Source organism: Candidatus Symbiobacter mobilis CR (assembly GCF_000477435.1).
GTDB lineage: Bacteria > Pseudomonadota > Gammaproteobacteria > Burkholderiales > Burkholderiaceae_C > Rhodoferax > Rhodoferax mobilis.
In genome coordinates this window covers 1-114,666 of the sequence record NC_022576.1, presented here as the reverse complement: position 1 = coordinate 114,666, position 114,666 = coordinate 1, and the positions used below count along the sequence as shown (strand labels likewise).

At 56.0% G+C, this 114,666-nt stretch carries 109 protein-coding genes, 1 tRNA gene and 4 pseudogenes (1 of these 114 only partly in view); 54 read left to right on the top strand and 60 right to left on the bottom strand.

Annotation, left to right across the window (positions count from 1 at the left end; translation table 11 throughout):
* The 3 genes from lysA to CENROD_RS00510 all read right to left on the bottom strand — a co-directional run.
* A protein-coding gene (lysA, locus tag CENROD_RS00520; RefSeq protein WP_041193682.1) for a diaminopimelate decarboxylase crosses the window boundary here: on the bottom strand, positions 1–463 show its start. Its footprint begins 794 nt before the window's first position; 463 of the gene's 1,257 nt are visible here — the first part of the coding sequence; the start codon lies at positions 461–463; its stop codon lies off the left edge, out of view.
* A 105-nt stretch (positions 464–568) separates the two neighbouring features.
* Complete coding sequence (gene cysK / locus CENROD_RS00515; RefSeq protein ID WP_022771088.1) at positions 569–1,504, bottom strand: cysteine synthase A; 936 nt, start codon at positions 1,502–1,504, stop codon at positions 569–571.
* 115 nt (positions 1,505–1,619) lie between these two features.
* Positions 1,620–4,121, bottom strand: a complete 2,502-nt coding sequence (locus tag CENROD_RS00510; RefSeq protein ID WP_238551790.1) for a GspE/PulE family protein — start codon at positions 4,119–4,121, stop codon at positions 1,620–1,622.
* A 197-nt stretch (positions 4,122–4,318) separates the two neighbouring features.
* Between CENROD_RS00510 and argH the strand changes: the two genes are divergently transcribed.
* Positions 4,319–5,782 (top strand): argininosuccinate lyase, encoded by a 1,464-nt coding sequence (gene argH, locus CENROD_RS00505; protein WP_022771086.1) that lies wholly within the window; start codon positions 4,319–4,321, stop codon positions 5,780–5,782.
* Between the two features lie 4 nt (positions 5,783–5,786).
* On the opposite strand, the gene CENROD_RS12230 is transcribed toward argH, so the two are convergent.
* Genes CENROD_RS12230 through CENROD_RS00485 form a run of 4 tightly spaced genes read right to left on the bottom strand, consistent with a single transcriptional unit; the run spans position 5,787 to position 9,764 of the window.
* Entirely contained in the window at positions 5,787–6,698 is a 912-nt protein-coding gene (locus tag CENROD_RS12230) for a DUF3106 domain-containing protein (protein ID WP_187292313.1), read from the bottom strand.
* Positions 6,699–6,708: 10 nt separating this feature from the next.
* On the bottom strand, positions 6,709–7,188 hold the full coding sequence (locus CENROD_RS00495) for a DUF3619 family protein (RefSeq protein ID WP_022771084.1): 480 nt from the start codon (positions 7,186–7,188) through the stop codon (positions 6,709–6,711).
* Positions 7,185–7,751 carry an RNA polymerase sigma factor gene (locus CENROD_RS00490; RefSeq protein WP_041193675.1) on the bottom strand — a complete coding sequence of 189 codons (567 nt, stop codon included), beginning with the start codon at positions 7,749–7,751 and terminating at the stop codon, positions 7,185–7,187. The genes CENROD_RS00495 and CENROD_RS00490 overlap by 4 nt, the downstream gene beginning before the upstream one ends.
* A gap of 33 nt (positions 7,752–7,784) precedes the next feature.
* Positions 7,785–9,764, bottom strand: coding sequence for a diguanylate cyclase (locus CENROD_RS00485; protein WP_081699769.1), 1,980 nt, complete (start codon positions 9,762–9,764; stop codon positions 7,785–7,787).
* 304 nt (positions 9,765–10,068) lie between these two features.
* Between CENROD_RS00485 and CENROD_RS00480 the strand changes: the two genes are divergently transcribed.
* The 12 genes from CENROD_RS00480 to CENROD_RS00425 all read left to right on the top strand — a co-directional run bounded on the left by CENROD_RS00480 (position 10,069) and on the right by CENROD_RS00425 (position 23,180).
* Complete coding sequence (locus CENROD_RS00480; protein ID WP_022771081.1) at positions 10,069–11,910, top strand: acetolactate synthase 3 catalytic subunit; 1,842 nt, start codon at positions 10,069–10,071, stop codon at positions 11,908–11,910.
* Between the two features lie 18 nt (positions 11,911–11,928).
* Positions 11,929–12,420: an acetolactate synthase small subunit gene (gene ilvN / locus CENROD_RS00475; protein WP_022771080.1), complete on the top strand. Its 492-nt coding sequence runs from the start codon at positions 11,929–11,931 to the stop codon at positions 12,418–12,420.
* A gap of 80 nt (positions 12,421–12,500) precedes the next feature.
* The gene (gene ilvC, locus CENROD_RS00470) at positions 12,501–13,517 is read left to right on the top strand and encodes a ketol-acid reductoisomerase (RefSeq protein ID WP_022771079.1); all 1,017 of its coding nucleotides are present in this window, start codon (positions 12,501–12,503) and stop codon (positions 13,515–13,517) included.
* A 208-nt stretch (positions 13,518–13,725) separates the two neighbouring features.
* Positions 13,726–15,639, top strand: a complete 1,914-nt coding sequence (gene thrS, locus CENROD_RS00465) for a threonine--tRNA ligase (RefSeq protein ID WP_022771077.1) — start codon at positions 13,726–13,728, stop codon at positions 15,637–15,639.
* Positions 15,640–15,699: 60 nt separating this feature from the next.
* Positions 15,700–16,263: a translation initiation factor IF-3 gene (infC, locus tag CENROD_RS00460; protein ID WP_420795910.1), complete on the top strand. Its 564-nt coding sequence runs from the start codon at positions 15,700–15,702 to the stop codon at positions 16,261–16,263.
* Between the two features lie 114 nt (positions 16,264–16,377).
* Positions 16,378–16,581 (top strand): 50S ribosomal protein L35, encoded by a 204-nt coding sequence (gene rpmI / locus CENROD_RS00455; RefSeq protein ID WP_022771075.1) that lies wholly within the window; start codon positions 16,378–16,380, stop codon positions 16,579–16,581.
* A gap of 25 nt (positions 16,582–16,606) precedes the next feature.
* A complete protein-coding gene (gene rplT, locus CENROD_RS00450) occupies positions 16,607–16,969 on the top strand; it encodes a 50S ribosomal protein L20 (protein ID WP_022771074.1) in 363 nt (120 codons plus the stop codon).
* Between the two features lie 98 nt (positions 16,970–17,067).
* The gene (locus CENROD_RS00445) at positions 17,068–18,189 is read left to right on the top strand and encodes a phenylalanine--tRNA ligase subunit alpha (protein WP_022771073.1); all 1,122 of its coding nucleotides are present in this window, start codon (positions 17,068–17,070) and stop codon (positions 18,187–18,189) included.
* A gap of 130 nt (positions 18,190–18,319) precedes the next feature.
* Positions 18,320–20,776: a phenylalanine--tRNA ligase subunit beta gene (gene pheT / locus CENROD_RS00440; RefSeq protein WP_022771072.1), complete on the top strand. Its 2,457-nt coding sequence runs from the start codon at positions 18,320–18,322 to the stop codon at positions 20,774–20,776.
* 190 nt (positions 20,777–20,966) lie between these two features.
* On the top strand, positions 20,967–21,284 hold the full coding sequence (locus tag CENROD_RS00435; protein WP_022771071.1) for an integration host factor subunit alpha: 318 nt from the start codon (positions 20,967–20,969) through the stop codon (positions 21,282–21,284).
* Positions 21,285–21,420: 136 nt separating this feature from the next.
* Positions 21,421–21,819, top strand: coding sequence for a MerR family transcriptional regulator (locus CENROD_RS00430; protein WP_022771070.1), 399 nt, complete (start codon positions 21,421–21,423; stop codon positions 21,817–21,819).
* Positions 21,820–21,851: 32 nt separating this feature from the next.
* Positions 21,852–23,180, top strand: coding sequence for a replication-associated recombination protein A (locus CENROD_RS00425; RefSeq protein ID WP_022771069.1), 1,329 nt, complete (start codon positions 21,852–21,854; stop codon positions 23,178–23,180).
* Between the two features lie 23 nt (positions 23,181–23,203).
* On the opposite strand, the gene CENROD_RS00420 is transcribed toward CENROD_RS00425, so the two are convergent.
* Both CENROD_RS00420 and CENROD_RS00415 read right to left on the bottom strand, forming a co-directional pair.
* Positions 23,204–25,090, bottom strand: coding sequence for a flagellar assembly protein A (locus tag CENROD_RS00420; protein WP_041193144.1), 1,887 nt, complete (start codon positions 25,088–25,090; stop codon positions 23,204–23,206).
* A gap of 178 nt (positions 25,091–25,268) precedes the next feature.
* Positions 25,269–25,811: a NifB/NifX family molybdenum-iron cluster-binding protein gene (locus CENROD_RS00415; protein WP_051360256.1), complete on the bottom strand. Its 543-nt coding sequence runs from the start codon at positions 25,809–25,811 to the stop codon at positions 25,269–25,271.
* 463 nt (positions 25,812–26,274) lie between these two features.
* Between CENROD_RS00415 and CENROD_RS00410 the strand changes: the two genes are divergently transcribed.
* Genes CENROD_RS00410 through CENROD_RS00395 form a run of 4 tightly spaced genes read left to right on the top strand, consistent with a single transcriptional unit; the run spans position 26,275 to position 29,888 of the window.
* Positions 26,275–27,216: a branched-chain amino acid ABC transporter permease gene (locus CENROD_RS00410; protein ID WP_022771066.1), complete on the top strand. Its 942-nt coding sequence runs from the start codon at positions 26,275–26,277 to the stop codon at positions 27,214–27,216.
* A 21-nt stretch (positions 27,217–27,237) separates the two neighbouring features.
* Entirely contained in the window at positions 27,238–28,323 is a 1,086-nt protein-coding gene (locus CENROD_RS00405) for a branched-chain amino acid ABC transporter permease (protein ID WP_022771065.1), read from the top strand.
* Complete coding sequence (locus tag CENROD_RS00400; protein WP_022771064.1) at positions 28,320–29,171, top strand: ABC transporter ATP-binding protein; 852 nt, start codon at positions 28,320–28,322, stop codon at positions 29,169–29,171. The genes CENROD_RS00405 and CENROD_RS00400 overlap by 4 nt, the downstream gene beginning before the upstream one ends.
* A gap of 3 nt (positions 29,172–29,174) precedes the next feature.
* Complete coding sequence (locus tag CENROD_RS00395; protein WP_041193143.1) at positions 29,175–29,888, top strand: ABC transporter ATP-binding protein; 714 nt, start codon at positions 29,175–29,177, stop codon at positions 29,886–29,888.
* On the opposite strand, the gene CENROD_RS12865 is transcribed toward CENROD_RS00395, so the two are convergent.
* Positions 29,795–30,130, bottom strand: coding sequence for a phage integrase N-terminal SAM-like domain-containing protein (locus CENROD_RS12865; RefSeq protein ID WP_081699767.1), 336 nt, complete (start codon positions 30,128–30,130; stop codon positions 29,795–29,797). The genes CENROD_RS00395 and CENROD_RS12865 overlap by 94 nt on opposite strands.
* 83 nt (positions 30,131–30,213) lie before the next feature.
* Here CENROD_RS12865 and CENROD_RS00390 point away from each other — a divergent pair, with 83 nt between their 5' ends.
* The 7 genes from CENROD_RS00390 to CENROD_RS14175 all read left to right on the top strand — a co-directional run bounded on the left by CENROD_RS00390 (position 30,214) and on the right by CENROD_RS14175 (position 41,321).
* Positions 30,214–30,696: a type II toxin-antitoxin system VapC family toxin gene (locus CENROD_RS00390; RefSeq protein ID WP_202961163.1), complete on the top strand. Its 483-nt coding sequence runs from the start codon at positions 30,214–30,216 to the stop codon at positions 30,694–30,696.
* Positions 30,689–30,895: a hypothetical protein gene (locus tag CENROD_RS13400; protein WP_022771060.1), complete on the top strand. Its 207-nt coding sequence runs from the start codon at positions 30,689–30,691 to the stop codon at positions 30,893–30,895. Before CENROD_RS00390 ends, CENROD_RS13400 begins: the two co-directional genes overlap by 8 nt.
* A 762-nt stretch (positions 30,896–31,657) precedes the next feature.
* Positions 31,658–32,569 carry a transporter substrate-binding domain-containing protein gene (locus CENROD_RS00385; protein WP_022771056.1) on the top strand — a complete coding sequence of 304 codons (912 nt, stop codon included), beginning with the start codon at positions 31,658–31,660 and terminating at the stop codon, positions 32,567–32,569.
* A gap of 27 nt (positions 32,570–32,596) precedes the next feature.
* Positions 32,597–34,645, top strand: a complete 2,049-nt coding sequence (locus CENROD_RS12225) for a diguanylate cyclase domain-containing protein (protein WP_022771055.1) — start codon at positions 32,597–32,599, stop codon at positions 34,643–34,645.
* A complete protein-coding gene (locus tag CENROD_RS14440) occupies positions 34,624–36,087 on the top strand; it encodes a methyl-accepting chemotaxis protein (protein WP_274518145.1) in 1,464 nt (487 codons plus the stop codon). The genes CENROD_RS12225 and CENROD_RS14440 overlap by 22 nt, the downstream gene beginning before the upstream one ends.
* A gap of 327 nt (positions 36,088–36,414) precedes the next feature.
* Entirely contained in the window at positions 36,415–38,391 is a 1,977-nt protein-coding gene (locus CENROD_RS12220; RefSeq protein ID WP_187292312.1) for a methyl-accepting chemotaxis protein, read from the top strand.
* A 230-nt stretch (positions 38,392–38,621) separates the two neighbouring features.
* Positions 38,622–41,321 (top strand): methyl-accepting chemotaxis protein, encoded by a 2,700-nt coding sequence (locus tag CENROD_RS14175; RefSeq protein ID WP_022771052.1) that lies wholly within the window; start codon positions 38,622–38,624, stop codon positions 41,319–41,321.
* A gap of 208 nt (positions 41,322–41,529) precedes the next feature.
* Here CENROD_RS14175 and rpmG read toward each other — a convergent pair whose 3' ends face one another.
* The 3 genes from rpmG to trxB form a co-directional block, all read right to left on the bottom strand.
* Positions 41,530–41,700, bottom strand: a complete 171-nt coding sequence (gene rpmG, locus CENROD_RS00355; protein WP_022771051.1) for a 50S ribosomal protein L33 — start codon at positions 41,698–41,700, stop codon at positions 41,530–41,532.
* A 15-nt stretch (positions 41,701–41,715) separates the two neighbouring features.
* Positions 41,716–41,952: a 50S ribosomal protein L28 gene (gene rpmB / locus CENROD_RS00350; RefSeq protein ID WP_022771050.1), complete on the bottom strand. Its 237-nt coding sequence runs from the start codon at positions 41,950–41,952 to the stop codon at positions 41,716–41,718.
* Between the two features lie 150 nt (positions 41,953–42,102).
* Positions 42,103–43,053: a thioredoxin-disulfide reductase gene (trxB, locus tag CENROD_RS00345; protein ID WP_022771049.1), complete on the bottom strand. Its 951-nt coding sequence runs from the start codon at positions 43,051–43,053 to the stop codon at positions 42,103–42,105.
* Positions 43,054–43,229: 176 nt separating this feature from the next.
* Between trxB and CENROD_RS00340 the strand changes: the two genes are divergently transcribed.
* The 3 genes from CENROD_RS00340 (at position 43,230) to lolA (ending at position 47,095) form a co-directional block, all read left to right on the top strand.
* Entirely contained in the window at positions 43,230–43,922 is a 693-nt protein-coding gene (locus CENROD_RS00340; protein WP_041193659.1) for a Crp/Fnr family transcriptional regulator, read from the top strand.
* A gap of 132 nt (positions 43,923–44,054) precedes the next feature.
* Positions 44,055–46,460 carry a DNA translocase FtsK gene (locus CENROD_RS00335; protein WP_041193142.1) on the top strand — a complete coding sequence of 802 codons (2,406 nt, stop codon included), beginning with the start codon at positions 44,055–44,057 and terminating at the stop codon, positions 46,458–46,460.
* Complete coding sequence (gene lolA / locus CENROD_RS00330) at positions 46,457–47,095, top strand: outer membrane lipoprotein periplasmic chaperone LolA (protein ID WP_238551789.1); 639 nt, start codon at positions 46,457–46,459, stop codon at positions 47,093–47,095. Before CENROD_RS00335 ends, lolA begins: the two co-directional genes overlap by 4 nt.
* A 77-nt stretch (positions 47,096–47,172) precedes the next feature.
* Here the strand turns inward: lolA and CENROD_RS00325 are convergent, their stop codons facing one another.
* The 3 genes from CENROD_RS00325 to CENROD_RS00315 all read right to left on the bottom strand — a co-directional run bounded on the left by CENROD_RS00325 (position 47,173) and on the right by CENROD_RS00315 (position 50,020).
* Positions 47,173–47,646: a tRNA (cytidine(34)-2'-O)-methyltransferase gene (locus tag CENROD_RS00325; protein WP_022771045.1), complete on the bottom strand. Its 474-nt coding sequence runs from the start codon at positions 47,644–47,646 to the stop codon at positions 47,173–47,175.
* A 999-nt stretch (positions 47,647–48,645) separates the two neighbouring features.
* The gene (locus tag CENROD_RS12210) at positions 48,646–49,494 is read right to left on the bottom strand and encodes a tetratricopeptide repeat protein (protein WP_022771042.1); all 849 of its coding nucleotides are present in this window, start codon (positions 49,492–49,494) and stop codon (positions 48,646–48,648) included.
* Positions 49,495–49,555: 61 nt separating this feature from the next.
* Positions 49,556–50,020, bottom strand: a complete 465-nt coding sequence (locus tag CENROD_RS00315; RefSeq protein ID WP_022771041.1) for a hypothetical protein — start codon at positions 50,018–50,020, stop codon at positions 49,556–49,558.
* A 543-nt stretch (positions 50,021–50,563) separates the two neighbouring features.
* Between CENROD_RS00315 and CENROD_RS00310 the strand changes: the two genes are divergently transcribed.
* Positions 50,564–51,007 (top strand): group II intron maturase-specific domain-containing protein, encoded by a 444-nt coding sequence (locus tag CENROD_RS00310; protein WP_022771040.1) that lies wholly within the window; start codon positions 50,564–50,566, stop codon positions 51,005–51,007.
* 210 nt (positions 51,008–51,217) lie between these two features.
* Here CENROD_RS00310 and CENROD_RS00305 read toward each other — a convergent pair whose 3' ends face one another.
* Both CENROD_RS00305 and CENROD_RS14540 read right to left on the bottom strand, forming a co-directional pair.
* On the bottom strand, positions 51,218–51,487 hold the full coding sequence (locus tag CENROD_RS00305) for a DUF2442 domain-containing protein (protein ID WP_022771038.1): 270 nt from the start codon (positions 51,485–51,487) through the stop codon (positions 51,218–51,220).
* 36 nt (positions 51,488–51,523) lie between these two features.
* Positions 51,524–51,631 (bottom strand): annotated as a pseudogene (locus CENROD_RS14540) (DUF4160 domain-containing protein); the annotation flags it as partial.
* Positions 51,632–51,837: 206 nt separating this feature from the next.
* Between CENROD_RS14540 and CENROD_RS00295 the strand changes: the two are divergent.
* Positions 51,838–52,110 (top strand): annotated as a pseudogene (locus CENROD_RS00295) (IS110 family transposase); the annotation flags it as partial.
* Positions 52,111–52,446: 336 nt separating this feature from the next.
* On the opposite strand, the gene CENROD_RS00290 reads toward CENROD_RS00295, so the two are convergent.
* The 4 genes from CENROD_RS00290 to CENROD_RS00280 are packed head-to-tail and all read right to left on the bottom strand — an operon-like array spanning position 52,447 to position 53,799.
* Positions 52,447–52,761 carry a helix-turn-helix domain-containing protein gene (locus CENROD_RS00290; protein ID WP_022771035.1) on the bottom strand — a complete coding sequence of 105 codons (315 nt, stop codon included), beginning with the start codon at positions 52,759–52,761 and terminating at the stop codon, positions 52,447–52,449.
* Complete coding sequence (locus tag CENROD_RS00285; RefSeq protein WP_022771034.1) at positions 52,745–53,056, bottom strand: type II toxin-antitoxin system RelE/ParE family toxin; 312 nt, start codon at positions 53,054–53,056, stop codon at positions 52,745–52,747. Before CENROD_RS00285 ends, CENROD_RS00290 begins: the two co-directional genes overlap by 17 nt.
* A gap of 31 nt (positions 53,057–53,087) precedes the next feature.
* Positions 53,088–53,327: a hypothetical protein gene (locus tag CENROD_RS12855; protein WP_022771033.1), complete on the bottom strand. Its 240-nt coding sequence runs from the start codon at positions 53,325–53,327 to the stop codon at positions 53,088–53,090.
* Complete coding sequence (locus tag CENROD_RS00280; protein ID WP_022771032.1) at positions 53,302–53,799, bottom strand: type II toxin-antitoxin system VapC family toxin; 498 nt, start codon at positions 53,797–53,799, stop codon at positions 53,302–53,304. Before CENROD_RS00280 ends, CENROD_RS12855 begins: the two co-directional genes overlap by 26 nt.
* 136 nt (positions 53,800–53,935) lie before the next feature.
* On the opposite strand from CENROD_RS00280, the pseudogene CENROD_RS00275 reads away from it, so the two are divergent.
* A pseudogene (locus tag CENROD_RS00275) lies at positions 53,936–54,208 on the top strand (IS110 family transposase); the annotation flags it as partial.
* 375 nt (positions 54,209–54,583) lie between these two features.
* On the opposite strand, the gene CENROD_RS12850 reads toward CENROD_RS00275, so the two are convergent.
* The 3 genes from CENROD_RS12850 to CENROD_RS00270 form a co-directional block, all read right to left on the bottom strand.
* A complete protein-coding gene (locus CENROD_RS12850; protein WP_022771030.1) occupies positions 54,584–54,946 on the bottom strand; it encodes a type II toxin-antitoxin system VapC family toxin in 363 nt (120 codons plus the stop codon).
* On the bottom strand, positions 54,946–55,191 hold the full coding sequence (locus CENROD_RS13390; protein ID WP_022771029.1) for a hypothetical protein: 246 nt from the start codon (positions 55,189–55,191) through the stop codon (positions 54,946–54,948). Before CENROD_RS13390 ends, CENROD_RS12850 begins: the two co-directional genes overlap by 1 nt.
* Before the next feature lie 293 nt (positions 55,192–55,484).
* On the bottom strand, positions 55,485–55,958 hold the full coding sequence (locus tag CENROD_RS00270; protein ID WP_022771027.1) for a type II toxin-antitoxin system VapC family toxin: 474 nt from the start codon (positions 55,956–55,958) through the stop codon (positions 55,485–55,487).
* Positions 55,959–56,694: 736 nt separating this feature from the next.
* On the opposite strand from CENROD_RS00270, the gene CENROD_RS00260 reads away from it, so the two are divergent.
* Positions 56,695–57,735 (top strand): group II intron maturase-specific domain-containing protein, encoded by a 1,041-nt coding sequence (locus CENROD_RS00260; RefSeq protein ID WP_022771024.1) that lies wholly within the window; start codon positions 56,695–56,697, stop codon positions 57,733–57,735.
* Between the two features lie 320 nt (positions 57,736–58,055).
* Here CENROD_RS00260 and istB read toward each other — a convergent pair whose 3' ends face one another.
* Positions 58,056–58,793: an IS21-like element helper ATPase IstB gene (gene istB / locus CENROD_RS00255; protein WP_041193651.1), complete on the bottom strand. Its 738-nt coding sequence runs from the start codon at positions 58,791–58,793 to the stop codon at positions 58,056–58,058.
* A gap of 13 nt (positions 58,794–58,806) precedes the next feature.
* Positions 58,807–60,348: an IS21 family transposase gene (gene istA, locus CENROD_RS00250; protein ID WP_022771022.1), complete on the bottom strand. Its 1,542-nt coding sequence runs from the start codon at positions 60,346–60,348 to the stop codon at positions 58,807–58,809.
* A 181-nt stretch (positions 60,349–60,529) separates the two neighbouring features.
* On the opposite strand from istA, the gene tnpC reads away from it, so the two are divergent.
* Complete coding sequence (gene tnpC, locus CENROD_RS00245) at positions 60,530–61,900, top strand: IS66 family transposase (RefSeq protein WP_022771021.1); 1,371 nt, start codon at positions 60,530–60,532, stop codon at positions 61,898–61,900.
* A 63-nt stretch (positions 61,901–61,963) separates the two neighbouring features.
* On the opposite strand, the gene CENROD_RS00240 is transcribed toward tnpC, so the two are convergent.
* Positions 61,964–62,452 carry a transposase gene (locus CENROD_RS00240; protein ID WP_022771020.1) on the bottom strand — a complete coding sequence of 163 codons (489 nt, stop codon included), beginning with the start codon at positions 62,450–62,452 and terminating at the stop codon, positions 61,964–61,966.
* A gap of 326 nt (positions 62,453–62,778) precedes the next feature.
* On the opposite strand from CENROD_RS00240, the gene CENROD_RS12840 reads away from it, so the two are divergent.
* The gene (locus CENROD_RS12840; protein WP_022771018.1) at positions 62,779–63,612 is read left to right on the top strand and encodes an IS5 family transposase; all 834 of its coding nucleotides are present in this window, start codon (positions 62,779–62,781) and stop codon (positions 63,610–63,612) included.
* 130 nt (positions 63,613–63,742) lie between these two features.
* Here the strand turns inward: CENROD_RS12840 and CENROD_RS12835 are convergent, their stop codons facing one another.
* From CENROD_RS12835 to CENROD_RS12830, 3 genes are all read right to left on the bottom strand, one after another.
* Positions 63,743–64,372 (bottom strand): PEP-CTERM sorting domain-containing protein, encoded by a 630-nt coding sequence (locus CENROD_RS12835; RefSeq protein ID WP_022771017.1) that lies wholly within the window; start codon positions 64,370–64,372, stop codon positions 63,743–63,745.
* A 590-nt stretch (positions 64,373–64,962) separates the two neighbouring features.
* Positions 64,963–66,042: a YcjF family protein gene (locus tag CENROD_RS00230; RefSeq protein ID WP_022771015.1), complete on the bottom strand. Its 1,080-nt coding sequence runs from the start codon at positions 66,040–66,042 to the stop codon at positions 64,963–64,965.
* A 109-nt stretch (positions 66,043–66,151) separates the two neighbouring features.
* On the bottom strand, positions 66,152–66,838 hold the full coding sequence (locus CENROD_RS12830; RefSeq protein WP_022771014.1) for an MORN repeat-containing protein: 687 nt from the start codon (positions 66,836–66,838) through the stop codon (positions 66,152–66,154).
* A 69-nt stretch (positions 66,839–66,907) separates the two neighbouring features.
* On the opposite strand from CENROD_RS12830, the gene CENROD_RS00220 reads away from it, so the two are divergent.
* Positions 66,908–67,912 (top strand): integron integrase, encoded by a 1,005-nt coding sequence (locus CENROD_RS00220; protein WP_022771013.1) that lies wholly within the window; start codon positions 66,908–66,910, stop codon positions 67,910–67,912.
* Between the two features lie 2 nt (positions 67,913–67,914).
* On the opposite strand, the gene CENROD_RS00215 is transcribed toward CENROD_RS00220, so the two are convergent.
* Entirely contained in the window at positions 67,915–68,703 is a 789-nt protein-coding gene (locus tag CENROD_RS00215) for a ComF family protein (RefSeq protein ID WP_022771012.1), read from the bottom strand.
* A gap of 24 nt (positions 68,704–68,727) precedes the next feature.
* Between CENROD_RS00215 and CENROD_RS00210 the strand changes: the two genes are divergently transcribed.
* Positions 68,728–69,633, top strand: coding sequence for a class I SAM-dependent methyltransferase (locus tag CENROD_RS00210; protein ID WP_022771011.1), 906 nt, complete (start codon positions 68,728–68,730; stop codon positions 69,631–69,633).
* A gap of 103 nt (positions 69,634–69,736) precedes the next feature.
* Complete coding sequence (gene purN, locus CENROD_RS00205; RefSeq protein WP_022771010.1) at positions 69,737–70,339, top strand: phosphoribosylglycinamide formyltransferase; 603 nt, start codon at positions 69,737–69,739, stop codon at positions 70,337–70,339.
* Between the two features lie 199 nt (positions 70,340–70,538).
* On the opposite strand, the gene CENROD_RS00200 is transcribed toward purN, so the two are convergent.
* From CENROD_RS00200 to CENROD_RS13790, 13 genes are all read right to left on the bottom strand, one after another.
* Complete coding sequence (locus tag CENROD_RS00200; protein ID WP_041193139.1) at positions 70,539–71,105, bottom strand: plasmid pRiA4b ORF-3 family protein; 567 nt, start codon at positions 71,103–71,105, stop codon at positions 70,539–70,541.
* A gap of 137 nt (positions 71,106–71,242) precedes the next feature.
* Entirely contained in the window at positions 71,243–71,491 is a 249-nt protein-coding gene (locus tag CENROD_RS00195; protein ID WP_041193646.1) for a BrnA antitoxin family protein, read from the bottom strand.
* Positions 71,469–71,759 carry a BrnT family toxin gene (locus tag CENROD_RS12825; RefSeq protein ID WP_081699763.1) on the bottom strand — a complete coding sequence of 97 codons (291 nt, stop codon included), beginning with the start codon at positions 71,757–71,759 and terminating at the stop codon, positions 71,469–71,471. The genes CENROD_RS00195 and CENROD_RS12825 overlap by 23 nt, the downstream gene beginning before the upstream one ends.
* Positions 71,760–71,892: 133 nt before the next feature.
* A complete protein-coding gene (locus tag CENROD_RS12820) occupies positions 71,893–72,732 on the bottom strand; it encodes an IS5 family transposase (RefSeq protein WP_081699903.1) in 840 nt (279 codons plus the stop codon).
* A 184-nt stretch (positions 72,733–72,916) separates the two neighbouring features.
* The gene (locus CENROD_RS00185; RefSeq protein ID WP_022771006.1) at positions 72,917–73,540 is read right to left on the bottom strand and encodes a class I SAM-dependent methyltransferase; all 624 of its coding nucleotides are present in this window, start codon (positions 73,538–73,540) and stop codon (positions 72,917–72,919) included.
* 115 nt (positions 73,541–73,655) lie between these two features.
* Positions 73,656–73,949 (bottom strand): STAS domain-containing protein, encoded by a 294-nt coding sequence (locus CENROD_RS00180; RefSeq protein ID WP_022771005.1) that lies wholly within the window; start codon positions 73,947–73,949, stop codon positions 73,656–73,658.
* A gap of 3 nt (positions 73,950–73,952) precedes the next feature.
* Positions 73,953–74,630, bottom strand: a complete 678-nt coding sequence (locus CENROD_RS00175; protein WP_022771004.1) for an MlaC/ttg2D family ABC transporter substrate-binding protein — start codon at positions 74,628–74,630, stop codon at positions 73,953–73,955.
* Positions 74,631–74,644: 14 nt separating this feature from the next.
* Complete coding sequence (locus CENROD_RS00170) at positions 74,645–75,406, bottom strand: MlaA family lipoprotein (RefSeq protein WP_022771003.1); 762 nt, start codon at positions 75,404–75,406, stop codon at positions 74,645–74,647.
* Between the two features lie 28 nt (positions 75,407–75,434).
* Positions 75,435–75,890: an outer membrane lipid asymmetry maintenance protein MlaD gene (gene mlaD, locus CENROD_RS00165; RefSeq protein ID WP_022771002.1), complete on the bottom strand. Its 456-nt coding sequence runs from the start codon at positions 75,888–75,890 to the stop codon at positions 75,435–75,437.
* A 65-nt stretch (positions 75,891–75,955) separates the two neighbouring features.
* The gene (gene mlaE, locus CENROD_RS00160) at positions 75,956–76,735 is read right to left on the bottom strand and encodes a lipid asymmetry maintenance ABC transporter permease subunit MlaE (protein ID WP_022771001.1); all 780 of its coding nucleotides are present in this window, start codon (positions 76,733–76,735) and stop codon (positions 75,956–75,958) included.
* Positions 76,735–77,553 (bottom strand): ABC transporter ATP-binding protein, encoded by an 819-nt coding sequence (locus tag CENROD_RS00155; RefSeq protein WP_022771000.1) that lies wholly within the window; start codon positions 77,551–77,553, stop codon positions 76,735–76,737. Before CENROD_RS00155 ends, mlaE begins: the two co-directional genes overlap by 1 nt.
* 321 nt (positions 77,554–77,874) lie before the next feature.
* Positions 77,875–78,324, bottom strand: a complete 450-nt coding sequence (locus CENROD_RS00150; protein WP_022770999.1) for a cell division protein ZapA — start codon at positions 78,322–78,324, stop codon at positions 77,875–77,877.
* Positions 78,321–78,692: a hypothetical protein gene (locus CENROD_RS13790; protein WP_187292311.1), complete on the bottom strand. Its 372-nt coding sequence runs from the start codon at positions 78,690–78,692 to the stop codon at positions 78,321–78,323. The genes CENROD_RS00150 and CENROD_RS13790 overlap by 4 nt, the downstream gene beginning before the upstream one ends.
* 367 nt (positions 78,693–79,059) lie before the next feature.
* Here CENROD_RS13790 and rpsB point away from each other — a divergent pair, with 367 nt between their 5' ends.
* From rpsB to CENROD_RS00060, 17 genes are all read left to right on the top strand, one after another.
* Complete coding sequence (gene rpsB / locus CENROD_RS00140; protein ID WP_022770996.1) at positions 79,060–79,821, top strand: 30S ribosomal protein S2; 762 nt, start codon at positions 79,060–79,062, stop codon at positions 79,819–79,821.
* Positions 79,822–80,129: 308 nt separating this feature from the next.
* A complete protein-coding gene (gene tsf, locus CENROD_RS00135; protein WP_022770994.1) occupies positions 80,130–81,080 on the top strand; it encodes a translation elongation factor Ts in 951 nt (316 codons plus the stop codon).
* A 5-nt stretch (positions 81,081–81,085) separates the two neighbouring features.
* Positions 81,086–81,850 carry a UMP kinase gene (pyrH, locus tag CENROD_RS00130; RefSeq protein ID WP_051360395.1) on the top strand — a complete coding sequence of 255 codons (765 nt, stop codon included), beginning with the start codon at positions 81,086–81,088 and terminating at the stop codon, positions 81,848–81,850.
* Between the two features lie 37 nt (positions 81,851–81,887).
* Complete coding sequence (gene frr / locus CENROD_RS00125) at positions 81,888–82,448, top strand: ribosome recycling factor (RefSeq protein WP_041193137.1); 561 nt, start codon at positions 81,888–81,890, stop codon at positions 82,446–82,448.
* A 6-nt stretch (positions 82,449–82,454) separates the two neighbouring features.
* Entirely contained in the window at positions 82,455–83,204 is a 750-nt protein-coding gene (gene uppS / locus CENROD_RS00120) for a polyprenyl diphosphate synthase (protein WP_022770991.1), read from the top strand.
* On the top strand, positions 83,201–84,061 hold the full coding sequence (locus tag CENROD_RS00115; protein WP_022770990.1) for a phosphatidate cytidylyltransferase: 861 nt from the start codon (positions 83,201–83,203) through the stop codon (positions 84,059–84,061). The genes uppS and CENROD_RS00115 overlap by 4 nt, the downstream gene beginning before the upstream one ends.
* Positions 84,045–85,274 carry a 1-deoxy-D-xylulose-5-phosphate reductoisomerase gene (locus tag CENROD_RS00110; RefSeq protein WP_022770989.1) on the top strand — a complete coding sequence of 410 codons (1,230 nt, stop codon included), beginning with the start codon at positions 84,045–84,047 and terminating at the stop codon, positions 85,272–85,274. The genes CENROD_RS00115 and CENROD_RS00110 overlap by 17 nt, the downstream gene beginning before the upstream one ends.
* Before the next feature lie 89 nt (positions 85,275–85,363).
* Entirely contained in the window at positions 85,364–86,719 is a 1,356-nt protein-coding gene (rseP, locus tag CENROD_RS00105) for an RIP metalloprotease RseP (protein WP_022770988.1), read from the top strand.
* A 177-nt stretch (positions 86,720–86,896) separates the two neighbouring features.
* The gene (gene bamA, locus CENROD_RS00100; RefSeq protein ID WP_041193636.1) at positions 86,897–89,197 is read left to right on the top strand and encodes an outer membrane protein assembly factor BamA; all 2,301 of its coding nucleotides are present in this window, start codon (positions 86,897–86,899) and stop codon (positions 89,195–89,197) included.
* Between the two features lie 27 nt (positions 89,198–89,224).
* Positions 89,225–89,827: an OmpH/Skp family outer membrane protein gene (locus tag CENROD_RS00095; protein ID WP_081699902.1), complete on the top strand. Its 603-nt coding sequence runs from the start codon at positions 89,225–89,227 to the stop codon at positions 89,825–89,827.
* Positions 89,828–89,891: 64 nt separating this feature from the next.
* Positions 89,892–90,884: a UDP-3-O-(3-hydroxymyristoyl)glucosamine N-acyltransferase gene (gene lpxD / locus CENROD_RS00090; protein ID WP_022770985.1), complete on the top strand. Its 993-nt coding sequence runs from the start codon at positions 89,892–89,894 to the stop codon at positions 90,882–90,884.
* Between the two features lie 16 nt (positions 90,885–90,900).
* Entirely contained in the window at positions 90,901–91,338 is a 438-nt protein-coding gene (gene fabZ, locus CENROD_RS00085; protein WP_022770984.1) for a 3-hydroxyacyl-ACP dehydratase FabZ, read from the top strand.
* A gap of 61 nt (positions 91,339–91,399) precedes the next feature.
* A complete protein-coding gene (lpxA, locus tag CENROD_RS00080; RefSeq protein WP_022770983.1) occupies positions 91,400–92,194 on the top strand; it encodes an acyl-ACP--UDP-N-acetylglucosamine O-acyltransferase in 795 nt (264 codons plus the stop codon).
* Complete coding sequence (lpxB, locus tag CENROD_RS00075) at positions 92,191–93,357, top strand: lipid-A-disaccharide synthase (protein ID WP_238551788.1); 1,167 nt, start codon at positions 92,191–92,193, stop codon at positions 93,355–93,357. Before lpxA ends, lpxB begins: the two co-directional genes overlap by 4 nt.
* Positions 93,357–93,941, top strand: coding sequence for a ribonuclease HII (rnhB, locus tag CENROD_RS00070; RefSeq protein WP_022770981.1), 585 nt, complete (start codon positions 93,357–93,359; stop codon positions 93,939–93,941). The genes lpxB and rnhB overlap by 1 nt, the downstream gene beginning before the upstream one ends.
* A 177-nt stretch (positions 93,942–94,118) precedes the next feature.
* On the top strand, positions 94,119–94,583 hold the full coding sequence (locus tag CENROD_RS00065; protein WP_022770980.1) for a Dps family protein: 465 nt from the start codon (positions 94,119–94,121) through the stop codon (positions 94,581–94,583).
* 43 nt (positions 94,584–94,626) lie between these two features.
* Positions 94,627–94,701: transfer RNA gene (locus tag CENROD_RS00060), tRNA-Val, on the top strand.
* Between the two features lie 104 nt (positions 94,702–94,805).
* Here CENROD_RS00060 and CENROD_RS00055 read toward each other — a convergent pair.
* Positions 94,806–95,849: a GGDEF domain-containing protein gene (locus CENROD_RS00055; RefSeq protein ID WP_022770979.1), complete on the bottom strand. Its 1,044-nt coding sequence runs from the start codon at positions 95,847–95,849 to the stop codon at positions 94,806–94,808.
* A 146-nt stretch (positions 95,850–95,995) separates the two neighbouring features.
* Between CENROD_RS00055 and CENROD_RS00050 the strand changes: the two genes are divergently transcribed.
* The gene (locus CENROD_RS00050; protein WP_022770978.1) at positions 95,996–97,099 is read left to right on the top strand and encodes an MraY family glycosyltransferase; all 1,104 of its coding nucleotides are present in this window, start codon (positions 95,996–95,998) and stop codon (positions 97,097–97,099) included.
* 139 nt (positions 97,100–97,238) lie between these two features.
* Here the strand turns inward: CENROD_RS00050 and CENROD_RS13385 are convergent, their stop codons facing one another.
* From CENROD_RS13385 to dnaA, 14 genes and pseudogenes are all read right to left on the bottom strand, one after another.
* A complete protein-coding gene (locus tag CENROD_RS13385; RefSeq protein ID WP_022770977.1) occupies positions 97,239–98,189 on the bottom strand; it encodes a hypothetical protein in 951 nt (316 codons plus the stop codon).
* Entirely contained in the window at positions 98,189–99,292 is a 1,104-nt protein-coding gene (locus CENROD_RS12815; protein ID WP_022770976.1) for a DegT/DnrJ/EryC1/StrS family aminotransferase, read from the bottom strand. The genes CENROD_RS13385 and CENROD_RS12815 overlap by 1 nt, the downstream gene beginning before the upstream one ends.
* A 69-nt stretch (positions 99,293–99,361) precedes the next feature.
* The gene (locus CENROD_RS12810; protein ID WP_022770975.1) at positions 99,362–100,351 is read right to left on the bottom strand and encodes an NAD-dependent epimerase/dehydratase family protein; all 990 of its coding nucleotides are present in this window, start codon (positions 100,349–100,351) and stop codon (positions 99,362–99,364) included.
* Positions 100,338–101,306, bottom strand: coding sequence for a class I SAM-dependent methyltransferase (locus tag CENROD_RS12805; protein WP_022770974.1), 969 nt, complete (start codon positions 101,304–101,306; stop codon positions 100,338–100,340). Before CENROD_RS12805 ends, CENROD_RS12810 begins: the two co-directional genes overlap by 14 nt.
* Positions 101,307–101,427: 121 nt before the next feature.
* Positions 101,428–102,144, bottom strand: a complete 717-nt coding sequence (locus tag CENROD_RS13380; protein WP_151194550.1) for a hypothetical protein — start codon at positions 102,142–102,144, stop codon at positions 101,428–101,430.
* Between the two features lie 101 nt (positions 102,145–102,245).
* Positions 102,246–102,947 carry an acylneuraminate cytidylyltransferase family protein gene (locus CENROD_RS12800; protein ID WP_022770972.1) on the bottom strand — a complete coding sequence of 234 codons (702 nt, stop codon included), beginning with the start codon at positions 102,945–102,947 and terminating at the stop codon, positions 102,246–102,248.
* Positions 102,948–102,954: 7 nt separating this feature from the next.
* Positions 102,955–105,258: an N-acetylneuraminate synthase family protein gene (locus tag CENROD_RS00040; protein WP_022770971.1), complete on the bottom strand. Its 2,304-nt coding sequence runs from the start codon at positions 105,256–105,258 to the stop codon at positions 102,955–102,957.
* 46 nt (positions 105,259–105,304) lie between these two features.
* Positions 105,305–106,195, bottom strand: a complete 891-nt coding sequence (locus tag CENROD_RS00035) for a class I SAM-dependent methyltransferase (protein WP_022770970.1) — start codon at positions 106,193–106,195, stop codon at positions 105,305–105,307.
* A gap of 30 nt (positions 106,196–106,225) precedes the next feature.
* Positions 106,226–107,578: a flippase gene (locus tag CENROD_RS00030; protein WP_187292310.1), complete on the bottom strand. Its 1,353-nt coding sequence runs from the start codon at positions 107,576–107,578 to the stop codon at positions 106,226–106,228.
* A 66-nt stretch (positions 107,579–107,644) separates the two neighbouring features.
* Positions 107,645–108,057, bottom strand: a pseudogene (locus CENROD_RS14170) (transposase); the annotation flags it as partial.
* A 140-nt stretch (positions 108,058–108,197) separates the two neighbouring features.
* A complete protein-coding gene (locus CENROD_RS00025; RefSeq protein ID WP_022770967.1) occupies positions 108,198–108,680 on the bottom strand; it encodes a hypothetical protein in 483 nt (160 codons plus the stop codon).
* Positions 108,681–109,331: 651 nt separating this feature from the next.
* Positions 109,332–111,857, bottom strand: a complete 2,526-nt coding sequence (gyrB, locus tag CENROD_RS00015) for a DNA topoisomerase (ATP-hydrolyzing) subunit B (RefSeq protein ID WP_238551864.1) — start codon at positions 111,855–111,857, stop codon at positions 109,332–109,334.
* Positions 111,858–111,913: 56 nt separating this feature from the next.
* On the bottom strand, positions 111,914–113,020 hold the full coding sequence (gene dnaN / locus CENROD_RS00010; protein WP_022770964.1) for a DNA polymerase III subunit beta: 1,107 nt from the start codon (positions 113,018–113,020) through the stop codon (positions 111,914–111,916).
* Positions 113,021–113,118: 98 nt separating this feature from the next.
* The gene (gene dnaA / locus CENROD_RS00005) at positions 113,119–114,642 is read right to left on the bottom strand and encodes a chromosomal replication initiator protein DnaA (RefSeq protein WP_051360394.1); all 1,524 of its coding nucleotides are present in this window, start codon (positions 114,640–114,642) and stop codon (positions 113,119–113,121) included.
* Positions 114,643–114,666 lie beyond the last annotated feature (24 nt).

Sequence of the window (114,666 nt, the reverse complement as noted above, 5' to 3'; positions counted from 1 at the left end):
CGCCCGTATTGGTTTTGTGGCTGTGCCCATGGCCAAACCCGGGGTTGATGCGCAACCAGACCGGATGCTCGAAGCGCACCCGCGCCAGCGCTTCAATCATGTCGATCGACCCGCAATTGACGGCAATTCCCTCTCGCTCGCAACGCGATAGCGTGGCAGCATCGATTACATCGGAAGTCAGGACGATTTCCCGGTGGCCCTCGGGAGATCGCGGTACGAACCCGGCAGCCAGCGCACGCTCGATCTCCCCCAGCGAGACGGCATCGACCCATGCACCGCAACGGCGTACCAGCCGTAACACATGCAAGTTGGAATTGGCTTTCTGCGCATAACGAACGACGTCGAACGCACGCAGCGCGGCGATTTGTCGTTCGATGGTTGCGGCGTCATACACCCATAACGGGGTTTTGTAGGTGCGCGCCAAGGCGGCCAGCGCCGCTGGAGAAAAAAGATGCGCGCCCAAAGTGGCCTCTTGCGTCACAGAATGAAATACCGGAATGAAATACCCCGCCACGGTGTGGCGTGGGGTTGCGGTACAGGGTGGTAGACGAGGGTCAGTGAACGAGAGTCACTGGGTTTGCACCGCACCGCCAGGCCAAAAACCCTCGACGGACAGATAGCGTTCCCCCGAGTCATAGTTGAACCCCAGAATGGTGGATCCATGGGGCAACTCCGGGATCTTTTGGGCAATGGCTGCAAGCGTCGCACCGCTGGAAATGCCCACCAGCACTCCTTCAGCACGGGCACAGTAGCGGGCATATTCGCGGGCGGACTCGGCCTCGACGAGCACCACCCCGTCAATCAACTCGGTCTTGAGGTTGCGGGGAACGAAGCCAGCGCCGATCCCCTGGATGGGATGCGGTGCAGGCGCACAGCCAGACAGCACGGCAGATGCCGCAGGCTCGACGGCGTAGACGCGGATCGATGGCCACTGCTGCTTGAGCACCATGGCCACCCCGCTCAAATGCCCCCCGGTTCCCACGCCGCACACCAATACATCGACCCCTTCGGGAAAGTCTGCGACGATTTCTTGCGCCGTAGTGCGTACATGCACTGCAATATTGGCAGGGTTGTCGAACTGCTGAGGAATCCAGGAATTGGGAATGTCCGCAGCCAATTCCTGCGCACGATCAATGGCCCCGCGCATTCCCAACTCACGCGGGGTGAGATCGAACCTGGCACCGTAGGCCAGCATCAACCGCCGACGCTCGACGCTCATGCTGTCCGGCATAACGAGGATCAGGGGATAGCCCTTGACTGCGGCGACCATCGCCAAGCCCACCCCCGTATTCCCCGACGTAGGTTCGATGATCGTCGCACCCGGAATGAGTGCGCCCGAACGTTCCGCATCCTCGATCATCGCCAACGCGATCCGATCCTTGATCGACCCACCTGGGTTGGTTCGCTCGGATTTGATGTAGACCCTGTGGGTATCCCCGAATATCCGCTGCATACGGATGTGGGGTGTATTGCCAATGGTCTGCAGGACGTTGTCGACTTTCATAAGATAGCTCCGCAAAGGAGAAGCGGCACGGCAACCGGCGCAGCAGCCGGATGCACAGCCCGAAGCGAGCGGGATTGTGACCGATCCGCCCTGGACGGATAGGCCGCCAGGCCGCTCAGGCGTTGCTGCTGGCGCGTACTTCCGCGATGTTCGTCAGCCCTGCAAGAACTTTGAGGATGCCATCCTGCCGCAGCGTACGGAATTTGCCCGTGGCAAAAGCAGCCTCCTGAATTTGCTCGGATCGTGCGCCGGTCTGGATCAATCTGCGCACTCCCGGAGACATCCGCAACAATTCATGCAGCCCTACCCGACCAGACATACCCGAACCCTGGCACTTTTCGCAACCGGGAGCGCTGTATTTGTTCAACCACCCTTGGGGGCCAAACTGCTCCATCCACTGCGCCAGCACGTCCTCCCGCGTCGGGCGGAATTCCTCCGGAAAAACGTGCAAGTAGTCGCCGAGCAGCTCGTCGATGTACGACTCACCCGCTGGTTCCACGGTGCGGCAATGCATACAAAACCTCCGCGCCAGACGCTGTGCGAGCACAGCCAGCAACGAATCGGCAAAGTTGAAGGGGTCCATGCCCATATCGGTCAACCGTGTCACCGTCTCGGCAGCACTGTTCGTGTGCAGCGTCGAAAGGACGAGGTGCCCAGTCAGCGATGCTTCCACGGCAATTTGCGCCGTTTCCGCATCGCGAATTTCCCCGACCATGATCACATCGGGGTCCGCACGCAGAAAAGCACGCAAAGCCTTGGCAAACGTCCAGTCGATCTTGGGGTTGACTTGCACCTGCCGCAATTCCGGCTGGCTGATTTCGATAGGGTCCTCTGCCGTCCAAATTTTGCGATCCGGGGTATTGAGGTGCCCCAGCACCGAATGCAGGGTCGTCGTTTTGCCCGAACCCGTAGGGCCGACGCACAACACCATGCCATAGGGGCGCTCCACCGCATTGAGCAACTGCGCATAGTTGGTGTCGGTCAGCCCCAGCTTGTTCATCGGGATCGGCTTGCTCGACGCCAACAAACGCATAACCACGTCTTCCAGACCATTCGATGTGGGAATCGTCGCAATCCGCAGTTCCAACCGGTTGCGCGGAACGAAACGGCCAAAATCGATCTTGCCGTCCTGCGGTTTGCGCCGCTCCGAAATATCGAGGTCGGCCATGATCTTGAGCCGTGCCACAAGGGCGGACCGGTAGGTATGTGGCAACTCCAGATAGGGACACATCACGCCATCCTTGCGAAAGCGGATTCGCACCTTCGCTTTGCGCGGCTGGCATTCCACGTGAATATCGGAAACATTGCGGCTGCTCGCCTCCATGATCATCGTGTTGATCAAGCGAACGAGGGTGTTGTCCGATTGCTCGATCTGTTTTTCCCCCTCATCGTGGGAAACATCCTCGTTGAGTTCCATCGATTCGAGCAAATCACTCGACGTCTCCGAAGCATTCGTATCCCCCGACAACCCAGGCAATTCCTCGGTGAGATTGGCCTGATGCAGGCCGTATCGCTCATAGACTTCCGGAATGGTCTGCTGGATTTGCAGCTCGTCGCCCAAGGTCGTAACGATCCGACCCTGGACGAGAAATTCCAGTTCTTCGATCGTCGCTCTGGCTGTGGGGTCTACCGCAGCGATGACAGTCAGGTTGCTGCGCGTCATCAGCGGCATGACGCTGAGGCGCTGCGCCGTCGACATCGAAATTTTGCGCAACGCATCGGCCTCGATGGGAAACTTGACCACGTCGACCACGGGGTAACCCATCTTGCGCGCCAAGGCGGTGTTGAGGTCCTTGCGCGTCAAAAACCCCATGTTGACCAGCAACTGCCCCAAGGGAACGGATCGTTCCTGTTGTTGCCGTTCCAACGCCAGCTTGAGCTGCTGGTCGTCGATGTACCCCAACCGCGTCAGCGCCTCGCCGACGCGAATCATCGGCATCTTGGACTGCTGATCCAACGCCACCATCAACTGTTCCGGGTGGATGACTGCGGTATCGACAAGGTAGTCCCCGAGCTTGCGCTTGCGGCGCAGTTCCTGCTCGCTTGCTGCCTGTTCAACCTGATGCTGGGTAACAGCATGCTGGTCTATGAGCACCTGGCCGATGTGCGTACCCAGGCTAAAGTGGTTGTATGCCACCCGGGGGATAAACACTGGCTGCACGCTCCCCTGTTCGTTGATCGGATGGAACAGAAACACGCCGTAGTCGGTTTCGACATGCCCCACCGTCTTCCCGCAGGTAACTTGCCCATCCTTGCTTTCGATGCGGTAGTCGACGCAACTGCGGTACGACAACACCTCGGCAAAATCTTCCTGGCTGACGATCTCCTGCGGGTGGATCGGTTTGGTCAGCACCAGCTTGCGAAATTGCGAAAAGCCAAGAGGTAGTGGTGTTTTGCTGCTCTCGATCTTGACGAGTACCGCTTGATCCGTCGGGGACACGTTCACCAGCATGCACCGACGCACCGCCCCATTGATCCCCTCCAACTCGCACTCCCGCGCTTCCTGCCAAGGCGCAGCCTGGGCATAGGTGGCGTAGGGCGGGGCAGGCCAACAAAACTCCTGCACTTTGGCGGGCTGGGGCATTGCCACCAGCTCCAACGGGGGAAGCGTGGGCACCTTGGACTCCGACATCGACGAACCAATCAAAAAAAACCGCAGTCAGACTGCGGTTGCACTCCTAAATAAGGCAAAACCATTCTACGGGTGCATCCAGTCTCTCCACACTCTGCGGACAACATCAGGCCCTGTAGCCAACCTGCGTTGTACATTCCCTCGCCCCGTCGCACCCTGCGGCCTTCCCACTTGCATCCACCATGCCATCCAACCAGTTCGACCACAAGCAACAAGCCTGGTCTGCCCTGTTCTCCGAACCCATGCACGAATGCGTACAACGCTACACGGCCAGCGTCTCTTTCGACCAACGGCTGTGGAAGGTGGACATCGCCGCCAGCCTTGCGCACGCGGAAATGCTTTGCCACCAGGGAATCCTCTGCCCCCAGGATTACGCAGACATCTGCCGTGGCATGGAGACGATCACCCAGGAAATCGAGTCCGGCAGCTTCGTCTGGAAGTGGGAGCTCGAAGACGTACACCTCAACCTCGAAGCGCGGCTGACGGCGCTCGTGGGGGACGCAGGCAAACGCCTGCATACCGGGCGATCGCGCAACGACCAGGTCGCGACCGACGTGCGGCTCTGGCTACGCGCCGAAATCGACAAGCTGATCTTGGCGCTGGCAGCGTTGCAACGCGCGCTGGTCGAGGTCGCCGCAGAGCATGTCGATGTGATCCTGCCCGGCTTTACCCACCTGCAAGTAGCGCAGCCGGTGAGCTTTGCACACCACTTGCTGGCCTACGTCGAGATGTTCGACCGCGACACCCAGCGCTTGCGCGAAGTCCGCCGCCGCACAAACCACTTGCCCCTGGGCGCTGCTGCCCTGGCTGGGACCAGCTACCCCCTGGACCGCGAACGTGTGGCTTGCACCCTGGGAATGGTCGACGAACAAGGGTGCCCCCAGCTCTGCCAGAACTCCATCGACGCCGTCAGCGACAGGGACTTTGCCATCGAATTCACTGCCAGCGCCAGCCTGTGCATGGTGCATCTGAGCCGGTTCAGCGAAGAATTGGTGCTGTGGACGAGCCAGCAATTTGGCTTCGTGCGGATTGCCGACCGCTTCACCACCGGCAGCTCGATCATGCCGCAGAAAAAGAACCCTGATGTTGCCGAGCTTGCACGCGGCAAGACGGGCCGCGTGGTTGGCCATCTCATGGGCCTGCTGATGCTGATGAAAGGCCAACCCTTGGCCTACAACAAAGACAACCAGGAAGACAAGGAACCCCTGTTCGACACGGTCGATACGCTCTGGAACACCTTGCGCATCTTTGCCGAGATGATCGGCGGCCAAATCGACCCACAGACTGGTCACAAGGAAGGGGGATTGCAACTGTGCAGTGCAGCCATGGCATCGGCTGCGCGCGTGGGTTTTTCCACCGCTACCGATCTGGCCGACTACCTCGTCCGCAAGGGGCTACCTTTCCGCGATGCGCACGAAATCGTTGCTCGGGCCGTGCGGGAAGCCATCGCCACCAACACCGACCTGTGCGAATGGCCCCTGGAACGCTTGCAAAGCCTGCACCCGCACATTCAGGAAGATGTCTATACGGCGATTTCCCTGCGCGGCGCGCTCGAATCTCGGCACACCGTCGGCGGCACTGCCCCCAATCGGGTACGCGAACAACTCGCCCGGCACGCCCAGCGCCTCGCCTGCCTACTGAAATAGGCTCCTAGCGAACCATCCCCGGGATGGCAAACGGGGTTACGGACGAGGATGCAGCCGAAGATGCAGCAGGAAGAGGCAACGCAGCAAAAGCCTTGGAACCATCGACCCCGGACGGTACCCCCACTGTGGAAGCGGCGCCGACAGGAGGCTGGATTGCCGATGCAGCAGTGACCGGCGCAGAGGACGATGCAGAGGCAGGGATGGAGGCGGATGCTGTCGGCGCACTCGCCCGCGACGACTGTCCACTGCCCACACTGAGAACGACGCCGGATGCACCGGGCATACGGGGCAGGGAAACGGAGGAGACGGCGCCAGGCTGCATGGCCCTTGGAGCGCGGGCGGATCGGGCCTGCGATTTCTGCGCAAATTGCTTGGCAAACCGTTGCTTTTCCTCCGGGCTGAGGGCTTGGTACGTCGCCCACAGCTCGCTACGCTGCGCGGCTGGCATGGTGCGCCGAACCTGCGCATAGCGGCGCCTCGCATCTTCGCGTTGTTGGGGGGTCAGCGCCACCCACTGGGTCATGCGGGCATGCAACTTGGCCTGTTCCTCGGGTGTCATCTGCGCGAAATGGGATCCCAAGGTGATCCATTTGCGACGCTGCACGGAACCCAAATCTTTCCATACCGCTGCCAGCGGACGCAAAGCGACGCGCTGCTCTGGGGTGAGCGATGCCCAGTCGGTCGCAGAGAACACCCGCGGTAATGCCGTACCCAACAGATCTACGGGGTCAGCGGTTCGGGAACGCGCAACCACTGGCAAGCCCCCCGTGCGAGGATGTACTGTGACTGTGGGGGCAGATGCCGCATCCAGTGCCCAAACGCTCCCCCCACACAGCAACAAGGCAGCAATCCACGCAGCAGCGCCCCCCACGCCAACATTCGCCACCCCCATATCCCCGAACTTTGTCGTGGTCAAGACTATCAATTCAAGGTTCCCGAACATGTTGGAGCTGCAAAAACTGGGCGAAGCCAACGTCGACATAGGCCGCAGGGGGAAGATCGTCGGTCAGGATGGCGGTATCCAGCTCCGCCAACTCCAGCACCCCCACTTCGTATTGCACTGCACTGATCGCAAACAGCCCCACCAGCACAGCGAGCAACCAGCCCGCGAAGGCAGCCCGCGCCCACCAAGGGGAATGCCGGCCCCCTTCATCCCCCTCGTGCATGGATAGCGTGGCAGAGCCGTTGTGGCCCCATGAGCGAGGCAACACAGCGCGCACCCGATGCTTGCGGACCTCCACGGCGCGCACCCGAGCGGCACGCAAACGTTCTGCCACGTCGTACGGCACGTCCTCCGTAGTCTCATCGAGCGCAACACAAAGCCGACGGGCAAACTGATCTAACGCTGCGTCGCGCTTGGCAGAAGTTGCTGCAGAAATTTTGGTAGGACTTTTGGTCAGACTCATGATTGCATTCCTTTGCCAAGGAGAGATCGCAGCAAAGCCTGTACGGCACGGGAGCAATGCACTTTGACACTACCCTCGGAACATCCCATGGCAGCAGCGGTTTCCCGAACATCAAGCTCTTCCCAGTAACGCAACAAAAAGGCCTCGCGTTGACGGGGGGGCAAAAGGGATATTTCCCGCTCGATGCATTGCAGCGTCTGCATCCGCTCCGCATTGTCCTGGGGGTTCTCGAAAACCCAGGAAGACTGGGCGACGTGCAAAGAGTCCAGCACGTCGCAATCTGCGTCCCCACTATCGTCGAGCAGATCGTCCAGCGAAGCGAACACGGACTTTTGTACGCTCTGGCGACGAAACCAGTCCATGATCGCATTGCCAAGGATGCGCTGAAATAGCAGGAGCAGCTCGCCAACGGGCTTGTCGCCGTAGTGCTCTGCAAGCCTCATCATGCTGTCCTGGACGATGTCCAGCGCTACCTCATCGTTGCCGACGTGGTACACGGCGCGCTTGAAGGCCCGTTTCTCGATGCTCTGCAAAAAATCCGAGAGTTCCGCAGCGGTGGCCAAAGACATCCTTTATGGAAAAAAAACCGGCAGATATTACTCGAAGGCTAGGCAAACCATATTGCGCCCGCTGGACTTGGCCCTATACAGTGCCTGGTCAACCCGCTTGAACCAGGCATCCCAATGCTCTTCGGGATTGCACTCGGCCACCCCCAGACTGACCGTCACAGTACGCACTTCTGGAAACGGATGTGTTGCGATCAGGATGCGGAGTTTCTCCGCCAATTGGATGGCCTCTGGCGCACCACATTGCGGCATGATGACGACAAATTCTTCCCCACCCCAACGCGCTAGCACATCCACCTGTCTGAGTGCTGCGGAAACCAATTTGGCGAGTTCAACCAGAATACGGTCTCCGGTCAGGTGGCCATAGGTGTCATTGATTGACTTGAAGTGATCAATGTCAAAGAGCAGCATGGACACAGTCGTTTGGTAGCGATGCACCTGTGCTATTTCCATCTGGGCTATCTTGATGAATTGCCGCCGGTTGTACACACCGGTCAAGGGGTCGGTAATAGCAATCCTCGACAATTCTTCGTAAGCCCCTTGCAAGGCTCGGTTTGCGGATTCCGCCGCATCACGCGCATGTTGTAACTCGCACACCATCCGTTTATGCTCAGTAATGTCGCGGGATACGCCGATGACTTCCACCAGACCGGTTTTGTGGAACGTCGGATGCGCCGTAACATCTGTCCAGATAGTCGATCCATCCTTGCAAAAACATTCCATTTCCCGTCGAAGACTCTTGGGAGATTTCCCTGTTTTGTGATCAAGCTGTACCTGTTGCACATAGTCTCTCCAGAAATCCAACGATGCGGGCGCAAACATCGCATCCATCGTCTGGTGCTGCAATGCTGCGGGCGCATAGCCCAATACGGTTTCTGACGCCGGACTGACGAAGGTCAACAAACCATCGCCGTTCACGCTCCAGATAACGTCGCGGGCAACGTCTGCCAAAAGCCGGTACCGCGCTTCGCTGACCAACAGGGCATCTTCGGCCTGCTGTCTCCGGGTAGTGTCACGTACCAAGCAGATAAAGCGTTGATCTTGCTTGTCGCAACCCGGTTTGGCTGCGACAGACAGTTCAAACCACCGTGTGCCTTGTGGCAGTTGCAGCGTGTACGTGATGCCGCAAGACTGACCTTTGTGCGCAGCCTCCTGCAAAGCGGTAGTCACTTGTTCGACTGCATCGGTTGGCAAGAAGTCGCAGAGTCGCTTTCCCAATATATTCTCTGGTAGTGCCGCCCCATGGTCGCTGCACGGAGACCGGTAATCATGCACCACCCCATCCAGGCTGATTTCCCATAATGGTTCAGGCAATGCATTGAGCATCCCGTGCAGCTTGTCTTTCGTCGCTTGAAGCTGGACTTCTGCTATTTTGCGTTGTGTAATCTCCGTCTTGGCACGGACCAAAGCTCTTTTGGTTCCCAGATTGATGTAATACGTTAATCCGCCCGTGAAAGCAAACAAAATCGTGTACGCAATCCAATCCGACACGCTGACTGTCGTGGAAGGCATAGGCATCCAATGTGCCTGTTCGGCCAACATCAACCCCAACACAGCAAGCGATGCCCCAACCGACCCCAACACAATGCCACGAAGATCGAACAAAACCCCAGTCATCAGCACCCAGAAGGTGAAGACGGGTGTTGCAGAAGAATAAATGGTTCCCAAGCTGGCAGTCACCATAACAATGTAGAAAAATCCAAAAAGAATCATTCCCAAACGCGCCAGTGTCACCTTGCCACGATGGAGACAGATCAAGAATTGCAAGATCACGAAACATGCAATCAAATTGATGATCTGGGTAAGGTGGGGCACGGTATCGTCGGTCGCATTGCCTACTATGACAATACAGATAAAAGCCAGGCTACCCAAACCAATGATATTTGCAAGCCTTGCTTGGCGCGTTTTCTCTTCATCACCGGCAAATACTGGTGGTGCGAGCCATACCAGCAATTTTTTCATGCATGTAACAATGGTTTTCATTCTTGAATTCAAAAAACAGTTCTTCATTCTTTTCGATATTTCCGTCGCTACGCGATGGTTTGTTTACTCCTGAATAATAGCCTTTTCAATAATATATATTCTGAATATATTGATCCATGAAATCGGCTATTTGCACGAATCACAACAAAACCCAGGCGCTACTGGCGACCACAGTGCCATAATCGTTGCGCTATCCGTCCAAACGGGTCTGGGCTTTGCGCATCAACCAGAGCGCACATGGCTCCGGCCCCAAGTTTCGACGCGGCGCCACAAGCGCTGGCGAAGAAGCACCCAAGGCATTTCCTGCAAGAAATTCTTTCCGGTTCAAATCATGGATTCTTCCTCTACTTCTCCCTGCGCCTCTTCTGGCGCCCTCCCCCCCCACGACCCCACCGCAACCACTGCAACGTCCACCACGGCTGTTGCGGAAACGGCTGTGACAGACACGGCTGGCATAGAACTGCGCGGTGCGGAAATCCTCATCGACGCTTTGCAGCGTGAGGGCGTGAAATACGTCTGGGGCTACCCCGGCGGCGCCGTCCTCCACATTTACGACGCGTTTTTCAAACAACACTCGATCCGCCATTTTTTGGTGCGGCATGAACAAGCTGCCGTCCATGCCGCCGATGCCTATGCACGGGCCACTGGAGAGGTCGGCGTGGCATTCGTCACTTCCGGCCCTGGATCGACCAATGCCGTCACAGGCATCGCCACGGCGTACATGGACAGTACGCCCCTCGTCGTCGTCAGCGGGCAAGTTCCGACCCCCGCGATTGGCCTCGACGCATTCCAGGAATGCGACACCGTCGGCATCACCCGCCCCGTTGTCAAGCACAACTTCTTGGTCAAGGATACGCGCGAACTCGGCATGGTCATGAAAAAGGCCTTCCATATCGCACGCAGTGGCCGACCTGGGCCTGTCGTCGTCGATATTCCGAAAGACGTTTCCTTCCGCAAAGTGCCCTACAAAGGGTACCCGGATGCCGTGGAGATGCGCTCGTACAACCCCGTCCACAAAGGGCACGCGGGGCAGATTCGCAAAGCCGTCCAACTGCTGCTGTCGGCCAAACGGCCTTACGTGTACACCGGCGGTGGAGTGATCCACAGCAACGCTACGGCAGAGCTGCGCCAACTCTTGGATTTGCTCGGTTGCCCTGGCACCAGCACGCTCATGGGGCTGGGCGCCATTCCTGGCAATGACCACCGCTTCCTCGGTATGCCCGGTATGCATGGAACGGTCGAAGCCAACAATGCCATGCAGCATTGCGACGTGCTGCTGGCGATTGGCGCACGTTTCGACGATCGGGTGATCGGCAACCCCAAGCATTTCGCGCAAAACGAACGCAAGATCATCCACATCGACATCGACCCTTCGAGCATTTCCAAGCGCGTGCGGGTCGACATCCCGATCGTCGGCGACATCCGAGAAGTGCTCATCGACATGCTGGCGCTCTTGCGGGAATCCCCCCAGCGCATCGACTCCGCTGCACTGCAAGCGTGGTGGAGCACCATCGCGGAATGGCGCGCCTGCAATTGCCTGCGCTATGACCATGGCGATGGGGACATCATCAAGCCCCAGTACGTCCTTGAGACACTGCAAAAGTTGACGAAAGACGACGACGTCTACATCACCACCGACGTCGGCCAGCACCAGATGTGGGCAGCCCAGTACCTCCGCTTCCGCGATCCCCGGCACTGGATCAGCTCCGGCGGTTTGGGAACGATGGGTGTGGGAATTCCTTTCGCCATGGGTGTGAAGCTGGCCCGGCCCGACAACGACGTGTTCTGCATCACTGGAGAAGGTTCCGTGCAGATGTGCATCCAGGAGCTTTCGACTTGCCTGCAACATGGCTTGCCGATCAAGATCGTCTTGCTCAACAACCGCTACCTCGGTATGGTGCGCCAGTGGCAGGAGATTGAACACGGCGGGCGCTACAGCCACAGCTACATGGACGCGCTCCCGGACTTCGTCAAATTGGCGCAGGCTTATGGGCACGTCGGAATGCGCATTGACCACGCCAAAGATGTGGAGCCAGCCTTGCGCGAGGCACGCAGCCTCAAGAATCGGACGGTGTTCCTCGACTTCCGCACCGACCCCACGGAAAACGTGTTCCCGATGGTGCAAGCCGGCAAGGGAATCACGGAAATGCTGCGGAGTTCCGAAGACTACTGACCTCCCACGGAAACCATCATGAAACACATCATCGCCGTGCTCCTGGAAAACGAAGCCGGGGCGCTTTCTCGTGTCGTCGGGCTGTTTTCTGCCCGTGCCTTCAACATTGAGTCGCTGACTGTGGCGCCGACAGAGGATCCCAGCCTCTCGCGGATGACCATCCAAACGACAGGTTCTGACGAAGTCATCGAACAAATCACCAAGCATCTCAACCGCCTCATCGAAGTCATCAAGGTCGTCGACCTCACCGAAGGGGGCTACATCGAGCGTGAGTTGATGATGGTCAAGGTGCGCGCCATCGGCAAGGAGCGCGAGGAAATGAAGCGCATGGCCGACATCTTCCGGGGACGTATCATCGACGTGACCGACAAGAGCTACACCATCGAGCTGACCGGGGACAAAAGCAAGAACGACGCCTTCCTCGACGCCCTCGAATCCGGGGTCGTTCTCGAAACAGTGCGTACGGGCGCTTGTGGCATTGGCCGTGGGGAACGCATCCTGCGGGTGTGAACACGGCAAACGATCCACCCCACAACACCCCCAAAAAACAACCCCATAAATCCCCTCAGGAATTCATTCAGGAGTTCACAGTGAAAGTGTTTTACGACAAAGATTGCAATCTCGACCTGATTCGTTCGAAGAAGGTCGCCATCATCGGCTACGGCAGCCAAGGCCATGCGCACGCGCAAAACCTGCATGACAGCGGCGTGCCCGTGGTCGTCGGCCTGCGCAAGGGCGGTGCATCGTGGGCCAAAGTCGAAAAGGCCGGGCTGCAAGTCGTCGACGTGGCCGAAGCCGCCCGCACTGCGGATGTAGTCATGATGTTGCTGCCCGACGAACAAATCGCCAGCGTCTACGCCAAAGACGTGGAACCGCACATCCGCCAGGGTGCATCGTTGGTGTTCGCGCACGGCTTCAATGTCCATTACGGCTTCGTCGTGCCCCGTGCCGACCTCGACGTCTGGATGGTCGCCCCCAAGGCGCCAGGCCATACCGTGCGCGGCACCTATGCCCAGGGTGGCGGGGTTCCCCATCTCATCGCCGTCCATCAGGATCGCAGCGGCAATGCCCTGCAGTTGGCGCTAAGTTACGCCATGGCCAACGGCGGCGGGCGCGCCGGGATCATCGAAACGACGTTCCGCGAAGAGACCGAAACTGATCTCTTTGGCGAACAGGCCGTGCTCTGCGGAGGAACCGTCGAGCTCATCAAGACCGGGTTCGAGACCCTCATCGAAGCCGGATACGCACCAGAAATGGCCTACTTTGAATGCCTGCACGAGCTTAAGCTGATCGTCGACATGATCTACGAAGGCGGCATCGGCAACATGAATTACTCCATCTCGAACAACGCCGAATACGGCGAGTACGTCACCGGCCCCAAGGTCGTCACCCAGGCGTCTCGCGAGGCCATGCGCCAATGTCTGCGCGACATCCAGTCCGGGGAATACGCCAAGAGCTTCATGCTGGAAAACCAGGCCGGCGCCCCCGTATTGCGCAGCCGCAGGCGGCTGATGGCCGAGCATCCGATTGAAAAAGTCGGCGAATCCCTGCGTGCGATGATGCCGTGGATCGCCAAAAACAAGCTCGTCGATCAATCCCGCAACTAAGCGCCCTACGAGCACTACGCGCCTAAACGCGCCTAATGCTGTAGATTCCTTCCCCAGCATTCATCGCCTCGGCCCGTCTGCCCCACGCAACGGTTCTGCTCCCGTTATAGGAGCGACGGCAGTCGCGATAGCGGGGCTGTCTTGGAGGGGCCACTGCGGTGGCTTCTCTCTTTTGCGTGGTCTGCGCAATTCCCCTTTCCCATTCGTCATGGTTTGTCTCCGTTTCCCCGATGGTTCCGTGCGTTCGTACCCAGGCCCCGTAACGGCGGCCACCGTTGCTGCCGACACAGCGCAGCCCGCCGACGTCATCGCGGCCCAGGTCGGGGATCGGCTCGTCGACCTCTGCCACCTGCTGGATGCCGACGCCACCCTTGCCTTCGTTCGCGAAACGGATCCCCAAGGGCTGGACATCCTGCGCCACTCGACGGCGCATCTGCTGGCTTACGCAGTCAAGGATCTGTTTCCGCACGCCCAGGTCACCATCGGCCCGATGATTGAGAACGGTTTCTATTACGACTTTGCCTTCGAACGGCCTTTCACGCCCGAAGATCTGACCGCCATCGAACGCCGCATGGCCGAACTTGCAGCCAAAAACGAGGCTGTAGTACGCCGCGTGCTGCCACGTGACGAGGCTATCGCGGTATTCCAAAGCCAAGGCGAGCACTACAAAGTCGAACTCATCCGCGCCATTCCCGAAGGGGAGATCGTGAGCCTGTACCGCGAAGGCGCCTTCGAGGACCTGTGCCGTGGCCCGCACGCGCCCAACACGGGCCGACTGCGCCACTTCAAGCTGATGAAGGTGGCCGGGGCCTACTGGCGTGGCGACCACCGCAACGCGATGCTCCAGCGCATCTACGGCACCGCGTGGCCGAGCAAGGAAGCGCTCCACCAATACCTGCACATGCTCGAAGAGGCCGAGAAGCGCGACCACCGCAAGCTGGGGCGCGAGCTAGACCTCTTCCACCAGGAAGAATCTGCCCCCGGCCTGGTGTTCTGGCACGCCAAGGGATGGGTGCTGTGGCAATGCGTGGAACAGTACATGCGGCAGGTGTACCGCCACAACGGCTACCGCGAAGTCAAAGGGCCCCAAATCCTTGACAAATCGCTGTGGGAGAAAACGGGACACTGGGACAAATACCGGGAAAACATGTTCATCACGGAATCGGAAAAGCGCGAATACGCGCTCAAACCGATGAACTGCCCCGGCCACATCCTGATCTATAAGCAAGGTGTCAAAAGCTACCGGGACTTGCCCCTGCGTTATGGGGAATTCGGCCAATGCCACCGCAACGAGCCGTCTGGCGGGCTGCACGGCATCATGCGCGTGCGCGGCTTTACGCAAGACGACGGCCACATCTTCTGCACGGAAGACCAAATCCAGCAGGAATGCGCAGCCTTCACGGCATTGCTGCAAGAGGTCTATGCAGACTTCGGATTCACCGACATCCTCTACAAAGTCGCAACCCGCCCCGACAAGCGGATCGGCAGCGATGCAAGCTGGGACAAGGCGGAACAAGCCCTGCTCGACAGCCTTCGTTCTTGTGGACGGGCTTTCGACATCTCCCCCGGCGAAGGCGCCTTTTATGGCCCCAAGATCGAATACACGCTGCGCGACGCGCTGGGCCGCCCCTGGCAGTGCGGAACGATCCAGGTGGACTTTTTTATGCCCGAACGCCTCGGCGCCGAATATGTCGGCGAAGACGGCGCACGCCACTTCCCCGTCATGCTGCACCGTGCAATCGTCGGCAGTCTGGAGCGCTTCATCGGCATCCTGATCGAAGAAACCGCCGGTGCCCTGCCCGTATGGCTGGCCCCTGTGCAGGCTGTCATCCTGTCCGTTACCGATGCCCACGTCGCCTACGCGCAGCAAGTTTGCCAAGCGTTGTGCAGTCAAGGCTTTCGCGCTGAAACGGACCCGGGCAAAGACAAGATCACCTATAAAATTCGCGCCCATTCCGTGCAGAAGGTGCCTTATCTCCTCGTCGTGGGGGATCGGGAAGTCTCCGATGCAACGGTCTCAGTGCGTGCTCGTGGCGGGCAAAACCTCGGCGTTATGTCTGTAGACGAGCTGGCTCGTCGTCTCGCTCTCGACGTCGCGCGCAAGTCGCGCCCCATCCCCTAGTGGGTGGCAGAGCGGCTCTCCATTGGACTTTGAAGGAAGGATCTCGTCATCGCTACCGAAATTCGTGACCGCCGTCAGCGCGAAGAGCGCAAACACCGCCTCAACCGGGAAATCACTGCCTCGGAAGTGCGGCTCATTGGCCTCGACAACGAGCCTTTGGGAGTTTTCAGCATCGTTGACGCCATGAAAAAGGCCGGGGACCTCGACGTCGATCTCGTCGAAATTTCTCCCGTGGCCGTTCCCCCTGTCTGTCGTCTGGTGGACTATGGCAAGTTCAAGTACCAGGAACAGAAAAAAGCTGCGGAAGCCAAAGCCAAGCAGACTGTCATCGAGATCAAGGAGATCAAATTCCGACCGGGTACCGATGATGGGGATTACCAGATCAAGATGCGCAACATTCGCCGCTTCCTTTCAGAAGGCGACAAATGCAAGATCACCCTGCGTTTTCGGGGTCGAGAAATCACCCACCAGGAATTGGGGATGGCGTTATTGCAACGAATCCGGGAAGAGCTGGGCGATTTGATCCTCGTCGAACAGTTTCCCCGGCTTGAAGGCAGGCAAATGGTGATGATGATCGCCCCAAGCAGAAAGAAAGTCGTGACCAAACCGGTTACAGCTTCTTGACATTTCCCTTCTTTTTTACGGCAGCAGGTCGCCCGCCGTTATTGAAGCCCGAGGCCATCAAGGCTGCGAGTTTGTTGCAGACGCCTCGAAGGCTTGTGTTCCAGGAGCATATTCATGCCCAAAATGAAAACCAAAAGTGCGGCAAAAAAACGATTCCGCGTTCGTCCAGGTGGCACCGTCAAACGTGCGCAGGCTTTCAAACGCCATATCCTGACCAAGAAAACGACCAAGACCAAGCGCCAGCTTCGCGGCGCTACCCTGGTTCACGAGACCGATTTGCAGCGGGTGGCAGACATGCTCCCCGGCTATGGTCTCTAAAGCAACGACGTACTAGGAGGTATATATGTCTCGTGTCAAACGTGGGGTAACGGCGCGTGCGCGCCACAAGAAGGTTCTTGCCCAGGCCAAGGGGTACCGGGGTCGTCGTGGCAACGTGTTCCGCGTAGCCAAGGAAGCGGTGATGAAAGCGGGGCAATACGCCTACCGCGACCGCCGCGCCAAGAAACGTGTCTTCCGCCAACTCTGGATCGCCCGGATCAACGCTGCTGCCCGCCAATGCGGGATGACCTACAGCCAACTGGCTGATGGCCTCAAAAAAGCGGCCATTGAGATCGACCGCAAAGTGCTCAGCGAATTGGCCATCAGCGATATGGCTGCCTTCTCCGGCATCGTCGAACAGGTACGCGCAAAACTGGCGCAAGCCTGACATCGCTTGCGACATCGACGGACATAGTGGACCAAGCCAGGAGAGGGGTGCCCTCTTCTGGTTCCACCTCCGCCCCCAGGGTTCTTCCCCTTCCCACCATGGATGCACTGCAAGCCATCGTCGAGGAAGCACGCCAAGCTTTTGCCCAGGCACGCACTGCTGCCGAGGTCGAAAACGTCAAGGCTGCGTACCTCGGCAAATCCGGCCAGATCACCCTTTGCATGCAAGGGCTGGGCGCTCTTCCGCTCGAAGAGCGCAAACGCCGTGGCGCCACGATCAACGAGGCCAAACGCGCCATCGAACAATGTTTGCAGGATCGTCGGCAAGCGCTTGCACAGCAAGCCCTGTACGAGCGCCTGCGTGTCGAAGCCCTCGACGTCACCCTGCCTGGCCGTACACGCACGCCTGGGGGATTGCACCCGGTTTCGCTCACCATCGAGCGGATCGAGGCCTACTTCTCGACCCTCGGCTTTGAAGTCGCCCAAGGGCCTGAAATCGAGACAGACTGGTTCAACTTCACTGCGCTCAACACCCCGCCGGATCACCCTGCCCGCTCGATGCACGACACCTTCTATGTCGAAGGGGGCGCGGATACCCTGCCTTGTCTGCTGCGTACCCACACCAGCCCGATCCAGATTCGTCATGCGATGCAGCACGTCCGGCGCTATGCCCGGCCCCATGGCAACACGCCTTCCGATTCGTCTGCTGATTCGCCTCCTGATTCGCCTTCTCCTACGCCCCCCGACGCGCTGTACAGCGGGCCGATGCCCGACATTCGGGTCATTGCTCCGGGCCGTACCTATCGGGTGGACAGCGACGCCACCCACTCGCCGATGTTCCACCAGTGCGAGGGGCTATGGATCGGAGACAGCGTCAGCTTCAAAGACCTGCGGTACACCTTCACGCACTTCTGCCGAACATTTTTTGAATCGGAAGACGTCGCGCTGCGCTTTCGCCCCAGCTTCTTCCCCTTCACGGAACCCAGCGCGGAAGTCGATATCCGCTTTGCCGATGGCCCCCTCGCTGGCCGGTGGCTGGAAGTGGCGGGTGCCGGGCAGGTACATCCCAACGTCGTTCGCAACATGGGGCTTGACCCCGAACGCTACATCGGCTTTGCCTTTGGCATGGGCCCGGATCGGCTAACGATGTTGCGCTACGGCATCAACGATTTGCGCATGTTTTTCGATGCCGACCTGCGGTTCCTCTCGCAGTTCCGCTGACGTTCGCCACCCCGCTGACGCTCGCCATTCCGCCCTCGCAGGCCATTGCTCGAAACCTGTAGCGCTGCATACGCCCTGCGTCCTTCCCGCCCGGCATCCTTTCCACTATCGCCCCCTACCCAACCCGACGATGCAATTCCCCGAATCCTGGTTGCGCCAGTGGTGCAACCCATCCATGGATACCGCACAGCTTGCCGATGCACTGACCATGGCGGGCATTGAGGTCGAAGACATCGCCCCCGCAGCCATGCCCTGCGGAGTGGTCGTCGCACGCATCGATAGCGCAAGCGTGCTGCCTGGGCAAGATCGCCTGCGGGTATGCCAGGTCGATGCCGGAACCGGGCGCCCATGCACCGTGGTGTGCGGCGCTCCCAATGCGCGGCCTGGAATCAAGGTTCCGCTGGCCACGCTCGGCGCCACGCTGACTACAGCCGCAGCGACAGACCCCTTGGTGGTGCGAACGCAACGGTTTGGTGACGTGGCCAGCGAAGGCATGCTTTGCTCCGCGCATGAATTGGGCTTGGGCAGCGACAACGCAGGCCTGTTGGAACTGCCCGACGATGCACAGCTTGGCGTGGATGTGCGCACGATCCTGCACATGGACGACGCCCTGCTCACGATCAAGCTCACCCCGAACCTGGCCCACTGCCTCAGCGTCCACGGCGTTGCGCGCGAACTGTCCGCGCTGACCCAGGCACCCCTGACTCCACGGGTATTCCCCGAAGTCGCCCCGACGATTCCAGACATCCTGCCGCTGACAGTGACCGCCGCCGACTTGTGTGGACGCTTTTGCGGAAGGATCGTCCGCAACGTCGATGCCCGCGCGCCAACGCCATGGTGGATGCGCGAACGGCTGCGCCGTTGCGGCCAACGCAGTATTTCCGCCTTGGTCGACATCTCCAACTACGTGATGCTCGAATCCGGCCAGCCTTCGCACGTCTTCGACCTCGACACGCTCCGCGACGGCCTCGAAGTACGCTGGGGCCGTTCGGGGGAAGTCGCCTCGCTATTGCATGGCGCCACAGCGGCAATCGATCCCCACATCGGCGTCATCGCAGACAGTGCAGGAATTCAGGCGCTCGCCGGCATCATGGGCGGCAGCCACAGTGCCGTGGGCGACGACACGCGCAATATCTACATCGAAGCCGCGTTCTGGCACCCCGCCGCCATTGCCGGGCGCGCCCGCGCACTGCGCCTCACTTCCGAAGCCGCGCACCGCTTCGAGCGCGGGGTCGACCCCAGCCTCACCCGTGCGCACCTGGAACGCATCACCCAGCTCATCCTGGATATCTGTGGCACTCCGCAAACCACCGTCGGCCCCATCGACGACCACCGCGTTGCGATGCCGGTCGAGACCACAGTCTCGATGCGGGTGGCGCGCGCCAGCAAAATCCTTGGCGTAGCGTTATCGCCACAGCAATGCCTGACAGCCCTGCGCAGCCTGGGGTTGGAGCCGACCCCTTACGAAGACCGCATCGACGTCCAGGTTCCCCCCCATCGCTTCGACTTGCGCATCGAAGAAGACCTCGTCGAAGAAATCGCCCGCGTCATTGGCTACGACACCCTGCCGATGACGCCTCCCCTCGCTCCCGCAGTCGGTACATTGCGGCCGGAAAACACCCGCAGCGCCAACACCGTGCGCCATGCCATGGCTGCGCTGGGGTATCAGGAAGTCCTGCAATTCAGCTTTTGCCCAGAACAATGGGAACGCGACTTTGCCGGCAACACCAACCCTGTGCGGCTGCACAACCCCATCGCCAGCGACCTATCCGTGCTGCGTTCCACGCTGCTTGGCTCGCTCGTCGATGTGCAGCAACGCAACCAGGCACGCAAAATTCAGCGGGTACGGGTTTTTGAGATTGGGCGCGTATTTGCCTATGACCCCACTGTCGGCGACACCCTCCAAACCGTTGCCGGATTTGCACAGCCCATGCGCTTGGCAGCGCTGGCTTGTGGCCCCGTCGATCCCTTGCAGTGGGCCAGTCCGCAACGTGCCGTCGATTTTTATGATGTCAAAGGCGATCTTGAATCCCTGCTTGCCACAACCCTGTCGAGCAAGCTGGAATGCATCGCTGCGGAACACCCCGCGATGCACCCTGGGCGCTGTGCCCGACTGCGCTGCGATGGAGTCGATGTCGGCGTTGTGGGGGTGCTGCATCCCCAGTGGTGCCAGGCGTATGGGCTGACGCAAACGCCCGTGCTCTTCGAAATCGACCTCGACCTCGTCCTGCGCCGCGCAGTGCCACGGTTCGTACCGGTTCCCCGACTGCACCCCGTCGAGCGGGATGTGGCCGTGTGGGTCGACGAATCCATCACCGCCCAAGCCCTGTTTGCGACGGTACACGCTGCACCATGCACCATCCCCTTGCGCGATGCCGTGCTGTTCGACGTATACCGTGCGCTTTCGTCCCCGTCCACAACCCCCGCGCACGCTGCACCTGCTGCAACATGCCGCCAGAAGAGCATGGGGATTCGCCTCACGTTTACGCCGGACCGGGTTGCCATCTCCGACGCCGACATCGAAGCTGCCGTTGCTACCATCTTGTCGCACTTGGAGCGCGAACTCGGCGCCCATCTGCGTACCTAACTTTCATGCCAGTTTTGCCACCCCAAATGATGAAATACGCCCTGGGAGCGCGGGTGTCCCACCCGCCAAATGCGGGCAAGATGCCCGCGCTCCCAAGAGTGGCGCTATGATTTTTGAGGTATTTCACGTTAAGAACCCTATAGCCACCCAGCCACCCACTCCACTGCGAGTACCTCCCGCCCCCACCCCCATGTCTTCCACCCCAGTTGCCCCTTCCGATACGGCGCTTACCAAAGCTGAAATGGCTGACCGGCTCTACGAACGCGTTGGGTTGAGTCGCTCCGAATCCAAAGCCATGGTTGACACCTTCTTCCATGTCATCCTCCAAAGCCTTGCACAAGGGCAAGAGGTCAAGATCAGTGGGTTCGGCAATTTCAAGCTCCGCACCAAAACCCCCCGCCCGGGGAGGAACCCCCGCACCGGGGAATCGGTAGACATCCTTGCGCGGCGGGTCGTCACCTTCCACGCCAGCCCCAAGCTCAAAGAGCTGATTCAGCAGCAACCATAGCTGCCTGCCCGGGCCATCACGCCTGCTGCCGTCGCTCCCACAAACCTGACCAACAGCACCGCGCATCCCCACACGTTGTCAGAGCGACGGGTTGATGATCGCGCCTGCGTGGCAACCATTCTGCATAATCGTCGGGATGGACGACACCCTGCCCCCGATACCGGCGAAACGCTACTTCACCATCGGCGAAGCCAGCGAACTCTGCGGGGTCAAGCCCCACGTGCTCCGATATTGGGAGCAGGAATTCACCCAGCTCCGGCCCATGAAAAGACGGGGCAACCGCCGGTACTACCAGCACCATGAAGTGCTGATGATTCGCCGAATCCGCGAACTGCTGTACCAGCAAGGGTTCACGATTTGCGGTGCGCGCAACCAAATCCAAGCGATGATGACTGCGCAAGCCGAAGAGGGAGCCGCAGCGCCTGGATACGAAGCGCCCGGCCCCTCCTCCACGGCAGTGATCCCCATTGCCCCTTCCTGGGATGCAATCCGTCGCAATCTCGAATCGGCGATCGATTTGCTCACCATCCCCTGAGCCGATGCAAGGCGGGATGCGTTTTGACAACCATGTCCCCTTCGCACCCTGCCCACCCCCACGCCCCGCTGGCAGAAATCCTGCGCCCCCAAACGCTGGATGAGGTGATCGGGCAATCGCATCTGCTGGCAGAGGGAAAGCCTTTGCGGTTGGCGTTTCAATCGGGAAAACCGCACTCGATGATCTTCTGGGGGCCGCCTGGCGTGGGCAAGACGACGCTGGCGCGGCTGATGGCCACGGCGTTCGACTGCGCATTCATCGCACTCTCTGCGGTGTTTTCCGGTGTCAAAGATCTTCGCGCTGCGATGGAACAGGCCCAGCAAAACCTGGCCCAAAGCAAACGGACGGTTCTGTTCGTCGATGAAATCCACCGGTTCAACAAATCGCAACAGGATGCGTTGCTTCCCTACACCGAGAACGGGCTGGTCACGCTGGTAGGCGCAACAACCGAAAACCCTTCGTTCGAAGTGAATGCAGCGTTGCTGTCGCGCACGCAGGTCTACGTGCTGCACCCGTTGACCGATGCCGAATTGCGGCAACTGCTGCAACGTGCCATCGACAAAGCGCCCGCTTCCTTCGACGATGCGCCCAACGATTCGCTCGAATTCGAAGACCCTGCGCGCAACACGCTGATCGGTTACGCAGACGGCGATGCCCGCAGACTGCTCAACCTGTTCGAACAATGCCAAACGGCTGCGCACGCCCAGGGAATCCGAAAAATCAGTGCGGACTTCGTTCACAACGCGCTCACGCTGAACAGCCGACGCTTCGACAAAGGCGGGGACCACTTCTACGACCAGATTTCAGCGCTACACAAGTCCGTGCGCGGGTCAAACCCCGATGCCGCGCTGTACTGGCTGTGCAGAATGCTCGACGGCGGCGCGGATCCACGGTATCTGGCCCGACGCATCGTCCGCATGGCGTGGGAGGACATCGGCCTGGCCGACCCGCGTGCGATGCAGATCGCCAACGATGCGGCATCGACCTACGAAAGACTGGGAAGCCCCGAAGGCGAATTGGCCCTGGCGCAGGCGGTGATTTATTTGTCCGTCGCAGCCAAAAGCAATGCCGGGTATATGGCCTACAAACAGGCGCGCTCTTTCGTGCAGGAAGATACCAGCCGTGAGGTGCCGGTCCACCTGCGCAATGCCCCCACCAAATTGATGAAAGAACTGGGGTACGGACATGCATACCGCTATGCCCACGATGAACCCAACGCCTATGCAGCCGGAGAAAGCTACCTACCCGAAGGCATGGCCGAGCCAAGCTGGTATCGGCCAGTACCCAGGGGGTTGGAAATCAAGATCGGGGAAAAGCTGGCTTTGCTCAAAAAGTGGGATCGGGAAGCGGGGAAGGGCTAAACGCTGCTTGTAGGAGCGGCGGCCTATGGGGAAGCATACGACCACGCCACGCTACCGCGATCATCGGCAAATACGAGCAGGCGCGAGGCAGTGCGGGTACGCAAAATATTGCGAATTTCCCTGGTAGACGGTGCATCGATTTTGGCAATGCCATACGGGGTTTGCATTTGTTGTACTAGCGTGCTGCCGGTCACTTTGGCAATTTTGCATACCCGCCCGGAAGAAAGCTCCTCCTGCATCTTTTTGAACTCATCGTATTCCTTCCGCTTTTCTGCCAGCCTGGTAACGATTGCGTTTTTCTCGGTAACGAGCCTTTCCAACCCCTTGATATTTCCCCTTTGCATTCTTTGCATCTGGTTGAAATTCTGCTCCTGCGCTGGGGATAGCTTGATCTTGCCAGACTGGATCATCTCCATCAGCGAAAGGAACTTGGCAAATTCCGGTTCCGATTTGAATGCCTTGATTTCTTCCAACTTGTCATCAATATCGAGTTGAATTTCCTTCATCGCTGCATCGTATTTTGCATTCCGCTGATGAAAATCCGCCATATCTGGAATGAAAATCGTGACCTGCGTGATATTGTCCCGGCGGATGTCTGCAACGCCGATATCGACATTGCATCCCGCCATGGCACATCCCTGCGAAATATCTATCCGCAAATCCCTGGCAACGATGTCGCAATTGATGGCATGTCCGATGTACACAGTCTGTGCAGTGATGAAGCAATTTTCCGCATAATTGATTTCCACGCTCCCACCCAGCGCTTCGATGTTCGAATTGGACGCGCGTTTTTTGATTTGAATGGTTCCGCCGTCACTTTTTGCGCTGCCCCCGGCAAGACTATCGTCAATCACAATCTTCCCGCCATCGGAGATCAGCGACCCAAAAACCCCCGAGCTGAACCGCATGTTTTTGCCTTCCACCACGCGGCCTTCCTGCACTTCCCCATGCTCGATGAACTCTTCGACAGTCAAATACAAATCTCCCGTCGTCCTGGTACTGATTCCTTCCGTATTTTCTATTTTGACCGTGACAGATATTTGGTTTGTCTTGACGTCGAGCGTGAGAAAACCATCTATGGTAGAGAGGAGATATTGCTCTCCATTGATCACTTCCACTTGGGTTCCCGGGCCGGAAACATGGTTCATGTTGAGGTCTTTGGGAACGATTGGTTCCAAAACGTCCCCGGTAATGCTATAGCCAGGCTTGCCCAATATGCGGGGAATTTTCCTGACGATCTTCTGCCCCTCACTGATTTGGGGGAAACGATTTTTGAACCGCCGAAGATCCGCAATACCCGCCCTGATGAGAGGGGAATCGTCACGATGCAGTTCGCTGTACTCTTCCTTCAGCTCTGCATCGCGCCCAGGCGTGGGTGGCAATTCCCGGGCAATCACGGCGCGATGCGCATTTTTTGCCTCGGTGCGTGGCTCAAAGGCATGGATATCGATGCCGTATCGCACGCCTTTCATCCACATTGCCGCAATGAATTCATCGAGGTCGAGATGGGTTGGCTCGGCATGCACTTGTTCTTCATAGCCCGTGATCGGCTTTTCCCCGTTTTCATCGGGTTCTCCGTACACCGGTTCTTTTTCTGTATGTTCGAGGAAAACAGGCTCGAACATGTATTCCGCATGCGCACCATGGTTCATCACCCGCACTTCCTTGTAGAGCACCTTGCGTTCTGATGGAAAAGGAACGATCTTTTTTGCCAGCAACAGAAAACTATCTTCCTTGGACAATGGCTCGACCGGGTATGCCAATTTCAAAAATAACGAATACTCCAGCTCCTCAAAACGGAAACCCTGCGCAAAAAGATCATTGACAAAGGTGCGGAAATTCCACTCCGAGGGCAATTTCTCCAGATTTACAAATACGCCCTCGGGACGATCATCAATAAATGCAGGCATGATCGGCAATGTGGGGCTGGATGATTGATCGGAAATAATTGTCACCATAATATTTGTATAAAAAAATCTATTGATCAATACAAGACATTGGCACAATCTGCATGTCGCTACCGGAGTTCATCAGCCCAACACATCTTTCGCCTTTTTGGGCACTTCTGGATCGTTGCTGCCCTGCACCTTAGCAATTCTTTCCTTTCCCCTCGCCTCTTCCCCCACACCCCCCACCATGCTGCCCGCCACAAGAACAGGCGCCGCCTCCGTGGTCATGATGGTCGTGGTGTTCATGGTCATGGGTATGACACCCTTGGTTGCCACATCCGCAACCGTGGCCGTGGCCGTGATCGTGATCAGGACCGTGGTCAGGGTCATGCTCCTCCCGCGCATCCAGCACCGGCAAGCTGCCATCCAGCCACGCTGCCACGGCGCGGTCGGGGTCGGTTTCGGAGGTCACGATGGCGTCGATGCCTTGGCAGCGCAGGCGCTGTTGCAGCCCGGGGCCCATGCTGCCTGCAATCAGGACTTGCACGCCGTCCCACATGCTCGGCACCGCAGCGGCAGTTTGGTGCGCCATGGCGTGCAGGCTTTCGGACATCGATAGTTCGATCAATTCCTTGCCCGCCACCGTTTTGGTCTCCGAAATGTCGTAGACCCAGTATTTGCGGCATTTGCCGGCGTGGGGGGTGATCGTTTTGCGGTTTTGGCTGGTAATGGCAATTTTCATGGTGCGATGGTGGTGGTGTACAAAAAGAAATAGCGCAATATCCGGGGTGATATACGAGGTGATATACGAGGCGATAGCGGTGCGATTGCCCCTGCCTGGATTTGCCGCGCTCAGACGCTCAGAGAGTCGGAAATTCTGCCACTTACAATTTTTGGCTTTTCTCTGCATTGTGTGTAGCCATTGCGTAGCAGATTTCCTCTTGGTTGCTACATGTTTCGCCCTCCCCCCGTCACTGTCTCCCTGAGCAATGGTATGCACACCGCTGTAGCGCCGTCGAAAATCCTTCGCAACTTCCGTCACGCTGACCTCAGCCTAACACTCCCGCTCTCGTTGTAAGAGCGACAGAAGTCGCGATGGTACGGTTCCTATGTGGGTACGGGGTGGGTGAATTCGGGCCTGGTTCCCGGTCTTTCTCCCCCTTGCTCCCTTTCCCCCTTTTTCCTGATCATTCTCCCCCTTTCGTTTGGACACTTTCGTTCAGCAAATCGTCAACGGCTTCGTGCTGGGTAGCATGTATGCGCTTGTCGCGCTGGGGTACACGATGGTCTACGGCATCATCGGGCTGATCAATTTCGCCCATGGTGATTTGATGATGGTCGCCGCCCTGGTGGGTTGGACTTGCATTGCCTGGTTCACCGCAACATGGCCCGACGCCCCCGGTTGGCTGGTGCTGTGCTGCGCCACATCCGTTGCGTGCCTGGGCTGCGCTGCGCTGAATATCGGCATCGAACGCCTGGCTTACCGCCCCCTGCGCAACAGTCCCCGCCTCGCTCCGCTCGTCACCGCCGTGGGGGTATCGATGCTGTTGCAGACCCTTGCCATGATCATCTGGCGGCCCGAATACAAATCTTTCCCCTCGCTGCTTCCCACCGAACCGCTGGGCCTCTCCCTGGGCGCGGGCCATGCCGTCGTCTCCCCCACGCAGTTGTTGACGATTGCCGTCACCGCCCTATCGCTGGCCGCGCTGGCTTGGCTGGTGCATGGAACCCGCCTGGGCCGGGCCATGCGCGCCACAGCGGAAAACCCCCGCGTTGCCATGCTGATGGGCATCCCCACCGACCGCGTCATCGCGCTGACCTTTGCGCTGGGCGCGGTGCTTGCTGCCATCGCCGGGGTACTTTGGGCTTCCAACTACGGCGTTGCGCACCATTCAATGGGATTGTTGCCGGGGCTGAAAGCCTTTACTGCTGCGGTGCTGGGGGGCATCGGCAACCTCCCCGGGGCGGTAGTGGGGGGCTTGGTGCTTGGCCTACTCGAATCGATGGGTGCGGGGTACCTGGGAACGTGGACGGGCGGATGGATGGGCAGCCACTATGCCGACGTGCTTGCGTTTTTGGTGCTCATCACGGTGCTGACGCTGCGCCCGCAAGGGCTGCTCGGCGAACGTGTCGCCGAACGGGCGTGACCTGCCCGCACACTGCCGGCCATGCCTGCCTGCTTCCCTCGATGGAATTCCCGCTGGATCTGGCTGCTGGGCCTGCTGGCGTTGCCTTGGGTATTGCACGAGCTGGGCAATGCGTGGATTCGCGTCGCCAATATGGCGCTGCTGTACACGATGCTGGCCGTGGGGCTGAACATCGTCGCGGGCTTTGCCGGGCTGCTTGATCTGGGGTACATCGCATTTTTTGCCATCGGCGCATACACCCAGGCGCTGCTTGCCAGCCCGCATCTCCCCCAAAGCCTCGTCGGCCTGGCCACGCTGTTTCCCGATGGGCTCCACACCCCGTGGTGGGTCGTCCTGCCGTTGAGCTTTGTCTTGGCGGGGGGGATGGGCGTTTTGCTCGGCGCGCCCACGCTGCGCTTGCGTGGCGATTACCTCGCCATCGTGACCCTCGGTTTCGGGGAAATCGTTCGCATCTTCCTCAACAACCTTGATCACCCCGTCAACCTCACCAACGGGCCACGCGGCATCGCCAACATCGACAACCTCTCGATCCTGGGGCATGACTTGGGCCAGCCTTTGCACATCCTGGGGCTGACGGTTCCGCCGCTCACGCAATACTTTTATTTGCTTGGGATCGTCGTGCTGTTGTGCCTAGTGCTGTCACGCAGGCTGCTGGCTTCTCGTATTGGCCGCGCCTGGGTCGCGATTCGGGAAGACGAGCTTGCCGCGCAATCCGTCGGCATCGACACCCGTGCGCTCAAACTGCTAGCCTTTGCCGTGGGCGCCAGCCTGGGTGGCGTTTCCGGCGCGCTGTTTGCGGCATTGCAAGGCTTCGTCTCGCCCGAATCGTTCACGTTGATGGAATCCGTCATGATCGTGGCGATGGTCGTTTTCGGCGGCATCGGGCATTTGCCGGGGGTCGTGCTCGGCGCGGTGGTGCTATCGGCATTGCCGGAAGCACTGCGCCACCTTGCAGGCCCTTTGCAACAAATGACGAACGGGCACCTCGATGCCTCGATCCTGCGGCAACTCCTCGTTTCGCTGGCCATGGTGCTCGTCATGCTGCTACGTCCACACGGCCTATGGCCCACGCCATCCTCGCGCGCCATCGCGCTGGAGGAACGATGAATTGCTCGGCGCCGCCCACCGCGCCAGAAGCCGTGCCAGCCATCACGCCAGTATTGGATGCCCAGGGCGTCTGCAAGCATTTTGGCGGTCTGCATGCGCTGCGGGGGGTAGATCTGCGGGTGCTGCCGGGGCAGGTGCATGGGCTGATCGGCCCCAATGGCGCGGGCAAAACGACGTTCTTCAATGTGCTCACGGGGGTCGATCCTCCTGACGCCGGGGCTTTCCGCATCCTGGGCCAGCCCTACCACCCCACGGCGGCCCATGCCGTTGCCCGCGTGGGCATTGCCCGGACGTTCCAGAACATCCGCCTGTTCGCAGAAATGACTGTGCTGGAAAACGTGATGGTCGGCTGCCACGCACACACCCACTGTGGCGCCATCGCGGCCCTGTTACGCACCCGAGCGTTCCAGCGCGAAGAAGCCAATATTGCCCGCTCCGCGCTCGCATGGCTGGAGTACGTGGGCCTGGCAGCCCAAGCGCACCGCATGGCACGCACCCTGAGCTATGGCGACCAACGCAGGCTCGAAATCGCCCGCGCGCTGGCCACCCGCCCCACACTGATCGCGCTCGACGAACCCGCTGCGGGAATGAACGAATCCGAAAAACGCGCCCTGCGCGAACTGATCGCCCGGATTCGGCAAGACGGCCACAGCGTGCTGCTGATCGAACACGACATCGCCCTGGTGATGGGGCTATGCGATGCCATCACCGTGCTGGACTGTGGCGAATGCATCGCACGCGGCACCCCGACCGACGTGCGCAACGACGAGCGCGTCATTGCTGCATTTCTGGGCACTGCCGGGCAGGCGGACTGCGATAGCGATACCACGGCGATGGAGGATGCCTGAGCGATGGACATCCCCATGCTCGAAGCCCGCAGCCTGCATATTGGCTATGGCGCCACGCCCGTCGTCCATGGCATCGATTTCACCGTGCAGGCCGGGGAACTGGTCTGCCTGATCGGCGCGAACGGCGCGGGCAAAAGCACGGTCATGCGCGCACTCACAGGGCAATTGCCCATCAGCGCGGGGGAATTGCTATACCGGGGGCGCAGCCTGCGCGACTTTGCCCCCTGGGAGCTGATTCGCGAAGGGCTGGCGCTGGTGCCTGAAGGGCGCGGCGTTTTCACCCGCATGACCGTGCTCGAAAACCTCTACCTCGGCGCCTATACCCGCAATGACGACGGCGTCGAAGGCGACATCGACCAAGTCTTCCACACCTTCCCTCTTCTGCGGGAACGCGCACGCCAACTGGCCGGTACGCTCAGTGGCGGCGAGCGCCAGATGCTCGCCGTAGGCCGCGCCCTGATGGCGCGCCCGCAAGTGCTGCTGCTGGATGAGCCTTCGATGGGGCTGTCTCCCCGCATGGCCGACACGATGTTCGAGGTGTTGCGCGAGCTGCACGCCAAGCCCGCAACGATCCTGCTCGTCGAACAAAACGCCCGCCGCGCCCTGTCGATCGCCGACCGGGGCTATGTCATGGAATGCGGCAAATTGCCCCTGACAGGCACAGCCCAGGAATTGCTGCACGATCCCGCAGTGCAGCGGGCGTATTTGGGGGGGTGAGTGGCGTAGGCAGCGTAGGCCGTGGATCGCTTATGGCTGTTCTGGTGTCCCCACAAGAAGGTCAATAATGTCTCCACATCTTTGGGTCCCAGTTCACGAGGATGGCGCTTTCCATGCAAAAGAATGAAGCGTTTTGTCCAATGGATGTATGCTTGCCCGGTACGTAAACTGTAATGCCGCAAACGAACCGCCTCCCGACTTTGGTCAAGGAGGCGAGGCGGTTGGGAAGTGAGCGCATTCATGACTTCAGAAAAATGCATATTACACGGCATTTTTTAAGCTAGACTGCACCGCTGTGCAGTTGAATTGATGTTAGGCATGAGAAATGATGAAACGTAAGGTGTACATCGAAACGTCCGTCATCAGTTACCTGACGGCTCGGCCCAGCAAGAATGTTATCGAAGCGGGGCATCAGCAAAGTACCTATTTATTTTGGGATCGGCGTAGTGAATTCGATCTGGTCGCATCGGAACTTGTTGTCACTGAATGCAGTGCGGGAGATTCCTTTGCAGCAACCAAACGCATTGAAGCGCTCTTGACGATACCGCTGCTCGATATAACAACTCGCAGTGTTGAACTGGCGAAGGAACTGGTTATTGCTGGAATCGTCCCAACAAAGGCGAGTGAGGATGCCATGCATATTTCAATTGCCACTGTTCATTTCGTGGATTATCTACTGACCTGGAATTGTCGGCATATTGCCAACCCCGAAATTCAGGCACGAATCGCTGAACATTTTCAGCGGAAGGGATTGTTTCTGCCTTTTATTTGTACACCTGACGAACTCTTAGGAGAAGAAAATGAGTAATAGTATTATTCGCGAAGTACGATTGATTCGTGAGCAACACGCTGCCAGTTTTGATTTTGATTTAGATCGAATTTTCTCCGATCTTCAGTCCCGTCAGAAACAGCACGAGGCCGAGGGATGGAAAATAATTTCTGCCCCTGCCAGTTCACCACCAGTGTCTAATATAGCATTGCAGCGGATTCGCTTTGCTCACCGCTAAATTTCGACGTTAGGGCCACTGGTTTATGTCGAGCAGGTTGTGAAAGAAAACCTATGAACAACAAGTGCCTGTTGAATTTTTAAGAAATATTATTATATAATAGAATTAAAAAATGACGGAGTCAAACATAATATCAAATTATAACTCATTCCTCATTTTTTACATAAATCATTATATCAACACATTTCGATACTATAACAGTGATGATTTCCAAATTACCGTTACAGGATTTAATAAAATGCGTTTCAATGACTGGCCCTAAATATTTTGAAATAAATGCTTTTCATATCGATAACGCCTATATCGTGACCTCAATTCCAAACAGCGTATCTTCTTGCCCTTGATCGTGAAGCCCAAAAAGGCGCATTCACTCATCGGTGCCATCTTGCTTTGGGCAAGATTGACCTGGAGTTGGAGAATGGTTTCCAGATACCGCGTGATCGATTGCATCACCCGCGCTGTCTACCCTGCGCACGGCCTGCGGCTGGTATCGCCCTTCTCTGATTTGCTGTCGCACGGCTGGCCAGTGTGATCGACACATGCAGGCTACGAGGAGCTGATGTGATAACGTTGCTGGCCGATGCGATACATGCTGCAAGGCAAGGTCCGCCTGCACCGGCTGTACCGGCTATCCCAGAGCACTTGCTTGGGCAAGATGGTGCCCTCTTGGGGAGTTGAGGGTGGTGTGGCTAAACGGTTACTTCCGAAAGCGGCACTGTCGGCGTGATCGACAAAGGCAATAACCATCAAAAAAGGAACATCATGGACGTAACCCCTTACCCTGTCTGCCGTCTTCTGTGGGCACCCTTGTTGCTTGCCGGGGCCGTCTGTGCTCATGCGCAAGAGTTCACAGGGACTTTAGGCAAAATCGCTCAAACCCGAACTATCGTTGTGGGTTACCACGAATCAACGTCACCCTTTACCTACAGTGTGGATGAGGGCAAACCTTTGGGCTATTCGTATGATTTTGCCTTGAAAATTGCCGATGCCATCAAGCGTGAACTCAAACTTCCCGCACTGAACGTCAAGCCCATGGCTTTCACCACGCAAAACCGTTTCCCGATGGTACAAAACAAAATCATCGACATCATCTGCGGGGCTACAACCCACACCAGAGAGCGTGAAAATCTGGTAACCTTTTCCAACACCATTTTTGTGGCGGGCGCCAAATTGATGACGCGCAAAGATTCCGGCATCAAGGATTATTCTGATCTGACCGGAAGAACCGTGGTGACTTTTGCTGCTTCAACCTCCGAAAAGATGTTGCGCAAGATGAACGATGAGCGCAACATGCGAATCAACATCGTTTCCACATTTGACCGCAACAGCTCCCCCTTTCTTGTTTTACAGGCTGGCCATGCCGACGCCTACATGATGGACGATGTATTGCTCTTCAACGCTGTACATCAAACGTGGAAACCGGATGACTGGGTGGTAACCGGTACACCGCCATCGTTTGAAGCCTATGCCTGTTTCATGCAGCGTGGTGACAATGCCTTCAAAAAAGTGGTCGATCAGGAAATTACGCGGATCATGAAATCCGGTGAAGCCAAAGCCATCTACCAAAAATGGCTGATGTCACCCATACCCCCAAAAAGCGTGAACTATGCCTTTCCGATGAGCGCAGCCATGGTGGACCTTTTTGATCGACCCAACGACCAACCGTTTTACTGATTCATAACTGGCTGCAACGCCTCTGTGATGGTTAGTCGGCTGTTCACGAAATATGCACTGACGCTCAGTGTGCTGGTGGGTGTTTCATTGCTGGCCAGTGGTCTGGTTCAGATTTGGTTTTCGTATCAGGAAAGCAAACAGGCATTGATCCTGTTGCAAAAGGAAAAGGCGCAAGCGGCTGCCCAGCGTGTAGGCCAGTACCTCATTCACCTTGAAGAGGACATGGCCAACTTCACTGACCCCCCCAAAGGACTCACACCTCTGGAGCAACGCAAAGTGGAGGTTGTGCTACTCCGTCGGCGTGCGGCATTCAAGACCATCAGCCTGGTTGACTTCAATGGCCATGAGGTATTGAGCGTATCGCGCCGTGGGCAGCCCGTGCTGGGCAGTGGGCGGGATTATTCCCGTGCGTCATGGTGGGGGCAGGTTCAAACCGGACGGCCCTACCGCAGTCCGGTCTATCTGCGCGAAGGTGCGCTGTACATGACGGTCGCCATGTCCGTTGGGCCTCCATCGGCGGGCATCACCATCGTCGAAATTGATTTGGAATTTTTGCTCGATGGCATTACGCAAATCAAGGTGGGCAAGTCTGGACACGCCTACGCCGTGGATGCGCAAGGTTATCTGATTGCACACCCCAATATCGGGCTGGTATTGCAGCATGTCAATCTTTCACAGCATCCACAAATCCAGGCAGCCCTTCAAGGAAAAGAGCTTTCCTCCCTTGAAACCACAGACCTTGATTCCGTCAATGGCTTGCCAGTTTTGACATCCTATGGCACCATACCTTACCTCAAATGGCTTGTTTTTGTTGAACAGGCGCGTTCGGAAGCCTATGAACCCCTTTATGCACAAGCCAAACGCGGTGCCCTCATGGTTTTGATCGGAATTGTCATCTCGGTTCTTGTAGGACTGGGATTGGTACGCAAAATGATGGTTCCGATTCACAGTCTCAGCGAGGGTGCCAAATTGATCGGACAAGGGGTGTTTGACCAGCCCATCGTGGTGAGTACCGGTGACGAACTAGAAAACCTGGCCCATGAATTCAACCGGATGGCCACCAAACTGCATGAATCTTACGAGTTGCTGGAGCACAAGGTGGATGTGCGAACCCGTGAACTGATGGAAAGCGAACGCTCACTCAGGCAGGCACAGCAGATCGCCAGGATCGGCAGCTATGTTTTCGATGTCATGGAGGGCGTATGGAACCATTCCGAAGTACTGAATGAACTGTTGGGACTTGACAATGGCCACGTGCAAGACAGCACCACGTGGATCAGCTTGATCCATCCCAAAGACAGAAAACCTTTGCGCAAACAGTTGGCCAACGCCACTTTGCAAAATGGCGAGGCCTTTGACAGGGTCTTTCGCATCATTCGCCACAACGACCGAGTTGAACGCTGGGTGCATGGTCTGGGGCAAGTGGTTCGTGATGACGAGGGACGGATTGTCAAAGTTCAAGGCACCGTTCAGGACATCACTGAACGCAAACACCTGGAAGATCAGATCTGTCAATTGGCGTTTTACGATTCATTGACCGGGCTGCCTAACCGGCGCTTGCTGGCTGATCGCTTGAGTCAATGTCTTGCGGCCAGCGAACGAACAGGTTACTGTGGCGCATTGATGTTTATCGACCTGGACAATTTCAAACCGCTCAACGACCAGCATGGTCATGCTGTTGGTGATTTGCTGTTGGTCGAAGTGGCGCGACGCTTGACCGATTGTGTTCGCAAAATGGATACAGTTTCCCGTCTGGGTGGCGACGAGTTTGTTGTGATGCTGAATGAACTGGATAGGGCCAAGGACAGTTCCTCGTCGCAAGCCCTGGGTATTGCCAAAAAAATCAGATCAACCCTGTCGCTGCCCTACCGCCTGATGGTTGCCGCCCATGAAACGGTGGAACATCATTGCACGGCCAGTATAGGATTGACCGTATTTTTGCACCATGAGTCAAGCATTGAAGATATTCTCAAACATGCAGATTTAGCCATGTACGAAGCAAAGGAAGCAGGGCGCAATACCGTGCGCCTGTACAGGGGGGAGCAGACCCTAGTGTGTTTGGAATCTACAGGCTAAACCTCGCCCTGAACATATTTCAATACGACGTTCTGCACCATGTTGCAATGTATAAGTTAGGTTCACAAATCGCAACCAATTTTTCCACGGCGATCCAAGAATGGAAAAACGTCTTGCTTCGTGGGAAAAATCCCAAGGAGATGGAAAAGTATTGGGGCGCGCATATCCATGAAATGAAAGAAGTAACCAAACTGATCCAGGAAATGGAACAACATGTCAAGGACGATACAGTCGTTCACGATCTCGTGAACGAACTTTCCCGGGAAATGGCTTCTGCCCAAGAAGGCTATAGAACAGCATTCGAGACTTTCCAGTCCGCTGGATTCGACGCTGCCACAGGAGATACCGCAGCCAAGGGCAAAGATCGGGCTGCGGCGCAAACGCTCTCCAAACTCCGTGAAACATTGTCCATCACCGAACAGCAAGTGACGAATGCAGCAATTACCGATGCGCAGGTAGCAACCAAACTTTCGATATTGGTCATGCTCTTGGTATCAGGCATCTCTTTTGTAGCTGCCATTGCGTTGAGCCGCCGGATCACCCAGCCAATCACTGAAGCTGTAGACGTGGCGGATCGAGTGGCCAACGGCGATTTGACGACCGCTATTGCTGTCAGAAATGCCGATGAAACGGGGCTGTTGCTTGCTTCACTCCAGACTATGCAGCGCAACTTGATCAAACTCGTTACGTTAGTCCGCCAAAAAGCCGAAGGCGTGGCCACGGCATGCACCGAAATTGCCCAAGGTACACAGGATCTGTCTTCTCGCACGGAGCACCATGCCAGTGCATTGGAAGAAACGGCAGCATCTTCGGACGAGCTTGCTTCGACCGTGAAACACAACGCGGATTCGGCCCATACCGCCGATCAGTTGGCCAAGAATGCATCGAACGTGGCAACGCAGGGAGGAGAGGTCGTCAACCTAGTCGTTCAAACCATGCATAGCATTCATGAATCTAGTCGAAAAATATCCGAGATCATCGGCGTCATTGACGGTATAGCATTTCAGACCAACATCCTGGCTTTGAATGCCGCAGTCGAGGCCGCGCGTGCCGGTGAACAAGGCCGTGGCTTTGCGGTGGTGGCAGCCGAGGTTCGCAGCCTGGCTGGACGCAGCGCACAGGCTGCCGGAGAGATCAAGCAATTGATCAATGCCAGTGTCGAGCATGTAGAAAAAGGAACGACGCTCGCAAACCGTGCTGGTGAAACCATGAACGAAGTCGTCGCATCCATTCGACGGGTTACGGACATTGTGGAAGAAATCAGCACGGCTAGCCATGAGCAGGCTACGGGCGTCGCGCAAGTCGGTGAAGCCGTCGCTTCCATGGATCAGCTTACTCAGCATAATGCAGCGCTCGTTGAGGAAATGACGGCGGCTACCAGCAATCTTCGGGAACAAGCGAACGAGCTAGTGCAATTGGTGGAGTCGTTCCAATGTGCTTGACCACGATACAGGACGAAGCCGGATTTGACAACACCAGATTGGATAGCCTTTTCCTCCGAAGTCAACGCAAACCAAGCATACGCTGACGATCCTGATCGATAACGCTTTTATCATCGTTCCCATGGCATATCAACGGATAATCCCGGTCCATTTTCTCAACGTGAAAGTCGCGAAGCGGCTTATCGAGGCTCCCCTCGCCAAACGGGAAAGGGGATGGGGGGTGAGGGAAACTGCCACGACTTTCCTGATTCAGGGCGTCTGTGCAAAGTCATGGCAGTTATTGGAACAATATCTCTATCGCAATTTTCACGAGTCAAGGAGCCATTCATGCGCGGTCTACCCATGGACAACACTATGGTCATCAATCATCGACCTCAAGGATGGATGGCGCCTGCCATGCTGCTACTGGGCCGAATGCTGTTCCCCGCCAAGGCTACCCTCATCTGCTTGGTATTTTTGGTGCCGATGGCCTTTATGCTGTTGAATTTGTACTGGGCACAGCAGAGTCAAATCGACTTCGTCGTCAAGGAACGGCATGGCGTGCGAGTCCTGTCCATGTTCTACCCGGTAATACATGGTGTGCTGGATATGCGCAATGCTGCCCGCGCTGGGATGGGTGGTCATTTGGATACATCCAGTGATCTCCAAACTGCTCGTCGGCGCGTCGATTCCGCGCTGCTGCTTTTGGAGCAGGAAGCCCATTTCGATGGTGATCCCTTGGGCATCGCCGCAGACGTCCTCCTACTACAACAAGCGTTTGCTGCGACTGCCGACAGCGGTAACAGTACAGATGCGACAGGGAGCACAGCATTCGACGCCGTGACCAACGCTGCGGATGCCTTAATCCACAAGATTGGAGATAACTCCAATCTTGTGCTGGATCCAGACATGGATTCATTCTATTTGATGAACGGGCTGGTCATTACCCTGCCAAGGGCGTTGGCAAACCTTGGACAGTTATGGGAATGGGGAACGTACGCCTTACAAAAAGGTGCTTTGAACACCGTCGAAGCAAAGCGTTATGCAATCTTGGACGCAGGCGCTGCCATGGAGCTTCAAGACACCAAGGACCATTTTGCAAAGGCTATTCGATATACCGCATCCTTGGCATCCAAAGTTCCTGTGGAAGGTATCGATCAAGCATTGCGCTTTCGTGAGCTGGCCGGGGATATTAGTCAGAGGATTGCATCGGGCCAGACTGCTGGGACTTTTTACGCTTCAGGCAAGGATGCCATTGCAGCAGCCCAATCTGTGTACCCAGCGACGCTCACGGCCTTGGATGAATTACTGGCCATGCGTGAAGAACGGATGGCCAAGGTTTTGTGGGTGAGCTTGGCCTTGATCGTCATCGCAATCGTATTGGCCTTGTATTTGTTGTTGGCGTTTTATAGGGTCATGCACCAAGGTTTATCCCAAGTCGGTAGCCATTTGCATCGAATCGCCCATGGCGATCTTCGTGCAAAGCCGCAGATGCCTTGGGCCAAAGACGAATTGGCTGAATTGATTGTACAACTGGCAATAACCCATGATTCACTTCATGATTTGATTATCAGTATTCGTGGTGATGCTCGTGACCTGCAAACGGCCAGTGATGAAATTGCTGCTGCCAGCCAGGATCTTTCGGGTCGAACCGAATCGTCGGCTGCGGCACTGGAAGAACAATCCAGCGCCATGGAGCAGATTTTGTCGACTGTCGGACATGCGGCGGATTTGACGCAAAAAGCCTCCGAGTGCTCGGCCCAAAACGCAAATATCGCTGACCGCGCAGGGATGACTATCGCTAACGTGGTCACTACCATGCAAGACATTCACACTTCATCGTCCAAAATCAATGACATCATCGGTGTCATTGACAGCATTGCGTTTCAAACGAACATTTTGGCACTCAATGCGGCAGTCGAAGCTGCAAGAGCAGGTGAACAAGGGCGGGGGTTTGCCGTAGTGGCAAGCGAAGTGCGAAGCCTGGCCCAGCGAAGTGCCAATGCAGCCAAAGAAATCAAGGTATTGATTTCAGAAAGCGTGGAAAAAATTGGATCGGGTACGGATGTCGTCCAAGTTGCCGGAAATATCATGCGTGATGTCGTCAGTAGTGCCAAACAAGTCCATACGCTTCTAGCCAAAATTTCTGCTGCATCGCAGGAACAGACCCAAGGTATCGATCAAGTTGGGCAGTCGATCCAGGAATTGGATCGGGCAACGCAACAAAATGCAGCACTGGCCGAAGAGACTACAGCATCCGCATCCACGTTGAAAGTGCAAGCGGACAAGTTGCATGAGGAAATTCTGCGATTCCAAGTAGCATGACCGTGACCATCACTGTCGCAGACGGTGCCTTCGGACTTGCGCTGATGCCACAAACGTATTTATTGGGATGAGCAATGACTACCACTATGAAATATATATCTTTATGTATATCTTGACTATATGCTGTGACCAGGCTTTTTAACTACTTCGTAACAATAACCTATCGAGAATGCCCCTTCTTGAATAGTTATGTAGAATCGATTCCTATTACTTTTTTGGAGATATATTTCATGAAAACGACGAGGCAATTTCTGATGGTGGCGTTGGCTGCTTTATCCATTGGTGCAGTTCTTCTGGGGATATCTTTGTACAAATTGGGAGTAGCCAATGACGCCGTGGCAATGGTGAATCAGGTGCGCTATACCTCATATCTCCTCGCCGACGAGCTACGCCAAAGCTCCGACGACCTGACACGCCTGGCCAGAACCTATGTGGTGTCCGGTGACCCGGAGTGGGAAAAACAGTATTTTGAAATCCTGGATATTCGGAACGGCAAGAAGCCCAGACCCAACCAATATGAAAAAATCTATTGGGATTTCCGTGCTGTGGGAATAGACCCCGGGCGCGGTACCGGCGCAGCGATTCCACTGCAAGAATTGATGAAACATGCCGGTTTCACCGATGAGGAATTCGCCAAGCTCAAGGAAGCGCAGGCGAATTCAGACGACTTGGTGAATACGGAAACCGTAGCGATGAATCTGGTGAAAGGCCAGTTTGCTGACGGCAAAGGTGGGTTTACCTTGCAGGGCGCCCCCGACCTTCCACGTGCCCAAGCCATGATGCACGACAAAAACTACCACCAGTTCAAGGCAAAAATTATGAAGCCGGTGGACGAATTTTTGGTGCTCGTAGACACCCGCACGCACAGCGCGGTAGCAGATGCCAGCGCCAGCAAAGACAACTGGTATGCCACCCTGATTGCATGCGCAGTGCTGAACGTGACGATTGCTCTGTGGGCGATGATTGGTTTTGCGCGGTATTTCCTCGCTCGCCTCGGTGCCGAGCCAGTGGAAGTTGCCAATGCCGTGAGCCGCATTGCCCATGGAGAACTCAGCCATGAAATTCCTCTGCGGGCTGGCGATACCAGTAGTTTGCTGGCATCCGTACGCTCGCTCAGCCACAGGGTGCAATTTGTCACGAGCAGTATCCGCAATCTCGCTGCGGAACAGCAGAAGGGCCATCTTGCAGCACGCATCGCCATGCACGATTTGCCCGGAGACTTTGCCATTCTGGCCGAAGAGGTCAATGCACTGGTGGTTGCACAAAACCAGGGCTTACAGGAAATTACGGCCCTTGTAGGCGCATACGCGCAACAAGACTTTTCACAGTCGCTGCCGGAACAACCCGGCGACAGGGCAGTATTCAAGAAGCGCCTGGACGCTGTCAAATCTTCGCTGGAACAAAGTGTTCGGGCAGCAATCGCCAACCAACGCGTAGTGCAGGCACTCAACAAGGCCAGCACCAACGTGATGATTGCCGACATCAACAACGACATCCTCTATATGAACGATGCCATCCTGACCATGATGCAACGCAATGAAAGCGAATTGCGCAAAGTCATTCCACAGTTTTCCGCCCGTGACATGATTGGCAAAAATATCGACCAATTCCACAAGCACCCATCGCACCAGCACAATTTGCTCGCCACATTGCGCACCAACCACCGTGCCCAGTTTCAGGTAGGTACCCTGCACTTCACCATGTTGGCCAACCCGATCGTCGATGCCACTGGTTCGCGCATCGGCACGGTGATGGAGTGGTTTGATCGCACTGCGGAGATTGGTATTGAAACCGAAGTCGCTTCCGTAGTCGAGGCAGCAGGCAGTGGAGACTTCAGCGGACGCCTGAGCGTGGATGGCAAAACTGGATTCTTTGCCACGCTTTCCACAGCCATGAACCGGGTGATGGATACCAGCGAGCAAGGTTTGAATGATGTGGCTGACTTGCTGACCGCATTTGCCAACGGGGATTTGACGTATCGCATCCAACGCGACTACCAGGGCCTGTTTGGCAAAGTATGCGACAACGCCAACGCTACCGCCGAAAACCTCTCCCGCGTGCTCTCCGAGGTACGCGCCGCAGCGGATGCCTTGCTCGGCGCGGCAGGGCAAGTCAGCGGTACTGCACAGTCGCTGTCGCAAGCTGCCAGTGAGCAGGCTGTCAGCGTGGAAAAGACCAGCGCCCAAATCAAGGCAATGTCGACTTCGATCGAGCAAAACAGCGAAAACGCCAAAGTTACCGACGGTATGGCAGCGAAGGCCAGTTCCGAGGCCAGCGAGGGCGGCAATGCAGTTCGCCAAACCGTGGAAGCCATGCAGCAAATCGCTGCCAAGATCGGTATCGTCGACGACATTGCCTACCAGACCAACCTGCTCGCACTCAATGCGGCCATTGAAGCAGCACGTGCTGGTGAGCAAGGCAAGGGCTTTGCTGTCGTTGCGGCGGAGGTACGCAAACTTGCCGAGCGAAGCCAAAGTGCGGCCAAGGAAATTGGCGATCTCGCGTTCCATAGCGTTTCCACCGCCGAGCGGGCTGGGCGATTGCTCGACGAAATCGTCCCCAGCATTCACAAGACTTCGGGCTTGGTGCAAGACATCTCTACCGCCAGCGCAGAGCAAAGCGAATCAGTGATGCAAATCAGCGGCGCAATCGGGTATCTCTCCAAGACCACCCAACAAAACGCTTCGGCTGCCGACCAACTTGCCGCGACCAGCGAGGAACTATCGACCCAAGCCAAGATGCTGCAGCAGAGTGTCGACTTTTTCAACGTGGGCAATAAACCTGCATCAACGAGACCCGCGTTGACGAAACCCGCTTCGACACAAGGCAGGCGCGCGCTGGAACATCGCGGCACAGTCCAGACAGTAGCGCCCATCCCACTGACCGTTTCCCCTGTACGCGGGAATGGCCGGGGGAATTTCCAGCAATAAATCGTTCCCCTCCCCTTTCCCACATTCGCTGTAGCCAGCGGAACCACTGGGGTGGGACGATCCGTGCTACCCCAACCAGGATTTCTTCCAAAAAAAAGCCTGGGCAACAAAAAAATGCTGCCCAGGCTGGGTAAGGAGTTCGCAAAATTTGCGAAATGCCCTAACAATACTTCACGAAAAAACCACGAAGAATAAAAGATAAATCAGATTATTTGATCTTGGCTTCGTTGTACACCACGTGCTTGCGCTTTTTGGGGTCGTATTTCTTGAAGGAGAGCTTACCCGGAGTGCTCTTCTTGTTTTTGCTAGTTGTGTAGAAATGCCCGGTACCTTCCGAGGAAACCAGTTTGATTTTTTCGCGTCCGCCTTTGGTTGCCATGGTTGTTCCCCGTCGTTAGCGTAATTGGCCGCGTGCCCGCATATCTGCCAGCACTGCATCGATACCATTTTTGTCGATCAGACGCAAACCTGCGTTGCTGATCCGTAGCCGAATCCACCGGTTTTCAGACTCGACCCAAAAACGGCGGTATTGCAAATTTGGCAAATAGCGCCTTTTGGTTTTGTTGTTGGCATGGGAAACATGGTTGCCCACCAAAGGCCCTTTTCCCGTTACTTCACACTTGCGTGCCATCTGCACACTCCCAAGCACAGTTCCGGCAGTCGCCGGGAACCTCACCTCGCCAGTTCAGGGTGGCGGTAACCCTATGCCCACAGGGCACTGCGCCCAAGGGAACCAGAGATTCTATCGACCGTGGCAGAGGGTCGAGACGCAAAGACGCCACTACGACTGCTCCAAAAACCGCTGCGCATCCAGCGCCGCCATGCACCCCGTTCCCGCGCTGGTGATGGCTTGCCTGTACACATGGTCTTGCACATCCCCGGCGGCAAAAACGCCGGGAATACTGGTTTGCGTCGCGAATCCGTCCGTGCCCATTTTTGTGACGATGTACCCGTCGCGCATCTCCAATTGCCCTGCGAACAACCCGGTATTCGGGCTGTGGCCAATGGCAATGAAGCAGCCTTTGAGCGCCAAATCCTCCAGCGTCTGCGTCTGCACGTTGCGCAAACGTATCCCGGTCACGCCGGTGGCGTCGCCCAGCACCTCCTCGACCATGCAGTGCGTACGCAACTCGATAGCACCTGCGGCCACCTTTGCCATGAGCCGGTCAACCATGACAGCTTCGGCGCGGAACTGATCGCGCCGATGAATCAGGTACACCTTGCGGGCGATGTTGGAAAGGTACAGCGCTTCCTCCAGCGCCGTATTGCCGCCGCCTACGACACAACACACTTCGTTGCGGTAGAAAAAACCATCGCACGTGGCGCAACCGGAAACCCCCCTGCCCAGAAATGCCTGCTCGGTAGGCAACCCCAGATAACGCGCACTCGCTCCCGTCGCGACGATCAGCGCATCGCAGCGGTACTGCGTGCCCTCCCCTTCCAGTACGAAGGGCCTGCTCGACAGATCGACGCGAACGACCTGATCGGAGACGATCTCCGTGCCAAAGCGCAATGCGTGCTCTTGAAACCGTTGCATCAAATCCGCGCCTTGCACGCCTTGCACGTCTGCCGGCCAGTTGTCCACCTCCGTCGTCGTCATGAGCTGCCCGCCCTGGGCAATGCCTGTCAGCAACAGTGGGTGCAGATTCGCCCGTGCGGTATACAAAGCAGCGGTATACCCCGCCGGGCCGGAGCCCACGATCAATACTTTGCTATGACGTATGCTTGACATTTTGTTACTCGGCTCCCTGGAAAAATGGCATGAAGAAGTGTAGGCGTGCATTGCAGTGGGGTGGGAATCGTCACACCCAGCCTGACTATGCGCCACTACCCATCGCACAGGCCCATTTCCGCGCCTTGTAGCCTTAGGGCTACATGGTGATTGCAGCCGAAGGATGGAGTGGAACGATGGCAGCGTTGAGTAATCTGGATTTGCTATGCAGGGTGCCCATTTTTTCGTCACTGACCCCTGCCCAAATGGCGAGGTTGGGCTCCTCGGTGCAGAAACTGCGCGTCAAGCGCGGGGATGTCATCGTCGAACAAGGCAAAACCAGCAACTCGCTGTTCGTCATCCTCATTGGGAGGGCCAGGGTGGTCATGACCGACGAGCGCGGCAAGGAAGTCATCCTCGCTTCCCTTGGCCCAGGGGACTATGTGGGCGAGCTAAGTCTGATCGACGGCTACGCGCATTCGGCAAACGTCATCGCGGAAACCCAGGCTGACCTGTTGATGCTGGGCCGCGCCGAATTCCAGAGCTGCCTCGAAGACAACCGGGCCATTTCCATCGCGGTGATCCAAGGGCTGGCCAAGCGCTTGCGCAAGGCCGACGAGCAGATCCGTTCCCTCGCGCTGATGGACGTCTACGACCGGGTCGCATCCGTCCTGGAAAACGCTGCCACCACCGAAGTGACCGAAGCAGGCCCCGTGCGCGTGCTACGCGGCAAACTCCACCGGCAAGACATTGCCAAGATGGTCGGCGCGACGCGGGAAACCGTCAGCCGCGTCATGAAAGACTTCGAGGAAAGCGGGTTCTTGCAGACTCGCCAAGACGGTTCTATCGTTTTGGCCGACCGTCGTTCCCGCCGTAGCCCGACCGCATAGGGGTTCCCCGCCAGCTTGGGTGTCTCTGCTGTGCCCTGCGCACCCGCACGATTTCCGTGCTTTGTCCCGCAGCTTTGTCCCGCAGCTTTGTCCCGCTACTTTGGCCCGCTGTTTTGTCCTGCTGCTGATTCCATGACCGCTACCACGCAGCCCCTACCCCCCCCAAGAACTACCCCACCCCATAGCCTGGGTCTACTGGCTTCAGAGCTGTGGTCGCTGGTGGGAGTGTTGCTCCTCGTCATGCTCTGTCTGCTTGGGGCATGGATCGCGTCACTTGCAACGTTTTCCCGCTGGGACGACGCCTGGTCCTACGCAGGGCCGCAGGCTACGGTGTCCAACCTACTCGGCACCGTCGGCGCCTGGGTCGCCGACATCAGCTACTTCTGGCTCGGTGCATCGGTTTGGTGGGGGGTGGCGCTGGGGGTGCGGTGGTTCTTCGCTTTCGTGCGCCGCTGGCTCTACGACTTCTCGTGGCTGGTCGACCGTCGCGCAGGCTCTCGCCCCGGCAGGGCGCCGCACTGGTGGCGCCCATGGGCTACAGGGTTTGGCGTGGTGCTCCTATTCGCCTCCAGCACCAGCCTGGAATGGAACCGGCTGCACAGCCTGGAAAGCTACCTCCCCGGCCACAGCGGCGGCGTGCTGGGGTACGTTCTAGGCCCCTGGCTCCTTACGCGGCTAGGGGATACCTGGGCCACATTGCTATGCATCTCTCTCATCTTGGTGGGAGCATCGCTGGCGTTTCGCTTTTCCTGGCTCAGCGTTTCGGAGCGGATTGGCGGATGGTTGTTCGCGCAAATCGACCGCCAGCGCGAACAGTGGAGGGAAGCCAACGACTCTTTGCTGGGCCAACAAGCGGCCATTGAACGCGCACGCATGCTCGACGAATCGCGCCACTCCGTTCTGCCGCCGAATTCGGTGCAGCCCCCGCTTTCCGTTCCGCCCCCGGCCCCCACTCCTCCTGCCCCGCCTGCCCCGCCCTCCCCGCAAAAGACTGCGCCCCAGCCCGTGCCCCAAGCTGCTTCCGACCGCGCAGCGGTGGCTGGCCTGCTACCCCCTTTCGACTTGCTCGACCCGCCCCCCACGTTGCACGAAGATGCCGCAACGCAAGCGCACCGTGCGACCATGCTTGAATCGACGAGCCGGGCCATCGAGCAGAAATTGCGCGACTTCGGCGTATCCGCGACCGTGCTTTTCGCGCAGCCGGGGCCGGTAATCACGCGGTACGACATTGAGCCGAGCACCGGCGTCAAAGGCGCGCAGATCGTTGGGCTGGCCAAGGATCTGGCCCGCTCGCTCGGGCTGGTGTCGCTGCGCGTCGTCGAAACCATTCCCGGCAAAAAGTGCATGGCGCTCGAATTGCCGAACCCCCAGCGCAAAACGATCTATCTGCGCGAGATCCTCGATTCGCCCGCGTATCGTGACGCTGCATCCCTGCTGACGATCGGCCTGGGCAAGGACATCGTCGGCGCCCCCGTCGTGGCCGATCTGGCCAAAATGCCACACGTCCTTGTCGCCGGAACGACGGGGGCGGGCAAGTCGGTCGGGATCAACGCGATGATCCTGAGCTTGCTCTACAAGGCCACAGCAGAAGAAGTGCGCCTGCTGATGATCGACCCCAAGATGCTGGAAATGTCGGTCTACGAAGGTATTCCACACCTGCTGTGCCCCGTCGTCACCGACATGAAGCAGGCATCCCACGCGCTGAACTGGTGCGTGGGCGAGATGGAGCGCCGCTACCGCCTGATGAGCCATCTTGGCGTGCGCAACCTCGCCGGGTTCAATGCGCGTATCGACGAAGCCTTCGCGCAAAAACAAGTGCTCTCCAACCCCCTGACTTCGACGCCCGACGAACCTGACCCGCTGCAACGCTTGCCGTACATCGTCGTCGTGATCGACGAGCTGGCCGACCTGATGATGGTGGTCGGCAAGAAGGTCGAAGAGCTGATCGCACGGCTGGCGCAGAAGGCGCGCGCTGCAGGAATCCACCTGATCCTGGCGACGCAACGGCCCAGCGTCGATGTCATCACGGGGCTGATCAAAGCCAATGTGCCCACACGCATTGCCTTTCAGGTCAGCAGCAAGATCGATAGCCGAACGATCCTCGACCAGATGGGGGCGGAAGCCTTGTTGGGTATGGGCGACATGCTCTACATGTCCAGTGGTTCCGGCTTGCCCCTGCGGGTACACGGCGCCTTCGTCAGCGATGGGGAAGTACATCGGGTCGTTCAACACCTGAAACGGCAGGGAGCGCCCGAATACGTCGAAGACCTGCTCGATGCGCCGGCCAGCGGCGGCACCGTCGGGGTGGGAGACACGCCCGCTACGGAGGGAGGCGAGGCAGACCCCCTCTACGACCAAGCCGTCGCCATCGTCCTGCAAAACCGCAAGGCAAGCATCTCCCTGGTGCAGCGCCACCTGCGCATCGGCTACAACCGCTCGGCCCGGCTGCTCGAAGACATGGAAAAGGCCGGATTGGTCAGCGCACCGAACCAGACCAATCAGCGTGAAGTGCTGGTTCCTGCCGACGGTGCCGCATGAAGCACCGCATGCAGCAACTCTGGCCCCTGTTTCTGTGGTGCCTGGCCGAATCCGCCCAAGCCAGTGCCTTGCAATGCCTGGACACGTTCCTGCGCACCGTGCGCACGGGGCGCGCCACCTTCGTACAGGAGGTGCATACCCCCAGCAAGGTACAAACGGCGCACGGCACCTTTGCCTTTGCCCGCCCTGGCCGGTTCCGCTTCGACTACGCGCCCCCTTTTGCGCAGACCATCGTTGCGGACGGCAAGCAGCTTTGGTTCCACGACCACGATCTCCGTCAGGTCACGGTACGCGGGCAAACCGCTGCGCTGGCAGACACCCCCGCCGCATTGCTTGCTTCCGCTGCGGACAGCAATGCCTTGCGTTCCCAGTACGCCTTGCGCGATGCGCCGGAACGAGACGGCCTGCAATGGGTACAGGCCACACCGACGGAAAGCATGATCGCATCGGTTCAACTGGGCATGGTCTGCCCCGCTGGTCCGGCCCCCACCGTGACCCCCGCCGTGCTGGAACTGCTCGACCACTTCGGCCAACGCACGGTAATCCGCTTCGACCAGTTCGAGGCCAACCCCTCACTGGACGCCGCCCTGTTCCGCTACCGCCCGCCCGCCGGCATCGACATCGTTGCGCAGTGAAGTGCCGGAATGCACTGGCGCCATCAGCCTTGGTTGTTGCAGAGACCACCCCCGGATTGCGCTTCGCTCTCTCCGAGCTACGGGTTGTTCAGCGCCCCGGCAAAGCCGTTTTGCCGCCAGGCTTCGAACACCGCGACCGCGACGGCGTTCGACAGATTGAGGCTCCGCTGACCGGGGAGCATCGGGAGCCGCAAACGCTGCGCTGCATCGAAGTCCGCCAGCACAGTCTGCGGCAGCCCACGGGTCTCGCTCCCGAAAACCAGGCAGTCCCCCGGCGCAAACATTGCATCGTGCAACGCCCTGGTGGCCCGGGTCGTCATCGCAAAGCGCCGCGCAGACTTGTGGGTCGCCACAAACTCCCCCCAACTGCGGTGCCTTTGCACCGTGGCGTATTCGTGGTAATCCAGCCCAGCGCGGCGCAACAGCCGGTCTTCCATCGAAAACCCCAACGGCTCGATCAGGTGCAACACGCAGCCCGTGTTGGCAGCTAAACGAATCACATTGCCTGTATTGGGGGGAATTTCCGGCGAAACCAAAACGATGTGGAACATATTGCTGTACGGGCTGCGTAAAGTGGGCCCCGAATTCAAGACAAAAATGGAAGATGTCCTTCAATCCAGGGAAAACAGCTACAGCTTACATCGACCAAAAAATTGTCATGACATTCGGATCCACTTTACTAGAAGCCGTTGCCTACCTGATTTAGGCGTGGGCTTCAGCGCGACATCCCGCTTGACTGCGATGGGTGCGCCCAGCATGGGCGCGAACTTATAGGGTGAAAGTCCCTTGTGGGAGAACCGAATGAGACTCAACGTGAGCAATAGTAACCACTAGCCGACGGCAAGGGCTACTTTCTACTTTGGCATCAGCCAGTATTACCGCCTGGTACCCGCACTGGACGAGTGGATCAGTGAATAAGAAGGCGCATCCGAATGTGCTACGGGAAACAGTGGCGATGGCCGCGCACGAAGATTAAGAACTTGCTGGCTTTGGGCGTAAGCCTGAAGTCGGCGATTCAGCACGGAGTCAGCAGCAACAGCTAATGGCACATGTCCAAAACCCCGGTTATCAATTATGCCATATCTAACAGACCATATCCAACGTGTGGTTACAGGAGCAGGGTTTGCTGAGTGTGAAAGACCTGTGGTGCAAGGCTCATGGTTACATGGATATGAAGCGAAAGACTTTGTCGAGCGAGCCGACTTGTTGAACCGCCGACTGCGGACCCGCACGGTGGGTGGTGTGGGGGGCGACGGTTAGAAGTCGTTGCCTTACCCGATTAGGCCGCAGTGCTGAAAAGGCGCACACGCCGCGCAACGCATGAACAGCACCCAAGCCAAAACAACCTCTGGACAGCAAGTGAAGACGAAGCACATCCACTACAAAGAAGAGAGCTGATACCGCAGATGTGACAAGGGCAAAAGGCGAAAAGAGCATCACAACTTGAGCTGCCTAACGCAAAGCTCAGCGGAGGAACGAAGCGGAGCCGGCTGGAGCGTTGGGTTAGGCTTGTCGTATAAATAATGGAAGAGTTGCCCCCGTGTTTTGACCTACCGACCCGCGCCTTGAGAGGCGAGCTGAGCTATAAAGTATCCAAAAACTACAGCAGCCAAAATTGTAGGTATATACAAAGTGATGCTGAAGAAAAAATGCTTGCGGTCATTGGGTCTTTTGAAAAAAGTCACGACGTAGATCAGAACTGAAACAGCGGGAAGCCACACGAAGTATCCAGCCAAGGCTGGCGTGATTCTCTCCATAAGATGATGAATTACTGGATGCTTTTCTTGCCCCCAGCCCCCGGTTGAAGCATACCAAGTGGCTACAAATAGATTTGTGAAGTGTGGCGACCAAATCAACAGTCGGCCAATATAATCGGAAAGCGCAAATTTCTTGGTCGAAATGGCAGGGATAATCAAAACAGTGATCAGACACGCCATAAGAATCCAGTTATCGAATTCTCCCTGAGATATTGCGGCCTGTCGATACGAAAGTACCTTTTCTGCCCAATAGTCGCCGGATTTGGCGGCTAATCGATACCACGCCTCCGCCTTACCCCAATCAGCCGCAACAAAATTGCCCTGCTGGTAAAGTGATCCCAACCGGCTTTGTGCTCGGACGTGCCCTTGTCTGGCTGCCTTTTCCAGCCAATAGACAACTTTGGCATCTTGTCGAATGAAGTAGGTTTCTGCAAGGAAATACTGTGCATTGGCATCCCCCTTTTCAGCAAGGGCAGTACATTTTTCCAGTGAGAAATGACTTTTGAATTGCGTAAGGCATACATCTTCAGCAGACCCTTCGTTAGGTGTTATGGGCAAGGGACCACTCGGTGATTCAGCGATGACGTTGAGTGACAGCATCAGTGCAAATACTGCGATAGCTATTTTTGCTCCCGTAAACATAGCTCTCATTTTTTACTGTCGTGCATCAACCGCAACGCGCAACCAAGCCGAAGCTGCGTCATTACCACTGAAATCCAAGCCCATACTGTTCCATTGACTCTTTCACTTTTTTTGCAATGCTATTAACTTTCTCTTCGCCTTCTGGCGATAGCTGGGAAAGAGAGTCGTCAAAATCTTCCTGTGCTGATCCAAGATGTTCACCCGCGTTGTTCATGGCTTTAACGATACCAAGAATCTCGATGCTTATACCATCTTTTGCCTGAGACGAATAGTCAATTACGGCAGCACAATGACCAAGATAGGCTGCCTTTAGCCTCTCCCCGTTAGCCTTGTCTGTTTCGCCTTTCAGAATATGATATACACCCAACAAATAGTGAGCGTTAGCTGATACGCCCTCATCAAGAATGGCCAAGCATTTATTTCGCATATCCTCCAAGGCAGCGGAATCGTTGAGAAATTCATCATCGCCGTCTTCCAGTGCTGCCGTATAAACAATCAATTCAGAATCGACTGCTTTTTTCTTCATGTGTCCTCTCCAATGTTTTATAGTATTTCAGATAAATAACTTCCACTTTTTATTACTCCAAAAAATCATGGTTACTTGTCAAAAAACCAGCCAGTTGCAATGTGTTTTGGAGTAATAACAAGTGGTACATACCTTATTGCGCCTAACGTCAAAAGTAAGGTGCGACTCGCTTCAGCGCGGCGTCCCGCTTGACTGCGGGGTGTGCGCCCAGCATGGGCGCGAACTTATGGGGTGAAAGTCCCCTGTGGGAGAACCGGATTGGACTCAACGTGAGCAATAGTAACCACTAGCCGACGGCAAGGGCTGCTTCGCGAGAAGTAGTCTGGAGGAAGCCTGAGTGCAAAGGTGCGAGACGACGAACAGGAACCGCATAGAAGGCCCAGAGAGCTGAGGCGAGCTGGCACAGGACGGCAAAGCCATCGGTTTGGCGCTTAGGGTAAATGCGGCGTTTGCGCACAGAAAGTTTGCGTTCTTACCTGGGGAGATCTGCGCCGCGTGCGGTGCGAATGGATGACGGCGTGACCATGGAAGGCTTCCCCACCCATGCATGCGCACACTGGCCAGCCGTGCGACAGCAAATTTGGGCGCTACCTGCGCGCCGGGGTGCTGGTCAAAAGCAAGGTGGCACCGATGAGTGAATGCGCCTTTTTGGGCTTCACGATCAAGGGCAAGAAAGTACGCTGGACTGATAAGGCCCTGGCGGATTTCAAGCACCGCATCAAGAAGCTGACTGCGCGAAACTGGGGCGTTTCCATGGAATACCGGCTAAAGAAACTGGGGCAATACGTGCGGGGGTGGACGGGTTACTTTGGCATCAGCCAGTATTACCGCCCGGTACCCGAACTGGACGAGTGGATCAGACGGCGTATGCGGATGTGCTACTGGAAACAGTGGCGCTGGCCGCGCACGAAGATTAAGAACTTGCTGGCTTTGGGCATAAGCCTGAAGTCGGCAATTCAGCACGGAGTCAGCAGCAACAGCTATTAGCCGATGTCCAGAACCCCGGTTATCAATCAGGCCCTATCCAACGTGTGGTTACAGGAGCAGGGTTTGCTGAGTGTGAAAGACCTGGGGTGCAAGGCACAAGGTTACATGGTTACAAAGCGAAAGACATCGTCGAGCGAGCCGACTTGTTGAACCGCCCACTGCGGACCCGCACGGTGGGGGGTGTGGGGGGCGACGGCTAGAAACCGTTGCCTACCCCCGATTGGGCGCTGGAATAGCTGCCATGAGCGGGAACGCTGACGGGTTGCGAATGGACTCGACAGACAAATCGATATCCAAAGACGGCCAGAAAAGGTGGTTTTCAGTCGGCCATTCCACTTGGCACAGTTGCTCAATGGTTGCGCCGCGAAACCACGGGAAGCTTGTGAACGGCAAAAAAAGTTCTTCGTCGGCAAGCAGCAGCCAAAAGCCATGTTGTGAAACATGGGTAACTTCAGCTTGGGAAATGAGTTTTCCAGGCATGGGTAATTTCCTCCAAGTGAACAGCAACCAAGTTCTGGGCTTCCTTGATTTTTTGGGGCGAAAGCCCGGTCTCGTTGCCAGCCCTAATTTCGGTGTTAACCAAAATTTGGCCTCGCCGTCAGGATGGTTGACGTGTACATGCATTCTTTCCTATTCCATTGAGAAGAAAAAGAAGCGGAAACCGCCCTCGCGGAAAATCGTCGGTGCCATGGCAGGAATGTAGCGTCTAACGAATGAAAGGGACTTTCCCATCCTGGATGATCCGCACAGTCACGAGATACGGAATCAAAATGCCACGATGAAAAGTCGCATCTCTCATCAACTCACTTTTTTCTGAAAGGGGAAATCTCATGGCTATCGTAACCGTTGGCATCGATCTGGCAAAGAATGTCTTCGCCGTGCATGGTGTGGATTCTTCCGGAAATGCCGTGCTGATACGCCCCCACGTGCCTCGCGCAAAGCTGCTGGAACTCATCGCCTCACTACCGCCATGCCTCATCGGCATGGAAGCCTGCTCCGGCGCTCACCATTGGGTGCGTCAGTTTGCCACGTTTGGCCACAGCGTGCGTTGGATGGCTCCCAAATTCGTCGCCCCCTACCGTCTCTCAGGCAAACGCGGCAAGAAGATTGTGAGTACCGTGGGCAATGGACACGATTTCTCCTGTGGGCGCCAATTCTGCCTCAGGGTCTGCGGCAATCAAAGCAGTAACAGTGACCATTTTTAGTACCGCCGTCCGCAACATTTGCCAAAGAGCGTCAACGAACAGACCACACCGCGACACGGGTTATCTGAGTTGAAAAACCGACAACCAATACCTGAGTCAATCGCTACGCGACTGACTCAGGGAGGTTATTGCTTGCAAAGAGGGTGAAGCCCTTGTAGCGCCCAGGTTAACCGGCGGCAATGCGAAGCATTGACATCCGTGTTGAACCTACAGTTGGGCCTCTGCGCATAGCTGCTACTTGCCAGCTACTGCAAGCAAAGCTTTTGGGTTTGTGCTGGCAATTGCCAGAAGCGTACGAGCCGCACCGCTTGGCTGCTTACGACCTTGCTCCCAACCTTGCAAGGTGCGAACAGACACACCCATTAGCGCGGCGAACTGCGACTGCGACAGGCCGGTTTTCTTGCGAGCTTCCATGACAGGCGATAACACAACATGTAGTTGGCCAGCCTTCATTTCTTGCACTGCCTGCAGGAGCTCTGCCGCCAAATCGCGCTCTGCTTCGTAAGCAGCAAGCTCTTTATCTGTGAGGGGTTTACTCTTCGAGGGCACGGCGGATCTCCTTCAACTTAGCGCCAGTGATGTTGTCTGTCTTTGCCTTCGCGTAAAGCGTCAGCAGAACAACTTCACCTTCGGATGTGCGAGTGAAATAGATCACGCGCACGCCACCAGACTTGCCAGAACCAGCACGAGACCCACGCACCTTGCGAATGCCACCGGATTCGGGCACAACATCTCCGGCTGTTGGGTGTTCTGCAATATAGGCGGCGAAGGCACCTCTTTCTTCTTCTGTCCAGTAGAGCGGCCATTGCCGCTGGAAGAGAAGTGTTTCGACCACTGTGAACATGCTGAGACTATACGCCCAGGGCGCATACCCGTCAAGGGGCCCAACGTCGGAATTCAGCGGCTACCGTAGGCAGTCCACTGGAATGATTTGTTAGGCTCAAGTTTGAATTAGTAGGTGGCGCTTGATAAAAAAAACTTACAATTTCATGTCCGCTTTGCAGTTGTTTCTGTCGGGCAGCATCACAAATAGCCCTTAAGTCATAGTCATATTGCCGTGCATACTCGGCACGAAAGGCATGAATTTCTTCAATAATCGGGTTCATAGTTTTCATTCAGAGCCTCCAATAATTCTTGCGGTGTACAGATAACAGGCGGTGTGTAACCAAAACCACGAATGACATTCTCAATCATGGGTCGTTGCATTGGATTGGCAATGTGTGTGCAATTCCATGTCAACAAGAAATTCATTCGATGCAGTGCAGCCACAGCAATATGCAGTGCGTCTAGCCTTGCTTTAGAAGGCAATGCAGTCTGAATAACCAACTCCTGCGCTATTTCAATAACTTGCTCCACCACCTCAAGCTCGCGAATTCCTTGGAGAGCGTCGAGTCTCGCGTGTGCAGCGCCTGAGTCTCCAGCAGCAGCCTCATCCAAAACAAACTGTGAGATAAAAATATCAAACTCATTCTTGCGATCCCACCACTCCTTGGTCGTTTCCTGGTTGCCAGCAATAACAAGGTCGCGGCTACGCCACGCGGTCAGATAGCTGACGACAGATGTTTCGATGTAAACCTTATGTTTCATAAAATTTATGCCTAACGAATGAAAGGGACTTTCCCATCCTGGATGATCCGCACAGTCACGAGATACGGAATCAAAATGCCACGATGAGAAGTCGCATCTCTCATCAGCTCACTTGTTTTCTGAAAGAGGAAATCTTATGGCTATCGTAACCGTTGGCATCGATCTGGCAAAGAATGTCTTCGCCGTGCATGGTGTGGATTTTTCCGGAAAGGCCGTGCTGATACGCCCACACGTGCCTCGCGCAAAGCTGCTTGAACTCATCGCCTCACTACCGCCATGCCTCATCGGCATGGAAGCCTGCTCCGGCGCTCACCATTGGGTGCGTCAGTTTGCCACGTTTGACCACAGCGTGCGTTGGATGGCTCCCAAATTCGTCGCCCCCTACCGTCTCTCAGGCAAACGCGGCAAGAAGATTGTGAGTACCGTGGGCAATGGACACGATTTCTCCTGTAGGCGCCAATTCTGCCTCAGGGTCTGCGGCAATCAAAGCAGTAACAGTGACCATTTGTAGTACCGCCGTCCGCAACATTTGCCAAAGAGCGTCAACGAACAGACCACACCGCGACACGGGTTATCTGAGTTGAAAAACCGACAACCAATACCTGAGTCAATCGCTACGCGACTGACTCAGGGAGGTTATTGCTTGCAAAGAGGGTGAAGCCCTTGTAGCGCTAAGGTTCACCGGACCGGCGCTGCGTTACACAAAACGTCCGACACAACGGACCCGGCGCGCAGCGCAGGGTCCGAGTGGAACCGCACGTTAGACACATTCTTTGTATGTTGATTATTCAAGCGGGTTAATAACTATTATATTTTCAACCCAGGAAAAGTCTTTTGCATTTGCGGTTACAAGTGGAAGCTCATGCTCTAATGCGGTGGCTGCTATAAGTGAATCACCCAAAGACATCTTACGAAGCTGTCGGAGCGAGATTGCGCGTGATGCGATAGCGTCTGATAAAGGCAAAATTGACATTACTGCAAATAATTCCACTAGCCTCCTACTATTTTCTACCGAAAGCTTGTGGTATCCGATAACTTCAATTTTGCTAATGATTGAGACAACTGATTGCCTTTCATCAATGTATCTTAAGAGCCGCTCGTAACCTGGCTCTGCCGCGTAGATGATGATATTGCTATCTAATAGCATTATTCAGACCTGAGCGGCAGTGTGCGTTCAGAACGAGACTCAATTTGCCAAGCGATAGGGTCTTTAATGCCCAAACCACCAGATTTAGCAATATCTATTAATATTTCGCTTGGCTTTCTGGATTGTACCGATTCGATTTGGCGCGCGTTTCGATGAGGAAATTGACTTATTATCTTAAATAATAAATCGATATATTGATCGTCAAGGCGATCAATCTCAGCTTTCACAATGTCTCTAGCGAACATGAACTTTTCTCCTACGGTCGTTGGCGGATTATACGCCTCAACGGAGTCTGTTTGTGTTTGTCTAACGTTCAAGCTCAGGGGCGCGACGCTTGCGGCGCGTCCTCTGGAGCGCAGGGTTGGGCGGCATACATTGGCACTGGCGTGTTTGGAGCGTAGGAAACCTTTGGTCTTTGGGAGTGTGCTTGTTTCTCTAATATGACCTGAAAAATTGCATCGGCATCGTGTCCATACTGCGCCGCAAAAGCTTCACGAAGTCCACGTGTTTCTTGAACAATCGGGTCTTGCCACATGATTTATTCCTCCATCAGCTCAAGCGGGGTACAAATAATCGGGGGTTCAAAGCCAAGTCGTCGGCATGTGGCTTCGATTTTCGGACGGGTAGCTGCATTGGCAATATGAGTACAGTTCCACGTCAAGAGAAACTCTACCCCATGTACTGCCGCAATCGCGATATGGTAAGCGTCAATTTCAGCCTTGACGGGCAAAGCATGGTGCAGGATCAACGCTTTGCCCAGATTCCTTACCGATTCATTCGCCTCGAGTTCGGCCAGATTCGTCACCACAGCCAAGCGACGTTGTGCCGCGCTAGGGTTGCCCATGCTGGCCTCTGCAATGACAAATTCAGAAATCAGTAATTCAAACTTCTCACGCTGCGTTTGCCACCACTCCAGCGTCGAGTTCTGGTTCGCCATAGCCCGCAAATCGTTGGACGGTAGCGCCGTCAAGTAGCTGATAATCGATGTTTCGAGATAGACCTTTGGTTTCACGTGCAACCTATATTTTGTTGTTTTCAGGTTTGAGGACCTTGCATGATCCATCGCCATTTACGGTGGCATCACCTTTCCCGTACATGAACACCGAATGACTCATTGCAAGGGTTTTCCGGTAATGGTTGTCATGAGCGAGACCTCATTGAGGGTTTTGAATTTAGTAGCGTGGCAAGTTCATGAGCATCTTGCCGTGGGTAAAAGGTTGCCACGACATCGCAAGCACCATGTGCATGGATAATTTTAGCCATTCGAATTGGATGATTACCATAACGAAACCGTCGACATTGGCCAGTGACAATTCCAAGATCATAAGTGTCCCAGGTGTGAGGGCTTTTGTAGTGCCCACCGGAATTAATGGTGCCCTGATGATTCTGCACTGCCTTGTTTAGCAAAGATTGATATTCTTTGCTCATTTCAAGATGCACAATGTTTAGCTTGAGGGGCCGACCTGCAGCGGGCAAAGCCCACTGTTGGGCGGTCCCTCTCGAAGCGGATGTGTGCGCCCAGCATGGGCGCGAACTTATGGGGTGGAAGTCCCCTGTGGGAGAACCGGATTGGATGCAACGTGAGCAATAGTAACCACTAGCCGACGGCAAGGGCTACTTCGCGAGAAGTAGTCTGGAGGAAGCCCGAGAGCAAAAGTGCGAGACGACGAACAGGAACCGCATAGAAGGCCCAGAGTGCCGAGGCGAGCTGGCACAGGACGGCAAAGCCCATCGAACTGCTTGAAGACGTGCTGGACAGCGACAACCTGGCGCGTGCGTGGAAACGGGTGAAGGCCAACAAGGGCGCGCCGGGCATTGACGGCGTGACCATGGAAGACTTTCCCGCCCATGCACGCGCACACTGGCCAGCCGTGCGAAAGCAAATCAGAGAAGGGCGATACCAGCCGCAGGCCGTGCGCAGGGTAGAAATACCCAAGCATGGCGGCGGCGAACGCCTGCTGGGCATCCCCACCATCATGGATCGGGTGATCCAACAGGCCATCGCCCAGGTGCTCACGCCGATATTCGACCCGACCTTTTCGGAATCGAGCTACGGCTTTCGACCAGGCGGCAATGCACACCAGGCGATCAGGCAGGTGCAAGCGACGGTCAAGGAAGGCAGAAACATCGCAGTGGACATTGATTTGGCGAAGTTTTTCGACACCGTCAACCACGACGTGCTGATGAACTTGCTGGGGAGAACCATTGCGGACAAGCGACTGCTGTGCCTGATAGGGCGCTACCTGCGCGCCGGGGTGCTGGTCAAAAGCAAGGTGGCACCGATGAGTGAATGCGCCTTTCTGGGCTTTACGATCAAGGGCAAGAAAGTACGCTGGACTGATAAAGCCCTGGCGGATTTCAAGCACCGCATCAAGAAGCTGACTGGGCGAAACTGGGGCATTTCCATGGAATACCGGCTGAAGAAACTGGGGCAATACCTACGGGGATGGACGGGCTACTTTGGCATCAGCCAGTATTACCGCCCGGTACCCGAACTGGACGAGTGGATCAGAAGGCGCATCCGAATGTGCTACTGGAAAAAGTGGCGCTGGCCGCGCACGAAGATCAAGAATTTACTGGCATTGGGCGTAAGCCTGAAATCGGCAATTCAGCACGGAGTCAGCAGCAAAAGCTATTGGCAGATGTCCAGAACCCCGGTAATCAATCAGGCCCTATCCAACTTGTGGTTACAGGAGCAAGGTTTGCAGAGTGTGAAAGACCTGTGGTGCAAGGCACAGGGATATATGGTTATGAAGCGAAAGACTTTGTCGAGCGAGCCGACTTGTTGAACCGCCCACTGCGGACCCGCACGGTGGGTGGTGTGGGGGGCGACGGTTAGAAGCCGTTGCCTACCCTGCGTATTTCGCGGAACGTGACCGGTGATTTCACGCGAACGTGACCGATAGTGGGTGCGAAATGGATAGGGCTAGATGGTAGGTTCAATCGGTCACGCTTTCGTGAAATGGCGGACACGCTTTTGCGAAACGCCGGTCACGATGGCATGAAATGGGTACGGGGATAGGGTTATCCACGGTGCCGTTCGCCGCAGGTATCTTTCCTGCCGGAGGTGGACGGCGCGGTGGGTAACCCGGTTTGGATGGAACCGGTCTCACTGAAGTTCTTTCTGTTTGCGCATGGATTCGCCCGCTAGGGCAATCTTGTGCGCAGCATGGATGACTCGGTCGAGAATGGCATCGGCCAGTGTGGGATCGTTCAGGTAGGCATGCCAATGCTCGACCGGCAATTGGCTCGTTATCAGGGTCGATCGGGAGCCGACGCGATCGTCGAGAACCTCCAGCAGGTCATTGCGCTCGGACTGGTTGAGCGCAGCCAGGCCCCAATCGTCCAGGATCAGCAAGTCCGTCTTGGACAGGCTGGCTAATTTCTTGCCGAAACTGCCATCACCGTGCGCGATGCGCAGTTCCTCGAAGAACCGGGGGGTACGAACATACGCCACGGACAGTCCCTGACGGCATGCGGCGTTGCCCAGTGCGCAAGCAAGCCAGGTCTTTCCACACCCCGTGGCACCCGTCAAAATCACATTTTGATGCGCTCGTATCCACTGGCAGGAACCTAGCTGCGCCATGGACGCTTTGTCCAGTTTCCGGTCGGTGCCGTAGCGCACATCCTCCAGGCACGCTTGACCAGACTTCATGCGGGCCTCGCGCAGCAGACGAGAAACACGGCGGTTTTCCCGCCAAGTCTGTTCACGATCGACGAGCATGGCGAATCGTTCGTCGAATGACAGGCTGGCGGCTGCGCTATTCGTCTGCTGCTCTTCGAATGCGGCAAGCATGCCAGGCAGACGCAGGGTCTTGAGAGTTTGTACGGTCTGTTCCATCAACATGATTCCTCCTTCATCAGTGGTAGTAATCAGGCCCACGCACATTGGCATGGCTGTGCAAGGGCGTGTCAGTTTTGGTGGGATCGACGGGCTGGCGATCGAGACCTTTGTCCAGGATCGATGCCACCGACCGGAAGCGATACGCGCCAATAGCCAGTGCCCGGGTACAGGCGGCTTCCATCCGTTCCGCGCCCACCTTGCGGGCCAAACGCATCAGGCCGAGGCAGGCGCGGTACCCTTGCTCTGAATGCTGCTTTTCCAGGAGCATGCGCTGAACCAATTCGCCAGTGGCAACGCCTACCAAAGTCCCCCAGGCGATCAACTTCCCAGGTGTCCACTCTGCATGGGCGCGGTGCGCCGCCGGCATGTGTTCGGCCACGGTCGTGTAGTTGCCTTTGCTGGTATTGCGCGCATGGCCTGCCACCCTGCGATTGCGAGCCAGGATTTCCACCATTCCTTGCGTAATGCGCAATTCGACTTCCTGCCGCGCCAGCACATGCGGTACGCTGTAGAAATGGCCCTCGAACTCGACGTGATAGTCGATATTGACACGTGCGCGTTTCCAGTCTGCCAGTTCGAATCGGGTGGTCGGCAGGGCTTTCAGGCACGCAACGTCCAGCCTCTCGAATGCTTCCCGCCGGGAACCAGGCAGTTTCTTGAATGGCCGGTCGTTCAGCACTGGCAATAGTTCACCTACGGCACTGTCCAGTTCCACCAGCGAGAAGAATTGGCGATGCCGTAGTCGCGCCAGAATCCAGCGCTCGACCACCTGAACACCCACTTCGACCTTCGCCTTGTCCTGCGGCTTCTTCGGTCGCGCAGGCAATATCACCGTTCCGTAGTGTTGGGCAAATTCGGCTGTTGCCCGGTTCAGTTCCGGCTCATAAGCGTTGGCGACTTTGACCAGCGCCTTGGGATTGTCCGGAACGATCAGTTCTGTCACGCCACCTATGAACTCGAGCGCCCTGGCCAGCCCGCCCAGCCAGTCTGCCTGCGTTTGCCCAGCCGTTGCACAAGCAAAGGTGTAGCTGGATGCGCCCAGCACGGCAACAAAGATGCTCGCCACTCTGCTCTCACCAGTGTCGGCATCGAAGATCGCAACGGTCGGGCCCGCAAAGTCGGCAAACAGCTTTTCACCTGCACGGTGAATCTGACGCATCGAGCGCTTGAGCGAACCAGCCCAAGCTCTGTAGCGGGTACAAAAAGCTGTGTACTGGTAAGCCGTTTCCCCGGCCTCTTGCTTGTACTCTTCCCACAGCAGGGTGAGAGTGACACCTTTCTTCTTCAGCTCCTGGTGGATCAGCGCATGGTCAGGCTCAACAAATGCCGACTCCCGGGCAGCCAATTGGCGATACAGCCGATGCTCCAGAGCGCCGTCATCCAGGTCGTCTGGCAATGGCCATTTCAGCCCGGCGTTCTCCGCCAGCTTCAGGTATTTCGATACCACCCCTTTCGATAGCCTCAGCGCCCGGGCAATCGCCTCCAGACTCAGGTCAGTGTCGTTTCGGTAACGCAGTACGTCTCGAATTTTTCTCATGGATAGTCTCTCTTGTGGCATCCCCGCTCGCTTTCAAAAAAAACAGCAAGGCTACTTCGGACTATCCATCACGCTCCCACTCAGCGGTCACGTTCACCGTGAAATCGCGGTCACGCTTTCGTGAAACGCCGGTCACACTTCTGCGAATTCGCGGTCACGTTCGCGTGAAATACGCACAGTCACCACCCCCAAAACCCGCCCGGTGCGCCAAGCGCTACCGGCAAGTTTGCCCCGGGTGGATATCGCCCACGAGCCCGACACCACCACCTGTACTTGCGGCCAAGCGATGCAGCGCATCAGCCAGGATGTCTCTGAGCGGCTGGACTACGTGCCCGGGGTGTTTCGGGTTGAACGCCATATCCGTGGCGTGTGGGCGTGCAAGTGCTGCGAGCATCTGCGCCAAGACCCCATGCCTGCGCAGATCATCGAGGGTGGCATCCCCACTGCCCGGCTGCTGGCGCAGGTCTTGATTGCCAAGTATGACGATCATTTGCCGCTGTACCGCCAGTGCGAAATCTATGCCCGCTGCGGGGTGGACATCAGCGACTCGACCCTGGCCGACTGGGTGGGTGCTTGTGGCGTGGCATTGGCACCGATTGCACAGGCATTGAAGGCGCAGTTGCTGCAAAGCCAGGTGCTGCACGCCGATGAGTCGCCGATCACGATTCTGGGTAAAAAGGGTGACAAGAAGCGCGGCTATATCTGGGCGTATGCCAGTGGCGTGCATGAGCCCGTTGCGGCGGTGGTGTATCAGGTCAAGGAGGGGCGCAGCGGCGGGCATGCCCGGGATTTTTTGCAGCATGCGCCGCCTGTGCGCAGCGTCTACGAAACCGGCAGCGATCCACCCGGGTCAAGACGCTGGGTGGGTCACCTGGTGGTCGATGACTATGCGGGGTACAAGGCATTGTTTGTGGCGGGTGCGGGCGTGCGTACGGACTCTAGTTCGGGCTTGAGCACGACGGCGCAAAGCGAGGTCAGCACCCCGATGTCGATCATTGAGGTGGGTTGTTGGGCGCATGTGCGGCGCAAGTTCGTTGAGTTACAGGTCTCGGCCAAGAGTACGCTGGCGGCCACGGCGCTGGTGCATATTGGGGCGCTGTATACGGTTGAACGGGAAATTCGCGATGAGGGGCTGGATTTGGCGCAGGCTTTGCAGCGGCGCCAGAGCCAGTCTGCCCCGCGCTTGGCTGCACTGCACGATTGGCTCAGGGCCAGTCGCGAGCAGGTGATCAATGGCGGTGCTGCGGCCAAGGCGATCGATTACGCTTTGAAGCGCTGGCCTGCGCTGGTGCGTTATGCCGGCAATGCACGCCTGCCCATCGACAACAATCGCATTGAGAACCAGATCCGGCCTTGGGCGCTCGGGCGTAAGAATTGGCTCTTCAGTGGCAGCTTGGCTGCAGGTGCGCGCGCAGCGGACATCATGAGTTTGATTCAAACGGCCAAGATCAATGGCATTGAGCCGCTGGCGTATTTGACCGATGTGCTCACCCGGTTGCCGACTCTGCCCAACAGCCGCATCAATGAGTTGCTGCCGACGCGCTGGCAGCCAGCCCCTGATCCACAGCCCTAAACCTTTTTATGCCGGGTGGCTAGATGGTGGCGACCGGGTGTTTACGTTTCAGCTCCGAGGTGATCAGTCTTCCTCTTTGCTGCCCCAAATGGCCTGGACTTTTTTTGACAGCACCAGCAGTGCAGCCGCCTCCGCCAATGCTTTGTCCTTGCGCTTCAGCTCCTTTTCCAGGTGCCTGACCTTCTTGCGCTCCGCTCCAATATCCCCTGCATTGACAGGGCTTCGAATACTGTCCGCCTCTTCAAACACCTGCTCCCATGCCTGTAGGTGCTCTGGGTACAGCCCATTTTGTCGGCAGTACTCGGACTTCTCCGCCTCGTTCATCGCCACCGTCTTCAGTACCGCAGCCGCCTTCGCTTTCCAGTCCCAGCCTTGCGGGTCTTCGGGCTTCGCGGGTACTACGTGACCCTGTGATCGGTATCGATTCCGCCATGCGTACAAGGTGGGCGCTGAAACGCCCGTCTCTTGGCTGATCTTCGCAATGCTTTGGCTGTTCGGTGGCATCATCTTGCGTGCTATCTGTTCCTGAAATTCCCGGCTGTATCTCGTCATATCGGTGTCCTACTCCGCCCCCGGGCTACTCAATTTATCGGACATCTACTGTGACATAGGGGGGTACAGCGCGCCGGAAGTTGTCCGGATAACCCATCCTCTTGGCACCATTGCAAAAGCCACCAACGGCAAGGGTTATCAGGACAACTTCCGGTGCGCTGTACTCGGCTTGTAATTCGAGGGGAAATTAAAAAGCACCCAGGGTCTGAAACCGAGGGTGCTTTGGGTGGGGGAGTTTTGGCTATGCAGCCTTAGAGCCTATTTCAGTAGGCTAATGATATATAATGCTAATCATCACAGTCGCAATAACCCAGATGAGGAAAATTATGGGCCTGATATTTCATGATGATGGGTGGAGATTGCATGATGCACTTTGGGGAATAATAAAATCATCGCTCCCTGAACCCAAAAAACATCCCCTTGGTTGCCATAATCCGCGTGTATCTGATCGGAGCGCAATGAACGCAATTCTTTTTGTATTGCGAACTGGCTGCCAGTGGAACGCCTTAAACATGACAGGAATTTGCTCGTGCAGTTCTGCCTATCGACGCTTTCGCGAATGGACGAAAGCAGGTGTATTTTCAGCCCTTTGGGTACAACAATTGGTCGAATACGACAAATCCCAAGGCATTGATTGGGCATGGACATCCATGGATGGAGCGTTAACCAAAGCACCCCTAGCAGGTCAGCAAACAACTGGTGCCAACCCAACAGATCGAGGCAAGCAAGGTGTCAAGCGCAGTGTGCTCACTGATGGTGCAGGCATACCGCTTTCCGTCGCCATCGACGGTGCGAATCGGCACGACATGAAGCTGGTCAGGAGTACGCTGGAAGACATCAAAGCAAAACGACCAGACCCGACGGACACAAAACCACAAGGCATCTGCTTGGACAAAGGATACGATTATGATGAAGTAAGAGAGATCGTCAAAGAATTTGGCTTTACGGCTCACATTCGTTCCAGAGGCGAAGAAGCAAAATCTATAAAGCAAGAAGCTGGTTTCAAGGCACGGCGCTGGGTAGTAGAACGTACACATAGCTGGATGAATCGCTTTCGCCGAATTCTGGTTCGTTGGGAAAAACTTCCTGAAACGTATATCGCCATGTTGCACCTCACTTGCGCCATAATCACTTTAAGGGCATATTGCCTACTGAAATAGGCTCTTAGTGGGGATGATGGTTAGTACACGATGAAGAGAGAGTTTGAATTACCCGTTGCAACAGGTGTTATGCGAGATGGACAGCAAAACGCTGACTTCTTTGTAGCGTAGCCGGTCACTCGGACACGATTTATGCTTGCTTCGCTTTGCGGCGACGCACGATACCGCAAATCATTCCCAACCCAGCCAATACCATCACGTACGTCTCTGGTTCTGGGACGGGAGAAAGAACCGGAGTGTTACTGTCCAAGTATGCCCAAACTGAATGTCCGTTACCTGGATATGAAGACGGAATCCACAGTCCATAAAAACTAACTTGGTTTTCGTTTCCCATATGGCTAAATGCAGCGAGTCCTACGCCATTTTCACCTCTTTGGTCTAATACAAAACCCTGTGTAATAAACCCCCAAGTCCAACCAGAGTAGCTTAGTTTTTGCTGCATACTTGTAAGAATAGATTCGCTATCGTACACATCACAGAATGGATCGCATGAAGAATTTAGTGTGACACCGGCATGTTGAAAAAGCTGATAAACAGACTCACTCGTCGCTACAGTAAATGAAGGTAGCTCAGCGCGAACCATGTCAACACTCCAGTTATACGTCTGCGTCAGATCAAGCCACTTCCGACCGGTTACTGTATCCAACGTCAAAAGTTTATCTCCAGAATTTACCCAGTCAGTTTCAACAAGCTGAGCATGAGCGACTGAAAAAGAAGTCATAACAGCAAGGCACAAAGCAATAATGGAAAAATTTTTCATGGTCGTTGTTCCAAAACAAGTGTCATTTTTAGCACAAATTTTCTGCATATCCTACCATGAACGATAGTCCATTCAGACTAATGTTGCAAAGTTTATTTCAAACCGCTTAAGCTCCACCCCCCAAACTCAACCACCCTAGCCTCTATTGCTTATGCAATGTCAGATTTCTTTATTGCAGTAGTTGTGCTTCGTCTGAACTTGCTGTCCAGATGTTGTTTTGGCTTGGGTGCTGTTCATGGGCTGCGCGGCGTGTGCACCTTTTCAGCACCGCCGCCTAACCCCGCAGTCAAGCGGGACACCGCGCTGAAGCGCGTCGCCCCTTACTTTTGACGTTAGGCTGCGGTGCTGAATAAGGGCACATGCTACACAGCCCATGAATGATACCCTGCCCAAAACCTGCGAGCCAAAACAACCCCTGGACAGCACGCACCCTAAGCGCAGCAACTACAAAAAAGAGAGCTGCAACCGCAGATGTGACAAGGGCTAAAGGCGAACAGAGCATCACAACTGGAGCCGCCTAACGTCTGAATTCAGCGGCTGCCGTAGGCAGTCCGCTGGAATGAATAGTTAGACCAATAGTTAGACCATTACTACTTGGACTTATTGAGCATCTTGTCTTTCAGCTTTTCTGCAATGTCTGCTGCGCTAGGAACAGCCTCAGGATTGTCTAAGAAAATTTCTGCAAGAACCGCTATGTATGCCTCGCCGAGTCCAACAGTTATCGCGCTTGCAGTTGCCGCAGAAATGGCACCGCCGGCAAAGGTTCCAATGCCAGGAAATAACTTCATAACATTGACGACAATGGTCCGCCCGACAAATGTAGCGCCACCTACACCAATTGCAGATGTCACCAAAGTGGTTAATGTCCCTTTAGAAAGCTCAAGTCCGAAAACGGAAGTGATTCCAGCGATCATACCAATCTGAATCGGCGCAAGAATTGCGGCGTCAGAGAATGGGATTGGGCTTGCGCCAGCGACAGTAGCAGCAGTTGCTGCTCCAGCGACAATTTTATGAGCTTGTGCTTTTGTGTAGTTGAGATTGGCCTTTTGCGCTGCAGCCAAGGCCCTTCGCTTTCCCTCGGGGATGACCTCTGAGGTTAGCTCTATAAGACTACCAAGACCAATTGGTTTCAGCGTGTACCCATCATCTAATTCTTCTTGAATGGCGCGAACACGAATCACATTCTTTGACTCTGGCAATAGTCCAAGAACTTCGTTCTTGAAACCGTTGTCACTTCTCGCTTTCGTTATGACTGTAATTAACGGAACATGCTTTGATAGCATGTTATGCAAATCAACTTCAGCACTTTCTACCCGCCTCCCATCTTCCTGGATGCAAAGCCAAGCGACATGAATGTGTCTATTTGAGTCTTTGTCTCCACTCCGATCTTTAATAACTTTTTCGAGTTCGGACAATGTCTCCTTAAACTGAGACATTTCCAATCCTCGTGTGTCAAATATCGTGATTGGGATTCCATCTCTGGTGATTTCACGGGTGTTTTGTGTGACGGAGCGTCCCTGTCCTGTCTCTGCAAGATTTTGCTGGAAGACAGCATTAATCAAAGTACTTTTCCCAACGCCAGACCGTCCAGCAATCAGGATATTTATGTTGCCACGCTCAGTCGTGGCCTTCTGAATGGCCTCTTTTAGGAGGTCGTCGAGGTTCTGCATTGCTTCTTCCTTATTGTCAAAGAGTGTGAAAAGGATGTGCTAGTCTAACGTAGAAGTAACCGGCCTGCGCGGCTTTTCGCGCAGGTCCGGTTGACTGCCAAGTTAGGAGTTAACGCTCGTAATGCTGGAGAGTGGAACATGAGAATTCTCTGGTTTCTCCAAATTTGAGCGAATTACCACCGCTTGTACCTTCGATGGTGACCATTTTTCGGTCTTTATTAACATACCGCACAATAAACCCATCTTCAGTTGCTAACCATCCATCGCCTTTGATTCTTCCTACTCGTCCAGGATAGTAATTGTCACAGGCACGTTCGTAACGTTCACGCACTTCTCTGGATTTACGTTGATCTTCAAGTTGTTTTTGCCTTTCGCAAATTGGCTTAGTTGTGCATCGTAGAGTAAAGGTACCGTCCACAAATAGCCCTTGTTCAATAAAAAAATCACCTTTCCACACACCAAGTGTACTTTTGAGATTATTATCGTAAGCGGTTCGTGGAGTGGTAAACACGCCAAACCCATTCCTTTTGTCATCACGGTATTCGCCTATGTAATGGGAACCGTTAGACCAAGTGTAAGTGCCTTTACCGTACTTCAATCCATCACGAAATCCACCAACATATTGGTCTCGACCGATAGCTTTGCCTTCCCCATTAGCAAGTCCATTTCTGCAATCACCCGAATATTCTGTAGCGATGTCAGTATCCTTGACCAAGCAGTCTGCTGCTACCGCAGTTGTTGAGAAGGAAAGAAAGGCGATAAGCGGAAGAAAGAAAAATTCTTGCATGGGCGACATGTAAATTGACTCCTAACGTAAATTCGACTGCACAGCAGTGCAGTGTATCATCCGAAACTGCCGTGTAACATGCATTTCTCTGACTTCATGAATGCTCCCACTTCCCAACCTCCTCGCCTCCTTGACCAGATTCGGGAGGCGCTTCGTTTGCGGCATTACAGCTTGCGAACCGAGCAAGCTTACATCCACTGGACAAAACGCTTCATCTTCTTTCATGGCAAGCGCCATCCCCGTGAACTGGGGCCGCATGATGTCGAAGCATTTTTGACATCCTTGGCCGTGGAGGGTGGCGTTTCGGCCTCGACCCAAGCGCAGGCGTTGGCTGCATTGCTGTTTCTTTACAAGCAAGTGTTGGAGATCGATCTTCCTTGGTTGGACGATGTGGTGCGGGCCAAACGGCCACAGCGTTTGCCAACGGTGCTGACACCAGATGAAGTGGCCCGGATGCTGGCTTGCATGGAAAGTACGCATGCGCTGATGGCAAACTTGTTATACGGCACCGGTATGCGCCTGATGGAGTGTTTGCGCTTACGAGTGAAGGATGTGGACTTGGCGCGAAGAGAAATAACGATTCGGGAGGGGAAAGGCAATAAAGATCGGCGGACCATGGTTCCGGTTTCCCTGATTTCTGCATTGGAGAAACAATTGGATACGGTGCGTGTACTTTGGCAGCGGGACTTGACGAATGCATTGCCAGGAGTGCAATTGCCGAATGCGTTGGAACGCAAAAAACCCGAGGAGGGAAAATTGTTGGCATGGTATTGGCTATTTCCGGGACGAGAGCTTTCGACGGACCCGCGTTCCGGAGTACGCCGCCGTCACCATGCGCATGAACAGGGCATTCAACGCGCCATCAAGCGTGCGGTGTTGGCTGCGGGCATTACCAAGCCGGCCAGCACGCATACGCTGCGGCATTCATTTGCCACGCACTTGCTGGAATCAGGTCAGGATATTCGGACCGTGCAAGAGCTGCTCGGTCATTCCGATGTAAGGACTACCATGATTTATACCCATGTATTGAACCGTGGCCCGATGGGGGTTGTCAGTCCCCTGGATCGCTTGCCTGTGCGTTGAACCTAGAAACAGGAAAGCCCAGCGGGCGAAGGGCGGGGAGTGCGCGCAACAACGACTGCGGCAATGTGTGCCGCTCCCGCCTCGCGCAGCACGCGGGCTGCTGCGTCGAGCGTCGCCCCCGTCGTCATCACATCGTCGATGAGCACGACCCGGGCGCCGCGTACCGTTCGCAAGTGCAGAGGGTCGATGGCCAATGCGTGGGCCACTGCCGCACGCCGCTGGGCGCGATCCATCGTCCGCAATGCTGGGGTCTCGCGAACCCGGCACAGCATGTCGAATCGAACGCGATTCAGTGCGCGAGTGGGCGTGCATTGCGCATCAAGCGCTCGCGCCAGCAGCAGCGCTTGGTTGTACCCCCGTTCGCGCAATCGTTGCGCGCTCATCGGGATGGGAAGCAACCAGTCCGAGCTATCGAGCATTTCCCCGGCGCCCGGCGCATCGCGCATCCGCTGCGCCAGGCAAGCGGCCAAGCCGGTATCGCCACGGAATTTGAACGAAGCCACCAAATTCGACCATGGGAACGCATACGACACCGCCGCCACGCACGCATTGAGTTCCGGCGGATCGGTCAGGCAAGCGCCGCACTGCGGCTGCGTGCTGGGAAGAGCGCAGGTGGCGCAACGCGGCTCCGGTACGGCAAAACGGCGCAGGCACGCATCGCAAACCGGCTCCTGCGGCCAGCGGTGGCACACATGGCACAGGCTGCCCATCTTTGCCACGGCCTGCAAGGCGCGGTGGGGCAGCCTTTTCCACCAGTCCTGGGCATCTTTCGTACAAGTTTCCGGCTGCATCCCCCCAATATACTGACCCGCTCCATGCATCACCCTGCCGATTTGGACCCCACCGCCGCGCTACGCTGGCGCTTGCAAGACCGCACCCCCCCGCCCTGGCTGCACGAAGAGGTAGCACAGCGAATGCAGGAGCGGCTCGACTGGATCACCGTGCGGCCCCGGCATTGGCTGCATTGGGCGCCGTGGACGGGCGGAATAGTCGAACACGAACCCCTGTTGCTGCGGTACCCGGATGCGCAATGCACCGTGGTCGAAACCTCCCCTGCACGCGCCGATCTCGTTCGGAAGGCGCTGCTTCCGTCCCGGCTCCAGGCTGTTCCACCACCGGCGGATGCCGCCCCGCCGACCGTCGATGTCACGACCACCCTCCCCCCCGCCGTGGACATGATCTGGGCCAACATGGCGCTGCATGGGGAAGCAGACCCCCGCGTGCTGCTCGCAACATGGCGGGATGCCTTGGCCCCCGGCGGATTTCTGATGTTTTCCTGCCTAGGGCCGGACACCCTTTCCACGCTGCGGGCGCTCCACGCAGAGCGCGGATGGCCCCCCCCCGCGCAAGAATTCGTCGATCTGCACGTGCTGGGCGACTGGCTCGTCGAACTGGGTTTTACCGACCCTGTCGTCGATGTCGAACGCATCACGCTCACGTTCCCGACGGCGCAACGCCTGCTGGAGGAACTGCGCGGGCTGGGCCGCAACCTGCACCCCAACCGCTTCCCCGCGCTACGTGGCCGACAGTGGCGGCGTGCGTGGCTCGATGCCGTGTCGGCGATGCCACTGGAACTGCCCTTCGAGGTGGTCTACGGGCACGCCTTTCGCGCCACCGCCACCGACCAACGCCGCGACGGCGCCTGCTCGATTTCCCTCGATTCGCTACGCCAGACGCTCCCGCACCTTGCTGGTGGCCGGGACGATGCACCCAAGCGATAGGTTTTTGCGTACGCCACACCTATCGTCCGTGCGCCTTTTCGCCCCTTTCGCCTGTTTCGCCTGTTTCACCCCACGACCCCTTTGCGCCATCGCCCCTCGAAGCATGATCCACATCGTCATCCTGATTTCCGGCAGCGGTTCCAACATGGCGGCTATCGTCCGCGCTGCACAACAAGAGCAGTGGGAAGCCCGTTACCACGCACGCATCGCATTGGTGCTGAGCAACCGTCCTGATGCCAAGGGCTTGGACTTTGCCCGCGAACATGGCATCCCCACCGACGTGATCGACCACCGCGCATTCCCGTCCCGCGAGGCCTTCGATGCAGTACTGGCGCAGCGCATCGCCCCGTTCGACGCTGACGGACACCGTGCGCTGGTCGTGCTGGCGGGGTTTATGCGGATCCTCAGCGCGTGGTTCGTCGACCGCTTTGCGCAGCGTCTGCTCAACATCCACCCTTCACTGCTCCCGGCTTTTCCCGGGCTGCACACGCACCAACGCGCCATCGAAGCCGGATGCAAATTCGCCGGGGCCACCGTACACCTTGTCACTGCGGAACTCGACCACGGCCCGATCTTGGAACAAGCCGTCGTCCCCATCCTGTCTGGGGACACGGCAGAGACCCTCGCCGCCCGCGTGCTAAGCCAGGAGCACTTGATCTACCCGCGCGCCATCGTTCGATTGCTACAGAGTCTGGGCAATTTGTAATCGTGAAAGCCGCAAAGCGGCTTCCCGACGCTCCCCTCGCCCAGCGGGCTACCGTATGCACACATTTTTCCCGCTTCTATCGGCAACATGGCACCTATTTCTTGCATAACACTGGATTCGCGCGAAAGCGGGAATCCAGTACATCGCCACGGCGTGGCCCAAGGAAAGGGAGAAAACCTGGGCACATGGTTGGGCGGCACTACCTGCCAATATCTGCAAGCAATGCATTGACCTCATCGATATCATAGGCCGTAGGGTCAAATTCGCCGCCAATCCATTTTTTATATTCTTCATACTCTGGATGGTTGGGATTGCGCATTATTTCCAAAAATTTGTAATAGCCCCAAAGCCCACCCACGTCTTCCAGTGGGCATGCCCCTTTGGCTTTGACACAAAATGGCAAAACCACTTTGGAGTTAAAAGGCAAGATTTTTTCCAGCGTAATCTTGTGCTCCCACTCATCCCCCAAGTCGTATACGTATTTCAAATAATCTTTTTCGTACCACAAGAGCTGGTTGAGCCTGAACTTTGTCTCGTCATAGATTCCTTCATCATCATCCCATTCTGGGTCCAGCACCCCATAGTACCGATCACCCGTTTCAAAAACATGCAAGTGGGAATCCGTCCAACCCATAATAATTTGGATTGCTTCATGAAATTTCGGCAACGTCACCGAACTTGCAATCAGAAAGCGCCGCCAAATAGGTGGTTTTGCACCATGCAAACCAATTTTTAGCTGATAGATCCTACGAGGTACTCTGGCCAATTTTGTTCCCCTTATTTATATCCAACTCGCGGTACTCCCTACAGGAACAGGCAGGCGGCTGCAGTGCAGAAAGAACTCCGTCAGCCACAGCCCAGCCTCTGCATAAGCCAGTGCAATGAAAAATCCAGGGACTTCCGCTACATTTCCTTGTTGGCATGCTTTTGGATGGCAACATATTCATCCAGCAATTGCATGATCATTCTTTGATATTGCATATTGTGCTTCTTCGCAGCCTCCTTAAAAAAATCAACGCTTTCCACACTTAATGAAATAGTGACTTTCTTTTGTTCGTTCTTCAGTACCAATTCATCCGGAGAAGGCAAAAAATCCGGCACGAATCGTATTTCTCCGATTGGTTCATCGCTATAGTGAATTTGTTTGTTCATAAATCTTCTTTCCTTTTCGCCAGTAACCAGCGCCAATGATTCGTATTCTTCCGAATCGATAGGTAAACCGAACCGTAAGAATTCCGGCACCTTCTCGATCCATTCCGAAACAGTAATATCGTTTTTCCCGTTGACTGTGTTCGATATCTTCGGCAATGACGCGATTTGCATCCAAAAAAGCAAATTGTGCATCGGAAAACGAAACCCCATGCTTATGCTGATTCACGAGGTTCTTTGCCTCATCCCATTCAAAAGTTGATACAGTCATACCGCAAGCACAGCACAGCATCGTTTTTTCACAAACCGCAACTTTTCGGAACTAGTCTGATTTATATAATCACCTATTTCTAGAGTCTGCGATAAATTCAAATATACAAACGAAAAAACGCAGAATTTAGAGCCTATTTCGGTAGGCAATATGCCCTTAAAGTGATTAGGGCGCAAGTGAGGTGCAACATGGCGATATACGTTTCGGGAAGTTTTTCCCAACGAACCAGAATTCGGCGAAAGCGATTCATCCAGCTATGTGTACGTTCTACTACCCAGCGCCGTGCCTTGAAACCAGCTTCTTGCTTTATAGATTTAGCTTCTTCGCCTCTGGAACGAATGTGCGCCGTAAAGCCAAATTCTTTGACGATCTCTCTTACTTCATCATAATCGTATCCTTTGTCCAAGCAGATGCCTTGTGGTTTTATGTCCGTCGGGTCTGGTCGTTTTGCTTTGATGTCTTCCAGCGTACTCCTGACCAACTTCATGTCGTGCCGATTGGCACCGTCGATGGCGACGGCGACGGCAAGCGGTATGCCTGCACCATCAGTAAGCACACTGCGCTTGACACCTTGCTTGCCTCGATCTGTTGGGTTGGCCCCGGTTGTTTGCTGACCTGCTAGGGGTGCTTTGGTTAACGCTCCATCCATGGATGTCCATGCCCAATCGATGCCTCGGCATTTTTCGTATTCGATCAATTGTTGTACCCAAATGGCTGCAAATACACCCGCTTTCGTCCATTCGCGAAAGCGTCGATAGGCAGAACTGCACGAGCAAATTCTCGTCATGTTTAAGGCGTTCCACTGGCAGCCAATTCGCAATACGAAAAGAATTGCGTTCATTGCGCTACGATCAGATACACGCGGATTATGGCAACCCAGGGGATGTTTTTTGGGTTCAGGGAGCGATAATTTTATTATTTCCCATAGTGTATCATGCAATCTCCACTCATCATAATGAAATACCAAACCCATAATTTTCCTCATCCAGGTTATTGCAACTATGATGATGAACATTATATATCATTAGCATACCGAAATAGGCTCCAAGCCGAAGCTTCTCATCATTCACACCAAGCGTGACACATTAGAGAGCTGCATCCCCCACCTACATTACCGCCAATGAGTGCGTGTGCCATCCCCCTGAGATAAGGTGGGGCTACCCTTTCACCCCTTTGGCGACCACAAAAGCTCCTTGGCCCCATCCATCTTCTACTTTTCCTTGTTTTGCTCCTGGGATCAATGTCTGCTGAAACGTCAAATCGACAAAACCGGCATCCGTCAGATATCGCACCACTTCCGGAACGGAGAAAAACGTTGCATCTTTGTAAAAAACGCTGGTAGTCGAGTGGTCTATATATTTTTTACCCAATGCACTTTCTTTATCGACAAATCCCACAATCATGCATCCGTGAGGTTGCAAAACGCGAAATGCCTCTTGGAACGAAGCGAGAACATTGTCCACAAAACAAATCGTGGCCACCATCAACACCATCTCGAATTCCATATCTGCAAACGGCAAATGTTCCGCAACGTTCCGAAAAACGCTGATGCCCAGTCTTTCGGCTTTGCAAGCCATATTTGCAGAAGGTTCGACACCGATTTGGATCCCAAACGGCGCAGCAAATTTTCCTGAACCCACGCCCACTTCCAACCCTTTGACCGGATGCGGCGGCATGGCCCGGCGTATTGCTTCCAATTCCGCCAGATAGATTTCCTGATTTCTATCAAACCAGTAATCGTATCTGTCTGTGTATTGATCAAAGGGTCCAGTTTTTGCCATAAAAAAGACCACTTCTACACAAAAGCGCAAGTGTCGAGAATCTGCCGATCCAGCGGGCCGGTCAGATCCTGGGTGTCGCGCTTGTCCCGCGCCGCTGCAGCGCAAAGAACCGCACCTACGCAAGCAGGAGCGTATCGATACCGTAAAGCGTGGCCAGCCTTTGTAGCCCCACAGGCAGGTTGCGCACAGCGTAGCCTTTGCCCAGCAAGAGTGCCTCACGGCGCAAGGCCAAGAGCACTGCCAGCGCAACAGAATCGAAGCGCTGCACCTCTGCTGCATCGACCTCCACCGTGGATACCGCATCCCTCGCGGTGCCTGCCCCGGCTGCTTCAGCCCGCAGCGCCGCCAGACAGCCCGGAAGGCATTGCGCAGCCGTGTGCTGGGTTAGCTCCGGCGGTAACGCCACCATGCCTCAACCCTTTGCAGGACGGGACGCAGCCTGCGCCGGGGTGGCCTTGTTCCGCTCGATCAGGGTCAAAACCAAGCCATCCACGCCCTTGGCGTTGACGATCGGCGCAAATTGGCTGCGGTAGGTATCGACCAGCCAGATCCCCAATACGTTGAGATTGAAAATCTTCCAGCCCCCGGGGGCATCGGGCGCTTTCTCCAACCGGTAGTCGAGCTGGATCGGCTCGCCTGCCCCACGAACGAGGGTGCGAACAGTCACTTCCTGGTCTTGGGGGGTCGAACGCATCGGCTTGATCGTGAATGTCACGTTTTTGGCCTGGCTCATCGCATTGGCGTAGGTGCGTACAAGCAGCAGCTTGAATTCGGCCTCCAGCTTTTGGCGCTGTTCCTCGGTGGCCTTTCGCCATGCAGGCCCTACCGCAGACGCCGTCATGCGGCGAAAGTGCAGATACGGCATGACTTTCTGGTCGAGGATTTCGGTGATGCGGGAGATGTCCCCCGCCTGCACGGCCTTGTCTTGCTGCATCGCGTCGAGCGCTTCCTGGGTGATTCGCTCGACCAGGGCATCGGGCGCTTCCACGGCGGCCCGCGCCCACGCTGGCAATCCCCACCCACACACTGCCCACAACACCAGCCACATTGCCCAACGCAGGGCACGCAAACTATTCCATGGTGTACGCATTTTCTGGCTCCAGATCATTGTGAAGTTGACTGTCCATCCCCCACGCGGGGGGCCAAGTCCTCGGCATCCCAGGCTGCATCATCCTGGGGGGGGATTCCACCGTCGGTGGACAAGCTTCGGCGGCGCTGCACATACACATCCCGGGTGAAAGCGTAGGGATCGAGTGCGACCTCGTCCAGCATCTGCATGGCATCGAGAAACTGCGCACGGCGATGCGCGACATACAGCACCGTCGTGGCGTTGCGGGTCGGTACATGGTCGAGTGCAGTCATCCATTGTGCTCTGCGATCCCAAGCCAGTCCAGCGGTATCGCGCAAGGTCGAAGGCCCGAAGAAAGGCAGCACCATGTACGGGCCTTCCCCCACGCCCCATTCCCCCAAGGTGCGGCCAAAGTCGTTGGGCTGGCGGTCGAGATTCATTGCCGTCGCCACGTCGAGCACCCCATACACCCCCAGCGTCGTATTGACGCCAAAGCGCAACGCACTCGTCGCTGCATCCTGCCCCCGGCCCTGCAAGCCATGCTGCAACGCCGACCACAAATCCTGCACGTTGTCGAAAAAATTCCCCACGCCGCTGCGCACAGGCTGGGGCACCGTGTCGCGGTACGCACTGGCCACCGGGCGCAGCACCGAGCGATCCATCGCATCATTGAAGCGATAGACCGAACGATTCCACGACTCCCAGGGGTCGTACACCACAGCCTGCGGTGGCGTGGCACAACCACCGATCCACAGCGCGGCTACCAAGATTGCGCCGATGCCAACACGGCTTTCCATGGCTGTCAGGGGGGTATGTGGCAGATGACTATTCCGAAGCCTTGCCATACAGGAATTGGCCGATGAGGTTTTCCAGCACCACGGCGGATTGCGTACTGGCGATGACATCGCCTTGCGCCAGGGTTTGCTCCGCAGCGCCTGCTTCGATGCCCAGGTACTGGTCTCCCAATAAGCCACTGGTCAGGATTTTTAGCGAGCTGTCCTTAGGGAAGGTGTAGCGGCTCTCCATCGCGAGCGTGACCCTGGCCCGGAACGTCTTGTCGTCAAAAGCAATCGCTTCGACACGGCCGACGACGACCCCTGCGCTCTTGACCGCCGCCTTGGGCTTCAGCCCGCCAATGTTGTCGAACATCGCGTCCACGCGATAAGTCTGCTGGAACGAAAACGACAGCAAATTGGCCGCTTGCAGTGCCAAAAACAACATCGCCACCGTGCCCACGACGACGAAGAAACCAACCCATACATCATGTTTGGAGCATTGCATGCACCAGTTCTCCTCATTACCTCAATGAATCCACCGAACTGAACGGTATCGTCCCACCGCCATCTTTACACCGTAAACATCATCGCTGTCAGGATGAAGTCCAACCCCAGCACCGTTAACGAAGCCATCACGACGGTACGGGTGATCGCACGCGCTACCCCTTCTGGCGTAGCCAAGGCAACGTAGCCCTGTAATAGCGCAATGAACGTCACCGCTACGCCAAACACGATGCTTTTGACGACCCCATTGCCCAAATCCTGCAACACATCGACACCACCCTGAATCTGGCTCCAGAACGCACCGCCATCGACGCCGATCATCGACACGCCAACGATCCACCCGCCAAACACCCCGGTAGCGCTGAACACCGCCGCAAGCCAAGGCATGGTGAAGACGCCGGCCCAGAACCGCACGGCAAGCACGCGGCGCACAGGGTCGACGGCCATCATTTCGAGCACGCTGAGCTGCTCTCCCGCCTTCATCAGCCCGATTTCCGCAGTCAATGAGGTGCCTGCCCGGCCTGCGAAGAGCAACGCAGTGACGACCGGCCCCAATTCACGAACCAGACTCAAGGTCACCAGCAGGCCCAGCGACTCTGCCGAACCGTAACGCTGGAGAGCATAGTACCCCTGCAAACCAAAGACAAATCCGACGAAAAGCCCCGCCACCGCAATGATCGGCAGCGAATGGTTCCCGAGGAAATGCACCTGCTCGCGCACCAAGCGATTGCGACGAATGGCATACCCCAAGCTTAGGCACAGCAGCACAAATAGCCGTGCGCCATAGCCTAGGTCTGCCATGCTGCACCGGACGAAACGCCCCACCACAGCCAGCCACGTACCCATCAACCATTCCCCCCAGGGCCAAACTCCGCCTCAACGGAAACACACGGATAGTGAAAGCGCACAGGGCCATCGGGCAAGGCATAGACGTACTGGCGGACCAGGGGGTCGTCGCTGCTGCGCACGGCTTCGGGCGTGCCCTGGATTGCCACCTTGCCGTTGGCCAGGATGATGACTTCGTCGGCAATCGCCAACGTATGCTCCAGATCGTGCGAAACGAGCACGCTTGTCAGCCCCATGGCGTCGTTGAACTCCCGAATCAATCGCGCCGAGGTGCCGAGAGAAATGGGATCCAGCCCCGCAAAGGGTTCGTCGTACATCACGAGTTCGGGGTCAAGGGCAATCGCACGCGCCATTGCCACCCTGCGCGCCATGCCGCCGGACAAATCGCTGGGCATCAGGTCGCGGGCACCGCGCAACCCCACGGCGTTGAGCTTCATCAACACCACGTCGCGAATCAGGTCTTCCGGCAGGGTCGTGTGTTCGCGCAAGGGAAAGGCCACGTTCTCGAACACCGTGAGATCGGCAAACAGGGCGCCAAACTGGAAGAGCATTCCCATGCGGCGCCGCGCTGCGTAGAGTGCCTGTTTATCCATGCTCGGAACGTCGACTCCATCGAACAGCACCTGCCCGCTCCAGGGGCGCACTTGCGCACCCACCAAGCGCAGGAGGGTGGTCTTGCCCCCCCCCGAAGCGCCCATCAGCGCAACAACCTTGCCCCGGGGAATGGATAACGACACGCCGTCAAGAATCGCACGCTCTGCATAACCAAACGACACATTGCGGAATGCCAGCAGCGGCGCAGTCGATTCCGTAGCCATCAGACCACCTTCACGCGAACCGTGCTATCCACGCCAACTACGCCAACAATGAAAGGCAGCAACGCAGGCATGGAATGGGAATGACACAGCAGCAACATCGGCGGGATCATGCAGAGAATGCAATAACAACTCCACCGCTACCCCCCACTGCCCTCAAACCAAAGCCCTGCAACGACAAAAGGGGCAAGGTGGAGCAAACGGCTGCGATGGGTTGACAGTGCTGTCAGTAGCGTATGACTGTACAAGTCGCGAAGCGGCTTTGCGAAGCTCCCCTCGCCCAGCGGGATAGGGGCTGGGGGGTGAGGGAAACTGCCATGACTTTCATGATTCGGGGTGTCTTGGCAAAGTCATGGCAGGGGTGGATGGCGCTGTAAACGACGCTGCCATCGACGATGGAGCCGCATCGACTGGGGCAGACTCGCCAGCATGTGATGCCTCTACGGGCAGTGCGCGAGTTACCCGGTCGAGCAATTCGGAAAGCACACGCTGCTCATGGGCGCGAACTCGCAATTCGGCGGCATGCGCCGCATCGGAACCGGCTTGAGATGTATCGCCCTGCTTGGCGGCAGCCGCGCTGGCTAGCCTGTCGAAGGCAGCATTGAGCGCAACCAGCACAGCGATGCGCTCGTGCTGCTGGAGCTTGCCGGATTCCAGAATCCTGTCCGTATCTTCCCGTACGCAACGAACCGCCTCACGTATCAGCGCTTCGTCTTCTTCGGGGCAGGTCAAGTTGTAGCTTTGACCCATGATCTGCACTTGGAGCCGCATCATGGCGCAATCCCCTGCAAGTAGGAAGAAGACGTCGGCTCGTCGTTCTGCGACGACGCATCCGCTTTCTCGTTAGTTTTATCGTTAGCTCTATCGTTAGTCATACCACCAGCCAACTCTTCGGCGACAGTGCCCATCACGCCGATAGGCAAAGTCGGCAAATGCTGGAGCACACTTTCGATTTGCGCACGGGCCTGATCCATACGCTGGCGCAAGGCATCGCGGTCGGCGACGACCACTGCCAGTTGTTCCTGCAGCACCACATTGGCGCGATGCAGACCCTCGCAATGCGCAAGCAGACGATCGACCAGGGCGGCAACCCTGTCGACGAGCGGGGAATCCTCGACGGAGGAAGAGATGGAATGAGCCATAGCAGTCGATTGTAGAAATAGGTTCTAAGACTGGAAGCCAAGATGAGCACGGTCATCGAACGCGATCAAGGCAATGGTAAAGGTTCGGAGGGGAACGATTCGCTGGAGGGACGCTGTGGACGCTGGAAGCAGTATCCGCTTATCCGCTGATCCCACTGGAGTGCCCAAACTGGAGCGCCCGATATACTCATCAGGTTCGACGGACATCGACTGTGCAGTGCTCGCACTGCAACTGGGATGGCTGCTCGCAACAAATCTCAACCCAGCCTCAGAAGGTGTGCCCTGTACCCCAAAAACTGCAGCAGCAGTGCGGGATTCCACATGGCATAGCGGCTGGATTCTAGACCCCAACCTCTGGACGTTCCCCATGTCAGTCACCATGCGCGAAATGCTGGAAGCCGGTGTGCATTTTGGCCACCAAACCCGCTTCTGGAACCCGAAAATGGCCCCGTACATTTTCGGCCACCGCAACAAGATCCACATCATCAACCTGGAAAACACGCTGCCAATGTATCTGGCGGCTACCCAGTTCGTGCGCCAGGTCGCTGCCCGGCGCGGCACAGTATTGATGGTCGGCACCAAAAGGCAGTCTCGCGAAATCGTGGCGACGGAAGCGCGCCGCGCCGGTATGCCCTATGTCGATCAACGCTGGCTCGGCGGGATGTTGACGAATTTCAATACCGTCAAGACGTCACTCAAGCGCCTCAAGGAAATGAAGGCACGCCAGGAAGCTGGCCTTGATGGCATGAGCAAGAAGGAACAACTCACCTTCACCCGCGAATTGACGAAGCTCGAACGCGACATCGGCGGCATTCAGGATATGACCAAGCTACCCGATGCCATCTTCCTCATCGACGTGGGTTACCACAAAATCGCTGTGTCCGAAGCACGCAAGTGTGGGATTCCCCTCGTTGCCATCGTCGATACCAACCACAGTCCCGAGGGAATCGAGTACGTGATCCCCGGCAACGATGACGCCGCCAAAGCCGTGGCGCTGTATGCACAGGGCATTGCGGATGCCGTGCTCGAAGGCCGCGCCAATGCGGTGGAAGAAGTGGTCAAGATCGTCCACGCCGCTGCGGGGGACGAGTTCGTCGAGGTGGAAGAGTCCGAGGAATCCCGGGCCTGAACATCGCCTGAGCACCATCAACGATGCCAGGAGCTTGTCGGGCTCCCAGGGAATCCCTCGCATTCTCGGCATCCCGGGCACACCAGCGGAAATGGCCCCCGATGGCCGTTCCGGTGTGCTTTGTAGTTTGCCTTGCCCTATTGGGTTGTGGGCCTTGTTGTTGGCTGGCGTTGTTGGCTTAATTACTGGCTGATTCCTCGGCCTTATTGTTGGCTTTTCGTAGCTCCTCCCACAGGCGCGTCATCGAACGTAGCGGTTGTCGGAGGAAATACATTGTTTTCAAACGAAAAAAGATAGGAAAAATATCTATGGCAGCAATCACTGCGGGCATGGTGGCCCAACTGCGTGCAAGAACGGATGCTCCCATGATGGAGTGCAAGCGTGCGTTGACAGAAGCGGATGGAGACCTCGACAAAGCCGAAGATTTGCTGCGCGTGCGGCTCGGCAACAAGGCTGGCAAGGCTGCAAGCCGCGTCACCGCCGAAGGCGTCGTGGCCTACTTCACAGGCGGGAACGGTGCTTCGGCGTTGATCGAAGTCAATTGCGAAACCGACTTCGTCTCCAAAAATGACAGCTTCCTCGCCATGGTCAACGCGGCAGCAGCGCTCGTTGCTGCGCATGACCCTGCTGACGTGGCTGCACTCGGCGCGCTGCCTTGCTCGCTCGAAGGCTTTGGCCCCACGCTCGAAGACGTGCGCAAAGGGCTGATCGGGAAGATCGGGGAAAACATGAGCTTCCGCCGCTTCCGCCGCTTTGCCTCTGGCCACAAGCTGGCTTCGTACCTGCACGGCACCCGCATCGGCGTCGTCGTCGAATACGACGGGGACGAAACCGCCGCACGTGATGCCGCGATGCACATCGCAGCCATGAAGCCCGTCGCCTTGTCTGCCCAAGACGTCTCGGCTGAGTTGGTGGCCCGGGAACGCGCCATCGCCGCCGCCAAGGCTGCGGAAGACGCCGAAACCGCCAAGGCCGCTGGCAAATCCGTGCAGTCGGAAGAAATCGTCGCCAAGCGCATCGAAGGATCCGTGCAGAAATTCCTCAAAGAAGTGTCCTTGCTGCAGCAGCCCTTTGTAAAAAACGACAAGCTCAGCGTCGAAGCCATGCTGCGTGCGGCTGCAACGACGGTACATGCCTTCACGCTCTACGTCGTGGGCGAAGGCATGGAAAAGCGCTGCGATGACTTTGCCGCAGAAGTGGCCGCGCAGGTGGCAGCACGCCAGTCAGAACCTTCCGCAGCAGTTGCAGCATCCCAATGATGAATATGGGCACCCAACACGAGGCTCTTTCCGGCACCCCTTTCCATACCCCTGCCGAAACCAAAGCATGCAAAAGAATTTTGCTCAAGCTGTCCGGCGAGGCCTTGCTCGGTGAGGAAAAGTCTGGCATCCACCGCGAAACCCTGGCACGCATCGTTGCTGACATTGCCGAAGTCGTCCGACTCGGTGTGCAGATTGCCATCGTGATCGGTGGGGGGAACCTCTTTCGTGGGTTCGCCGCCAGTACGCAAGGCATGGATCGGGTCACTGCGGACAACATGGGCATGTTGGCCACCGTCATGAACGCGCTGGCGCTCGGCGATGCGCTCAAACACGCTGGGATGACTGCCCGGGTCATGTCCGCGATTGCCATTGAGCAGGTCGTCGAGTCCTACGTTCGGCCCAAGGCTTTGCAGTATCTGGAAGAAGGCAAGGTCGTCGTCCTCGCTGCTGGAACGGGCAACCCCTTTTTCACGACGGATACTGCTGCTGCGCTGCGCGGCGCGGAAATCGGCGCCGATGTCGTGCTCAAGGCCACGAAAGTCGACGGCATCTACACCGCCGACCCGGCCACGCACCCCGATGCGCAGCGTCTGCCCTACATCACCTTCGACGAGGCGATGTCCCGCAATCTGGGTGTGATGGATGCCACCGCCTTTGCGCTGTGCCGTGACCAGAAACTGCCAATCCGCGTGTTCTCGATCCACAAGCCCGGTGCCCTGTTGCGCGTGGTGCAAGGGCAGGACGAAGGCTCGCTGGTCAATCCCTGAACGTCCCTGCAACCCCCGGCACCCGGAGCAGACTGCCATGACGATTGCCGATATCAAAAAGACAGCCGAGAGCAGGATGGATGTCTCGCTGGAAGCATTCCGCAACAACCTCGCGAAGATTCGCACGGGCCGTGCGAATCCTGCACTGCTGGAATCGGTACACGTCGACTACTACGGTGCATCGATGCCCATCAGCCAGGTGGCGAATGTCTCTTTGCTCGATTCGCGCACCATCAGCATCCAGCCGTGGGAAAAGGGCCTGTCGGCCAAGATCGAGAAAGCAATCCGCGACAGTGACCTGGGCCTCAACCCCATGTCCATGGGCGATCTGATCCGGGTTCCCATGCCTCCCATGTCGCAGGAACGGCGCAAAGATTTCACCAAGCTGGTACGCAGCGAGGGGGAAAACGCCAAGGTGGCAATCCGCAACGTGCGCCGCGATGCCAACGACGCAGCCCGCAAACTGGTCAAGGACAAAGCCGCGTCGGAAGATGACCAAAAGCGTGTCGAAGCGGAAATCCAGAAAATCACCGACCGGCACATTGCGTCGATCGACCAGATCGTCGCTGCCAAAGAGCAAGACATCATGGCCGTCTAATTGCCCATGGCCGCCACATCATCCCCGCCGACACACGTGGCTATCGTGATGGATGGCAACGGCAGGTGGGCTTCGCGTCGATTCCTGCCCCGGGTGGCAGGACACAAGCAGGGGGTCGAATCGCTCCAACGCTGTGCCCGCGCCTGTGCGCAGCGTGGTATCGCCGTACTGACAGTCTTTGCTTTTTCCTCGGAAAACTGGCGCCGTCCCGCCGAGGAAGTCTCCGGGTTGATGGATCTCTTCACCTATGCGCTGGGCCGCGAAGTCGACCAGCTCTGCAAAGAAGAGGTACGGCTGCGCTTTCTGGGCGACCGCAGTGGCTTGCCCGACCGCGTGGTGCAGTCCATCGTGGATGCGGAATCCCGCACTGCCGCCTACACCGCCTTACAGCTCAACGTCTGCTTCAACTATGGCGGACGTTGGGACATCGTCCAGGCAGCCCGGAGCTTGCAGGAGCGAGGGGTTCCTATCACGGAATCGACCTTGCAGGAGGCGCTGTCGCTATCCCACGTCCCCGACCCCGACCTCGTCATCCGCACGGGCGGGGAACAGCGCATCAGCAATTTTTTGCTGTGGCAGTCCGCCTATTCGGAGTTGTACTTTTCCGACAAGCTCTGGCCGGACTTCGACGAGCGTGAACTCGACAACGCCTTGCTCACCTACGCCCAGCGCCAACGCCGCTTTGGCAAGACGCCTTTGCAAGCCATCGTCGACAGCCCCCGCCTCGCTCCCGAATCCGCCGGAGACGCGCCATGACTGCCTTGCAGCAACGGGTGCTGACCGCCGCAGTCTTGCTTGCGCTGTTGCTGGGCGCGCTGCTGTACCCCCATGGATGGGTATTCGCTAGTGTCACGCTCGTGCTCATCGCCGCAGCGGCGTGGGAATGGTTCCGGCTCAACAGCGCCACACCCTACATGGCCTACGTGGCCGGTGCCATCTGCGCCATGGTGTGCGGCGCACTATGGACTGCTGGGGCGCACAGCATCCCTCTTCCCGGTTTGTGGATCGGCGCCACCGCAGCGTGGTGCCTCGCAGGGGCAGTGTTGCTCTACCGTGGCGTGCCGCTATGGGCACAGATTCCCGCCGCCCTGCGGCAAATCGGCGGGCTGCTTGTGCTGGTGTGTGCCTGGTTGGCCGTCATCCAAGCTAAGGAGCGTGGCACCGCGTTCCTGCTATCCGCCCTCGCTCTGGCCTGGGTGGCGGATACAGGCGCGTATTTCGTCGGCCGCGCATGGGGTGGACGATGGTTCCGCACCCGGCTTGCGCCGTCGATCAGCCCCGGCAAAACCTGGGAAGGGTTCTGTGGCGGGTTGGCCGTTGCTTTCCTGCTTGCCTACGGATGGTGGGCCGCCGATACAGCGCTGGCATCGACTACCCCGAGCCTCTACACCATCGTCGGGCAACATTCGCCGCTGCTCCTTGTCGTTGTCGTCCCTGCACTGACTGCATGGAGCGTGGTGGGGGACTTGCTCGAATCTCTGGTCAAACGCAGCGCCAACGTCAAGGACAGCAGCGCTCTGCTTCCCGGCCATGGTGGGGTGCTCGACCGCATCGATGCCCTGCTGCCCACCCTGCCCGCCTCGATGTTTCTGGTACATGTCTGCGCCAATTAGCCCTGCCCCCGACCATCGCCGCCGCGTCGCCATCCTCGGTTCCACCGGATCGATCGGGACCAGCACGCTTGATGTACTGGCACTGCATCCCGACCGGTTCGAGGTATTCGCCCTGTGCGCGGCCACGCAAGGCGAACGCTTACTGGAGCAATGCCAGCGTCACCGGCCCCGCTTTGCCGTGCTGCACGACGCAATACGTGCGTGCGAACTGTCCCGCCAATGCCGGGAACACGGCCTGCCGACCGAGGTGCTCGATGGGCCGCAGGCTCTGCTGGACATCGCCACGCACGAGGACGTCGATATCGTCATGGCTGCCATCGTCGGCGTTGCCGGACTGGGGTCCTGCCTCGCAGCAGCCCGAGCGGGCAAGCGCCTACTGCTTGCCAACAAGGAAGCCTTGGTCGTCGGCGGCGCCTTGTTTCTCGACGCCGTTCGCACTGGCGGCGCGCAGTTGCTCCCCATCGACAGCGAACATTCCGCGATCTTCCAGTCGCTCCCGGCTGACCGCACGCTGTGGGCATCCCAAATCCAGAAAATCCTGCTGACTGCGTCGGGCGGCCCCTTTCGGCAGCGTGACCCCGCCACCTTCGCGCAGATCACCCCCGCTGAGGCCTGCGCGCATCCAAACTGGGTGATGGGCAAGAAAATCACCGTCGATTCCGCGACGATGATGAACAAAGCGCTCGAAGTGATCGAGGCCTGCTACCTTTTTTCGGTGGCGCCTTCGCAGATCGAGGTGCTCATCCACCCGCAGAGCGTCATCCACTCGATGGTGCAGTTTGTCGACCATTGCGTCCTCGCGCAACTCGGCACCCCGGACATGAAAGCGCCCATAGCCTACGGTCTATCGTGGCCTGACCGCATGGCCAGCGGCGCAGCGGCGCTGGACTTTGGCCAAATCGCTTCCCTGCATTTCGAGACGCTGGATTCCCCACTGCACCGTGCCCGGTTCCCCTGCCTACCGCTGGCTTGGCAGGCGCTGCAAGGCCCAGCGGGGAGCACGGCCATTCTCAACGCTGCCAACGAAGTGGCCGTCGAAGCCTTTTTGTCCGGGCAGTTGCGCTTCGACCAAATCTTCGCCGTCAACGCTGAAACCATGCACACCGTAGCGCCGTGGAATCCCTCTTCCCTGGACGACCTCGTCGCCCTCGATGCCCTGGCCCGAACCCAGGCGCGGGACTGGATTGCACGGCATGGCCGCTTGTGTGCGTAATACGTGGATGGGCGTGGATCAGCGTGAATGGGCGGGCGTGAATGGGCGTGAATGGCGCGTAACTGTGAGCTTAATGTGAACCTAACACCATGCTGACCGTCCTCGCGTTCCTCGTCGCACTCGGGCTGCTGATTGCCGTCCATGAATACGGGCACTACCGCGTCGCGCTCCTTTGCGGCGTCATGGTGCAGCGTTTTTCGATCGGACTGGGCAAGCCGCTGCTGCGGTGGGTATCGCCCACCACCGGTGCCGAAATCGTCATCGCAGCCATCCCCCTGGGCGGGTACGTCAAGATGCTCGACGAACGCGAAGGAGACGTGCCCCCCGACCTTCTACCCCGGTCGTTTTCCCGGCAATCGCTGCTGCGGCGCAGCGCCATCGTCGCGGCAGGCCCGCTGGCCAATTTGGGCTTTGCCGTGCTGCTCATCGCTATCCTTTCCTGGGTGGGCGACGACGTGGCTGCCCCCGTTCTGGGGCGCCCCACGCCGGAATCGGTTGCCGCGCAGGCGGGCCTCGTCGGGGGCGAACGTGTCGTCGAAGCGGCGATAGACGGCGAGAACGCGCAACCCATCCGCTCTTTCGAGGAATTCCACTGGATCGCCGCACGCGCCATGCTCGCTTCGCGCAATCTCCACCTGCAAGTGCAGCGTGCGCTCGATACGCCACAACGCTCCATCGTCCTTGCGCTCGACGGCATCCATGCCGACCCCGCAGACGGCGACCTGCTACAACGCCTCGGCTTCGACGGCCCCTACACCGCGCCAGTAATCGGCCAAGTCACCCCCGGCGGCGCAGCGGCCCAAGCCGACTTGCAGCCCGGAGATCGAATCCTGCGCATCGACGCAGAACCCATCGTCGACGGCGGTCACGCACGCCAACGCATCCGTGCCAGCATTGATGGCAAAGCCCAACGGTGGGTGCTGGCGCGCAGCACCGGCACGGTGGAACGCGAAGTCACCCCGCGCCCCGAAATCCATGCCGGGCAACGCATTGGCAGGATCGGCGCCTACGTGGGTGAGGCCCCCGAGTTCGTCCGGGTGCGCTATGGCGTGGGGGAAGGGTTGTGGCGGGGCGTGGCCCGCACCTGGGAAGTGGCCGTGCTGACGCTAGACGTACTCGGCAAGATGGTCGTGGGGGAAGCATCCTTGCGCAACCTCAGCGGGCCTGTCACCGTTGCGGACTATGCGGGGCAATCGGCATCAATGGGATGGATGGCGTACCTGCACTTTCTGGCGCTCATCAGCATCAGCCTGGGGGTCATCAACCTCCTACCCTTGCCGGTGCTCGACGGAGGGCACTTGCTGTATTATCTTTGGGAGGGGTTGACCGGGCGCGCCATCACCGAATCTTGGCTGGAATGGCTGCAACGCGGTGGGGTTGCCATCCTTGGTGCGCTGATGGTGCTCGCCCTCTACAACGATTTCTCCCGCTTCTTCCCCGGTTGACTCCCTCAGTCGCTCTGTCGCTCAGTCGATGAATTTGTGCTGTTTGTACAGCCCTCCTGCCCTGAGGTCGGCTCTACCGGGTACCCCGGAACACCCTGACAACCCGTCTCCGATCAGCTTGGGCGCTGTCGGTGCATGCGCGGTGTTCCCTCTTTTCCCGCCCCGTGGATGAACGATATGTCTCCCAAACGTCCGCACACCGCTTGGCTAGGTTCTCTGGCCGCTGCGCTGCTGGTCAGCCAATCTTCCTGGGCCATCCCTCCTTTCAAGGTGCGCGATATTCGCGTCGAAGGTTTGCAGCGCGTGGAACCCGGCACGGTATTTGTTTCCCTCCCCGTCCGCGTGGGCGATACCTACGATGATGACAAAGGCGCTGCGGCGATTCGCTCGCTATTTGCACTGGGCCTGTTTACCGACGTGCGGCTTGACGTACACAACGATGTGCTCGTCGTCGTGGTGCAAGAACGGCCCACCGTCGCGCAGACGGAGCTGGTCGGTGTCAAGGAATTCGACAAAGATGTCTTGCTCAAGGCCCTGCGGGACATCGGCCTATACGAAGGCCGCGCCTTCGACCGCGCCCAGCTTGACCGCGCAGAACAGGAACTCAAGCGCCAGTACGTCCACCGTGGCCTCTATGCCGCGCAGGTGCAAACCACCATCACCCCCATCGAACGCAATCGCGTCAACCTGCGCTTTGCCGTGACCGAAGGCGACCCCGCACGCATCACGGAACTGCGCATCGTCGGCAACAAGGTTTTCGACGAAGCCACCTTGCTGGACCTGCTCGACCTCGATACAGGCAACTGGATGAGCTGGTACTCCAAATCGAACCGCTATTCGCGCGCCAAGCTCAATGCCGATCTGGAAACGCTGCGTTCGTTCTACCTGACCCAAGGCTACTTGGAATTCAAGGTCGATTCCACGCAGGTGGCAATCAACCCGGACAAGACAGAAATCGGCATCACAGTGAACGTCGCGGAGGGAAGCCGCTACGTCGTCGATAAGGTGCAACTCAGCGGTAACTACCTTGGCAAAGAGGACGAATTCAAGACGCTCGTTCGCATCCGACCCGGTCAGGCGTACAACAGTGAAGATGTGACTGCCACGACCAAAGCGTTTACCGACCACTTTGGCAACTTCGGCTTTGCCTTTGCCACCGTGCAGGCCAAGCCCGAGATCGACCGCACCCACAACCGCGTCTCACTCGTCCTGCACGCCGAACCCTCCCGCCGCGCTTATGTACGCAAGATCAACGTGGCAGGCAACACCCGCACGCGCGACGTTGTCGTTCGCCGCGAATTCCGCCAGCTCGAATCGTCCTGGTACGACGGCGACAAGATTCGTGCCTCGCGAGACCGGGTAGACCGTCTCGGCTACTTTGGCGATGTCATGATCGATACGCAGGAAGTGCCCGGAGCACCCGATCAGGTAGACCTGACCGTGCAAGTCACCGAAAAACCCACCGGCAGCCTGAGCCTGGGCGCGGGGTATTCGAGCGGGGATGGGCTGGGAGTGACCTTCGGTTTGCAACAGGACAACGCCTTCGGTTCCGGCAACTCGCTGGGCGTGCAGATCAACACCAGCAAGATCAACCGCGTCGTCGTTTTCAACACGACCGATCCCTACTTCACCGAAGACGGCATCTCCCGCACCTACGACATCTACCACAAGACCAGCAGTCCCTATCAGGATCAGGACTACTACAAGCTCGTCACGTCCGGGGTCAGCGCGCGCTTTGGGGTGCCCTTCACGGAGATCGATACCGTGTACTTCGGCGCAGGGCTGGAACAGACGGAAATCGTCCCCGGCACGTTGCTGCCTACGTCTTACCAAGACTACGCAGACGAATACGGGTACACAAGCACGGGGGTTCCGCTCACGATGGGGTGGGCGCGTGACAACCGAGACAGCGCCTTGGCCCCAACGACCGGGCGCATGCAGCGCGTCAACGCGGAATGGTCGATTGGCGGCGATGCGCGGTACCTGCGCACGGTCTACCAATTCCAGCAGTACGTTCCCTTTCACAAGAAACTCACGGGAGCGCTCAATCTCGAACTCGGCTATGGCAAGGCTTTCGGTGGTCGATCTTTCCCCATCTTCAAAAACTTCTACGGTGGTGGGCTGGGTTCGGTGCGCGGCTTCGAGCAAGGCAGCTTTGGCCCACAGGACATCAGCGGAACGAATGTCGGGGGTTCCCGCAAGTTCAACCTGAACCTCGAAGCCCTCACACCAATGCCCGGCGCGGGCAACGACCGTTCACTGCGCTTGTATGGGTTCTTCGACGTCGGGATGGTCGGCGGCCCGGACCAAGGTTTGGCCATCAACGCCAACGCAGACAAATTGCGTGCTTCCACCGGTGTGGGGGTAAGCTGGATCTCGCCCGTAGGCCCGCTGCGGTTGGCCTTTGCCAAACCGGTACGCAAATACGACGGGGATAGAACGCAAACCGTCCAGTTCCAAATCGGAACCAGTTTCTAAATTTCTTTTCATCGAATGGTGTTTTTCATGGTTGCTGTACAGCGTTTTTCCTTGTCTGCCTTATTCCCCTCCCGTCTTGCTGCGTTGGCCGCTACGTTGGTCCTATCGGGCTTGCGTATCCTCCCATCCTGGGCCGTGCGCGCCTGCCTGGCGTTGGCGGTTGCCACGGGAGGGGCTGGCCATGCGCAGGCGCTGCACATCGGCTTCGTCAACATCGACCGCCTGCTCAAGGAAGCCACGACGGCCAAGCAGGCGCAGACCAAGTTGGAACAAGAGTTCTCCAAACGCGAGAAGGATCTGGTCGATCTGGGCGCATCGATCAAGGCGCTGGTCGACAAATTCGAGCGCGAAGCCCCCACCCTTTCCGAAACCCAGCGCCAAAGCCGCCAGCGCCAATTGCTTGACCAAGATCGCGAATTCCAGAGAAAGCGCCGGGAATTCCAAGAAGACCTCAATACCCGCAAAAACGAGGAATTGCAGCAAGTCATCCAACGGGCCAACAAGGTGATACGGGACATCGCCATCGCGGAAAAATTCGACATGGTTTTTCAGGACGCGATCTACATCGACCCCAAGCACGACATCACCGACAAGGTGCTCAAAGCCCTCAATGCGCCGGCAGGCAAGTAACAGCCCCTAGCAACACAACGGGGTAACGAGCTGGGTTGGAAGGACAGGTTTTGTGCAGGGTTCCATGTTGCGGGTAGGGGCGGTCGTAGACGAGTTGGGTGGGGAATTGCATGGTGATGCAGACAGGGTGATCGCTGGCATCTTGCCTTTGCATCTGGCTGGCCCCACGCACCTGAGCTTTTTGTCCCACCCCCGCTACCGGCGCGACCTGGAACACTCGCAGGCGGGGTGCGTCATCGTCCCGCCAGATATGGTCAACATCGCTCGCCAGCGTGGGGACTGCATCGTTGCCCAGCAGCCGTATCTGTACTTCGCCCGGCTCACCCAGCTTTGGAAGCGGATGCAACGCCAGGGTACCGAAGATGACGGCCCGCGCATCCACCCTAGCGCGGTCATCGACCCCTCCGCCACCATCGATCCCTCTGCCCGCATTGGCCCTCTCTGCACAGTCGGCGAGCGGGCCGTCGTTGGGGCGGACACCGTGCTCGTCGCCCGCGTGAGCGTGGGGGAACGTTGCGTGCTCGGCAGCCGTTGCCTCGTCCACCCCGGGGTGGTGCTCGGTGCGGATGGGTTTGGCTTTGCGCAAGACGGCGCAGAGTGGGTCAAGATCGAGCACCTCGGCGCGGTACGCATCGGTAACGACGTGGAAATCGGCGCCAACACCTGCATTGACCGTGGCGCCTTGCTCGATACGGTGATCGAAGACGGCGTCAAGCTCGACAACCTCATCCAGATCGCCCACAACGTGCGCATCGGCCCTCACACCGCCCTCGCGGGCTGCGTGGGCGTTGCCGGTAGCGCGGACATCGGCGCGCGCTGCACCATCGGCGGCGGGGCCGTGGTGCTCGGGCATCTGCGCATCGCCGACGACGTGCATATCTCTGCCGCCACCGTCGTCACGCATTCGCTTCCCAAGCCCGGACAGTACTCAGGCATTTTTCCCATCGACGACAACGCCGCTTGGGAAAAGAACGCAGCAACGCTCAAACAACTTTCCCGCTTGCGCGACCGGGTACGCAAGCTGGAATCCTTGTCGCCCCCTTTGTCGGAACACTGAACTCACCTTGCATTCCATGGATATCCACGCCGTACTCCGCCACCTTCCCCATCGCTATCCCTTCCTGCTCGTCGATCGCGTGGTGTCCATCGACAAAGGCAAAAGCATCGACGCCCTCAAAAACGTCACCATCAACGAGCCTTTTTTCCCCGGCCATTTCCCCGGCCGTCCCGTCATGCCTGGGGTGCTGATGCTCGAAGCACTGGCGCAGGCAGCGGCGATTCTGGCTTTTCACACGCAGGGCACCCTGCCCGACCCCGATACCGGCTACTACTTCGCAGGCATCGACGAAGCGCGGTTCAAACGCCCCGTCGAACCGGGTGACCAGCTCTTGCTACACGCAGAACTGTTGCGCATGAAGGCCGGCATCTACAAATTCCAGGCCCGCGCTACTGTGGGCGAGGAATTGGCCGTCGAAGCCGTGCTGACCTGCGCCATGCGCAAAATCGCCTGAAGCCTGGCCTGCCCCATTGGCACCACCCAGCCTGACCCTTTTCCGCTGACCCTTTGCCGCCTTGAGCACCATCCACCCCACGGCCCTCATCGACCCAGGCGCCGAACTCGACAGCACGGTATCCGTCGGCCCCTACACCCTCATCGGGCCGCACGTCCGCATTGGCGCCCACACCACTGTTGGCCCGCACTGCATCATCGAAGGCCACACGACGATCGGGCAACACAACCGCATCTTCGGGCACGCAGCGCTCGGCGGCATTCCCCAGGACAAAAAGTACGGCGGCGAACCGTGCGAGCTGGTTCTTGGCGATGGCAACACCATCCGCGAGTTCTGCACCATGCACATCGGCACCGTGCAGGATCGTGGAGTGACCACCGTCGGGGACGACAACTGGATCATGGCTTACGTCCATTTGGCGCACGATTGCCAGGTAGGCAGCCACACGATCTTTGCGAACAACTCCCAGCTTGCGGGCCATGTCCATGTGGGGGACTGGGCCATCCTGGGCGGATTCACCGTCGTACACCAATTCGTTCGCATCGGCGCACACAGCATGACGGCCTTATGCACCATGCTTCTGGCCGATGTGCCACCCTTTGTCCTGTGCCAGGGACAGCCTGGCCGTGCGCGTTCGATGAACTTCGAGGGACTACGCCGCCGGGGATTTGGCAGCGAACGGATCGCCGCAGTCAAGGCGATGTACAAGCACCTGTACCGCGAGGACGTTCGCCTGGAGGAAGCCTGCCTTCGCATCGCACGGCTGGAACAAGACTACCCTGCTGCGGCAGAAGATGTGCGCATGATGCTGGCGTTCTTGCAGCAGACGTCCGCCGAACGGGGCATCGTCCGTTGACGGCGATACCCGGAACGCTGCGTGCAGCGCTCGTCGCTGGGGAGGACTCCGGCGACATCCTCGGCGCAGCGCTATTGGAAGGCCTGCGCCATCGCTGGCCCACCGTACAAGCCGCCGGCATCGGAGGCCCCCGCATGGCAGCGCAGGGCTTCGATGCTTGGTGGCCGCACCACAGGCTGTCTGTCCACGGGTTCGGGTGGGACACACTCCGGCGGATTCCAGGAATCCTGTCGATCCGCCAGCGTCTTGCGCACCGCTTGTTCGATGCCCCCCCCCAGGTCTTCGTCGGTATCGATGCACCGGACTTCAACCTCCACCTCGAAGAACGCCTGCGGCAACGGGGTATCCGCACCGTGCATTACGTGTGCCCATCCGTATGGGCGTGGCGCGCCGAACGCCTGCCACGGCTGCAACGCTATGCCGATCTCATGCTGTGCGTCTTTCCCTTCGAGCCTGCATGGCTTGCAGAGCGCGGAATCCGGGCCAGCTTCGTGGGGCACCCGCTGGCTGCGGCCATCCCTGCAACACCAGACCGTGCAGGGGCACGATTGCGCCTGGGCCTGCCCCCGGAATCGACCGTGCTGGCAGTGTTGCCGGGGAGCCGCGAGTCCGAGATTCGGCACCTGGCGCCGCGCTTTCTGGCTTGCGCACGCATCGTGCAGCAGGCATGGGGGCCGGTGCATGTCATCCTCCCCGCCGTGCCACAGCTCGAACCACAGATCCGGCGCATCGCCTCGCAAGAGCCTCCCGTACCCCATCTGACGATCGTCAGCGGTCAATCGCATGCAGTGCTGGCGGCATGCGATGTCGCCTTGGTCGCCAGCGGCACCGCCACGCTGGAAGCTGCGCTCTTCCAATGTCCCATGGTCATAGCCTACGCGATGTCCCCGCTGTCTTGGCGCATCATGCAGGGCAAGCGGCTCCAGCCCTGGGTAGGGCTGCCCAACATCCTGAGCGGGGAATTCGTCGTGCCGGAACTGCTACAAGAACAAGCCACCCCCCAAGCCTTGGCCAAGGCGGTATTGGCGTGGCTGGATGCCCATGCATGCAGCCCTGACCAAATCACCCGGCTACGGCAAGGGTTCCGCGCACTCCATGCCACGTTGCTGCAGGACACGCCCACGCTGGCCTCGCAAGCGATCGCGGAAATGCTCGGGGCCTGATGACATCGACAGCCATCCTTGCCGGTGTGGATGAAGCCGGGCGCGGGCCGCTTGCTGGGCCTGTGGTTGCTGCTGCGGTGATCCTGCATCCCGAGAAGCCGATTGCCGGGCTGGCCGATTCCAAACAGCTCAGCGCCCGGCAACGCGAGGCTCTGTTCGACGACATCCGCGCCATGGCGTGGGACTACGCCATCGCCCAAGCCAGCGTCGAAGAAATCGACACACTCAACATCCTGCGCGCCACCCTGCTGGCCATGCGCCGCGCCGTGGAAGGGCTACGGCAGCGCCCCGACCATGTGCTGGTTGACGGTAACCAAACCCCCATCCTGTCGATGCCATGCACGGCCATCGTGCGCGGGGACCAAAGCGTTGCGGCCATTTCCGCAGCGTCGATCCTCGCAAAAGTCCACCGTGACCGCTGGTGCCTGCAAGCGCATGAGCAATACCCAGCCTACGGCTTGGCCCAGCACAAAGGCTACGGAACGGCGCAACATCTTGCGGCGCTGCGTGCCCTCGGGCCTTGCCCGCTACACCGCCAAACCTTTGCACCGGTTCGACAGGCCCGCGAAGCCCATGCAAGGTAGCGCACAATTCCGGCCTGTACGGCATGGCCCGTGCCCTAGGAGCTTGTCGGGCGCTGGTTTCCGTAACGAAAGCGGTTCGTACACCGCCCTGGCTGGTGCTGGATGCGGACAACGAACACCCCCCATTTCTGACAAGGAGCAACGATTGTGGCAACCAAGAAATTGAAGGCCTCGGCCATGGATATCGGCATCAGCGAAGCAGATCGCAAAAAGATCGCAGAGGGCCTTTCCGCGCTACTCGCCGACAGCTATGCCCTGTACCTGATGACGCACAACTTCCACTGGAACGTGACAGGCCCGCAATTCAACAGCCTGCATGCCATGTTCATGGATCAGTACACGGAACAATGGAACGCACTCGACGTCATTGCCGAACGCATCCGCGCACTGGGGTTCCCCGCGCCGGGTACCTACAAGGAATTTGCCAAGCTGGGGTCGATCCAGGAAGTGGACGGCGTGCCCAAAGCCGACGAGATGGTGCGCCTGCTCGTCGCAGCGCAGGAAGCAACGGCCCGCACCGCACGCAAGCTCATCCCCACAGTCGATGCTGCCAACGACCAGCCCACGATGGACTTGCTGACCACCCGCCTCGACATCCACGAAAAAACGGCGTGGATGCTACGTAGCCTGCTCGAAGAATAAAAAGCCCGCTATGCCATAATTTGCGGCTCTGCATTGCAGTGCAGGGCGGTTAGCTCAGGGGTAGAGCACAGCATTCACACTGCTGGGGTCGGAGGTTCGAAACCTCCACCGCCCACCAGATTCCATCCCAATTCGGTCACTGCCGAAGCCCAGACGCCCAGCCATTGTGTTGGGCGTTGTCGTTTTGGGGATGCAAAGGCCTCATCAAGCCCAACGGACCAATCAAGACTCGATTTCGTCTTCTTCGGGGTCGAAAAAGGCAATGGCATCCGTCTTGATTTCCTGCACGGACACCAGCCCTTCGGCTAGCAGATCCTCAAAAAACGTGATCTGGTTGCGGCCGTTGCGTTTGCTGAAATACAGCGCTTGGTCGGCACGATCGACGATCGTCGTCGGATACGTGCGCCGATCCATCTGCGTGCTACCGATGCTCACGGTCACGTGCCCTACCTGCGGAATCGACCGCTCCTCCACCCGCTGGCGAAACCGTTCCAACGTCACCAGGCAATCGGCACGATCCGCGCAGCGGATGATCAGCACGAACTCCTCCCCCCCAAAGCGGAAGATCAGATCGTTTTCCCGGAAAGAGCTAAGCATCAACTGCGCCAGGATCACAAGCACTTCGTCCCCGTACAGATGCCCAAAACGGTCGTTGATCGACTTGAAGTGGTCGATGTCGACCATCACCAGCCAGTAGCTGGACGACTTGGGCAAACGACGCTCCGGGTTGATCAGCGTCGGCTCCGCCATGATCAACTCATGCACCCGGCTGACGCACTCGTCGAACGTCTTGCGGTTTGCCAGCCCGGTGAGCTGATCCGTCTGCGCATGGTGCATCAGGCTCACAAAGTTCCGGTAGATCTGCACGACGCCGGAGACCATGTGACTATCCATGCGGGAGAGTTCTTTTCCCAAGGTAATCTGCAAATAGCTGCGGCCGGAACGGGTAGACGTCAACGCAAAAACGATGAGCACCCCGGAATCCGTCTTGGCCGAATAAAACTTGGCGTCGGAAACACGCAAAAACTCATCGGCCATGGCGACGTGCTCATCCAGCACAAGGTCGTCGTGAAAGGCCTCGTACCGGTCTTCCCGGTAGGCCACTTCCATCGTCGGCTGGCCTTTGCTGTTGAGCCGAACCATCCCGAGCGACCGTGGGCGCAAAAAACCGTAGAGGGTTTTGAGCAAACTGCGCTCCATCAGTTCCAGATCGCGTATCGCAGTCAAGCTGGCAAGCTGCTCTAGCAGCAAGGGTCCTGAGGTCATGGCTCCTCCTGAAATATCCACCCATCTATTCGACTATCCCCGGTTCGCGCACGAGTGTACGAGGCTATCGCTCTGCTTGACTCACTGGACGCCATGGATGCGCATGACTACACTTATTGGCCCATTAGCACTAACCTAGGCCACTGATGAGCGTCAATCTTCTCGATGAGCCTGCCGTCGTTGGTTCGGCTGTGACCTTTCTGGCCAGCGTTTTCGTGCTGCTGACCCGTGGGTGGCACGCACACTTCACGGGCGACTTCACACACGGTGTACAGAAAGTACACACGCACCCCACCCCGCGAATCGGTGGCGTACCCATCGCCATCGGGCTTGTACTTGCGTGGGCCTTGGTCTCAGAACAGGTGCAGGCCCTGTTGGGGCCTATGCTGATTGCAGGAGTGCCCGCTTTTCTGTTTGGCCTGGCTGAAGACTTGACCAAGCGCGTAGGCGTGTTGGTGCGCCTGCTGGCGACGATGGGAAGCGGAGTGCTTGCTTGGTGGCTTACGGACATCTCGATCACCCGCGTCGATATCTGGGGCGTGGACACTATGCTGGCATGGCTACCTGCCTCCATTCTCTTCACGGCCATCGCTGTGGGTGGAGTAGCCAATGCTGTCAACATCATCGATGGGTTCAACGGTTTGGCATCGAGCATGTTGGTCATCGCTGCCGTAGGTTTTGGGTCGATTGCCTACCAATTCGGAGACCTGCCACTGACGGGGATCTGCGTAGTGCTGGCGGCCTGCACGCTGGGGTTCTTTTGCGTCAACTGGCCCTTCGGCAAGATCTTTCTGGGCGACGGTGGCTCGTACCTGTTGGGGTTCGGCCTTGCGTGGGTGGCCGTGCTGCTGATGCACCGGCACCCGACGGTATCCGCCTTTGCTGTGCTGATGGTTTGCGTACACCCTGTGACGGAAGTGCTTTTCAGCATGTACCGCCGCAAGATGCGCAAAACGCACGTCGGGATGCCGGATCGCCTGCACTTCCACAGCCTGCTTGGGCGGCGCGTGGTGCGGCACCGTACTGCGCACTTGCCTCCCCTGCTGCGCAATTCAACCACCGGCATCGCAGTAGGAATGATGTCGATCCCCCCTGTCATCGTCGCGCTGTGGGTACACCAATCTACGTTCTGGTCTGCCACGGCATTACTTGGGTTCGTACTGGCATACCTGACCCTGTACGCACGCATGGTGCGCTTTGCATGGCGCTCCCCACTGGCGTTGCTGACGAACCGTCGGATGCGGGACTAGGCTACCCAGCAGGATCGACGAAGCCGATAGTCCGCAAGAATGCTGGCACATGTGGCCAAGAATATATCTGGCCATACTGGATAACGACTTCGCTACGCTAATGGTGACGATTATTCTATCCACCAGAGTAGCCATGTTTTCATCTCAGCTCAAAAGACATTGTGGAATTTTGAACATATGAGCGATATGTAAGTATTTTTGAAATAAATAACTTAAATATTCGAAATAGTGATTTATTATCCTGAATCTTTACTTTGTAATTTATTCCAATAAGTATCTTTATAGCATATAAAATATCAATGAAGTATGGATTATACACATAAGAGACAGCAACTTTAGGCAACAAGTAGTCTCCAATAGAAAATTGAACAATTTTTCTATTTAAATATATTATTCTGACACCATGAAAATGCCACGCTACTGCTGCAGAATATGGAAATCGATTGGCGTTCCATGGGGCAAGAATTAACGATTGGTTTTGTAAGACATGTGTTTCCTTACAAAATAATTCTGGCCATTTTTCCAGATATTTTTGATCACCAAATTTGCCATCCTCATGCCTTGCATGGCACCATTCGACACATCGTTGTTCCCACCACAGCCTGACCACTTCACCACCATCGCGAGTAATAGTCACAAACTGAACACAATACTGTCCTGAAATAGCTGACTGGTCATACTCAGGTGCATACGCATGATCTGTTATTAACACATGTTTACCAGATGCACCAAGTTCTTCAAAGATTGATTTTGGATTCTTACGAAACCAAAAATCAGCGTCTATATATGTAACACGCGCTACAGATGGGTCTGCCTCAAATACGAAACGATGCGAAAACGGGGTCAAAGTCCAGCAGTACTCACCTTTGGTACGCCACTGTTTCACACACAGCAATTCTTTGGTCTCCAGCTCACTGAGATATAACAAACGAACATTTGGTAACTGTATCTTGGCAAGCACCTTGTACGCTTCATCATCCACACACAGGATCCAAAGTGTGTAATCCTTGACATGCCTTTCCATCGACATGTGAAGCGCCAATCCTTGTGGAAGAAAAAAGCTATCAAAAAGGGTGACGTAGTGCTCCATCAATCCCCCCGGAAGCTATTCACAGCGCTAATCACTTGTGTCACATCGGCATCAGACATTTGAGGATGAACAGGCAAGGTCAAGCACATTGCTGCATGATATTCACTCACTGGCAACCCACATGGATCTCGCATAATTTGTAGACATTGTTTCTGATGATGCACCGGAATAGGATAATGGATCAGTGCCTGCACTTGGTTCTTATTAAGATGGAATTGTAATGCATCTCGCCATTTACAAGTAACTACATAAAGATGATAAACATGTGCAGCATCTTCTTCCGGCGGAATCATCTTCTTAACTAATGAATTAGTAATTCCGACTTCATAAGCATGCGCGATGCTACGTCGACGTTCAGTGAAAATTTTCAGCCATTTAATCCGTTCCCGCAAGATGGCAGCATGAAGTTCATCTAGGCGGCTATTCATTCCAAATTCAGGGTGATGATAACGATCGCTTTGGCCATAATTACGCATCCGCATAGCATCAGCAGCCAAACATAAATTATTGGTGACAAGCATGCCACCATCCCCGAGTGTTCCTAAATTTTTCGTAGGGTAAAAGCTGTATGCCCCTACTTCACCAAAATTTCCAGCAACCTTACCCTGCCATGATGCGAGATGCGACTGAGCGCAATCCTCAATGAGCCAAGCATTGTTTTCATGACAAAACTCGATCCAAGCGGCCATTTTTCGAACCTGCCCATATAGGTGAACAAGTATCACCGCCTTGGTTCTACTAGATATGCAGCGCTGTGCACTTTCCAAAGAGAGAAGGGCTGTGTCCGGTTCAATATCAGCCAGCACTGGTATAGCACCAGCTCGCAAAATAGCTAATACTGTCGCATAAGCAGTCATAGATGTAGTGATGACCTCATCCCCTGGGCCAATATTGAGCGTACGAAGTGCAATCTCAATGGCGTCCATACCATTTCCGACACCTACAGCGCATGCAGTACCACAAACGGCAGCCCACTGTTCTTCAAACGAGCGAACTTCATCACCAAGTACATACCATCCTGAATCGATCACACGGCGTATAGCAGCCAGCATGGCTTCACGCAATGCTGCTGGTTCGGCTCCAAAGTCGTTCATCTGAATCATTGCTGCGCCTTACTATATAAATCGTAATTTAATTTATGGAAGCAGTTAATATTGCACCCTCTACAGTTCTTACCAGTAGTAAGAATGATGTGCCTGATAATATTTCACAGTTTTTTTCAATCCTTCCAACAACCCGACTTTTGGCACCCAACCTAGTTCCCGTGCAATCAACCCAAAGCAACTATAATAATCTCCGATATCAATTACTTTTCTTTCTAGAGGAAATGGTTCAAATTCGTATACCCCACCATATCCAAGACTTACTAGTACTTCAGCAAGTTTTCTTAATTCAACAACCTCAGTACTTCCCAAGTTATAAATTTTCCCATTCGCTGCATCGCTCGCTCCAACCATCAGCATGGCGGTTACGCAGTCATCTACATAATTAAAATCTCGCAATTGACTGCCATCACCGAAAACTTTGATTGGTTTTCCTTCAATCAACATACGAATCCATATCCCTAAAAAGGTCTGTCGAGCATCCTGGACCCGCATCCCGGGGCCATACGTGTTAGTAAGTCGTAGAGCAGTAGCTCGAATTCCATATACATTATTATATAGCAGGTGATACGACTCGCCGGCCAATTTATTAATTCCATTGACATCCACTGGACGAGTTGGGTGCTTTTCGTCTACAGGCAAATAGTCAGGTTTACCATATATTTGACGTGTACTCGCAAAAACAATTTTAATACTGGGATTATTCTTGCGGCATGCTTCAAGAATTGATAATTGTGATGCTGTATTAATATCAAGATCAGACTGAGGATCACTCATCGAATCAACGTGACTGGTTTGCCCCGCTAGGTTAAATAAGTAATCCTTTCCCTGGAGAAGATAGGCGATTGCAAACGGATCGCGTACATCACAAACATTCACAGTCACCTTATCTTTAATATCGAAAATGTTATAAGGATTTCCGCCGAACTTAGGAATCAGACTATCTACCAGTGTGACCTGTGCTCCATACTCAACAAGTACACGCGCTAGATTGGAGCCAATAAACCCAAGCCCGCCGGTGATAAGAACAGATGAACCTTGATAATCATGCAACTTCATTTTTTTTAAGAACAATTATTGATGAATGTCCGACTGTTACCAAATTTGGGAACAATTTGCCAATAGGATATGCAAATAAGGAAGAAATTTTTCCAATGATTCTCCCAATAAAGCTTATATCTACCGTTTTTTGTTTTCTTTGTATTATATTGCATAAATAGAACCTTACCATGGTAGTAACAGCCCAATGTCGATGAACATCAGATAGTTTTTCTTCAACATAATTAAGAACTTCGATATTATATTTATTTGCTAAATAAATTAACGATTTTTTACTCCAGAGAAGCACATGATGGGGAGGCATATTTAAAATGTTATTCACAGCATACCCAATAAAGCCAGAATTATTTGGGACTGCCAAGACAATGATACCTCCGGGCTTACATAAACTTACCAATGCGGAGAAAAAACCATGTATATCAATAACATGCTCAAGTACCTGAAAACAAGTTACTGCATCAAAACTATCTTTTAATGAGTCTGAGATCTTCATTATATCAATCAAATCAACATTTCTTCCCATTGACTTTGCAATTTCGACTGATTTTTCACATAAATCTGATCCGAAATAATTAACTCCATCCGGCAGATAAGTTGAAAATTCTCCTATGCCGCAACCAACATCAAATAAATTAATCTTTGCATTTAATACCGACAATGTAAACTCGTATTCAGTCTTCCCTGGGTGCTTGTAGTACCAATCCCAGTCCGCTAGTTTACCATAGAATAAAGCATCACCAGGAATAAAAGGGTAATAGTAGCCAAGCCCACATATGTTACATTGACACTTCGTGATTTCTGATTTACGGATAGCCTGAGATACATCTATACCTACTTTACCCCAAATAGCTATAACATCTTCTGAATTAATAAGCTCCAAAATTTGTGGAGTATTATAGCAAAGAGGGCACCTCATTTCCAATGTATCAATCCCATAAATATTATTACTATTCATGAATATCATCTACTTATTAATCGCCAGCCTAAGGAAGGTCTACGCAACTCTAAAACTCAGTGATTCTACGGTTTTAACCTGGTAAATATCCCCCGGCTCTGCCGGGGGATATTTACTTTCATCAGACCATCAGTTCTATCGTAGAGAATGGAAACTGACGGAGCCACGAATCGTCAGACAGATTATATATATCAATCCCCATGGAATGGGCATGCCTAGCATAAAAAGCATACCTTTCAAACAATGCGATACATGCCTTTAATTCATAAACAATATCCTGCCAAGTATCGGGATCCGTTGCATTCTTCCGAACTTCCATATTTTTATCATAAAAATTATTTACAAACCCCCCATAATCACGCAGTACAGTATGATCGCATCCAACGAGACAAATTTTTCGATAGCCAAGCATCATAACCAAAGGGAGCAATAACAGTGGTGCCGTCTGCGGAGCGGGGAAAATATATTTTACACGCGGCCATAACCAGTCAGCTAAACTATTCTGTAATCCATATAAAATATTATGTGAAACAGCCAATCCACTAGCTTGCACAAATAATTTATTACAAACAGGCGTATAGATTGTCGTGGTTGATGGAAGTTGTAGTGCAGCTTCATCTAACCACTTAATAAAATTATCTCGTTCCATCGGTTCATGATAGCAAGCAAATCCATGAACCAAAGGCCTAATCTTATTTATATCTGGATGTAGGAAAGCGTTGCTAACAGTGAAGCAGTCTTTTCCAGAAAGCAAGGCCAAATTTTGGCGTTTGATGCTGGGGCCAGTCGCTATAATAAATGCAGTGTCGCTAGTAACGGAATTCTTCAGATGGGACAACTCCCTATGCAAATACTTTCTGTAATCAGTGAAATACCGAATCAATAAAGATATCTCTCTTCCTACGCCACAAACTTTTCTACTAAGAAATAAACTTATACTCATTGGAACTTGGCGTTTTGAACAACCCACTCTAAGTACCGAAAATCATCTAACGAATCAATTTCATAACTTTTATTCTCATCCATCACGTATAAAACAATATTTCCACCAAGACGATTCTCATTTTCTCTTAAAACCCATGGTTTGTAAATATAAATCGATCCATTTTCAATATATTGTGGACGCATATCTTGTCGGCGTGGGCGTGACCTCCAATCATAGTTGATGGAGACAGGGACTCCATCACACAACTCCCATAAAAACCTGTGCGACGGACATACAGACAACAAAGAATCAGCATCGTTGCTCAGCATCTCATACATAGCACAATCTATATCGTCCGAACTGCGGAGTGGCGATGTGCATTGCAAAAAAACAAAATAATCTGGACATATTCCTAACAGTTCCAAATAAAACAAAGCATGCCGAAGTGCTGATTCTGATGTGGCCGTATCTCCAGCTAACTCGGAAGGCCTCTCGATGATCTTTGCACCATAGTCGCGCGCTACAGAAGCAATTCTGGCATCATCGGTGCTAACATATACATCTTGAACCGTATTGGCGTGAAGTGCTGCTTCGATACTATACGCAATCAGTGGCTTGCCCGCCAAGGGAAGAATATTCTTTCCTGGTACCCCTTTAGAGCCACCGCGAGCAGGAATGACGGCTACGGCATGGACATTGGAATTACTGTACGACATGGTTGATTTACCTAATGAGTATCATTCCGGCTACAGCATCTCGATTCGCTTTTACCGCTTTTGCGATACTTTCCAAACGCTCTAGGGCCCGCCAAGCCCCAGCTCCATCGTTTTTATGACCTTGCCAAATTTCTGGGATAAATGTCACGCTAGCATGAGCGTGATGTCCAAATAGTATCCAGAATTCTTTCCAATCGATATCTCCATCACCAATCTGCAACCCCTCACCATCTACTCCAGCAGCATCTGCAATATGCAGATGCGCAGAATATGGTAATACTTGCTCCAGAAATCGTGCAAAAGAGTATTTTAGGTGATTACATGCGAGTTTAGAATGAGACAGATCAAGACAGACTCGCATTCCGGATTTTTTGCAAAAGTCAACTATTGATTCTGCATCAACAAATAAGTTATGAAACTGCTGGCCACCAAAATGCCATGGAAAGGGCGGCATGGTTTGAGGAATTACTTCAACCCCATCACAATCCAGCTTACTGAGACTCACAATCAAACGAGAATACATGACGCTGCACTCGTCTGCATTCAAATGCCGATTTTTACTAAACCCCCCAACATTCACAACGATGCACGGCTTACTCGTACGCTTAAAAAAAGGTGTCAGTTCACGTGTAAGAACAATTACCCGCTGCAATTCACGAATCGATCTATCCAAATAGTCGCTGTCTGGTGAACATAAATCCAATGTGTGATCCCCGGCAAACAATTCTGGAGCATGAACTACCAATTCTAGATCAAGCGCTTCTGAAAAATATTTCCGAAAATCGAGAGCCATGTCCTTATAACTCAGATGAATTTCAAGTAGCGTTGGATTGGAAAGACTGGACATCTGCTGTAAATCATGATACCTCACCGGTATACCCCAAGACCGCTCACCGAAGTCATAATTTCTGACGATGACCTGTCCCTCTCCCAAATCTGATGGATAAAAATAATCCCCAGCTTTCTTGTCCCGTCTAAGCACGACTCCGATGAGATCCATCTTCCTGTTCGGTTGCAAGCCATGCCCTGGACTCCGTACAGTAATCATCTCTTCAGTGATACAAGAACCAGCCGGAATATCCTGTGCAGCCGTCAGGCTTTTGGCGAGAGTTTCCCTGTTGATCATTTCTCCTTGAGATACCGTGCGATCACCAAAATGGCCAAGTGCTTCCTCAATCTGTCGAACACCAGTCACCATCTCAGAAAATTCATGCGGTAGCAGACTAATCTTGTGATCGTTTCCTTCGAGCGACTTGTCGAGGGTGAAATGCTTTTCAATCACTTTTGCACCAAGAGCAATGGCAGCCATTACAACATGGATACCTCGTTCATGACCAGAATAGCCGACCAACCCTTCACTCAATTCTCGCAAATGTTGCATGTAACTCAAATTGACATCCTTGAATGGCGCGGGGTACGTGGAGTTGCAATGAAGCAATACGAATTGAGCACCGATTGCCTGTAAATGGCGCACCCCCTCATTAATTTCTTTCTCGGAGGACATTCCTGTAGAACATATCATTGGTTTTCCGGTGGCTGCGATTGCGTCGATCAAGTCGAAATTCGTGAAGTCAGCCGAAGCAATTTTGTATGCGGGTAGTCCATAACTTTCGAGTTTTCGGAGGCTGGCATGATCCCAAGGCGTACAGAGTGGCAAAATGCCCTTTTGTCTACAATGGTCGAATGCAGTAAACAATTCTTCATCAGTAAGCTGAAATCGCGACAATAGATCAAGCGTGTACTGATCACCAAGATCTGAACTGTCATCATTACTGTTACCGGCATTCCGATACAGGCTCTTAAGGTCGCGCATCTGAAATTTCGCACAATCAGCCCCAGCTTCCACTGCCGCATCTACAAGTGCAAGGGCCCGCTCCAGACTCCCATTGTGATTATTGCCAATTTCTGCAATAAGGAATGCGGGAGCATGTTCGGAAAGCATCCGACCATCCAAATCCATTTCACGCAGTACATGTAATGCGACTGCAGCAAGTCGCATGTGAGCATCTACCAATGGAACCGCAACTACCCTGCTATTAAGCATGGCTTGAATATGCCGTGCAGGAGCATCGACATTGGCCCACTGTATTCGAGAATTCATTACTCTCGACACCGGAACGTCAAGATTTACATCCAGACTGGATGTTATCCATCGTCGAAAATCTCCATCCGTCAATGCTCCTTCCAGGGCGCCATTTTCTGACACCACAAATACAACACGTGACTTATTCGAATTAATTTTATTTAAAGCATTAAGCAACGAGTCTTCTTTGAAAACTACTAATTTCCCAAAAGATTTCTCGATGATCATAATATATGTACCATTACTTATTGATTGATAAATAGATCAGAACCAATCACGTTTCAGCGACTGCTACCAGTGTATCCGTGGCGTCAATCCGCGCAAGTGCTTCCCCGTAGGCAACTGTCAAATTATCTGTTTCGAACGCAGAAAAAAGCTCTTTATGTCCGCCTGGCTGGCCAAATCTCAGCCATTGCAGGTGATTGGTTAACCCATATCGCTGCACACCTTCGATGAGTATATTGTTGAAGCCAGCCCGTTTCAGCAATCGTGTCAGGGAATCCCGGGTATGCAATACCAAGTGTTGCGACCACAAAGTAAAATCAATAAATGATTGAACTTTTAAGGTTTTAATTAGGATGTCTTTGGCGTGAGGAACTTCAATGATTATTTTTCCATTCCCATTACTTTTTAACTTATCATGCATCTTACTCAGAACCTGAAGTGGATCGGGAAGATGTTCCAAGCTATGAAACATAAAAAATGTATCTTGGCCATCGAGAACATTATCAAGATGATCTACACAACTGATACCTATTTCACTCAGCGCTTTTGCAAAATCCTGCTGCAACTCAACCCCAACAACCGTTGCTGCGTCGGCATATACGAGTCGCAAAAAACCACCCCGCCCACAACCAAAATCCACAATTTTCTTACCGATCGCAAATCTGCGGTAACGAGAATACCGCCTCTCGCTATCCAGGATATCCTCCAGATCACCGCTTGCACTATTGAATAAATTTCTATTTTTTCGACGATAATGTCCACTTGCGTATTCATGCTCGCCAACATAGAAATCATCTATAAAAATTACTCCTGTCACGCGGTCAATATATACGGGCAGCGCGTCGCGGTCACGGGTTTTTCCGGCGAATAGTTCCACATCCTTCTCATGAATCGCTCCAATCTCCATGAGTGTGTTTCGAACGAGATTTTTCTGATTCATCGATTATATATTCCTATCAAAGATAGTATATTACACACTCAATCGACTCAATCTAATAAACCTGATTGGCCCCGATAGCAACGCCTTTGTTTTCGCCCGGAAGTATCCAATGGTATGCGGTGTCATAGCGTCAAATCCATAAAACAACAGCGAGTAACTCACCAGAGTTGCGCATGCTGCCCCAACTCCACCATAAATTGGGATCAACCAATAATTTAGTGCAATATTCACTATGCAGCTCATGACCGTGCGCGACAATATAAGCCTTTGTAAATTGTCCGCAAGGTAAAACTGATGTCCGGCGACACCTACATATAAGAACAGCGTAGACCATATATGGATTTGCAGAATTGCCGAAGCCCCCTTGTATGGGAGTCCGAATAGGGATTCAATCAACATATCTGATGTCAGCGCTACCAATACCGATGATGGCAATGCGATAGTGACCAGAAGATCGAATAAATGCTGCATCCGACGTTGATATGACGCTTCATCTTTCATCTTCGATTTTATAATAGCAGGTGCCAGCGACCCTACTATGATATACGGTACTGCATACCAAATCCCACTAATGCGTAGAGCAGCAGAGTATATCCCTACCGATTCATCACCCAACATATTCCCGAGCATCACTTGATCGATTCGCATGTGGATCAAGTCCGCAAACCCCGCAAAGATCAACATCCAAGACTCGCGTATCAAACTTTTGGCTCTTTCAATTCTTACAATCCACCATCGAATATGGCCATTTTGGCTCTGATACATCATGAATAGCCCGCATGCCACCAGCACGCTTTCGATTGTTGCTATCCATGCAAAGGCCAAGAGAGGTGCTTTTGTCAGAATCAGTACAACTTTGCCTGCTGCAAATATAATAATCACTGCATTTTCTGTCCATACAACATAGCGCGTTTGCACTTGTGATGCATACCAATTTCGAATCACGTCACTGGCATTGATCAGCAATGTCATACCCAGTATGGCCACCACAGTACGGGCCAGCATATCATCTGGGCGCAATACGTATCCAAGCAAGACGCAAGCTGCATAGGCTACTAGCCCAGATGTCGCTTGCATAACCAATGCCGATCCGAGTATTTCTTCCGCTTGTTCCGGTTTTTTCACCAGTTCCCGTATGACAATGTTGCCTAGCCCGAGGCTCGCAAGTGGGGTCAGCATAAAAACCAGCGCCCACCCATAATTGAATAGGCCGAATTGTTGAGGACCAAGGTAACGTGCAATCCATACACCGATCAATGCTCCTAGCCCAAGTCGAAATACCTTGTCCGCAAACATCCAAGCCATGTTGCCTGCAATGCGTGCAAAATCGGCATCCAACGAAATACGCCGATAGATTCCGGCCGGTAACAACTTCGACAACACGATTGAATTGCATCCTTGCATGCAAAGTTATAATATTTTAGCGAGACACGTTGCTGCTGGTGTCTTGAGCAGCTCCTTGCCCATCTGCCGGTGTCTTTGCTCTGGCGTTACCAACCATATCCCGCTGTGCCGGTGTTCGTTGCTGTACCAGTTCACAAAATCCGAGTACCCACTGGCGTGCATGATTCAACGTCTCAAATGGCCTGGCAGGATATTTCTGGCAGTTCTTCTGCATAGACCAAAACAAACTCTCTGAGTACGGGTTGTCATCGCTCACCGATGGGCGGCTGGAAGATGGCATCACGCCCAATCGCTGTAACATACACAGCATCGTCACCCCTTTCATCGGGCTGCCGTTACATGCACTTCCCATCCCATGATCTTCCGGCTGACAACATCCACAGCCATGTACATCCGATAGCCCCCCCTTGGACCAGCGTGAGCAGGTACGTGATATCCCATGTCCATACCCAGTAGGGAACGTGTGGATGTAGACAATTCATTCCAGTTTATCAAATATCAATTCGGATACTTGATGATACGGTATTACTGCATAACCACTTTCACTGGGCAGATGGTCACGCTGTGTACAGCGTCGAATTTTTGGAGCCGGTAATAATCATCGCTCTGCATTGCGCCTCTCTATTTCATTCAGCATATTCTCTGCACTTCCTGTCAGTCTTGATACAAACCGGTGCCCGCTCCAGAGCGCTTCATGAAAAATCTGCATATCTTCCACATATTCGTGAACCATCTGATTTCTTAGATTACGCATAGTCATCCAATCTTCAGTCGATTCGATCCAACCTAAGCGTTCCGCCAAATCAAGATTATCAATCGCAGAACCAGCTTTTTCACCCAAAAGTGCCAACAATAAAGGCAACAATTTGTCTCCAACAGTGTCTTGCAGCCGCCCGAAACGCCCTACGAATGCTTCTACACGCTCGGCGGTATCTGGCGTTTCCTCCAACCTCCTTAGTTGTTCTAAATCCAATCCGCCATCAAACAATCGCGCATTGGTTGTGAGCAAATGGCGGCATTCCTTGCGTACCACCCGAACAAGAAATTCCAACCGCGCCCAAACTTTCGGCGCAGTCGTCATAACAAAATCCCCTCTTCGTGCGCAATCTTGTGAATAGGGAAATGTTGCAAATTGGGGGCACTCAACAATACATCCACCTTGCGTCCTAGCAGAACGCGAGACACGCGAGCTGACACCTTGGCGGCAAGCAGGGCAGGATGTTCTATCGGCTCTGCAAACTCCAACAGCAAATCCAAATCCCCGCCCCTGGCCTGATCGTCCAGCCTGGAGCCAAATACACGCACAGCCAAATGTTTGCACGCTGTAACCTCCATCACCGCCTGAAGAACCGCTCTGGCTTGATCATCGGTTAGGCGCACTGCAATTCCTTTCTATTCTGCTGATTCATTCAAGCAATCGAGCATTGCTTTCGTGGCTGGTGTGAACCGTGTCTTGCCTGCATTCTCCACATACAGCCCCTGTTTGACTTCGTGGCTTCCGGCATCTCGGAACCATGGCAACCAAAGGCCAGCAAGATGACATCGCATTGATTCAGAATGTGGCTTTCCGTATCGCTCTGCGCGTTATCGAAATACGACCCGCTCCTTACCGGATATAAACCGGATCGACTTCACCGCAAAGCAGAAACGTGTGCTGGTATGGATCACAACGTTCCACCCGTACACAAAACGTCAAACCGACAATTTCCAGCCTTGTAAGCCGGTCCAGCCCCTACACATCAATATTCCCCGCCAGCAGCGCGTTGTTCTCGATGAACTCGCGCCGGGGTTCGACTTCGTCTCCCATCAGCATGGCAAAGACTTTGTCGGCTTCAATGGCGTCGTCGATCTGCACGCGCAGCAGCGTGCGCACTGCGGGGTCCATCGTGGTTTCCCAGAGCTGTTCGGGGTTCATTTCGCCTAGGCCCTTGTAGCGCTGGCGACTGGTGCTGTGCTGGGCTTGCTCGATCAGCCATTCCATGGCTTCGTGAAAGCTCTGCACAGGCTGTTCTTTTCTACGCTCCCCTTCACCCCGGGCTACCTTGGCTCCGGGGCCGATCAGCCCTTGGAACGTTTGGGCGGCTTCGGTCAGCACAGCGTAATCCGCGCCATGCACAAAGTCTTGGGTGATGGTGCTGGTTTTGCGGTTGCCGTGGTGTTGGCGGATGATCCGCAATACGGGCTTGTCGGTACGAGTGTCGAATTCACTCGCCACTTCGGCATCGGGCAAGCGTTCTTGCAACGCCACAGCACTTTCCTGCGCTTGTTCTACGGTGTCAAGGTTCAGCGTTACGCCGTCGACGATGGCGCGCAAGCCCCCCACGTCCATAAAGGCCCCGAGCCGATTGATGATCCCCTGCACCGTCTGATGGCGGCGCGCCAGCCGTTCCAGCGCTTCGCCTCGCAGCACGGTGCCTGCGTCGTCGCCTGTGTGAACCTCGGCGTGGATGAGTGCCACGCGCAGCAGGAATTTGTCCAGATCCGCAGGCCCTTGCAGATATAGCTCCTCCCGCCCGGCTTTGACGCGATACAACGGGGGTTGGGCTATGTAGATGTGCCCGCGCTCCACCAGTTCCGGCATCTGCCGGTAGAAGAAGGTCAGCAGCAAGGTGCGGATGTGCGCGCCATCCACGTCCGCGTCGGTCATGATGATGATGCGGTGGTACCGCAGCTTGGCGACGTCGAAGTCATCCGCCCCAGACTGCCCGCCTGTCTTGCCAATGCCTGTTCCCAGCGCGGTGATCAGCGTGAGGATTTCATTGCTGGTCAGCAGCTTTTCGTATCGCGCCTTTTCGACGTTGAGAATCTTGCCGCGCAGGGGCAGGATGGCTTGGAACTTGCGATCCCTGCCCTGTTTGGCCGATCCGCCGGCGGAGTCCCCTTCGACGATGTAGATCTCGCAGAGCGCGGGGTCCTTTTCCTGGCAATCGGCCAGCTTGCCGGGCAGGCCCATGCCGTCCAGCACGCCCTTGCGGCGGGTCAGGTCACGCGCTTTGCGGGCGGCTTCGCGGGCGCGGGCTGCATCAATGATCTTGCCGACGATGAGCTTGGCATCCCCAGGGTGTTCCTGCAGGTAATCGAATAGCAGCTTGCTGACGGTGTCCTCCACCGGCCCGCGCACTTCGGAACTGACAAGCTTGTCCTTGGTCTGGCTGCTGAATTTGGGTTCGGGCACTTTGACGCTCAGTACGCACGTCAGCCCTTCGCGCATGTCGTCGCCAATCACTTCGACCTTGGCTTTTTTCGCCATGTCGGAGTCGTCGATGTATTTGTTGATGACGCGGGTCATCGCCGCACGCAGCCCCGTGAGGTGCGTCCCCCCATCCCGCTGCGGGATGTTGTTGGTGAAGCACAGCACCTGTTCGTTGTAGCCGTTGTTCCACTGCATGGCCACTTCCACCCCGATCATGGTGTTCTGGTCGCTCATGCGTTCCCCCGTGGCATGGAAGATGTTGGGGTTGAGGATCGCCTTGCCCTTGTTGATGAACTCGACAAATCCACGCACGCCCCCGGTGCCGGAGAAGTCGTCCTCCTTGCCCGTGCGTTCGTCCTTGATGCGGATGCGAACGCCGCGATTGAGGAAGCTCAGCTCGCGCAGGCGTTTGGCCAGCACGTCGTAATGAAAGTCCGCGTTCTGCTGGAAGATGTCCGAATCCGGCAAAAAATGCACCTCGGTGCCCCGGCGCTGCGTCTCCCCAATCACCCGCATGGGCGATATGGCTACCCCGTCGTTGGTTTCGATGAGACGGTTTTGCACTGCACCCCGGCAAAACTCCAGCACATGCACCTTGTGGTCGCGCCGGATCGTCAGGCGCAGCATCCGGCTCAATGCATTGACGCAGCTCACGCCCACGCCATGCAACCCGCCGGACACTTTGTAGCTGTTCTGGTCGAACTTGCCCCCGGCATGCAGCTCGGTCAGCGCAATTTCCGCAGCACTGCGCTTGGGGTCGTTCTTGTCATCCATCTTGACCCCGGTGGGAATGCCCCGCCCGTTGTCGACGACGCTGATGGAGTTGTCCGGATGGATGGTGACGACGATGTCATCGCAATGGCCTGCCAGCGATTCATCGATGGAGTTGTCGACGACTTCGAAGACTAAGTGGTGCAGGCCCGTGCCGTCGGAGGTATCCCCGATGTACATCCCCGGGCGTTTGCGCACTGCCTCCAGCCCTTCGAGGATCTGAATCGACCCCTCGCCGTAGCTATCTATCTCCTCCGCAGGTTCCGCCACGGCTGGCGTTTCCGTTTCCGGCATGAGGGGGTCTCGTTCTTCAGACATGGTGGAGGCTGGTGTAGGGCAAAGGTCGCAAATCAGATGCGCATGGGCATCACGACGTAGCGGAATTTCGGGTCATCAGGCAGGGTGAGCAGCACCGAGCTTGTCGAGTCAGTGAAGTGCAGGTTTACGGTCTCGTCGGCAGTGTTGCTGAGGACGTCGATGAGGTATGTGACATTGAAACCAATCTCGAAACCCACGCCCTGGAAGTCGATGTCGAGTTCATCGACGGCTTCTTCCTGCTCGGCATTGCTGGCGACGACACGCAAAACGCCGGGTTCAAAAACGAGCTGCACCCCACGAATCTTTTCCGATGTCAGGATCGCAGTGCGCTGCAAGGCACTGAGCATGGCCGTGCGGGCCAGCATGGCCGAGTACTGATGGTCTGTGGGAATGACGCGGGCGTAGTCCGGGAACCTGCCTTCGACAAGGTTTGTCGAAAACTCGATCGACCCAAAAGCAAACTTGGCGCGGTTCCCGGAGAATCGCATTTCGATCGTCCCCTGGTCGTCGGAAAGCAGGCGCTGCAACTCCAGCACAGTCTTGCGCGGCAGGATGACGCCTTGCTTAGGCATGTCTACGTCCAGCGTGGCGCTGGCAAAGGCCAGGCGATGCCCGTCAGTGGCGACGAGCCGCAATTCGTCTCCTTCCACCTCGAACAGGATGCCGTTGAGGTAGTAGCGGATGTCATGCTGCGCCATGGCGAAGGACACCTGCCCCAGCAAGCGCTTGAGCGCCTTTTGCGGGATGCTGAAAGGGGGGCTGAAGTCGTCCCCTTCGCGGGCAAGGGGGAAGTCCTGCGCAGGCAAGGTCTGCAAGGTGAATCGACTTTTTCCCCCGCGCAACACGACGCGGGAATCCTGCGCGTCGAGCGTGACGGTTTGCAGATCAGGCATCGACCGCAAGATGTCGATGAGCTTGCGTGCGCCGACGGTGATGGCTTCGTCGCCCACATCGCCGCCGAGGTCAGATGCCGTGCGCAGTTGCAGCTCCAAATCGCTGGAGATGAATTCGAGCGTCGATCCAGTCTTGCGAAGCAGGACATTCGCCAAGATAGGCATGGGGTGGCGGCGTTCGACGATGCCACAGACTGATTGCAGCGCAGTCAGTACTTGATCGCGCGTGGTGTGAAAGAAGATCATGGTTTTCTCGTAGGGATGGATGCTGCACGCTGGCACGATGGCAGGCACTGGCGATTCGGCAACCATGCCGCCCACCGCGCCCGCCGGGGGGAACCCCCTCAGCCTTTGAGCGTCTGTTCGAGTACGTGCAACTGCTGGTTGAGTTCGGCAGAGGTCTGCCGCTCGGCACTGACCTTGCGCACGGCGTGCAACACCGTGGTGTGGTCGCGCCCGCCAAAGATCTCGCCAATTTCCGGAAGGCTCTTCTGGGTAAGTTCCTTGGAAAGGTACATGGCAATCTGCCGTGGGCGGGCAATGTTGGCAGGCCGTTTTTTGGAATACATGTCGGCGACCTTGATCTTGTAGTAGTCCGCAACGGTCTTCTGGATGTATTCGACGGAAATCTGCCGGTTCTGAATCGATAGCAAATCGCGCAAGGCGTCCTTCGCGGTCGGGATGCTGATTTCCTTGAGGTTGAACCGGGCATAGGCCAATACTTTGCGCAGCGCGCCTTCCAGTTCTCGCACGTTCGAGCGGACGTTTTTGGCGACGAAAAACGCCACTTCTTCAGAAAGGGGGATGCCTTCAGCCTGCGCCTTGTTCAACAGGATGGCAACGCGCATTTCCAGCTCGGGTGGCTCGATGGCGACGGTCAAGCCCGAATCGAAGCGCGAAACCAGGCGCTCGTGGATGTCGGTCAACCCCTTGGGGTAGGTGTCGCTGGTCATCACGATGTGGGACTTCTTGGCCAGCAGTGCCTCGAACGCGTTGAAAAACTCTTCCTGCGTGCGATCCTTGTTGGCGAAGAACTGCACATCGTCGATCAGGAGCAGGTCGAGCGAGTGGTAGAACTCTTTGAACTCGTCGAACGCCTTGCGCTGGTACGCCTTGACTACGTCGGTCACGAATTGCTCGGCGTGGATGTACAAAATTTTTGCCCGGTGCTCTTCCACCAACAAGCGGTTGCCAATGGCGTGCATCAAGTGCGTTTTTCCCAAACCCACCCCACCGTAGATGAACAGTGGGTTGTACATCGTCCCCGGCATACTGGCCACGTGCATCGCTGCGGCACGGGCCACGCGGTTGGCGCTGCCTTCGATCAGTGCATCAAAAGTCAGCGCGGGGTTGAGGCGATTTTTGGGCGGCGCCGAGGTTGCCGATGCAGCCGATGCTGCGGTGATTGACGGCGCCAAGGACGCTGCTGCAAAGGGAAATGGAGACGGAGCGGCGTCACGGGCTACCGGGAAGGAGTTGGTGGATGGGGAAGTATGGGAGCGCGTGGAAGAGTGGGTGGAAAGACTGGAGGGAGATGCTTCCACAGTACCCTGGGAACCACCCGAACCACCTGCAACACCCCCGGCAGCGCCGCCATCCCGCGCCGACAACGCCAGTTCGATCTGCACAGGCTGGCCAAGCAGGCGCTCCATCAAAGCAGCAAAGCGGGAACCGTATTGCAGGCGCACCCAATCCAGCTTGAAGCGGTTGGCCACGAAGATCGTGACCTTGGAACAATCGTCTGCAAACCGTGCGGACAAAGGCTTGATCCACGTCTGGTACTGCTGCTCCGGCAGCTCCAGTGCAAGCTGTTCCAAACACGACTGCCAGACATCCAAGGCCGCTCCAGAGGCCGCTTCCGAGGCCATTTTTGTGGGAGTTTCCGCAGTCAT

What these genes read in the sequence shown, in the direction of transcription:
- mlaD (WP_022771002.1), bottom strand. Translation starts at nt 75,890, where the DNA reads ATGCAATGCTCCAAACATGATGTATGGGTTGGTTTCTTCGTCGTCGTG.
- CENROD_RS12225 (WP_022771055.1), top strand. Translation starts at nt 32,597, where the DNA reads ATGGTTAGTCGGCTGTTCACGAAATATGCACTGACGCTCAGTGTGCTG.
- CENROD_RS00065 (WP_022770980.1), top strand. Translation starts at nt 94,119, where the DNA reads ATGGATATCGGCATCAGCGAAGCAGATCGCAAAAAGATCGCAGAGGGC.
- argH (WP_022771086.1), top strand. Translation starts at nt 4,319, where the DNA reads ATGCCATCCAACCAGTTCGACCACAAGCAACAAGCCTGGTCTGCCCTG.
- rnhB (WP_022770981.1), top strand. Translation starts at nt 93,357, where the DNA reads ATGACATCGACAGCCATCCTTGCCGGTGTGGATGAAGCCGGGCGCGGG.
- CENROD_RS12815 (WP_022770976.1), bottom strand. Translation starts at nt 99,292, where the DNA reads ATGATTCAGATGAACGACTTTGGAGCCGAACCAGCAGCATTGCGTGAA.
- istB (WP_041193651.1), bottom strand. Translation starts at nt 58,793, where the DNA reads ATGTTGATGGAACAGACCGTACAAACTCTCAAGACCCTGCGTCTGCCT.
- CENROD_RS00395 (WP_041193143.1), top strand. Translation starts at nt 29,175, where the DNA reads ATGGACATCCCCATGCTCGAAGCCCGCAGCCTGCATATTGGCTATGGC.
- CENROD_RS00445 (WP_022771073.1), top strand. Translation starts at nt 17,068, where the DNA reads ATGGATGCACTGCAAGCCATCGTCGAGGAAGCACGCCAAGCTTTTGCC.
- CENROD_RS12830 (WP_022771014.1), bottom strand. Translation starts at nt 66,838, where the DNA reads ATGTCGCCCATGCAAGAATTTTTCTTTCTTCCGCTTATCGCCTTTCTT.
- CENROD_RS00340 (WP_041193659.1), top strand. Translation starts at nt 43,230, where the DNA reads ATGGCAGCGTTGAGTAATCTGGATTTGCTATGCAGGGTGCCCATTTTT.
- gyrB (WP_238551864.1), bottom strand. Translation starts at nt 111,857, where the DNA reads ATGCCGGAAACGGAAACGCCAGCCGTGGCGGAACCTGCGGAGGAGATA.
- CENROD_RS00220 (WP_022771013.1), top strand. Translation starts at nt 66,908, where the DNA reads ATGCATTTCTCTGACTTCATGAATGCTCCCACTTCCCAACCTCCTCGC.
- CENROD_RS00430 (WP_022771070.1), top strand. Translation starts at nt 21,421, where the DNA reads ATGGACGACACCCTGCCCCCGATACCGGCGAAACGCTACTTCACCATC.
- thrS (WP_022771077.1), top strand. Translation starts at nt 13,726, where the DNA reads ATGGTTTGTCTCCGTTTCCCCGATGGTTCCGTGCGTTCGTACCCAGGC.
- CENROD_RS00305 (WP_022771038.1), bottom strand. Translation starts at nt 51,487, where the DNA reads ATGCCTGGAAAACTCATTTCCCAAGCTGAAGTTACCCATGTTTCACAA.
- cysK (WP_022771088.1), bottom strand. Translation starts at nt 1,504, where the DNA reads ATGAAAGTCGACAACGTCCTGCAGACCATTGGCAATACACCCCACATC.
- CENROD_RS12210 (WP_022771042.1), bottom strand. Translation starts at nt 49,494, where the DNA reads ATGTTTACGGGAGCAAAAATAGCTATCGCAGTATTTGCACTGATGCTG.
- CENROD_RS00035 (WP_022770970.1), bottom strand. Translation starts at nt 106,195, where the DNA reads ATGAATCAGAAAAATCTCGTTCGAAACACACTCATGGAGATTGGAGCG.
- CENROD_RS00230 (WP_022771015.1), bottom strand. Translation starts at nt 66,042, where the DNA reads ATGCAGAACCTCGACGACCTCCTAAAAGAGGCCATTCAGAAGGCCACG.
- CENROD_RS12855 (WP_022771033.1), bottom strand. Translation starts at nt 53,327, where the DNA reads ATGAAAACTATGAACCCGATTATTGAAGAAATTCATGCCTTTCGTGCC.
- pheT (WP_022771072.1), top strand. Translation starts at nt 18,320, where the DNA reads ATGCAATTCCCCGAATCCTGGTTGCGCCAGTGGTGCAACCCATCCATG.
- CENROD_RS00040 (WP_022770971.1), bottom strand. Translation starts at nt 105,258, where the DNA reads ATGATCATCGAGAAATCTTTTGGGAAATTAGTAGTTTTCAAAGAAGAC.
- CENROD_RS00435 (WP_022771071.1), top strand. Translation starts at nt 20,967, where the DNA reads ATGTCTTCCACCCCAGTTGCCCCTTCCGATACGGCGCTTACCAAAGCT.
- tsf (WP_022770994.1), top strand. Translation starts at nt 80,130, where the DNA reads ATGGCAGCAATCACTGCGGGCATGGTGGCCCAACTGCGTGCAAGAACG.
- CENROD_RS00390 (WP_202961163.1), top strand. Translation starts at nt 30,214, where the DNA reads ATGATGAAACGTAAGGTGTACATCGAAACGTCCGTCATCAGTTACCTG.
- CENROD_RS13390 (WP_022771029.1), bottom strand. Translation starts at nt 55,191, where the DNA reads ATGTTCGCTAGAGACATTGTGAAAGCTGAGATTGATCGCCTTGACGAT.
- CENROD_RS00025 (WP_022770967.1), bottom strand. Translation starts at nt 108,680, where the DNA reads ATGACGACTGCGCCGAAAGTTTGGGCGCGGTTGGAATTTCTTGTTCGG.
- CENROD_RS00180 (WP_022771005.1), bottom strand. Translation starts at nt 73,949, where the DNA reads ATGGTGGCGTTACCGCCGGAGCTAACCCAGCACACGGCTGCGCAATGC.
- dnaA (WP_051360394.1), bottom strand. Translation starts at nt 114,642, where the DNA reads ATGGCCTCGGAAGCGGCCTCTGGAGCGGCCTTGGATGTCTGGCAGTCG.
- CENROD_RS00285 (WP_022771034.1), bottom strand. Translation starts at nt 53,056, where the DNA reads ATGTTCACAGTGGTCGAAACACTTCTCTTCCAGCGGCAATGGCCGCTC.
- fabZ (WP_022770984.1), top strand. Translation starts at nt 90,901, where the DNA reads ATGGATATCCACGCCGTACTCCGCCACCTTCCCCATCGCTATCCCTTC.
- CENROD_RS13385 (WP_022770977.1), bottom strand. Translation starts at nt 98,189, where the DNA reads ATGGAGCACTACGTCACCCTTTTTGATAGCTTTTTTCTTCCACAAGGA.
- uppS (WP_022770991.1), top strand. Translation starts at nt 82,455, where the DNA reads ATGGCCGCCACATCATCCCCGCCGACACACGTGGCTATCGTGATGGAT.
- CENROD_RS00050 (WP_022770978.1), top strand. Translation starts at nt 95,996, where the DNA reads ATGAGCGTCAATCTTCTCGATGAGCCTGCCGTCGTTGGTTCGGCTGTG.
- CENROD_RS00310 (WP_022771040.1), top strand. Translation starts at nt 50,564, where the DNA reads ATGCATGCGCACACTGGCCAGCCGTGCGACAGCAAATTTGGGCGCTAC.
- CENROD_RS12835 (WP_022771017.1), bottom strand. Translation starts at nt 64,372, where the DNA reads ATGAAAAATTTTTCCATTATTGCTTTGTGCCTTGCTGTTATGACTTCT.
- CENROD_RS00385 (WP_022771056.1), top strand. Translation starts at nt 31,658, where the DNA reads ATGGACGTAACCCCTTACCCTGTCTGCCGTCTTCTGTGGGCACCCTTG.
- CENROD_RS00155 (WP_022771000.1), bottom strand. Translation starts at nt 77,553, where the DNA reads ATGGCTACGGAATCGACTGCGCCGCTGCTGGCATTCCGCAATGTGTCG.
- CENROD_RS00210 (WP_022771011.1), top strand. Translation starts at nt 68,728, where the DNA reads ATGCATCACCCTGCCGATTTGGACCCCACCGCCGCGCTACGCTGGCGC.
- CENROD_RS13400 (WP_022771060.1), top strand. Translation starts at nt 30,689, where the DNA reads ATGAGTAATAGTATTATTCGCGAAGTACGATTGATTCGTGAGCAACAC.
- CENROD_RS00170 (WP_022771003.1), bottom strand. Translation starts at nt 75,406, where the DNA reads ATGGAAAGCCGTGTTGGCATCGGCGCAATCTTGGTAGCCGCGCTGTGG.
- CENROD_RS00115 (WP_022770990.1), top strand. Translation starts at nt 83,201, where the DNA reads ATGACTGCCTTGCAGCAACGGGTGCTGACCGCCGCAGTCTTGCTTGCG.
- mlaE (WP_022771001.1), bottom strand. Translation starts at nt 76,735, where the DNA reads ATGGGTACGTGGCTGGCTGTGGTGGGGCGTTTCGTCCGGTGCAGCATG.
- CENROD_RS13790 (WP_187292311.1), bottom strand. Translation starts at nt 78,692, where the DNA reads ATGGCTCATTCCATCTCTTCCTCCGTCGAGGATTCCCCGCTCGTCGAC.
- CENROD_RS12865 (WP_081699767.1), bottom strand. Translation starts at nt 30,130, where the DNA reads ATGAATGCGCTCACTTCCCAACCGCCTCGCCTCCTTGACCAAAGTCGG.
- istA (WP_022771022.1), bottom strand. Translation starts at nt 60,348, where the DNA reads ATGCCACAAGAGAGACTATCCATGAGAAAAATTCGAGACGTACTGCGT.
- rplT (WP_022771074.1), top strand. Translation starts at nt 16,607, where the DNA reads ATGTCTCGTGTCAAACGTGGGGTAACGGCGCGTGCGCGCCACAAGAAG.
- CENROD_RS00315 (WP_022771041.1), bottom strand. Translation starts at nt 50,020, where the DNA reads ATGAAGAAAAAAGCAGTCGATTCTGAATTGATTGTTTATACGGCAGCA.
- CENROD_RS00095 (WP_081699902.1), top strand. Translation starts at nt 89,225, where the DNA reads ATGGTTGCTGTACAGCGTTTTTCCTTGTCTGCCTTATTCCCCTCCCGT.
- CENROD_RS00400 (WP_022771064.1), top strand. Translation starts at nt 28,320, where the DNA reads ATGAATTGCTCGGCGCCGCCCACCGCGCCAGAAGCCGTGCCAGCCATC.
- CENROD_RS12840 (WP_022771018.1), top strand. Translation starts at nt 62,779, where the DNA reads ATGGGCCTGATATTTCATGATGATGGGTGGAGATTGCATGATGCACTT.
- purN (WP_022771010.1), top strand. Translation starts at nt 69,737, where the DNA reads ATGATCCACATCGTCATCCTGATTTCCGGCAGCGGTTCCAACATGGCG.
- CENROD_RS12805 (WP_022770974.1), bottom strand. Translation starts at nt 101,306, where the DNA reads ATGAATAGTAATAATATTTATGGGATTGATACATTGGAAATGAGGTGC.
- CENROD_RS00175 (WP_022771004.1), bottom strand. Translation starts at nt 74,630, where the DNA reads ATGCGTACACCATGGAATAGTTTGCGTGCCCTGCGTTGGGCAATGTGG.
- rpmI (WP_022771075.1), top strand. Translation starts at nt 16,378, where the DNA reads ATGCCCAAAATGAAAACCAAAAGTGCGGCAAAAAAACGATTCCGCGTT.
- pyrH (WP_051360395.1), top strand. Translation starts at nt 81,086, where the DNA reads ATGGGCACCCAACACGAGGCTCTTTCCGGCACCCCTTTCCATACCCCT.
- CENROD_RS00110 (WP_022770989.1), top strand. Translation starts at nt 84,045, where the DNA reads ATGTCTGCGCCAATTAGCCCTGCCCCCGACCATCGCCGCCGCGTCGCC.
- CENROD_RS12220 (WP_187292312.1), top strand. Translation starts at nt 36,415, where the DNA reads ATGCGCGGTCTACCCATGGACAACACTATGGTCATCAATCATCGACCT.
- rpsB (WP_022770996.1), top strand. Translation starts at nt 79,060, where the DNA reads ATGTCAGTCACCATGCGCGAAATGCTGGAAGCCGGTGTGCATTTTGGC.
- CENROD_RS00405 (WP_022771065.1), top strand. Translation starts at nt 27,238, where the DNA reads ATGCCTGCCTGCTTCCCTCGATGGAATTCCCGCTGGATCTGGCTGCTG.
- CENROD_RS14175 (WP_022771052.1), top strand. Translation starts at nt 38,622, where the DNA reads ATGAAAACGACGAGGCAATTTCTGATGGTGGCGTTGGCTGCTTTATCC.
- CENROD_RS00195 (WP_041193646.1), bottom strand. Translation starts at nt 71,491, where the DNA reads ATGAACAAACAAATTCACTATAGCGATGAACCAATCGGAGAAATACGA.
- CENROD_RS00240 (WP_022771020.1), bottom strand. Translation starts at nt 62,452, where the DNA reads ATGACGAGATACAGCCGGGAATTTCAGGAACAGATAGCACGCAAGATG.
- CENROD_RS12800 (WP_022770972.1), bottom strand. Translation starts at nt 102,947, where the DNA reads ATGTCGTACAGTAATTCCAATGTCCATGCCGTAGCCGTCATTCCTGCT.
- CENROD_RS00415 (WP_051360256.1), bottom strand. Translation starts at nt 25,811, where the DNA reads ATGAAAATTGCCATTACCAGCCAAAACCGCAAAACGATCACCCCCCAC.
- rpmB (WP_022771050.1), bottom strand. Translation starts at nt 41,952, where the DNA reads ATGGCACGCAAGTGTGAAGTAACGGGAAAAGGGCCTTTGGTGGGCAAC.
- CENROD_RS00185 (WP_022771006.1), bottom strand. Translation starts at nt 73,540, where the DNA reads ATGGCAAAAACTGGACCCTTTGATCAATACACAGACAGATACGATTAC.
- CENROD_RS00215 (WP_022771012.1), bottom strand. Translation starts at nt 68,703, where the DNA reads ATGCAGCCGGAAACTTGTACGAAAGATGCCCAGGACTGGTGGAAAAGG.
- CENROD_RS00335 (WP_041193142.1), top strand. Translation starts at nt 44,055, where the DNA reads ATGACCGCTACCACGCAGCCCCTACCCCCCCCAAGAACTACCCCACCC.
- CENROD_RS12850 (WP_022771030.1), bottom strand. Translation starts at nt 54,946, where the DNA reads ATGCTATTAGATAGCAATATCATCATCTACGCGGCAGAGCCAGGTTAC.
- CENROD_RS00150 (WP_022770999.1), bottom strand. Translation starts at nt 78,324, where the DNA reads ATGATGCGGCTCCAAGTGCAGATCATGGGTCAAAGCTACAACTTGACC.
- bamA (WP_041193636.1), top strand. Translation starts at nt 86,897, where the DNA reads ATGTCTCCCAAACGTCCGCACACCGCTTGGCTAGGTTCTCTGGCCGCT.
- rpmG (WP_022771051.1), bottom strand. Translation starts at nt 41,700, where the DNA reads ATGGCAACCAAAGGCGGACGCGAAAAAATCAAACTGGTTTCCTCGGAA.
- trxB (WP_022771049.1), bottom strand. Translation starts at nt 43,053, where the DNA reads ATGTCAAGCATACGTCATAGCAAAGTATTGATCGTGGGCTCCGGCCCG.
- CENROD_RS12820 (WP_081699903.1), bottom strand. Translation starts at nt 72,732, where the DNA reads ATGGGTTTGGTATTTCATTATGATGAGTGGAGATTGCATGATACACTA.
- lolA (WP_238551789.1), top strand. Translation starts at nt 46,457, where the DNA reads ATGAAGCACCGCATGCAGCAACTCTGGCCCCTGTTTCTGTGGTGCCTG.
- dnaN (WP_022770964.1), bottom strand. Translation starts at nt 113,020, where the DNA reads ATGATCTTCTTTCACACCACGCGCGATCAAGTACTGACTGCGCTGCAA.
- CENROD_RS00325 (WP_022771045.1), bottom strand. Translation starts at nt 47,646, where the DNA reads ATGTTCCACATCGTTTTGGTTTCGCCGGAAATTCCCCCCAATACAGGC.
- CENROD_RS00420 (WP_041193144.1), bottom strand. Translation starts at nt 25,090, where the DNA reads ATGCCTGCATTTATTGATGATCGTCCCGAGGGCGTATTTGTAAATCTG.
- CENROD_RS00480 (WP_022771081.1), top strand. Translation starts at nt 10,069, where the DNA reads ATGGATTCTTCCTCTACTTCTCCCTGCGCCTCTTCTGGCGCCCTCCCC.
- CENROD_RS00495 (WP_022771084.1), bottom strand. Translation starts at nt 7,188, where the DNA reads ATGAGTCTGACCAAAAGTCCTACCAAAATTTCTGCAGCAACTTCTGCC.
- CENROD_RS00055 (WP_022770979.1), bottom strand. Translation starts at nt 95,849, where the DNA reads ATGACCTCAGGACCCTTGCTGCTAGAGCAGCTTGCCAGCTTGACTGCG.
- CENROD_RS00425 (WP_022771069.1), top strand. Translation starts at nt 21,852, where the DNA reads ATGTCCCCTTCGCACCCTGCCCACCCCCACGCCCCGCTGGCAGAAATC.
- rseP (WP_022770988.1), top strand. Translation starts at nt 85,364, where the DNA reads ATGCTGACCGTCCTCGCGTTCCTCGTCGCACTCGGGCTGCTGATTGCC.
- CENROD_RS00485 (WP_081699769.1), bottom strand. Translation starts at nt 9,764, where the DNA reads ATGAAGAACTGTTTTTTGAATTCAAGAATGAAAACCATTGTTACATGC.
- CENROD_RS12825 (WP_081699763.1), bottom strand. Translation starts at nt 71,759, where the DNA reads ATGACTGTATCAACTTTTGAATGGGATGAGGCAAAGAACCTCGTGAAT.
- CENROD_RS00280 (WP_022771032.1), bottom strand. Translation starts at nt 53,799, where the DNA reads ATGAAACATAAGGTTTACATCGAAACATCTGTCGTCAGCTATCTGACC.
- ilvN (WP_022771080.1), top strand. Translation starts at nt 11,929, where the DNA reads ATGAAACACATCATCGCCGTGCTCCTGGAAAACGAAGCCGGGGCGCTT.
- CENROD_RS12810 (WP_022770975.1), bottom strand. Translation starts at nt 100,351, where the DNA reads ATGAAGTTGCATGATTATCAAGGTTCATCTGTTCTTATCACCGGCGGG.
- frr (WP_041193137.1), top strand. Translation starts at nt 81,888, where the DNA reads ATGACGATTGCCGATATCAAAAAGACAGCCGAGAGCAGGATGGATGTC.
- lpxD (WP_022770985.1), top strand. Translation starts at nt 89,892, where the DNA reads ATGTTGCGGGTAGGGGCGGTCGTAGACGAGTTGGGTGGGGAATTGCAT.